At 69.2% G+C, this 112,800-nt stretch carries 104 protein-coding genes and 2 tRNA genes (1 of these 106 only partly in view); 74 read left to right on the top strand and 32 right to left on the bottom strand.

The window, feature by feature from the left end; genetic code table 11:
- Positions 1 to 149: 149 nt before the first annotated feature.
- Complete coding sequence (locus ABTX24_RS05025) at positions 150 to 326, bottom strand: DUF6104 family protein (RefSeq protein WP_008362094.1); 177 nt, start codon at positions 324 to 326, stop codon at positions 150 to 152.
- 27 nt (positions 327 to 353) lie between these two features.
- Entirely contained in the window at positions 354 to 1,040 is a 687-nt protein-coding gene (locus ABTX24_RS05030) for a TetR/AcrR family transcriptional regulator (RefSeq protein ID WP_201451246.1), read from the bottom strand.
- Positions 1,041 to 1,126: 86 nt separating this feature from the next.
- Here ABTX24_RS05030 and ABTX24_RS05035 point away from each other — a divergent pair, with 86 nt between their 5' ends.
- Complete coding sequence (locus ABTX24_RS05035; protein ID WP_350837860.1) at positions 1,127 to 3,298, top strand: MMPL family transporter; 2,172 nt, start codon at positions 1,127 to 1,129, stop codon at positions 3,296 to 3,298.
- Between the two features lie 64 nt (positions 3,299 to 3,362).
- Here the strand turns inward: ABTX24_RS05035 and ABTX24_RS05040 are convergent, their stop codons facing one another.
- Positions 3,363 to 7,109, bottom strand: a complete 3,747-nt coding sequence (locus tag ABTX24_RS05040; RefSeq protein ID WP_350837862.1) for a multifunctional oxoglutarate decarboxylase/oxoglutarate dehydrogenase thiamine pyrophosphate-binding subunit/dihydrolipoyllysine-residue succinyltransferase subunit — start codon at positions 7,107 to 7,109, stop codon at positions 3,363 to 3,365.
- 220 nt (positions 7,110 to 7,329) lie between these two features.
- Between ABTX24_RS05040 and ABTX24_RS05045 the strand changes: the two genes are divergently transcribed.
- Positions 7,330 to 7,983, top strand: a complete 654-nt coding sequence (locus ABTX24_RS05045) for a hypothetical protein (protein ID WP_350837864.1) — start codon at positions 7,330 to 7,332, stop codon at positions 7,981 to 7,983.
- On the top strand, positions 7,980 to 8,927 hold the full coding sequence (locus ABTX24_RS05050; protein WP_160027699.1) for an LCP family protein: 948 nt from the start codon (positions 7,980 to 7,982) through the stop codon (positions 8,925 to 8,927). The genes ABTX24_RS05045 and ABTX24_RS05050 overlap by 4 nt, the downstream gene beginning before the upstream one ends.
- A gap of 13 nt (positions 8,928 to 8,940) precedes the next feature.
- On the opposite strand, the gene ABTX24_RS05055 is transcribed toward ABTX24_RS05050, so the two are convergent.
- The gene (locus tag ABTX24_RS05055; RefSeq protein WP_350837866.1) at positions 8,941 to 9,789 is read right to left on the bottom strand and encodes an alpha/beta fold hydrolase; all 849 of its coding nucleotides are present in this window, start codon (positions 9,787 to 9,789) and stop codon (positions 8,941 to 8,943) included.
- A gap of 51 nt (positions 9,790 to 9,840) precedes the next feature.
- Between ABTX24_RS05055 and ABTX24_RS05060 the strand changes: the two genes are divergently transcribed.
- Positions 9,841 to 10,602 (top strand): lysophospholipid acyltransferase family protein, encoded by a 762-nt coding sequence (locus tag ABTX24_RS05060; RefSeq protein WP_160027703.1) that lies wholly within the window; start codon positions 9,841 to 9,843, stop codon positions 10,600 to 10,602.
- 2 nt (positions 10,603 to 10,604) lie between these two features.
- Here the strand turns inward: ABTX24_RS05060 and ABTX24_RS05065 are convergent, their stop codons facing one another.
- From ABTX24_RS05065 to ABTX24_RS05075, 3 genes are read right to left on the bottom strand one after another with little or no spacing between them, the layout of a single operon-like run.
- Entirely contained in the window at positions 10,605 to 10,949 is a 345-nt protein-coding gene (locus tag ABTX24_RS05065; RefSeq protein ID WP_350837868.1) for a MazG-like family protein, read from the bottom strand.
- Positions 10,950 to 11,003: 54 nt separating this feature from the next.
- On the bottom strand, positions 11,004 to 11,351 hold the full coding sequence (locus ABTX24_RS05070) for a VOC family protein (RefSeq protein ID WP_160027707.1): 348 nt from the start codon (positions 11,349 to 11,351) through the stop codon (positions 11,004 to 11,006).
- Between the two features lie 49 nt (positions 11,352 to 11,400).
- The gene (locus ABTX24_RS05075; RefSeq protein ID WP_350837870.1) at positions 11,401 to 11,976 is read right to left on the bottom strand and encodes an acetoacetate decarboxylase family protein; all 576 of its coding nucleotides are present in this window, start codon (positions 11,974 to 11,976) and stop codon (positions 11,401 to 11,403) included.
- A gap of 136 nt (positions 11,977 to 12,112) precedes the next feature.
- Here ABTX24_RS05075 and ABTX24_RS05080 point away from each other — a divergent pair, with 136 nt between their 5' ends.
- From ABTX24_RS05080 to ABTX24_RS05090, 3 genes are read left to right on the top strand one after another with little or no spacing between them, the layout of a single operon-like run.
- Positions 12,113 to 12,319 carry a DUF4287 domain-containing protein gene (locus tag ABTX24_RS05080; protein WP_350837872.1) on the top strand — a complete coding sequence of 69 codons (207 nt, stop codon included), beginning with the start codon at positions 12,113 to 12,115 and terminating at the stop codon, positions 12,317 to 12,319.
- Positions 12,320 to 12,355: 36 nt separating this feature from the next.
- Positions 12,356 to 13,198: a class I SAM-dependent methyltransferase gene (locus ABTX24_RS05085; protein ID WP_350837874.1), complete on the top strand. Its 843-nt coding sequence runs from the start codon at positions 12,356 to 12,358 to the stop codon at positions 13,196 to 13,198.
- Complete coding sequence (locus ABTX24_RS05090) at positions 13,195 to 13,707, top strand: hypothetical protein (RefSeq protein ID WP_350837876.1); 513 nt, start codon at positions 13,195 to 13,197, stop codon at positions 13,705 to 13,707. The genes ABTX24_RS05085 and ABTX24_RS05090 overlap by 4 nt, the downstream gene beginning before the upstream one ends.
- Before the next feature lie 11 nt (positions 13,708 to 13,718).
- On the opposite strand, the gene ABTX24_RS05095 is transcribed toward ABTX24_RS05090, so the two are convergent.
- The 3 genes from ABTX24_RS05095 to ABTX24_RS05105 form a co-directional block, all read right to left on the bottom strand.
- Positions 13,719 to 14,387: an HAD family hydrolase gene (locus ABTX24_RS05095; protein ID WP_350837878.1), complete on the bottom strand. Its 669-nt coding sequence runs from the start codon at positions 14,385 to 14,387 to the stop codon at positions 13,719 to 13,721.
- A gap of 183 nt (positions 14,388 to 14,570) precedes the next feature.
- The gene (locus ABTX24_RS05100) at positions 14,571 to 15,467 is read right to left on the bottom strand and encodes a DUF1963 domain-containing protein (protein ID WP_350837880.1); all 897 of its coding nucleotides are present in this window, start codon (positions 15,465 to 15,467) and stop codon (positions 14,571 to 14,573) included.
- 108 nt (positions 15,468 to 15,575) lie between these two features.
- Positions 15,576 to 15,648: transfer RNA gene (locus ABTX24_RS05105), tRNA-Arg, on the bottom strand.
- Positions 15,649 to 15,734: 86 nt separating this feature from the next.
- Between ABTX24_RS05105 and argS the strand changes: the two genes are divergently transcribed.
- Together argS and lysA are read left to right on the top strand one after the other, a co-directional pair.
- Positions 15,735 to 17,399 (top strand): arginine--tRNA ligase, encoded by a 1,665-nt coding sequence (gene argS, locus ABTX24_RS05110; protein WP_350837882.1) that lies wholly within the window; start codon positions 15,735 to 15,737, stop codon positions 17,397 to 17,399.
- A complete protein-coding gene (lysA, locus tag ABTX24_RS05115) occupies positions 17,399 to 18,784 on the top strand; it encodes a diaminopimelate decarboxylase (RefSeq protein WP_350837884.1) in 1,386 nt (461 codons plus the stop codon). Before argS ends, lysA begins: the two co-directional genes overlap by 1 nt.
- An 88-nt stretch (positions 18,785 to 18,872) precedes the next feature.
- Here the strand turns inward: lysA and ABTX24_RS05120 are convergent, their stop codons facing one another.
- Positions 18,873 to 19,448, bottom strand: coding sequence for an ASCH domain-containing protein (locus tag ABTX24_RS05120; RefSeq protein WP_160027719.1), 576 nt, complete (start codon positions 19,446 to 19,448; stop codon positions 18,873 to 18,875).
- 81 nt (positions 19,449 to 19,529) lie between these two features.
- On the opposite strand from ABTX24_RS05120, the gene ABTX24_RS05125 reads away from it, so the two are divergent.
- The 8 genes from ABTX24_RS05125 (at position 19,530) to prfA (ending at position 28,071) form a co-directional block, all read left to right on the top strand.
- On the top strand, positions 19,530 to 20,192 hold the full coding sequence (locus tag ABTX24_RS05125) for a hypothetical protein (RefSeq protein WP_160027721.1): 663 nt from the start codon (positions 19,530 to 19,532) through the stop codon (positions 20,190 to 20,192).
- Positions 20,193 to 20,261: 69 nt separating this feature from the next.
- Positions 20,262 to 21,206, top strand: a complete 945-nt coding sequence (locus ABTX24_RS05130) for an alcohol dehydrogenase catalytic domain-containing protein (RefSeq protein ID WP_350837886.1) — start codon at positions 20,262 to 20,264, stop codon at positions 21,204 to 21,206.
- 62 nt (positions 21,207 to 21,268) lie between these two features.
- Positions 21,269 to 22,582: a homoserine dehydrogenase gene (locus tag ABTX24_RS05135; RefSeq protein WP_350837888.1), complete on the top strand. Its 1,314-nt coding sequence runs from the start codon at positions 21,269 to 21,271 to the stop codon at positions 22,580 to 22,582.
- A complete protein-coding gene (gene thrC / locus ABTX24_RS05140; protein WP_350837890.1) occupies positions 22,582 to 23,649 on the top strand; it encodes a threonine synthase in 1,068 nt (355 codons plus the stop codon). Before ABTX24_RS05135 ends, thrC begins: the two co-directional genes overlap by 1 nt.
- A 5-nt stretch (positions 23,650 to 23,654) precedes the next feature.
- A complete protein-coding gene (thrB, locus tag ABTX24_RS05145; protein ID WP_350837892.1) occupies positions 23,655 to 24,560 on the top strand; it encodes a homoserine kinase in 906 nt (301 codons plus the stop codon).
- Positions 24,561 to 24,773: 213 nt separating this feature from the next.
- Positions 24,774 to 26,558: a transcription termination factor Rho gene (rho, locus tag ABTX24_RS05150; RefSeq protein WP_350837894.1), complete on the top strand. Its 1,785-nt coding sequence runs from the start codon at positions 24,774 to 24,776 to the stop codon at positions 26,556 to 26,558.
- A gap of 133 nt (positions 26,559 to 26,691) precedes the next feature.
- Complete coding sequence (gene rpmE, locus ABTX24_RS05155; protein WP_160027733.1) at positions 26,692 to 26,904, top strand: 50S ribosomal protein L31; 213 nt, start codon at positions 26,692 to 26,694, stop codon at positions 26,902 to 26,904.
- Between the two features lie 87 nt (positions 26,905 to 26,991).
- A complete protein-coding gene (gene prfA, locus ABTX24_RS05160; RefSeq protein WP_160027735.1) occupies positions 26,992 to 28,071 on the top strand; it encodes a peptide chain release factor 1 in 1,080 nt (359 codons plus the stop codon).
- A gap of 67 nt (positions 28,072 to 28,138) precedes the next feature.
- Here the strand turns inward: prfA and ABTX24_RS05165 are convergent, their stop codons facing one another.
- Positions 28,139 to 28,792, bottom strand: coding sequence for a sunset domain-containing protein (locus ABTX24_RS05165; protein WP_160027737.1), 654 nt, complete (start codon positions 28,790 to 28,792; stop codon positions 28,139 to 28,141).
- A 176-nt stretch (positions 28,793 to 28,968) separates the two neighbouring features.
- Between ABTX24_RS05165 and prmC the strand changes: the two genes are divergently transcribed.
- The 15 genes from prmC (at position 28,969) to ABTX24_RS05240 (ending at position 41,734) form a co-directional block, all read left to right on the top strand.
- Positions 28,969 to 29,826, top strand: coding sequence for a peptide chain release factor N(5)-glutamine methyltransferase (gene prmC, locus ABTX24_RS05170; protein WP_160027738.1), 858 nt, complete (start codon positions 28,969 to 28,971; stop codon positions 29,824 to 29,826).
- Complete coding sequence (locus tag ABTX24_RS05175; protein ID WP_350837897.1) at positions 29,823 to 30,551, top strand: L-threonylcarbamoyladenylate synthase; 729 nt, start codon at positions 29,823 to 29,825, stop codon at positions 30,549 to 30,551. The genes prmC and ABTX24_RS05175 overlap by 4 nt, the downstream gene beginning before the upstream one ends.
- Positions 30,551 to 31,726 (top strand): glycosyltransferase family 4 protein, encoded by a 1,176-nt coding sequence (locus ABTX24_RS05180; RefSeq protein WP_160027740.1) that lies wholly within the window; start codon positions 30,551 to 30,553, stop codon positions 31,724 to 31,726. Before ABTX24_RS05175 ends, ABTX24_RS05180 begins: the two co-directional genes overlap by 1 nt.
- Before the next feature lie 162 nt (positions 31,727 to 31,888).
- Positions 31,889 to 32,257 carry a hypothetical protein gene (locus ABTX24_RS05185; RefSeq protein ID WP_160027742.1) on the top strand — a complete coding sequence of 123 codons (369 nt, stop codon included), beginning with the start codon at positions 31,889 to 31,891 and terminating at the stop codon, positions 32,255 to 32,257.
- Between the two features lie 113 nt (positions 32,258 to 32,370).
- Positions 32,371 to 33,177 carry a F0F1 ATP synthase subunit A gene (gene atpB / locus ABTX24_RS05190; RefSeq protein ID WP_201451248.1) on the top strand — a complete coding sequence of 269 codons (807 nt, stop codon included), beginning with the start codon at positions 32,371 to 32,373 and terminating at the stop codon, positions 33,175 to 33,177.
- A gap of 85 nt (positions 33,178 to 33,262) precedes the next feature.
- Complete coding sequence (locus tag ABTX24_RS05195) at positions 33,263 to 33,469, top strand: ATP synthase F0 subunit C (protein ID WP_091047785.1); 207 nt, start codon at positions 33,263 to 33,265, stop codon at positions 33,467 to 33,469.
- Positions 33,470 to 33,495: 26 nt separating this feature from the next.
- Positions 33,496 to 34,032: a F0F1 ATP synthase subunit B gene (locus ABTX24_RS05200; RefSeq protein ID WP_160027744.1), complete on the top strand. Its 537-nt coding sequence runs from the start codon at positions 33,496 to 33,498 to the stop codon at positions 34,030 to 34,032.
- Positions 34,032 to 34,844 carry a F0F1 ATP synthase subunit delta gene (locus tag ABTX24_RS05205; protein WP_350837900.1) on the top strand — a complete coding sequence of 271 codons (813 nt, stop codon included), beginning with the start codon at positions 34,032 to 34,034 and terminating at the stop codon, positions 34,842 to 34,844. The genes ABTX24_RS05200 and ABTX24_RS05205 overlap by 1 nt, the downstream gene beginning before the upstream one ends.
- A gap of 81 nt (positions 34,845 to 34,925) precedes the next feature.
- The gene (atpA, locus tag ABTX24_RS05210) at positions 34,926 to 36,566 is read left to right on the top strand and encodes a F0F1 ATP synthase subunit alpha (RefSeq protein WP_160027748.1); all 1,641 of its coding nucleotides are present in this window, start codon (positions 34,926 to 34,928) and stop codon (positions 36,564 to 36,566) included.
- A 3-nt stretch (positions 36,567 to 36,569) separates the two neighbouring features.
- On the top strand, positions 36,570 to 37,496 hold the full coding sequence (locus ABTX24_RS05215; protein WP_160027750.1) for a F0F1 ATP synthase subunit gamma: 927 nt from the start codon (positions 36,570 to 36,572) through the stop codon (positions 37,494 to 37,496).
- Positions 37,497 to 37,522: 26 nt separating this feature from the next.
- Entirely contained in the window at positions 37,523 to 38,959 is a 1,437-nt protein-coding gene (gene atpD, locus ABTX24_RS05220; RefSeq protein ID WP_160027752.1) for a F0F1 ATP synthase subunit beta, read from the top strand.
- Positions 38,959 to 39,351 (top strand): F0F1 ATP synthase subunit epsilon, encoded by a 393-nt coding sequence (locus ABTX24_RS05225; RefSeq protein WP_160027754.1) that lies wholly within the window; start codon positions 38,959 to 38,961, stop codon positions 39,349 to 39,351. Before atpD ends, ABTX24_RS05225 begins: the two co-directional genes overlap by 1 nt.
- A 51-nt stretch (positions 39,352 to 39,402) precedes the next feature.
- The gene (locus tag ABTX24_RS05230) at positions 39,403 to 39,819 is read left to right on the top strand and encodes a DUF2550 domain-containing protein (RefSeq protein ID WP_350713203.1); all 417 of its coding nucleotides are present in this window, start codon (positions 39,403 to 39,405) and stop codon (positions 39,817 to 39,819) included.
- Positions 39,820 to 39,921: 102 nt separating this feature from the next.
- Positions 39,922 to 40,533 carry a DUF1707 domain-containing protein gene (locus tag ABTX24_RS05235; RefSeq protein ID WP_160027758.1) on the top strand — a complete coding sequence of 204 codons (612 nt, stop codon included), beginning with the start codon at positions 39,922 to 39,924 and terminating at the stop codon, positions 40,531 to 40,533.
- Positions 40,534 to 40,576: 43 nt separating this feature from the next.
- Positions 40,577 to 41,734, top strand: coding sequence for an MFS transporter (locus ABTX24_RS05240; protein WP_350837903.1), 1,158 nt, complete (start codon positions 40,577 to 40,579; stop codon positions 41,732 to 41,734).
- 165 nt (positions 41,735 to 41,899) lie between these two features.
- Here the strand turns inward: ABTX24_RS05240 and ABTX24_RS05245 are convergent, their stop codons facing one another.
- Together ABTX24_RS05245 and ABTX24_RS05250 are read right to left on the bottom strand one after the other, a co-directional pair.
- Entirely contained in the window at positions 41,900 to 45,070 is a 3,171-nt protein-coding gene (locus tag ABTX24_RS05245) for a DEAD/DEAH box helicase (protein ID WP_350837905.1), read from the bottom strand.
- Between the two features lie 88 nt (positions 45,071 to 45,158).
- The gene (locus tag ABTX24_RS05250; RefSeq protein WP_160027762.1) at positions 45,159 to 45,374 is read right to left on the bottom strand and encodes a hypothetical protein; all 216 of its coding nucleotides are present in this window, start codon (positions 45,372 to 45,374) and stop codon (positions 45,159 to 45,161) included.
- A gap of 74 nt (positions 45,375 to 45,448) precedes the next feature.
- Between ABTX24_RS05250 and ABTX24_RS05255 the strand changes: the two genes are divergently transcribed.
- Positions 45,449 to 46,429 carry a helix-turn-helix domain-containing protein gene (locus ABTX24_RS05255; RefSeq protein ID WP_160027763.1) on the top strand — a complete coding sequence of 327 codons (981 nt, stop codon included), beginning with the start codon at positions 45,449 to 45,451 and terminating at the stop codon, positions 46,427 to 46,429.
- Here ABTX24_RS05255 and ABTX24_RS05260 read toward each other — a convergent pair.
- Positions 46,426 to 46,998 (bottom strand): cob(I)yrinic acid a,c-diamide adenosyltransferase, encoded by a 573-nt coding sequence (locus tag ABTX24_RS05260; RefSeq protein ID WP_350837908.1) that lies wholly within the window; start codon positions 46,996 to 46,998, stop codon positions 46,426 to 46,428. The genes ABTX24_RS05255 and ABTX24_RS05260 overlap by 4 nt on opposite strands.
- 197 nt (positions 46,999 to 47,195) lie before the next feature.
- Here ABTX24_RS05260 and ABTX24_RS05265 point away from each other — a divergent pair, with 197 nt between their 5' ends.
- The 6 genes from ABTX24_RS05265 to ABTX24_RS05290 all read left to right on the top strand — a co-directional run bounded on the left by ABTX24_RS05265 (position 47,196) and on the right by ABTX24_RS05290 (position 53,189).
- Complete coding sequence (locus ABTX24_RS05265; RefSeq protein WP_160027767.1) at positions 47,196 to 47,504, top strand: STAS domain-containing protein; 309 nt, start codon at positions 47,196 to 47,198, stop codon at positions 47,502 to 47,504.
- A gap of 92 nt (positions 47,505 to 47,596) precedes the next feature.
- The gene (locus ABTX24_RS05270) at positions 47,597 to 49,624 is read left to right on the top strand and encodes an ethylmalonyl-CoA mutase (protein WP_160027769.1); all 2,028 of its coding nucleotides are present in this window, start codon (positions 47,597 to 47,599) and stop codon (positions 49,622 to 49,624) included.
- Between the two features lie 123 nt (positions 49,625 to 49,747).
- The gene (locus ABTX24_RS05275; RefSeq protein WP_350837910.1) at positions 49,748 to 50,170 is read left to right on the top strand and encodes a DUF6069 family protein; all 423 of its coding nucleotides are present in this window, start codon (positions 49,748 to 49,750) and stop codon (positions 50,168 to 50,170) included.
- Between the two features lie 23 nt (positions 50,171 to 50,193).
- Positions 50,194 to 51,087, top strand: coding sequence for an NAD(P)/FAD-dependent oxidoreductase (locus ABTX24_RS05280; protein WP_350837912.1), 894 nt, complete (start codon positions 50,194 to 50,196; stop codon positions 51,085 to 51,087).
- Between the two features lie 21 nt (positions 51,088 to 51,108).
- Positions 51,109 to 51,285, top strand: a complete 177-nt coding sequence (locus ABTX24_RS05285) for a hypothetical protein (protein WP_008362162.1) — start codon at positions 51,109 to 51,111, stop codon at positions 51,283 to 51,285.
- Between the two features lie 80 nt (positions 51,286 to 51,365).
- Entirely contained in the window at positions 51,366 to 53,189 is a 1,824-nt protein-coding gene (locus ABTX24_RS05290; RefSeq protein WP_350837914.1) for a bifunctional metallophosphatase/5'-nucleotidase, read from the top strand.
- A gap of 135 nt (positions 53,190 to 53,324) precedes the next feature.
- Here the strand turns inward: ABTX24_RS05290 and ABTX24_RS05295 are convergent, their stop codons facing one another.
- A complete protein-coding gene (locus ABTX24_RS05295; RefSeq protein ID WP_141795502.1) occupies positions 53,325 to 53,573 on the bottom strand; it encodes a hypothetical protein in 249 nt (82 codons plus the stop codon).
- Between the two features lie 89 nt (positions 53,574 to 53,662).
- Positions 53,663 to 54,337, bottom strand: a complete 675-nt coding sequence (gene nucS / locus ABTX24_RS05300; protein ID WP_201451249.1) for an endonuclease NucS — start codon at positions 54,335 to 54,337, stop codon at positions 53,663 to 53,665.
- Between the two features lie 88 nt (positions 54,338 to 54,425).
- Between nucS and ABTX24_RS05305 the strand changes: the two genes are divergently transcribed.
- A complete protein-coding gene (locus ABTX24_RS05305; RefSeq protein WP_350837916.1) occupies positions 54,426 to 55,592 on the top strand; it encodes a 3-hydroxyacyl-CoA dehydrogenase family protein in 1,167 nt (388 codons plus the stop codon).
- Positions 55,593 to 55,731: 139 nt separating this feature from the next.
- On the opposite strand, the gene ABTX24_RS05310 is transcribed toward ABTX24_RS05305, so the two are convergent.
- Complete coding sequence (locus tag ABTX24_RS05310) at positions 55,732 to 56,238, bottom strand: SRPBCC family protein (RefSeq protein WP_350837918.1); 507 nt, start codon at positions 56,236 to 56,238, stop codon at positions 55,732 to 55,734.
- Between the two features lie 61 nt (positions 56,239 to 56,299).
- Here ABTX24_RS05310 and ABTX24_RS05315 point away from each other — a divergent pair, with 61 nt between their 5' ends.
- The 4 genes from ABTX24_RS05315 to ABTX24_RS05330 are packed head-to-tail and all read left to right on the top strand — an operon-like array spanning position 56,300 to position 61,430.
- Complete coding sequence (locus tag ABTX24_RS05315; protein ID WP_350713151.1) at positions 56,300 to 58,078, top strand: 3-hydroxyacyl-CoA dehydrogenase family protein; 1,779 nt, start codon at positions 56,300 to 56,302, stop codon at positions 58,076 to 58,078.
- Between the two features lie 47 nt (positions 58,079 to 58,125).
- Positions 58,126 to 58,914 (top strand): hypothetical protein, encoded by a 789-nt coding sequence (locus tag ABTX24_RS05320; protein ID WP_201451250.1) that lies wholly within the window; start codon positions 58,126 to 58,128, stop codon positions 58,912 to 58,914.
- A 17-nt stretch (positions 58,915 to 58,931) separates the two neighbouring features.
- Positions 58,932 to 59,711 carry an alpha/beta fold hydrolase gene (locus ABTX24_RS05325; RefSeq protein ID WP_350837920.1) on the top strand — a complete coding sequence of 260 codons (780 nt, stop codon included), beginning with the start codon at positions 58,932 to 58,934 and terminating at the stop codon, positions 59,709 to 59,711.
- 27 nt (positions 59,712 to 59,738) lie between these two features.
- A complete protein-coding gene (locus ABTX24_RS05330; RefSeq protein WP_350837922.1) occupies positions 59,739 to 61,430 on the top strand; it encodes an NAD(P)/FAD-dependent oxidoreductase in 1,692 nt (563 codons plus the stop codon).
- A 52-nt stretch (positions 61,431 to 61,482) separates the two neighbouring features.
- On the opposite strand, the gene ABTX24_RS05335 is transcribed toward ABTX24_RS05330, so the two are convergent.
- The 3 genes from ABTX24_RS05335 to ABTX24_RS05345 are packed head-to-tail and all read right to left on the bottom strand — an operon-like array spanning position 61,483 to position 64,485.
- The gene (locus ABTX24_RS05335) at positions 61,483 to 62,859 is read right to left on the bottom strand and encodes a pyridoxal phosphate-dependent decarboxylase family protein (RefSeq protein ID WP_350837924.1); all 1,377 of its coding nucleotides are present in this window, start codon (positions 62,857 to 62,859) and stop codon (positions 61,483 to 61,485) included.
- A gap of 19 nt (positions 62,860 to 62,878) precedes the next feature.
- Positions 62,879 to 63,541: a response regulator gene (locus ABTX24_RS05340; protein WP_350713146.1), complete on the bottom strand. Its 663-nt coding sequence runs from the start codon at positions 63,539 to 63,541 to the stop codon at positions 62,879 to 62,881.
- Entirely contained in the window at positions 63,538 to 64,485 is a 948-nt protein-coding gene (locus tag ABTX24_RS05345; protein WP_350837926.1) for a HAMP domain-containing sensor histidine kinase, read from the bottom strand. The genes ABTX24_RS05340 and ABTX24_RS05345 overlap by 4 nt, the downstream gene beginning before the upstream one ends.
- A 101-nt stretch (positions 64,486 to 64,586) precedes the next feature.
- Here ABTX24_RS05345 and ABTX24_RS05350 point away from each other — a divergent pair, with 101 nt between their 5' ends.
- On the top strand, positions 64,587 to 65,873 hold the full coding sequence (locus tag ABTX24_RS05350; RefSeq protein ID WP_350837928.1) for an ArsB/NhaD family transporter: 1,287 nt from the start codon (positions 64,587 to 64,589) through the stop codon (positions 65,871 to 65,873).
- Here the strand turns inward: ABTX24_RS05350 and ABTX24_RS05355 are convergent.
- Complete coding sequence (locus ABTX24_RS05355; protein ID WP_160027794.1) at positions 65,855 to 66,406, bottom strand: CGNR zinc finger domain-containing protein; 552 nt, start codon at positions 66,404 to 66,406, stop codon at positions 65,855 to 65,857. The two genes, ABTX24_RS05350 and ABTX24_RS05355, sit on opposite strands and share 19 nt — an antisense overlap.
- A 38-nt stretch (positions 66,407 to 66,444) precedes the next feature.
- On the opposite strand from ABTX24_RS05355, the gene ABTX24_RS05360 reads away from it, so the two are divergent.
- Positions 66,445 to 67,407: an EamA family transporter gene (locus ABTX24_RS05360; RefSeq protein ID WP_350837930.1), complete on the top strand. Its 963-nt coding sequence runs from the start codon at positions 66,445 to 66,447 to the stop codon at positions 67,405 to 67,407.
- A gap of 55 nt (positions 67,408 to 67,462) precedes the next feature.
- Here the strand turns inward: ABTX24_RS05360 and ABTX24_RS05365 are convergent, their stop codons facing one another.
- From ABTX24_RS05365 to mce, 4 genes are all read right to left on the bottom strand, one after another.
- The gene (locus ABTX24_RS05365; RefSeq protein WP_160027798.1) at positions 67,463 to 68,659 is read right to left on the bottom strand and encodes an AI-2E family transporter; all 1,197 of its coding nucleotides are present in this window, start codon (positions 68,657 to 68,659) and stop codon (positions 67,463 to 67,465) included.
- On the bottom strand, positions 68,656 to 69,819 hold the full coding sequence (locus ABTX24_RS05370) for a coiled-coil domain-containing protein (RefSeq protein ID WP_160027800.1): 1,164 nt from the start codon (positions 69,817 to 69,819) through the stop codon (positions 68,656 to 68,658). Before ABTX24_RS05370 ends, ABTX24_RS05365 begins: the two co-directional genes overlap by 4 nt.
- Positions 69,820 to 70,138: 319 nt before the next feature.
- On the bottom strand, positions 70,139 to 71,479 hold the full coding sequence (gene ccrA, locus ABTX24_RS05375) for a crotonyl-CoA carboxylase/reductase (RefSeq protein ID WP_350837932.1): 1,341 nt from the start codon (positions 71,477 to 71,479) through the stop codon (positions 70,139 to 70,141).
- Between the two features lie 133 nt (positions 71,480 to 71,612).
- Positions 71,613 to 72,062, bottom strand: coding sequence for a methylmalonyl-CoA epimerase (gene mce, locus ABTX24_RS05380; RefSeq protein WP_350837934.1), 450 nt, complete (start codon positions 72,060 to 72,062; stop codon positions 71,613 to 71,615).
- A 141-nt stretch (positions 72,063 to 72,203) separates the two neighbouring features.
- Between mce and ABTX24_RS05385 the strand changes: the two genes are divergently transcribed.
- From ABTX24_RS05385 to ABTX24_RS05400, 4 genes are all read left to right on the top strand, one after another.
- Complete coding sequence (locus tag ABTX24_RS05385; RefSeq protein WP_160027806.1) at positions 72,204 to 73,391, top strand: acetyl-CoA C-acetyltransferase; 1,188 nt, start codon at positions 72,204 to 72,206, stop codon at positions 73,389 to 73,391.
- 12 nt (positions 73,392 to 73,403) lie between these two features.
- Positions 73,404 to 74,348, top strand: coding sequence for a methylmalonyl Co-A mutase-associated GTPase MeaB (meaB, locus tag ABTX24_RS05390; protein ID WP_350837937.1), 945 nt, complete (start codon positions 73,404 to 73,406; stop codon positions 74,346 to 74,348).
- Between the two features lie 64 nt (positions 74,349 to 74,412).
- Complete coding sequence (locus tag ABTX24_RS05395) at positions 74,413 to 74,919, top strand: PH domain-containing protein (protein ID WP_160027818.1); 507 nt, start codon at positions 74,413 to 74,415, stop codon at positions 74,917 to 74,919.
- A 22-nt stretch (positions 74,920 to 74,941) separates the two neighbouring features.
- Positions 74,942 to 75,901, top strand: a complete 960-nt coding sequence (locus tag ABTX24_RS05400; RefSeq protein ID WP_350713136.1) for a co-chaperone YbbN — start codon at positions 74,942 to 74,944, stop codon at positions 75,899 to 75,901.
- On the opposite strand, the gene ABTX24_RS05405 is transcribed toward ABTX24_RS05400, so the two are convergent.
- A complete protein-coding gene (locus tag ABTX24_RS05405; RefSeq protein ID WP_350837939.1) occupies positions 75,874 to 76,800 on the bottom strand; it encodes a LysR family transcriptional regulator in 927 nt (308 codons plus the stop codon). The genes ABTX24_RS05400 and ABTX24_RS05405 overlap by 28 nt on opposite strands.
- Before the next feature lie 73 nt (positions 76,801 to 76,873).
- Here ABTX24_RS05405 and ABTX24_RS05410 point away from each other — a divergent pair, with 73 nt between their 5' ends.
- The 3 genes from ABTX24_RS05410 (at position 76,874) to ABTX24_RS05420 (ending at position 84,560) form a co-directional block, all read left to right on the top strand.
- Entirely contained in the window at positions 76,874 to 77,806 is a 933-nt protein-coding gene (locus ABTX24_RS05410) for an EamA family transporter (protein ID WP_350837940.1), read from the top strand.
- Between the two features lie 124 nt (positions 77,807 to 77,930).
- Positions 77,931 to 81,125 (top strand): family 78 glycoside hydrolase catalytic domain, encoded by a 3,195-nt coding sequence (locus tag ABTX24_RS05415; protein ID WP_350837942.1) that lies wholly within the window; start codon positions 77,931 to 77,933, stop codon positions 81,123 to 81,125.
- Between the two features lie 9 nt (positions 81,126 to 81,134).
- On the top strand, positions 81,135 to 84,560 hold the full coding sequence (locus ABTX24_RS05420) for a glycosyl hydrolase (RefSeq protein WP_350837944.1): 3,426 nt from the start codon (positions 81,135 to 81,137) through the stop codon (positions 84,558 to 84,560).
- Between the two features lie 7 nt (positions 84,561 to 84,567).
- Here ABTX24_RS05420 and ABTX24_RS05425 read toward each other — a convergent pair whose 3' ends face one another.
- The gene (locus ABTX24_RS05425) at positions 84,568 to 85,311 is read right to left on the bottom strand and encodes an NUDIX domain-containing protein (protein WP_350837946.1); all 744 of its coding nucleotides are present in this window, start codon (positions 85,309 to 85,311) and stop codon (positions 84,568 to 84,570) included.
- Positions 85,312 to 85,472: 161 nt separating this feature from the next.
- Between ABTX24_RS05425 and ABTX24_RS05430 the strand changes: the two genes are divergently transcribed.
- From ABTX24_RS05430 to ABTX24_RS05440, 3 genes are all read left to right on the top strand, one after another.
- The gene (locus tag ABTX24_RS05430; protein ID WP_350837948.1) at positions 85,473 to 86,372 is read left to right on the top strand and encodes an RNA polymerase sigma-70 factor; all 900 of its coding nucleotides are present in this window, start codon (positions 85,473 to 85,475) and stop codon (positions 86,370 to 86,372) included.
- Between the two features lie 69 nt (positions 86,373 to 86,441).
- Positions 86,442 to 87,635 (top strand): MFS transporter, encoded by a 1,194-nt coding sequence (locus tag ABTX24_RS05435; RefSeq protein WP_350837950.1) that lies wholly within the window; start codon positions 86,442 to 86,444, stop codon positions 87,633 to 87,635.
- A gap of 71 nt (positions 87,636 to 87,706) precedes the next feature.
- Positions 87,707 to 88,114 (top strand): RidA family protein, encoded by a 408-nt coding sequence (locus ABTX24_RS05440; protein WP_350837952.1) that lies wholly within the window; start codon positions 87,707 to 87,709, stop codon positions 88,112 to 88,114.
- Between the two features lie 14 nt (positions 88,115 to 88,128).
- Here ABTX24_RS05440 and ABTX24_RS05445 read toward each other — a convergent pair whose 3' ends face one another.
- Both ABTX24_RS05445 and ABTX24_RS05450 read right to left on the bottom strand, forming a co-directional pair.
- Positions 88,129 to 89,172: an NAD(P)-dependent alcohol dehydrogenase gene (locus ABTX24_RS05445; protein WP_350837954.1), complete on the bottom strand. Its 1,044-nt coding sequence runs from the start codon at positions 89,170 to 89,172 to the stop codon at positions 88,129 to 88,131.
- A 92-nt stretch (positions 89,173 to 89,264) separates the two neighbouring features.
- A complete protein-coding gene (locus ABTX24_RS05450; RefSeq protein ID WP_350837956.1) occupies positions 89,265 to 92,681 on the bottom strand; it encodes a M36 family metallopeptidase in 3,417 nt (1,138 codons plus the stop codon).
- Positions 92,682 to 92,821: 140 nt separating this feature from the next.
- On the opposite strand from ABTX24_RS05450, the gene ABTX24_RS05455 reads away from it, so the two are divergent.
- The 18 genes from ABTX24_RS05455 (at position 92,822) to ABTX24_RS05540 (ending at position 110,966) form a co-directional block, all read left to right on the top strand.
- The gene (locus tag ABTX24_RS05455; protein ID WP_350837958.1) at positions 92,822 to 93,601 is read left to right on the top strand and encodes an enoyl-CoA hydratase/isomerase family protein; all 780 of its coding nucleotides are present in this window, start codon (positions 92,822 to 92,824) and stop codon (positions 93,599 to 93,601) included.
- Between the two features lie 5 nt (positions 93,602 to 93,606).
- Positions 93,607 to 93,942: a hypothetical protein gene (locus ABTX24_RS05460; protein ID WP_160027842.1), complete on the top strand. Its 336-nt coding sequence runs from the start codon at positions 93,607 to 93,609 to the stop codon at positions 93,940 to 93,942.
- A gap of 111 nt (positions 93,943 to 94,053) precedes the next feature.
- Complete coding sequence (locus tag ABTX24_RS05465; protein WP_350713123.1) at positions 94,054 to 94,845, top strand: electron transfer flavoprotein subunit beta/FixA family protein; 792 nt, start codon at positions 94,054 to 94,056, stop codon at positions 94,843 to 94,845.
- 21 nt (positions 94,846 to 94,866) lie between these two features.
- On the top strand, positions 94,867 to 95,820 hold the full coding sequence (locus ABTX24_RS05470) for an electron transfer flavoprotein subunit alpha/FixB family protein (protein ID WP_160027846.1): 954 nt from the start codon (positions 94,867 to 94,869) through the stop codon (positions 95,818 to 95,820).
- A gap of 206 nt (positions 95,821 to 96,026) precedes the next feature.
- A complete protein-coding gene (locus tag ABTX24_RS05475) occupies positions 96,027 to 97,235 on the top strand; it encodes a phospholipase D-like domain-containing protein (RefSeq protein WP_350838108.1) in 1,209 nt (402 codons plus the stop codon).
- A gap of 24 nt (positions 97,236 to 97,259) precedes the next feature.
- Entirely contained in the window at positions 97,260 to 98,165 is a 906-nt protein-coding gene (locus ABTX24_RS05480; protein ID WP_350837960.1) for a phosphotransferase family protein, read from the top strand.
- 51 nt (positions 98,166 to 98,216) lie between these two features.
- Positions 98,217 to 98,624, top strand: coding sequence for a hypothetical protein (locus ABTX24_RS05485; RefSeq protein WP_350837962.1), 408 nt, complete (start codon positions 98,217 to 98,219; stop codon positions 98,622 to 98,624).
- A 69-nt stretch (positions 98,625 to 98,693) separates the two neighbouring features.
- Positions 98,694 to 99,944: a glutamate-5-semialdehyde dehydrogenase gene (locus ABTX24_RS05490; RefSeq protein WP_350837964.1), complete on the top strand. Its 1,251-nt coding sequence runs from the start codon at positions 98,694 to 98,696 to the stop codon at positions 99,942 to 99,944.
- Positions 99,945 to 99,974: 30 nt separating this feature from the next.
- Positions 99,975 to 100,136, top strand: a complete 162-nt coding sequence (locus ABTX24_RS05495) for a hypothetical protein (protein WP_160027856.1) — start codon at positions 99,975 to 99,977, stop codon at positions 100,134 to 100,136.
- Between the two features lie 11 nt (positions 100,137 to 100,147).
- Entirely contained in the window at positions 100,148 to 100,837 is a 690-nt protein-coding gene (gene nadD / locus ABTX24_RS05500; RefSeq protein ID WP_350837966.1) for a nicotinate-nucleotide adenylyltransferase, read from the top strand.
- Positions 100,834 to 101,208 carry a ribosome silencing factor gene (rsfS, locus tag ABTX24_RS05505; RefSeq protein ID WP_091047921.1) on the top strand — a complete coding sequence of 125 codons (375 nt, stop codon included), beginning with the start codon at positions 100,834 to 100,836 and terminating at the stop codon, positions 101,206 to 101,208. Before nadD ends, rsfS begins: the two co-directional genes overlap by 4 nt.
- A 6-nt stretch (positions 101,209 to 101,214) precedes the next feature.
- Positions 101,215 to 101,850, top strand: a complete 636-nt coding sequence (locus ABTX24_RS05510; RefSeq protein ID WP_350837968.1) for a histidine phosphatase family protein — start codon at positions 101,215 to 101,217, stop codon at positions 101,848 to 101,850.
- Positions 101,851 to 101,913: 63 nt separating this feature from the next.
- Positions 101,914 to 101,986 (top strand) — tRNA-Ala (locus ABTX24_RS05515).
- Between the two features lie 1,531 nt (positions 101,987 to 103,517).
- A complete protein-coding gene (locus ABTX24_RS05520; protein ID WP_350837970.1) occupies positions 103,518 to 103,856 on the top strand; it encodes a hypothetical protein in 339 nt (112 codons plus the stop codon).
- Positions 103,857 to 104,605: 749 nt separating this feature from the next.
- Positions 104,606 to 105,070 carry a hypothetical protein gene (locus ABTX24_RS05525; protein ID WP_350837972.1) on the top strand — a complete coding sequence of 155 codons (465 nt, stop codon included), beginning with the start codon at positions 104,606 to 104,608 and terminating at the stop codon, positions 105,068 to 105,070.
- A 273-nt stretch (positions 105,071 to 105,343) separates the two neighbouring features.
- A complete protein-coding gene (locus tag ABTX24_RS05530; protein WP_350837974.1) occupies positions 105,344 to 106,135 on the top strand; it encodes a mycofactocin-coupled SDR family oxidoreductase in 792 nt (263 codons plus the stop codon).
- 214 nt (positions 106,136 to 106,349) lie between these two features.
- A complete protein-coding gene (locus tag ABTX24_RS05535; protein ID WP_350837976.1) occupies positions 106,350 to 107,474 on the top strand; it encodes a sugar phosphate isomerase/epimerase family protein in 1,125 nt (374 codons plus the stop codon).
- A 123-nt stretch (positions 107,475 to 107,597) separates the two neighbouring features.
- Positions 107,598 to 110,966 carry a PQQ-dependent sugar dehydrogenase gene (locus ABTX24_RS05540; RefSeq protein WP_350837978.1) on the top strand — a complete coding sequence of 1,123 codons (3,369 nt, stop codon included), beginning with the start codon at positions 107,598 to 107,600 and terminating at the stop codon, positions 110,964 to 110,966.
- Between the two features lie 58 nt (positions 110,967 to 111,024).
- Here the strand turns inward: ABTX24_RS05540 and ABTX24_RS05545 are convergent, their stop codons facing one another.
- Together ABTX24_RS05545 and ABTX24_RS05550 are read right to left on the bottom strand one after the other, a co-directional pair.
- On the bottom strand, positions 111,025 to 111,885 hold the full coding sequence (locus ABTX24_RS05545; protein WP_350837980.1) for an alpha/beta fold hydrolase: 861 nt from the start codon (positions 111,883 to 111,885) through the stop codon (positions 111,025 to 111,027).
- Positions 111,882 to 112,800, bottom strand: the 3' portion of a protein-coding gene (locus ABTX24_RS05550) for an NADP-dependent oxidoreductase (RefSeq protein WP_350837982.1). The gene runs 74 nt beyond the window's last position; the window shows 919 of its 993 coding nt (coding positions 75-993); the start codon falls outside the window, past its right edge; it ends in the stop codon at positions 111,882 to 111,884. Before ABTX24_RS05550 ends, ABTX24_RS05545 begins: the two co-directional genes overlap by 4 nt.

Below are 112,800 nucleotides of genomic sequence, written 5' to 3' on the forward strand. Positions count from 1 at the left end.
CACTTGGAGTTGCGGCGCACGTCACCGATGAGCACCGTCGCCACGACCCAGGCGAGGTAGCCGGTGGCTAGATACGCAGGTCCGATGAACCATGGTTTCGTCGCCCACAACTGATTTCTCGGCTCGCCAGACCTGAGGATTCGGCAGGGTCAGTCCTCGGGGTCGTCGAGACGAGCCAGCCAGGTGGCGAGGCGCTCGATGGCCGTCTCGTGCTCGGGGTGTACGTCGACGAATGCCTGGAGCTGCTCGGCCAGCCAGGCGAGGGTGACCTCCTCGTCGCCCCGACGGGTGACGAGCTCCTCGATGCCGCGGTCGGTGAAGTACATGGCGTCAGTCTTTCATTCTCCGGTTGATCAGTTGCCAGTCAGTGGTGCGTCGGAGGCCGGGCCTCCGGAGAGGCCGCGTACGACCATGCCGAGGGTGGCGTTGATGAGCCGATCACGCTCTGAGTCGGGGCAGGTGCGGTAGGGACCGTCGACGAGCAGGACCGCGAGGCCGTGGACGGTGGACCAGGCCGCCGTCTCGGCGTCGGGGCGAAGCTCTGGGGCCAGCCAGCCGGCCGCGACGAGGTCGTCGAGGGCTGTGGTGAGGAAGGCGTATGGCGGGGCCTCGGCGAGGATCGCGGACATCTCCCCGGGCGGGTGTGGGTCTCCGTCGTGCGGGCGGAGGAAGGCGGTGCGGAACAGGCCGGGCTGAGCGAGCGCGAAGCGGATGTAGCCGCGCCCGGCCGCCGCGAGGCGCTGTACGGCGGCCTCGGCCGGATGCGGTGCCGGTTTCTCGGCGGCCAGGAGGTCGAGGATCGTCGCGGCCAGCCGGTCCATGGCCTCGTGCTTGGCGGCGACGAGCAGGTCGGCCTGGTTGGCGAAGTGGCGGTAGGTCGCGGTCGGGGTCACGCCGACGGCACGGGCTGCGGCTCGGATGGTCACCGCGTCCGGGCCGCCCTCCTCGGCAAGCGTCGCGGCCGCATCGACCAGTGCGTTCCGGAGGTCGCCGTGGTGGTAGGGCCGGGCGCCCTCGTCCGAGCTCTCTGAGGGTTTCACGGAATTCATGTTGACACCTGCCCACATCAAAGGGAAAGTTAACACCTGCAAAGTTTACGCCTGCCCACATTCATTCTGGAGGAATCGTGTTCCACCGACTCGGCACCCTCGTGGTGCGAAATCCGCGCCGGGTCCTGGTGATCGGCCTGATCGCCCTCCTCGGCGCGATCTATCTGGCCACCTCGGCCTTCGGCAAGCTCGACGACGCCGGCTTCGACGACCCCGCCTCGGAGAGCAGCCGTGCTGCCACCGCACTGGAGGAGGGCTTCGGGAACGGGGCCGGCTTCCTCCTGACCGTCAGCGCCGCCGACGGCGCGGTGACCGACGGCGCGGCGGCGAAGGACGCTCAGGCGCTCGTCGACCGTCTTCGAGCAGATGACGACCTGACCGACGTCGTCTCCTACCTCGATGCCCCCGGTCCCGGCATGATCTCGGACGACGGCACCCACGGCCTGATCTCCGTCGGCGCGAAGAACCCGGAAACAGTCGACGCCGCCGCGGTGATCGACCGCTACACCGACGAGACCGCGGCCGACGGCGCCACGACGGTCCACGTCGGCGGCCAGCTCGCGACCTTCGAGGAGGTCGGCAGCCAGATCGGCGCCGACCTCGCCCTTGCCGAGGCGATCGCGATCCCGCTGATGATCGCGCTGCTGGTCCTGGCCTTCGGCAACGTCGTCGCCGCCGCCGTCACGATCGGAGTCGGAGGGTTCGCCATCGCCGGCACCTTCGCCGAGCTCTCGATCCTCGGCAACTTCACCGACGTCTCCATCTACGCCCTCAACCTGACGACCGGCCTCGGGCTCGGCCTCGCCGTGGACTACGGCCTGCTGATGGTGGCGAGAGTCCGTGAGGAGCGAGCCGCTGGAGCCGAGCACGCCGACGCCGTCGTACGCGCCGTGGAGACCGCCGGCCGGACGATCGTCTTCAGCGCCACCACGGTCGCGGTCTCACTGGCCTCGCTACTAGTCTTCCCGCTCTACTTCCTGCGCTCCTCGGCGTACGCCGGCATCGGGGTCATGGTGATCACCGCGGTGGTCGCGGTGGTGCTGCTCCCCGCCACGATCACCCTCCTGGGCGACCGGATCGACGCTCTCCGCGTCCCCGGCGTCCGCGGCCTCCGCGGTGGCGCCGCTCCGTTCTGGACCCGGCTGGCCGGCTTCGTCACCAAGCGGCCGTGGGTCGCGCTCCCCGTGGTGGCCGTCCTGCTCGCGATGGCCGCGCCGCTGGCCGGCATCGAGTTCGGCACTCCCGACGACCGGGTCCTCCCGGCATCGGCCGGGAGCCGCCAGGCCGGCGACCTGCTGCGAGAGGAGTTCGACGGCGACGGCACCAGCCCCATCCGCGTCGTGACCACCTCGACCATCGACGACGAGAGCCTGGCGACGTACGCCGCCGACCTCTCCCGGGTCGACGACGTCGATCGTGTCGACACCCGCGTCGGGACGTACGTCGACGGCACCCTCGCCTCGAAGACACCGGCCCTCCCGCCCGGGGACGGCGCGGACGAGCTCGCCGTCGTCAACCAGCTCGACCGTCAGTCCGAGGAGGCGCGTGACCTGGTCCGTGACGTACGCGCCGTCCCGTCTCCGGCGGGGACCGAGGCGCTCGTCGGCGGCGGCGCCGCGGAGCTGCTGGACTCTCTCGACGCCATCGGCGCCAAGCTCCCGTTCGCCGTCGGCGGGCTTGCGATCGCGATGGTGGTGATCCTGTTCCTGTTCACCGGCAGCCTGGTCCAGCCGCTTCGGGCGCTGGTGCTCAACGTCATCGGTCTCGGCGCGACGGTCGGGACGACCGTGCTGATCTTCCAGGAGGGATTCGGTGCCGATCTGCTCGGCTTCACCGCGATGCCGCTGAACGTCTCGATGGTGGTCCTGCTGCTGGTGATCGCGTTCGGGCTGTCGATGGACTACGAGGTCTTCGTGCTCGGCCGGATCACCGAGATGCGCCGGCGCGGTCTCGGCAACGTCGAGGCGGTCGTCCAGGGGCTGGCTCACACCGGCCGGATCGTCACCACGGCCGCTGCTCTGATCGCGACCAGCTTCTTCGCGTTCATGGTCAGCGACATCAGCTTCATGAAGTTCTTCGGCCTCGGGGTCGGCCTGGCGATCCTCATCGACGCGGTCCTGATCCGCGGCATCCTCCTCCCGGCAGCCATGCGGATGCTCGGGGAGGCGGCCTGGTGGGCACCCCGCCCGCTGCGACGTCTTCACAAGAAGGTGGGCCTGAGCGAGGAGCCGGTCCCGGTACCGGTCTGACGGCAAAACCACGCCGAGTCGGCGCGTTAGAACGCGCCGACTCGGCGTTTGGTGTGGTGCGGGATCAGGCGAAGGCGCGCTCGATGAGCTCCTTCTGCTCGACCGTGTGCCGCTTGATGGTGCCGACGGCGGTGGTGGAGGAGGCCGGGCGGGTGATCGGCTCGACCTCGCGGCCCAGCTCGGGAACCACGTTGAGGTAGTAGCTCGGCCACGGGCCCTGGTTGAAGGGCTCGTCCTGGACCCACTTGACCTTGGCGTTGGGGTATTTCGCGAGCTCGGTGGCGAGCTCCGCGGTCGGCCACGGGTAGAGCTGCTCGACGCGGACGATCGCGACGTCGTCGCGGCCCCGCTTCTTACGCTCGACCGTGAGGTCCCAGGTGAGGCGGCCGGAGACCAGCAGGACGGTGCTGACCTTCGCGGCGTCCGCCTCGGTGTCGGCGATGACCGGCTGGAACGAACCCGAGGTGAAGTCGGCCGGCTGGGAGGCGGCCTCCTTGCGGCGCAGCATCGACTTCGGTGTGAAGACGATCAGCGGCCGGTGCTCGGCGCCGAGGGTGTGCGTACGCAGCAGGTGGAAGTACGACGCCGGCGAGGACGGCTGAGCCACGACCATGGCGTCGTCGGCACACAGCGTGAGGAACCGCTCGATGCGCGCCGAGGAGTGGTCGGCACCCTGGCCCTCGTAGCCGTGCGGCAGCAGCAGCACGACACCGGAGTCCTGGCCCCACTTGGTCTTGCCTGCGGAGATGTACTCGTCGATCACCGACTGGGCGCCGTTGACGAAGTCACCGAACTGCGCCTCCCACAGGACCAGCGCGTCCGGCCGTGCGACCGAGTAGCCGTACTCGAAGCCGAGTGCTGCGTACTCGGAGAGCAGGGAGTCGTAGACGTAGAACTTCGCCTGGTCCTCGGTGAGGTTGTTGAGCGGCGTCCACTCGTCGGCGTTCTTGCGGTCGATCATGGTCGCGAAGCGCTGCACGAAGGTGCCGCGACGCGAGTCCTGACCGGCCAGACGCACCGGGCGCCCGTCCATCAGGAGCGACCCGAACGCCAGCGTCTCGCCGGTGCCCCAGTCGATGCCGCCGTCGGTGATCTGGGTCGCGCGACGCTGCAGCTGCGGCATCACCTTCGGGTGGACCGTGAAGCCCTCCGGCGGGGTGACGTACGCATCCGCGATCCGCTTCAGCACATCGTTGGTGATCGCGGTGACGGTCTCGCCGGCAGGCTTCTCGGGGTAGTCCGGGACGGTCTCCCAGGCCTGCGGCATCTTGTCGGCCTCGCGCACCTCGGTGAAGACCTGCTCCAGGCGAGCCTGGTAGGCGGCCAGCACCTGCTCCGCCTCCTCGATCGTGATGTCACCACGACCGATCAGCGACTCGGTGTAGAGCTTGCGGACCGAACGCTTCTGCTCGATCAGGTCGTACATCATCGGCTGGGTGAACGACGGGTCGTCGCCCTCGTTGTGACCGCGGCGGCGGTAGCAGATGAGGTCGATGACGACGTCCTTGTTGAACGCCTGGCGGTACTCGAAGGCGAGCCGCGCGACGCGCACGCAGGCCTCCGGGTCGTCGCCGTTCACGTGGAAGATCGGCGCCTGGACCATCCGAGCGACGTCGGTGGCGTAGAGCGAGGAGCGCGAGGAGCCCGGCGAGGTGGTGAACCCGACCTGGTTGTTGATGACCAGGTGGACGGTGCCACCGGTGCGGTAGCCACGCAGCTGGGACAGGTTGAGCGTCTCCGCGACCACACCCTGGCCGGCGAAGGCGGCGTCACCGTGGACCAGGAGCGGCAGGACCGGGAAGACCGCGCCCTGGTCGAGCACGTCCTGCTTGGCGCGGGCGATGCCCTCCAGGACCGGGTCGACGGTCTCGAGGTGGGACGGGTTGGCGGCGACGGAGACCTTGATCGTGTCGCCCAGGTCGGAGAGGAACTCGCCCTCGGCACCGAGGTGGTACTTCACGTCGCCGGAGCCCTGGACCGTGCGCGGGTCGATGTTGCCCTCGAACTCGCGGAAGATCTGGTTGTAGGACTTGCCGACGATGTTGGCGAGCACGTTGAGGCGGCCGCGGTGGGCCATACCGATCGTGACCTCGTCCAGACCGGCCTCGGCGGCGGCCTCGCAGACCTCGTCGATGACCGGGATCGCGGTCTCGCCACCCTCGAGGGAGAAGCGCTTCTGGCCGACGAACTTGGTCTGCAGGAAGGTCTCGAAGGCCTCGGCCTCGTTGAGCTTCGACAGGATCCGGAGCTGCTCCTGGCGCGGGGTCTTGTCGTAGGGCCGCTCGACGCGGTCCTGGATCCACCGGCGCTGCTCGGGGTCCTGGATGTGCATGTACTCGATGCCGGTGGTGCGGACGTAGGAGTCACGCAGGACACCGAGGATCTCGCGCAGCTTCATGAACGGCTTGCGGCCGCCGGCGAAGGAGCCGACCGGGAACTCGCGGTCGAGGTCCCACAGGGTCAGCCCGTGCGACTCGATCTGCAGGTCGGGGTGCGAACGCTGCTTGTACTCCAGCGGGTCGGTGTCGGCCATCATGTGACCACGCACGCGGTGGGCGTGGATGATCTCGCCGACCTTGACCTGCTTGGAGATCTGGTCGTCGTGGGTGGTGTCGATGTCCTGGTTCCAGCGGATCGGCTCGTAGGGGATCCGCAGCGACGCGAAGATCTCGTCGTAGAAGTCGTTCTCACCGAGCAGGAGCCGGTGGACGGTGGCCAGGAACTCGCCGGACTGGGCGCCCTGGATGACCCGGTGGTCGTACGTCGAGGTCATCGTCATGATCCGCGAGACCGCGTTCTGGGCGAGCTTCGAGGGGGAGGCGCCCTGGAACTCAGGCGGGTAGTCCATCGAGCCGACGCCGATGATCGCGGCCTGGCCCTGCATCAGCCGCGGCACCGAGTTGTTGGTGCCGATGCCACCGACGTTGGTCAGGCTGACCGTGGTGCCGGAGTAGTCGGCCATGGACAGCTTGTTGTCCTTGGCCTTGCGGACGATGTCCTCGTACGCGGTCCAGAAGCCGGCGAAGTCCATCAGCTCGCAGCCCTTGATGGAGGGCGCGACGAGCTGGCGGGTGCCGTCCTTCTTCTGCTGGTCGATGGCCAGACCGAGGTTGATGTGCGGCGGGGTCACCTGGGTCGGCTTGCCGTCGATCTCGGCGTAGGTGTTGTTCATCGCCGGCATCGCCTTGATCGCCTTGATGATGGCGTAGCCGATGAGGTGGGTGAAGGAGACCTTGCCACCGCGAGCGCGCTTGAGGTGGTTGTTGATGACCGTGCGGTTGTCCCACAGCAGCTTGACCGGCATGTTGCGCACGGAGGTCGCGGTCGGCACCGAGAGCGACACGTCCATGTTCTTGGCCGTGGCGGCGGGGATGCCGCGCAGCGTGGTGTAGGTCGGCTCGTCGGTGACGGCGACGGCGGTCGGCTTCGGGGCGTCCTTGGGGGTGGGCGTCGCGGTGCCCGTGGCCGGCTCGGCGGCCTGCGCGGCCGGACGCGGCTTCGCCTTGGGGGCCGGAGCCGCCTTGGCGGCCGGCGCCTCGGCGGAGGCGGGGGTGGTCGGCGCGGGCGCGTTCGCCGGCGCGCCGGCCGGTGCGGTGGGGACCGGAGACTTGGCAGCGGGCTTCGCCGGGGCCGCCGCGCCGTTCGGCGACGCGCCAGGCTGTCCGTTGGTCTCGAAGAACTTCACCCACACGGGGTCAACACTGCTGGGATCCTTCGTGTACTGGTCGTACATCTCCTCGACCAGCCACTCGTTGGCGCCGAATTCCGCTGGGATGTCGGCAGTGTTGGGGGACGGGGTGCCTGAGGACACGGCTTGATTCGCCTCTTCCGAATTTTCGCACTGTAAGAAATGGGTTGCCCACGGGCAAGGCTATCCCCACGAACACGCAAATGCCCGATGCAGGTTCTCCCTGTGGACAGGATGTAATCCGTCCCACATCTTGCGTTACCGACCGGGTGTACGCGCAACCCGGGTCGGTGTGCGTACAGTGGCCCGGTCCCGGAGCAGGTCTATGAGGCGGATTCCCCACATGACGAGCAGCAGTACGAGGCGCCTTTCGCGCGTCGCAACGGCACTCACGGCGGCGGCCCTGAGCAGCACCTTGGCACTCACCGGATGCGGCGGTGAGCCCGACGAGCCGGCCGCTTCGCCATCCCCGTCGCCGGCCCCGGCGGCCACGGTCAAGTCGGCCGCGAAGCTCGTCCACGTGCAGGGCAAGTTCCCCAAGAGCCGGCACCAGGCGGTCTCCACCAACGTGGCCAAGGTCGTCGACCGGTGGCTGCAGGCGGCGTACGTCGGGGGTGACTACCCGCGCGAGACCTCGACCTTCACGGCGAAGTCCTTCCCGGGCTTCTCCAAGGGCGCGATCGCCCAGGCGGGCAAGCAGATGACGCAGATGAGCAACGCCACGATCGCTCCTCACATCGACGGGGTCGTGGTGGTCGCCAGCGACGTCCACGTCGATCTGCTGGCCAACAACAACTACCCGGTCGGCGCGGTCGCCCGGGTGCGGCTGGTCTACGACACCACGGGTGACCGGGCCTCACGCCAGACCGTCCGCGGCACCCTCGACATGGTGCCGACCAAGACCTCCTGGGCCGTCTTCGGCTTCAACATCACCCGCGAGGAGAAGCTGGCCACGGCGCCGTCCGCCTCGCCGAGCCCCTCGGGAGACAAGTCATGAACCGGATGACGACGCTCGTACGCCGCCGCCTCCTGACCACGCTCGCGCTGGGCGTGGTGCTCGCGCTGACCGCGGTCCTGGTGCCTGACGCCGAGGTCGCCGAGCCGCGCGCGGAGCTGATCGCGACCAAGTGGGCCAAGGGTCTCGACGTCGCCAAGTTCACCCGCAAGGGCGGCACGATCTGGGTCCTCGCCGTCGGTTCGGACGCCCGCCCGGGCCAGAAGGTCACCCGCAGCCGCGGCGACGCGCTGCACCTGATCGGCTTCAACCCGTCCTCGGGCTACGCGACCGACATCAGCATCCCGCGCGACTCCTACGTCAACATCCCCGGCCACGGGCGCGACAAGATCAACTCGGCGCTGCTCTACGGCGGCCCGAGGCTGATGGGCCGCGCTGTCGGCAACCTGGTCGGCGTGCAGCCGCAGTACGTCTTCGTCACCTCCTTCTCCGGCATGAGCGACATGGTGATCGGGATCGGCGGCGTCGACGTCGACAACCCGCGTGCCTTCAGCGATCCGTACGTCGCCCGCTACGGCTTCAAGAAGGGCCGGATCCACATCAGCGGCCCGCACTCGGTCGACTTCGCGCGGGCCCGCAAGACGCTGCCCGGCGGTGACTTCGACCGTTCGGCGAACCAGTCTCGGGTCATCCGCGGCATCCACCGCAAGATCGTCGCCCGGCAGTACGACATCGGCTTCAAGGCCAAGGGCGTCTCGCTGGTGATGAAGAAGATGCACACCACCGGCCTCTCCGGTCGCGACCTCTATCAGCTCGCCAACGCCGTCGCCGCGATCAACCCGGGCAAGATCCGCACCTGCGTCGTTCCCGGAGGGATCGGCAACGCCGGCGCCGCCAGCGTCGTCTTCCCGAACGTCGGGGCGGCCCGGGCGATGGGCAACGACGCGCGCAACGACGGCCGGCTCAACCGCGGCTGCCGCGGCTGAGCGACCGGCTGAGTCACTGGTGCGCGGCCACGAAGTCGCGCACCAGCGGAGCGATCCGCTCGGGATGATCGGCAACCACCCAGTGTGAGCCGGCGACCTCGCGGATCGTCAGGTCCGCGACGTACGGCTGCGGGGCCTCGGTCGCCAGCGCCCGGCTGACGTAGACGTCACCGGTCGGGGCGATGACCTGTACCGGGACGGTGACCGGCCGCGGCTGCGGGTGTCCCATCCGGGCGATCGCGTTGGCGCGGTAGAGCTCGAGGCCGTTGATCCGGTCGGCCTGGGTGCGGTCCACGGCCGAGCCGCCGACGATCCGGTCGAGGAACCCGGAGCGCCAGGCGAGCTCGGGGAGCAGCGGCGCCTGGAAGAACCCGATGTAGGTCGACTCGGCACCCTGCTTGAGGCGCTCGAGGACGCCGCGGGCGGTCCGTGCCGGCGTACGCAGCCAGGCCCCGGTCTGGTCGAGGCTCGGTCCCGAGATCGAGGTGAACGACGCGATCCGCTCGGACGGCACGTTGCCGGCGACCGCCTCCCAGGTCTGGGTCGAGCCCCAGTCGTGGGCGAGCAGATGCACCGGCGCCGACGGGCTTACCGCGTCGATGACGGACTGCAGATCTGCGTTGAGCTGCTCGATCAGATAGCCCTCGCGCGTGGCCGGTGCCTGCGAGCTGCCGTGGCCGCGTACGTCGTAGGTCACGATCCGCAGCTCGCTGCCGAGGATCCTCACCAACGGGAGCCAGACGCTGGCGTTGTCGGGGTAGCCGTGGACGCAGACCAGCGTCGGGCGGGTGTCGCCGGGAGACCCGAAGTCGGTGACGGCCAGCCGGAGCCCGTCGGTCGTCGTCACGTAAAGGCTGCTCACGTGGGCGAGGCTAGTCCGGCGGAGTTAAGACCGACGTGACACGATTCGCCCATGGACATCAGCTATCCGGTCACGATCGCCGCGGCTCGCACCTGGTTCAAGCTCGGCGACATCAAGATCAACATGACCGGCGTGGAGCACATCCCCGAGAAGGGCGGTGCCCTGCTGGCGGTCAACCACCTCTCCTTCGTCGACTACATCATGGCCGGTTTCCCCGGGGCGGAGCGCGGCCGGCTGACCCGCTTCATCGCCAAGAAGGAGGTCTTCGACCACCCCGTCGGCGGCCCGGTGATGCGCTCGTTCCACCACATCCCGATCGACCGCAGCTACGGCGCGGCCGGGATGAAGAAGGCCGTCGAGTACCTCCAGAACGGTGAGATCGTCGGGATCTTCCCCGAGGCCACGATCTCCCGCTCGTTCCTGATCAAGGACCTCAAGACCGGCACCGTACGCATCGCCGCCGACGCCGGAGTCCCGCTGATCCCCGTCGTGCTGTGGGGCACCCAGCGGATCATGACGAAGGGTCAGAAGGTCGACCTGTCGCGTCACAAGACCATCGGCATCGAGATCGGCCCGCCGCTGCCGGTGACCGGGGAGGACCCGGCCGCCGAGACCGCTGCGCTCAAGGCGCAGATGGAGGCCATGCTCGACCGGCTGATCAAGGCGCACCCCGCCGATGAGCAGCCCCCGGGCTCGTGGTGGCTGCCGAAGGCGTACGGCGGCTCCGCCCCCACGCTCGAGGAGGCCGAGGCGATGTACGCCGAGGAGCGCAGGCTGCGCGCTCAGCGGAAGGCTGCGAAGCGGAAGTCCTAGCCCTAGGTCGGGGCGCCGGCGCGCTCGGCGACGGCGCCGACCTTCTCGTGGAAGAGGCCGAGCGAACGTGCGTCGTTGCCGGTCATGTGCTCGACCGCGGTCATCGCGGTGATCGCAACATCGAGGAGCTCTTCGACGACGTCGTCGTAGCTGTGGGTGTTGCCCAAAAAAGGGTTCAGTCGGGGATTCTGCCCGGTGGCGCCGATGAGTGCTGCGATTGCCTCGCCTGCCTCTTCGCTCACCTTCGCGACTCTCCCCCAGAGAACGGCTTCCGCGTCGCGATCGCCCTGTGACTCATCGAGCCACCGGGACAGATACGCGAGCAGAGCCGGCGTAGCGTCGGTCATGCGGTCGGAGTCTAGGGTGGTCCCGGTAATTCGGTCGAGCCTTAGGTTTAGCGGCTACTCAGCAGGCTGATAGACCCCGAGCCGGTTTCCGGACGGGTCGGTGAAGATGAACCGACGCCCGCCGGGGTAGTCGTAGGGCGCCTCGGTGATCGTGCCGCCGGCCTTCTCGACGGCCGCGACCGCAGCCTCCAGATCGGCCGTGCGGATCAGCGGGAGCGGGGCGACGGGGGTCTCGGAGGCGTACATCCCGCCGTTCTCGTCCTTGCCGTCGGGCCCGACGATTCCGGCGTACATCCCGCCGTAGTCGTTGAAGGACCAGCCGAAGGCGGACTCGTAGAAGGTGCGGGAGCTCGGGAGGTCGGTGACCGCAAGCTCGAGGTAGTCGATGTGGAGTGCATTCATGCCCCTCGACGCTACCCGCGACCACCGACACTCTCGCGCGGTCGGAGGCTCAGCCGAAGTCGACCTCGAAGCCCTTGCCGCGGAAGGAGCCGAGCTTGGTGGCGTCGCGCAGGTAGGCGAGCGGGCCGTCGGGGTCGAAGTTCCAGCTGCCGCGCGCGGGCAGGAGCTTGGCGCGGCCCTTCATGGTGAGCCAGGCGGTATCGGGGTGCTCCTCGATGCCGGGCTGCTCCACATTGCCCTGCATCGGCACGCGCGGGGCGAGCTGGGTGACGTCGTTGAACTTCGCCGTCGCGATCGGACCGTCGTCGGAGCTCGCCTCCCAGGTGTGGGTGGCCAGCGGCCCCTTGGTGGACGAGCCTCCGCTGAACTTGGCCAGCCCCTTCGGGATCGCCCACAACGTACGCCCGCCGGCCACGGAGTCGGGGGAGTCCACCCAGATGTCGACGACGCTCACCGCCTTCTTTCCGTTGGAAGCGGTGATCACCCGGGCAGAGAGGAGCTCGTGGTAGGTCAGCGGGCTCGGGTCGGTGTAGTCGACCAGCGCGACGGCGTAGATGCCCTTCGGGTGCTGCTCGTCGACGTCGTGGGCGAGCCGGTAGACCGAGAGCCACATCGATCCGTGCATGTGCCAAGGGGCTGGGGGATAGCTGGTCACGTGGGTCTCCCGAATTTCTGTTGTGGTCCGTGTCGAAGCGGTCATGCTCGGTTCGACGCGTAGGCGCGTGGCGATCGTCGCCACGTTTTACTCAAGGAGACCAGAGATGACCGACCAGGTGAAGGGCCCCGCCGCCTACTTCCCGTCCATCGAGAAGAAGTACGGCCGCCCGGTCGCGGAGTGGCAGCAGATCATCCGCGACAGCGGGATCGCCAAGCACATGGAGCTCGTGAAGCATCTGAAGACCGAGTACGCCCTCGGGCACGGTCACGCCAACGCTCTCGTCGCCCACACCCTCGCCGAGGGCATCTGACCTGCGCCAGGGACCGGCATGGGGTTCACTTCTGCCATGCGCGAGGGACCGTTGGAGATCACCGACCTGCTGTGGTCGGATTCGGGTGAGCCGGTGGTTCGGGCGGAGGCGGTCGCGCTGCTGCGATCGCGCGGGCAGTCGCGGGCGGCGCGGACGGTTTCCATGCTGCCTGAGCGAGACGGTCTCCTCGATCGGGACGCCACCGACGCGCTTGGGCTTCGGATCCATCGTGAGCTGCAGCGGCTCGGGGAGGAGCTGCAGCTGGGGCGGCGGGTGGCGTCGGTGGTGCGTACGTTGCTGCCTGCGGGTGACGAACCGGTGCGGGTCGTCGACGTCGGCTGCGGGCTCGGGCACGTGCTGCGGTCGATCGCGGCTCGTGGGGAGCTCCCTGAGCATGTCGAGCTGGTCGGTGTCGACCTCAACGCCACGCTCGTCACCGAGGCCTCGCGACTCGCCACGATCGAAGGGCTGGACTGCCGGTTCGTCTCGGGCGACGCGTTCGAGCCGGGCGTCGTCGTCGAGGACGGAGCCCGGACCGTGATCGTGTCCAGCGGTCTCATGCATCACCTCGCGCCGGAGGACCTGGACGGGTTCTTCGCCGCCCAGGCGCGGCTGGGAGTCGCGGCGTTCGTGCACTGGGACATCGCGCCGTGCCTGTGGTCGACGGTGGGCGCCTGGATCTTCCACCAGGCGCGGATGCGCGAGGCCGTCTCACGCCACGACGGCGTGATGTCGGCACGCCGGGCCCATCCGGCCGAGACGCTGCTGGCGGCCGCGGGCCGTGGTGCGTCCGGCTACGCCATCGAGGTGCGCGAGGGTTCGCGCTGGCATCCGAGGGCGCTCGACGTACTCCGCCCGCTCGTCGGGGTGCACCGATGAGCCTGGTGGTCCTCGTGCTGCTCGGTCTCCTCGACGCCGCCTTCAGCGGGTTCCGCTCCGCACAGGGACGCAGCGGGCTGATCGACCACGCGGATGACGACCGCGCAGGCATGTTCCGCGGGGTCCGCCTGTTCTCGTGGCTGTCGGCGGCGGCGGTCGTCGCCTTCGTGGTCGACCTGGTCCTGGGGCGGGACCTCGAGGCGTACGTCGCGGCCGCCGACCTGTTCCTGCTGGTCATCGCGCCGTTCGCCACCGTCGTGCTGCTCGCGCTGGCGGCGTACGGGATGCTGCGCTGGGAGCTGAGATACCTCGCCTCCGCGATCATTCTCGGGCCGTGCACCTTTCTGCGCCCGTACGTCGTGGCGGCCGCCGCGGTCGTCGTGATCGTCCGCGCCGGGGACGTGAGCGTGGCCGTCGCCGCCACCCTCGCCGTCATCGCGGTGCTCGCCGTCGAGCCGATCCTCGACGGATTACGCTCGGTAGGTCGTAGAGCCGGCTCGTCCAGCTAAGCCCGAGCGGGTCACAGACGGATACCGCAAGCCGACAGTTGCTCGATGAGAGCTGAGTGGCTGGAGCTGCGGTCCGGCGTCGCGCCGACGGGGGAGGCGGCATCGGCGACGGGGCTGAAGGTCCAGTGCACGGTGGGCATGCCGATCGATCGGGCGGCTTCGACGTTGCTCGCCTTGTCGTCGATGAAGACGATCTCGTGCGGGGCGGCGCCGATCCGCGCGGCGGCGCGGTGGAAGAACTTCGGCTCGGGCTTGGCGATGCCGAGATCGAAGGAGTAGCAGCTCACGTCGAACAGATCGTCGTAGCCGAGCGCGGTGCGCATGAAGGTTGCACGGTGCTCGGCCTGGTTGGTGCCTAGGTGCACCCCGTAACCGGCTGCGCGCACTCGGTGCACGACCTCGGCCGACTCCGGATGGACCTCAACTCGGTTCCACACGGCGGCATAGACCTCCTCGGCTGGCGCCGTCGCGCCGTACCCCGACAGCAGGTCGGCGAGGATGGCGAGAAAGTCGCCGTCCGCGCCGGCTTGCATCGGAGCCTCCTTCGCCCATGCGGCGAGGAGGAACTCCTCGGCACTGTCGCCGACGAACTGCGCGACGGCTGCGTGCCAGCCCCCGGGGAGATGTTGGAGGACGCCGTCGGCGTCGAAGAGGACGTGGCGTACGGGTGAGGGGCTCATGCTGCGGACAGTTTGGCATGGCGGCCACCCGAGCGGGAGCAATCCGCGGGCGTCGGTTTCCCCGGATAGCCGTACGTCCAGTCGAGTTTTCACGAATGCTCTGCATCGTCGGTGCCCGGCCAGGAACCGAACCTGCGACCTACCGTCCGAGCGATGAGTCGCTCGGACGGTCGATACTGCTGGTCAGCCGCATTGCCAGGTGAACGAGATCTCGCCCAATGCCTCCGTGCTGGTCGTGTCCGTGCGAGTCATCCAGTAGAGGGCTCCGGCATCCCCCCACATCATCTCGCTGGTGTTGTCGGAGTCGAGTTGGAGAAGAAGTGACCAGCCCAAGGCCTCCGAGACCTCACGAGCCGGTTCTTGTCCGTCTGGGCCGGTCAGGACCTCGAGCTCGACGGGGCCTTGGATGGGGAATGCCCAGCCACCGATCTGGTGACCGACGTCCGACATGTCCCAGAGGGCATCCGTGAAGCCGTCGCCGTTCAGAGGATGTCTCCGCCACGTGTCATAGGGGAGGCCGATCGCATCGAACTCCTGCAGCACGGCCGGGTGGTCGGGTCCCGGACATGTGGTTGCCGCGGTCCCGGTGAGCGTCTGCTCGGGATACGAGTAGTGCCCCTGGGGCAGCGGTCTCTGCGCACAAGTCTCCGGCGCGGCATCCAGATGGATGAGTCGCATCCCCTCCAGCGTCCCCGCACTGGCCATGACGAGCTCGACGCCGCCGTCGAGGGACCCGTCGAAGTAGAAGACCAGGAGACGTCCGTACGTCGGCAGCTTGATGTCGAGCTCGAGGCCGCTGCGATGGAGCGCCGCCAGATCGATCTCTGCCAGATACGAGAGTGCGCCGTGATCGGGCCAATGTGGCCACTCGAAGTCTTCAGGGACGCGGGCGAGGCCGCCGAGTCGAGCGATGGCTGAGTCGTCGGGGCCGGCAGGGACGAGGCGTACCGCGGGACGGGCCAAGGCGAGCCAACGCCGAGAGACGTCGTCAGGAAGGTACGTCGCGGCGAGCCGCTCAAGGAGGCTGCGGTCGCTCTCTCCGGGCTCGCGGGCGAGGGGAGCGATAGGGGCGTCGTTCATTCGGCACAGACTGGCATGGGCTGCCGACACGTGCACGTCGATGCTTCGGACGCTGCCGATTATTGCCGGATATGAGAGAAACCGCTGGTCACCCAGCGGTTTCATCTGTGCCCCCGGCAGGAATCGAACCTGCGGCCTACGGTACCGGAAACCGGCGCTCTATCCCCTGAGCTACGGAGGCTATGCACTGCTCGAGCAGTGCAGATGGAACCCTACAGGCTGGGACGGATAACGGTGAAACCGACTGGCGCTTATACGCTGGACCCCGTGACTCCTGAGCAGCTTTCCACCGCGGTCGTCGATGTCCTCACCGCGCTCGTCGATGAGGGTGCGATCACCCTTCCCGACGGCGTTCCGAGCACTGTCACGGTGGAGCGACCCCGGCAGAAGGGCCACGGCGACTACGCCACCAACGTGGCGCTGCAGCTGGCGAAGAAGGCGGGGATGAACCCGCGCGCGCTGGGGGAGCAGGTCGCCGAGAAGCTGAAGGCGACCGACGGGATCGCGGACGTCGAGATCGCCGGTCCGGGCTTCCTGAACATCTCCGTCGAGGCCGGCGCCCAGGGCAAGCTGGCGGGCGAGATCGTCGCCGCCGGAAAGGCCTACGGCAACAACGACTCCTTCACGGGCCACAACATCAACCTGGAGTTCGTCTCCGCCAACCCGACCGGTCCGCTGCATCTCGGTGGTGTCCGCTGGGCCGCTGTCGGCGACGCACTCGGTCGTGTCCTGGAGGCGTCCGGCGCCGAGGTCACCCGGGAGTACTACTTCAACGACCACGGCGGCCAGATCGACCGCTTCGCGCGCTCGCTCCTGGCCTGGGCCCAGGGCCAGCCGGTCCCGGAGGACGGCTACGGCGGGGCGTACATCGAGGAGATCGCCAAACAGGTCCTCGCCAAGGAGCCGAACGCGCTCGAGAGCGAAGACCCGCAGGAGGTCTTCCGGTCGATCGGCGTGGAGCTGATGTTCGCCGAGATCAAGCAGAGCCTGCACGACTTCAACGTCGACTTCGACGTCTACTTCCACGAGGACAACCTCCACAAGTCCGGAGCCGTGGAGCGCGCCATCGAGAAGCTCCACGAGCTCGGCAACGTCTACGAGAAGGACGGCGCGATCTGGCTGGCGACCGAGAAGTTCGGTGACGACAAGGACCGCGTCGTCATCAAGGCCGACGGCAACGGGGCCTACTTCTCCGGCGACCTCGCCTACTACCTCGACAAGCGCGAGCGCGGCTTCGACCGGTGCTTCATCATGCTGGGCGCCGACCACCACGGCTACGTCGGCCGGATGATGGCGATGTGCGCCGCCTTCGGCGACACCCCCCACGAGAACCTCGAGATCCTGATCGGCCAGATGGTCAACCTCCTCAAGGACGGCCAGCCGATGCGGATGTCGAAGCGTGCCGGCACCGTGGTCACCATCGACGACATCGTCGAGGCGATCGGCGTGGACGCGGCCCGCTACGCGCTGGCGCGCTACTCCAGCGACTCCAACATCGACATCGACCTCGACCTGTGGGCCAAGGCCGACAGCGCCAACCCGGTCTACTACGTGCAGTACGTCCACGCGCGCACCTGCCGGATGATGGCCAACGCCGCCGACCTGGGCATGCAGATCGACCTCGACACCTTCGACCCGTCCCTGCTCACCCACGAGCGCGAGGGCGAGCTGCTCCGCGCGCTGGCCGAGCTGCCTCGCGTGGTCGCGACCGCCGCCGAGCTGCGCGAGCCGCACCGCGTCGCCCGCTACCTCGAGGACACCGCCGGGATCTTCCACCGCTGGTACGACGATGACGACTGCCGGATGCTGCCCAAGGGCGACGAGCCGGTCGCGCCCGTCAACCTGGCCCGGCTGGCGCTCGTCTCCGCCGCCCGCACCGTCTTCGCCAACGGCCTCGGGCTGCTCGGCGTCTCGGCCCCGGAGCGCATGTGATGGCCGGCCACACCTCTCCCGGCTCGTTCACCGGCACCTCCCCGGTCTGGCTGAAGACCCCCGAGGACGTCAATGCCCTCGTGCCCGCGCTGTGGTCGGCGACGGCCGAGAAGACCGACGGTGTCCTCACTGTCGGTGGCGTCGCGGTGCCCGACCTGGTCGCGAACGTCAACACCCCTGCGTACGTCCTGGACGAGGCCGACTTCCGCGAGCGCGCCCGCGCGTTCCGTGACGCGTTCACCGGCTACGACGTCTACTACGCCGGCAAGGCGTTCCTGTGCACCGAGGTGGCGCGCTGGGTGGCGCAGGAGGGGCTCTGCCTCGACGTCTGCTCCAACGGCGAGCTCTCGGTCGCGCTGCGCGCCGAGGTCGACCCGGCGAGGATCGGCTACCACGGCAACAACAAGACCCCGATGGAGCTACGCCGGGCGATCGTCGCGGGCGTCGGACGGATCATCGTCGACTCCTTCCACGAGGTCGAGCGGGTCGCCGCGATCGCCGCCGAGACCGGCATCACCGCCCGGGTGATGGTGCGGGTGACCGCCGGCGTCGAGGCCCACACCCACGAATACATCGCCACCGCCCACGAGGACCAGAAGTTCGGCTTCTCGATCTCCTCCGGCGACGCCTTCGAGGCTGTACGCCGGCTGCTGGAGGCCCCGAACGTCGAGATGCGCGGGCTCCACTCCCACATCGGGTCCCAGATCTTCGACTCCTCCGGCTTCGAGGTCGCCACCCGGCGGGTACTGGCGCTGCAGGCGCGGATCCGGGACGAGCTCGGCGCCGAGCTGCCCGAGATGGACCTCGGCGGCGGCTTCGGCATCGCCTACACCACCCAGGACGACCCCGCGACGCCCAAGGCCCTGGCCGAGGAGCTCACCGCGATCGTCGAGCACGAGTGCCGTGGCTTCGGTCTCGCGGTGCCGCACCTCTCGATCGAGCCGGGCCGGGCCATCGTTGGACCCTCGATGTGCACCGTCTACACGGTCGGCACGGTCAAGGAGGTCGCCCTCGACGGCGGCGTCACCCGCACCTATGTGAGCGTCGACGGCGGGATGAGCGACAACATCCGTACGGCCCTGTACGACGCCGACTACTCCGCCACCCTCGCCGGCCGGTCCTCGTCCGCCGGGCCCGTGCTCGGCCGCGTCGTCGGCAAGCACTGCGAGGCCGGCGACATCGTGGTCAAGCACGAGTTCCTGCCCGCCGACATCGCTCCCGGTGATCTGATCGCGGTCCCGGGCACCGGTGCCTACGGGCGCTCGATGGCCTCCAACTACAACCACGCCCTGCGGCCGCCGGTCGTCGCCGTCCGTGACGGTGAGTCCCGGGTGATCGTGCGCCGCGAGACCGAGGACGACCTCTTCGCCACCGATCTGGGCTAGGCCGAGGCGTCACTTACGTCGGTCGAGTGGGCACGTCGATGCCCACTCGACCAGCGGGCGTGACGTCTCGGCCGACGGGAGTGACGTCTCAGCTGGATCGGAGTGCGCGCAGGACCGCCCGCCCACGCGGTGACAGGCGGTAGCCGACAGGGAGGGACTCGGTGAGGCCGAGCTCCTTGAGCCGGCGGATGTCGGCCTTGAACGGCTTCTTCTCCCGCCCGATCGAGGCCGCGATGGTCTCGGCCAGCTCCCCGGGCCGAGCCTCGATGAGCTCCAGGTGCTCCCGGGTCCACGGGCCGCGGCGGCTGCGCCGGTCCATGTCGGCCAGCTTCGCGACCAGCGTGGCGGTCTCGGTCTTCCCCGGGCGCTTGGTACGCAGCGCGACCCGCTCGTCCTCGCCGGCGTAGCGCATCTCGATCCGGTAGATCTCGCCGTCCTTGCGGGACAGGAAGGCGAGCAGGTCTTCCAGGGTCGTGCCCGCCCGGCGGGCGTCCTCGTCGGTCAGCGTGTCGCACGACACCGGCGAGACGGAGACGAACTCGACCACGCCCATCCGGGTGCGCTGGCGGCCGCCGGCGACATGCATCGGACGTTTCCAGCGGCGGAAGGCGAGGTCGACCTCGCCGGTGCGGATGCGTTCGAGGTCGGCGTTGGGGAACAGCACGCACCCATCAAACCGCGTGGCACACGAAATTCGGTTTCGCCTTCCCGAAATCCTGGGGTCCGGGGTCCTACGATGGGGCGCATGCCGCGGGGGGTCTATTCAGAACGGACGCTCGCGGCGCCGTCCCAGGCGCCGCGAGCGTCCGTCGCCCGGCTGACGAAGGAGCGGCGGGACAGCGTGTCCTCGGCGGCGCACACGTTCGGCTGGACGGTGGTGACCGGCAAGGCCGCCGCGCAGCGGCCGGTGCGGTGGGAGGTGCTGGGGCCGGACGTACGCGCCGAACGTTGCGACCTCGTCGTCGACGGCACCTGCGACGGGATCCTCGTCGAGTACTGGCACGGCAAGGCGTCCCCCGGGAAGGGGCCCTGGCGCCCGGCGCGCTGGGTGGTGGTGCGGGTCCCCGCCCACCTGCCCAAGACGGCCGCGATGATCGGGCTCTCGCCCGGCTCGGGCAACACCGGCACCGGCCGGGTGCCGACGCCGATCTTCTTCCCTCCGGAGTTCCGCGCCAAGACCAACGTGACCACCCCCGACGGTGCCGTCATCGCCGCCGACGAGGAGCATGCGCGCTCGCTGTCCCGGTTCGCCAGCCATGTCGTCGACGAGCGGCTGTGGGTGGTGGCCCGCGACGACGCCATCACGGTCACCACCGACGTGGAGCCGGACGCGGAGGAGCTCCTCCGTCGCGTACGTCTGGCGCGTGACGTCGCCGCGGTGCTCCGGCCGATCCCGGAGCTCGCCTGAGGCTGAGTTCCTCCAAGGCTTGGGGAAAGCCCTTGACCTCAAGTCAACTTGAGCAGGTTGACTTGCCGCATGCGAGCGATCAGACAGTACGAGTTCGGCGGCCCGGAGGTCCTGCGACTCGAGGAGGTACCCGAACCGACACCAGGTCCTGGCCAGGTACGCATCAGGGTGGAGGCCGCGGGCATCCACCGTCTCGACACCTCGATCCGAGCGGGCGACCTGCCGCCGACGATGCCGCGACCGGAGCTCCCGATGACTCCCGGCCGCGAGGTCGCCGGTGTGGTCGACGAGCTCGGTGAGGGCGTCGACGAGGCCTGGCGGGGCGCGAAGGTCGTCGCGCATCTCGGCCCGGGCAGCAGCGGCGGGTACGCCGAGCTCGCGGTCGCCGACGAGACGCAGCTCTACCGGCGTCCCGACGGGCTGGAGTCGGCCGAGGCCGTGGCTGCGATCGGCACCGGACGCACCTCGGCCGCGGTGCTCGAGGCCGCCCAGATCGGTCCCGACGACGTCGTCGTGGTCACCTCGGCGGCCGGTGGCATGGGTGCGATCCTGCTCCAGGGCATCCGCAACGCGGGCGCCCGCGCGGTCGGGCTCGCGGGCTCCGACGCCAAGCTCGAGATCGCCCGTGGCTTCGGCGCGCAGACCGCGATCGACTACCGCACCGACGGCTGGCTGGAGCGGCTCCGCGCCGAGGAGCCCCGGATCACGGTCCTTCTCGACGGGCTCGGCGGTGACGTACCCAGGCAGGTCTACGCCCACCTCGCGCCGGAGGGGAGGATGGTCCGCTTCTCCGGGGACCAGGACGGCTACGAGGGCGCCGCGAAGATCATCGACATCCTCGGCCCCTGGGTCCAGGGCCGGATCAAGGAGTTCGAGCAGGCCTCGCTCGAGGCCGCCGCGGACGGCTCCCGCACGCCGTACGTCGGCTCCGCTTTTCCGCTCGCCGACGCCGCGGCCGCCCATCGTGCGCTCGAGGCCCGGGAGACGACCGGCAAGGTCGTGCTCCTGACGTAAGAGGTGTCCGCGCCTAGAGCGGAAGTCGGACCCTGGAGCCTGTCCCGGATACCCTTGGGCGCGTGAGCAGCAACAAGACGACCGCGCACGCCGTCGAGCCCCTGGGCGTCGCCGTCCTCGGCTGCGGTGTGGTGGGGTCCCAGGTGGTCCGACTCCTGCTCGAGGGCGACGGGCATCTCGCCGCCAGAGTGGGTGCGCCGCTGGAGATCAGGGGCGTGGCCGTACGCCGCCTCGACGCTCCGCGCGACGTCGAGGTTCCCGCAGAGCTGCTCACCACGGATGCCCAGGGCCTGGTCGCCCGCGACGACGTCGACCTCGTGGTCGAGGTGATCGGCGGCATCGAGCCGGCCCGCGGTCTCATCCTCAAGGCGCTGGAGAGCGGCGCCAGCGTCGTCACCGCCAACAAGGCGCTGCTCGCCGAGGACGGCCCGACGCTCTACGAGGCCGCCGAGAAGGCCGGCACCGACCTCTACTACGAGGCCGCGGTCGCGGGTGCGATCCCGATCCTGCGCCCCCTGCGCGACTCGCTCGTCGGCGACCACGTCACCAAGGTGATGGGCATCGTCAACGGCACCACCAACTACATTCTCGACAAGATGGACACCTACGGTGCCGGCTTCGAGGAGGCCCTCGCCGAGGCCCAGGAGCTGGGCTACGCGGAGGCCGACCCGACCGCCGACGTCGAGGGCTTCGACGCCGCCGCCAAGGCCGCCATCCTGGCGAGCCTCGCCTTCCACACCCGGGTGACCGCCAGCGACGTCTACCGCGAGGGCATCACCGAGGTGACCGCCGGTGACGTCGCCTCGGCCAAGGCCATGGGCAGTGTCGTCAAGCTGCTCGCGATCGCCGAGCTCGAGGACGACGACGTCTCGGTGCGGGTCCACCCGGTGATGATCCCGCGCACGCACGCGCTGGCGACCGTACGCGGCGCCTACAACGCCGTCTTCGTCGAGTCCGCCTCGGCCGGTGACCTGATGTTCTACGGCCAGGGCGCGGGCGGCGATCCCACCGCGAGCGCCGTCCTGGGCGACCTGGTCACGATCGCCCGCAACAAGGTCCTCGGCACCCGTGGCTTCGGCGAGTCCGCCTACGCCGACCGCGCCGTGCGCCCGATGGGCGAGACCGTCACCCGCTACCACGTCAGCCTCGACGTGGCCGACAAGGCCGGCGTGCTCGCCGCCGTCGCTACGGCCTTCTCCGAGCACGGCGTCTCGATCAAGGCCGTACGCCAAGAAGGCAGGGGAGAGGACGCCCAGCTCGTCGTCGTCTCCCACGAGGCCCCCGATGCCGCGCTCGCGGCGACCGTGCAGCACCTGCGCGAGATGGAGTTCGTCCGCGACGTCGCCTCGGTGATGCGCGTAGAAGGAGCAGTCTGATGACCAACGGCCAGTGGCGCGGTGTGATCGAGGAATATCGCACGCTCCTCGACATTCCCCAGGACACCAAGGCGGTCACGCTCGGCGAGGGCGGCACTCCGCTGGTCCACTCCGAGTGGCTCTCCGCCGCCGCCAAGGGTGAGGTGTGGCTGAAGGTCGAGGGCCAGAACCCGACCGGCTCGTTCAAGGACCGCGGCATGACCGCGGCCATCTCCGTCGCCGTCCACGAGGGCGCCAAGGCCGTGGTCTGCGCATCGACCGGCAATACCTCGGCCTCGATGGCCGCGTACGCCGCCAAGGCCGGGATCACCCCGGTCGTGCTCGTCCCCAACGGCAAGATCAGTGCCGCCAAGATGGCCCAGGCGCTGGTCCACGGCGCCGAGGTGGTCAAGGTACGCGGCAACTTCGACGACTGCCTCAAGCTCTCCCGCGCCCTCGCGGACAGCTACCCGGTCGCGCTGGTCAACTCGGTCAACCCGGTCCGCCTCGAGGGCCAGAAGACGGCGGCCTTCGAGGTCGTAGACCGCCTGGGCGACGCACCCGACTACCACCTCATGCCCATCGGCAACGCCGGCAACCTGTCGGCCTACTGGCTCGGCTACGAGCAGTACGCCGCGGCCGGCCACGCCACCAAGACCCCGGTCATGCGGGCCTTCCAGGCCGAGGGTGCGGCGCCGCTCGTGCTCGGCCACCCCGTCGAGCACCCCGAGACCAAGGCGACCGCGATCCGCATCGGCAACCCGGCCTCGTGGCAGCTCGCCGAGGCCGCGGCCGCCAAGTCCGGTGGCCGCTTCCGCGCGCTCTCCGACGAGCAGATCCTCACCGCCCAGTCGCTGCTCGCCCGCAATGACGGCGTCTTCGTCGAGCCCGCCTCGGCAGCCGGTGTCGCCGGGCTCCTCGCCGACCTCGAGGCGGGGGAGACCTACGCCGGAGCGACCACGGTCATCACCGTCACCGGCCACGGGCTCAAGGACACCGCGACCGCGCTGGAGTTCTTCGGTGAGCTGCCCGAGATCATCATCGACGCCGACCTCGAGGCCGCGGCGGCAGCAGCAGGACTCGCGTAACACCCATGACGTTCGTAGAAGGCCCGGTGACCGTCACCGTCCCGGCCACCTCCGCCAACCTGGGCCCCGGCTACGACTCGCTGGGGCTGGCGCTCGACCTGCGTGACGAGCTCACCGGCGAGGTCGTGCCCGGCGGGGACCTGGAGGTCACCGTCGAGGGCGCGGGCGAGGGCACGGTCCCGCTCGACGAGTCCCACCTCGTCGTACGCTCCATGCGGGCCGCCTTCGACATCATCGGCAAGCAGCCGGCCGGTCTGCGGCTGCACTGCCGCAACCGGATCCCGCACGCGCGTGGCCTGGGCTCGTCCTCGGCCGCGATCATCGGCGGCCTCGTGCTGGCTCGCGCGCTGGTCGCCGGGGGAGAGCTGATCCTCGACGACGACACGCTCTTCCAGAAGGCCGCCGAGATCGAGGGCCACCCCGACAACGTGGCCCCCGCCTTCCACGGCGGCTTCACGATCGCGGGTGACGACGACGGCTTCTTCGCCGTGCGCACCGCCGTCGACCCGAGGGTCAGCGTCGTGGTCTTCGTCCCCGCGACCGGCGTCGAGACCAAGGCCGCCCGCGGGCTGCTGCCCGACACCGTCCCGCACTCCGATGCGGCGGCCGATGCCGGACGTACGGCACTCCTGGTCGCGGCGCTGAGCGATGCGCCCGAGCACCTGCACCGCGCCACCCGCGACTTCCTGCACCAGGAGTACCGCCGGCCTGCCATGCCGGAGTCGCTCGCCCTGGTCGACGAGCTGCGCGCCGACGGCGTCGCGGCGATCGTCTCCGGCGCCGGGCCCACGGTCCTGGCGTTCAGCAGCGGGGTCGAGTCCGCCGAGACGAGCAAGCTCACCGCGCGCTGCCCCGAGGGCTGGACGTGCCATGCGCTGAGCGTCGACATGGACGGTGTCCGCATCCTCTGACCCGCGTTCCAGGCCCCTGCTGTGAGGGGTGCCATGCGTGTTAGCCTGGGCATACATCCGTTGGGCCGTTCAGGCCTGCGGATGTGCTATCCCCCTTTCGCGCCGTGCCACTTCGTTTGGCGCGCATCGGCGCGTCAGGGGTTCTGACAAACGAGCCGTCGGCGTCGTACGCCGATCGGCGATACGTGGGAAAGGACTCACGTGACTGAAACCATGGAATCCACTGCGCCGGAGCCGAACGCAGCCCCGAAGAAGCGCGGTGGCCTTGGCGGAATGCTCCTCGCCGACCTCAAGGCGATGGCGAACGGTATGGGTATCACCGGGGCGAACTCGATGAAGAAGGCCCAGCTGATCGACGCGATCAAGGCTGCGCAGAGCAGCCGGGCGCAGTCGGCGCCGGCGGAGAGGGCTGAGAAGCCTGCCGCCGCCGAGAAGCCTGCTGCCGAGAAGCCTGCCGCTGAGAAGCCTGCGGAGAAGACCGCAGAGAAGCCGGCCGAGAAGGCCGAGAAGCCCGCGGAGAAGTCCGCCGAGGCTGCTGACGCCGGCAACGAGGGCACCCAGCGCCCGCGTCGCCAGCGCAACCAGAACCAGAACAAGAGCGGCGGCCAGGGCGGTCAGGGCCAGGGCGGTCAGTCCGGTCAGTCCGGCCAGTCCGGTCAGCCCGCCGGTGGTGGCCAGAACAAGGGTCCGGCCAAGGCCGGCCAGCCTGCCGCCGAGAAGAAGAACGAGGACGCCCAGAAGGAGCGGCCGGCCGACTCGGCCGACGACGCGGGCGATGACGACGGCGAGGGTGGCAGCCGTCGCAACCGCCGCCGCCGTGGCCGCGACCGCGACCGCAACCGCCCGGGCCGCGGCGAGCCGGACACGACCGTCCTCGAGGACGACGTGCTCGTGCCCGCGGCGGGCATCCTGGACGTACTCGACAACTACGCCTTCGTCCGCACCTCGGGCTACCTGCCCGGGCCCGACGACGTCTACCTCTCCCTGTCGCTGGTCAAGCGCCTCGGCCTGCGCCGTGGCGACGCGATCGTCGGCCAGGTGCGCCAGCCCCGTGAGGGCGAGCGCAAGGAGAAGTACAACCCGATGGTGCGCATCGACTCGGTCAACGGTGCCGACCCCGAGGTCGCCAGGCACCGCGTCGAGTTCGACAAGCTCGCCCCGGTCCACCCCGACCAGCGGCTCCGCCTCGAGGGCGGCTCCGACCCGGTCACCGGTCGGGTCATCGACCTGATCTCGCCGATCGGCAAGGGCCAGCGCGGCCTGATCGCCTCGCCGTCGAAGGCGGGCAAGACGACCGTCCTGCAGGCGATCGCCGGAGCGATCACCGCCAACAACCCCGAGTGCCACCTGATGGTGGTGCTCGTCGACGAGCGCCCGGAGGAGGTCACCGACTTCGAGCGCAGCGTCAAGGGCGAGGTCATCGCCTCCACCTTCGACCGTCAGCCTGCCGACCACACCGTGGTCGCCGAGCTGGCGATCGAGCGGGCCAAGCGCCTGGTCGAGCTCGGCCACGACGTGGTCGTCCTGCTCGACGGGCTGACCCGCCTGGGCAAGGCGTACAACCTCTCCGTCCCGGCGTCGGGCCGGATCCTCGGTGGCGGCGTCGACTCCGCGGCGCTCTACCCGACCAAGCGGTTCTTCGGTGCGGCCCGCAACGTCGAGGACGGCGGCTCGCTGACCATCCTGGCCACGGCCGCGGTCGAGACCGGTTCCAAGACCGACGAGATCATCTTCGACGCGTTCAAGGACACCGCCAACTCCGAGCTGCGCCTGAGCGAGGAGTACGCCGAGGCCGGGATCTTCCCCGCCGTCGACGTCAACGCCTCCGGCACCCGCCGCGACGACCTGCTCTTCGCCGGTGGCGAGGGCGACGCGGTGCGCAAGCTGCGCGCCTCGCTGGCCACGCTCGACGGTGCCAAGGCCGCCTCGGTCCTGGTCGAGAAGGTCGCCGGCTCTGCCACCAACATGGTGCTGCTCAACGAGGTCGCCAAGAGCTGACTGCTGTGTGCGTCCGGGGCCGCCGGGAATTATTGGCGGCCCCAGGCGTTCACATACACTGAATCCTCGGTGCCGGTTCACGTCCCGCAACCTGCGGTGGCGACCCGGAACCCCATGTCTTGAGAGGAACCTCATGAAGCCCGATATCCACCCGACTTACGTCGAGACCCAGGTCACCTGCACCTGCGGCAACTCGTTCACCACCCGCAGCACGGTGGCCGAGGGCGCCATCCGCGCCGACGTGTGCTCCAACTGCCACCCGTTCTACACGGGCAAGCAGAAGATCCTCGACACCGGCGGCCGCGTGGCTCGCTTCGAGGCTCGCTTCGGCAAGCGCAACAAGTAGCTGCTTCCCAGCGCCGGCCCCCGCATCTGCGGGTGGCCGGCGCTGGCGTGTTTGGAGGGTTTCACAGGCGTACGAAGCGAGGCGGAGATGTCACAGTTTGAAGCAGTCGAAGGGCTGATCGAGGAGCACCAGGGGCTGGAGAAGCGGCTCGCCGAGCCCGAGACCCACGCCGACGCGCGCCTTGCGAAGAAGCTCAACCAGCGGTACGCCGAGCTGAGCTCGATCATCGACGCCTACCACTCCTGGCAGCAGCTCGGTGACGACATCGAGGCCGCCCGCGAGCTGGCGGGGGAGGACCCCGCGTTCGCCGAGGAGGCCGACGCGCTGGTGCCTCAGCGCGAGGAGGCCGAGGAGCGGCTGCGCCGCCTGCTCGTGCCTCGTGACCCGACCGACGACAAGGACGCCATCCTCGAGGTGAAGTCGGGGGAGGGCGGTGAGGAGTCGGCGCTGTTCGCCGGCGACCTGCTGCGGATGTACACCCGCTACGCCGAGCGCCAGGGCTGGAAGCTCGAGTTCCTCGACGCCAACGAGTCCGATCTCGGCGGCTACAAGTCGGTCACCGTCGCGGTGAAGGCGAAGGGGACCCCCGAGCCCGGCCGGGCGCCCTATGCGCTGCTCAAGTTCGAGGGCGGCGTACACCGCGTCCAGCGGGTGCCGGTCACCGAGTCGCAGGGCCGCGTGCACACCTCTGCCGCCGGTGTCCTGGTGGTTCCCGAGGCCGAGCCCATCGATGTCGAGATCAACGACAACGACCTCCGCATCGACGTCTACCGCTCCTCGGGTCCCGGCGGCCAGTCGGTCAACACCACCGACTCGGCGGTCCGGATCACCCACATCCCCACCGGCATCGTCGTCTCGATGCAGAACGAGAAGTCGCAGCTGCAGAACAAGGAGCAGGCCATGCGCGTGCTCCGCTCGCGCTTGCTCCAGGCGGCCCAGGACGCTGCCGACGCGGAAGCATCCGACGCCCGCCGCTCGCAGGTGCGCACCGTCGACCGCTCCGAGCGCATCCGCACCTACAACTTCCCGGAGAACCGCATCTCCGACCACCGCACCGGCTACAAGTCCTACAACCTCGACCAGGTCCTCGACGGCGACCTGGAGCCGGTGATCGGCAGCGCCGTGGACGCCGATCTGGCGGCCCGCCTGGCCTCGCTCGACTCCTGAGGACACCCACAACGTCGAAGGTCGCAGTCACCGAGTGACTGCGACCTTCGACGTCTGTCTGTGCAGGTCAGGCGTTGGCCTTCTTCTTGAAGCCCACGACGAAGCCGGCGGCCTTGGCCGACTCCTCGGAGTCGAAGTAGACGGCTGCCTTGGTGCGGCCGTAGTAGGGGCTCGCCGTCGTGTGGTACTTCTTCCCGCTGCTGCCCTTGATGTCGTACGCAGCATCCGAGCTGCTTCCGTCAGCGGCCGGCAGCACGGCGCCGGCGTAGGGAGCACCGTTGGTCGCGGCGGGCGCCTCGGCGGCCGGGGCCGCCTCCGGCTCGGCGGCCACGGCAGCCTCCGCGGCCGGAGCCTCGGCGGTGTCGGGCTCAGCGGCGGCAGCGGCGGTCACGCTCTCGGCCTCCGCGACGACGGCCGCGGTATCCGCCTCGGTCACGTCGTCCGTGATCGTCTCGGCGACCTCGGCCTCGACAGGAGCCTCGGTGGACTCTTCGGCCGCGGGCTCCTCAGCGGCGGGCTCCTCGGCTGCGGGAGCCTCAGCCACGGAGGCCTCGGCGGGGACGGTGGCAGCGGCGACGGGCGCAGCGGTGGCCTCGGCTGCCGGGGTCTCGTCGTCCGCTCGGTGTGCGGCCTTGGCGTCCTTGCGGACTGGCCGTCCGAAGAAGAACCAGATCAGGAGGGCGAGGACGAGGATGAGTGCAAGCAGCAAGAGCCACTTCATGGGGTGATGTTTCCTTCCGGGGGAGATCTCGGGTGTGATGGTGGGGCAGCACAGCGCCCGGCGAGGTGTGGCGGCCAGTCCCGCGTCCCCCGATATGACCGGAAGAACCGTTGAGGCGCCCGAACGTTACCCTCAGCCGGGTAAAGCATGACTAACACATTCAGGAGCAGTTGCCCATGACCGCCCCGCGCACACTTCTGGCAAGTGCCCGAAAGCAGCTCGCAGAGGCCGGAGTCGCGAGCCCGGACGCCGATGCGGCCATCTTGTTGGCCCATGTCCTCGACACCGACCGCAACCGCCTCTTCCTCGTCGACGACGTGGCAGAGCCCCACGAGAAGGCCTACGCGGACCTGCTCGCCCGCCGCGCGGAGCGCGAGCCGTTGCAGCACCTGACCGGGGTGGCGTACTTCCGGCACGTCGAGCTCGCCGTCGGTCCCGGCGTCTTCGTGCCCCGGCCCGAGACCGAGCTGCTCGCGGGCTGGGCGATCGACCGGGCGGCGACCCTCGACCAGCCCGTCGTCGTCGACCTCTGCACGGGATCGGGAGCGATCGCGAAGAGCATCGCCGACGAGGTCCCGGGCGCCGAGGTGCACGCGGTCGAGCTCTCCGAGGATGCCTACCCCTGGGCCGTACGCAACCTGACCGGCACCGGCGTGGACCTCCGGCAGGGCGACATGGCCGAGGCGTTCACCGACCTGGACGGCAGCGTCGACGTGCTCGTCTGCAACCCGCCGTACATCCCCCTCGAAGCCTGGGAGTCGGTCGCCGCCGAGGCGCGGGACCACGACCCGGACCTCGCGCTCTTCTCCGGGCAGGACGGGTTGGACGCGATCCGCGTCCTGGAACGGCGGGCCGCCGAGCTGCTCAAGCCCGGGGGAGTGGTCGGCTTCGAGCACGCCGACGAGCAGGGACCGGACGGTCAGAACGGTGGAGCCCCGGCGGTCTTCGCCGCCACCGGAAGATGGCAGGACGTACGCGATCACCTCGATCTGGCAGGCCGTCCGCGCTTCACGACCGCACAACTGGCAACATGAGCACTGTGACTGAGCGCTACCCGATCGCGACCGAGGACGAGCAGACCGAGGCGATCGATGCTGCTGTGGCTGCCCTTCAGGCCGGCGAGCTCGTGGTCGTACCGACCGACACGGTCTACGGCATCGCCGCCGACGCGTTCGACAAAGGCGCCGTGGCCGGTCTGCTCGCCGCCAAGGGCCGAGGCCGCTCGATGCCGCCGCCCGTGCTGATCTCCAACGTCGCCACCCTCGACGCCCTAGCGACACGGATCCCCGACTGGGCGCGCAGCCTCGTCGAGGAGCTGTGGCCCGGTGCGCTGACGGTCGTGTTCCACCAGCAGCCGTCGCTGCAGTGGGACCTGGGCGAGGCCCGCCAGACCGTGGCCGTACGCATCCCCGACTCCGACATCCTGCGCCGCATCATCGACCGGGTCGGTCCGCTAGCGACCAGCTCGGCCAACCGCACCACGAAGCCTGCGGCCACCAACGCGGACCAGGCCGACGAGATGCTCGGCAAGATGGTCAAGGCCATCATCGACGGGGGCGAGTCGCCGGTCGGCGAGGCGTCCACGATCATCTCCGCCACCGGTGACGAACCGAAGGTCCTCCGGGAGGGCGCGATCAGCATCGATCGGATCAACGAGATCCTCGCCCCGCACGATGTCGCCATCCGCCGACCGGGTGATCCGGACCCGTCCGTGACCGACACCGACTCGCCCGCCACGGACGCTGACACAGAAGCCTGATGCGCGCCTACGTCCTCCTCTTCCTGGTCGCCGCCGTGGTGACCTACCTGCTCACCGTCGTCGCCCGCGAGTTCGCGATGCGCACGGGGGCCGTCGCGAAGGTCCGTGACCGCGACGTGCACGCCGTTCCGATCCCCTACATGGGTGGCGTGGCGATGCTGGGTGGCCTCGTCGCCGCCTACCTGGTCGCCCGCGAGCTGCCGTTCCTGGCCGATGCGCCGGACTTCGTGCTCCAGGACACCGGCGTGGTGATCCTCGCCGGCGCGCTGATCTGCATCGTCGGCGTCGTCGACGACATCTTCGAGCTCGACGCCCTCACCAAGCTGGGCGGTCAGGTGCTGGCGACCGCGATCCTGGTGGGCTTCAACCTCCAGTACAGCCTGATCACCTTCCCCGACGGCACCCAGTTCTCGATCGACCCCGCTCAGGGCGCGCTGCTCACCGGGCTCGTCGTGATCACCGTGGTCAACGCCGTCAACTTCATCGACGGGCTCGACGGTCTGGCCGCGGGGGTCGTCGGTATCGGCGCGCTGGCGCTCTTCCTGTTCTGCTACCAGTTCACCCGGATCAACGACATCGGCCGCGCGTCGACCGCGGCTCTCCTGACCGTCGCCCTCGCCGGAGCCTGCGTCGGCTTCCTCATCCACAACTGGCATCCTGCTCGGCTGTTCATGGGGGACAGCGGCTCGATGCTGATCGGTCTGATCCTCGCCGCCAGCGCGGTCACCCTCTCGGGCTCCTACAACGCCGGCGGGCTGAACGTGAACGCCTTCGACGCCTCCACCGCGCTCCTGGTGACCTTCCTGCCGTTGCTGCTACCCCTGACGATCCTGGTGGTTCCTCTCGTCGACCTCGTGCTGGCCGTCGTACGCCGCACCCGCGCCGGCCGGTCACCCTTCGCCGCCGACAAGAAGCACCTCCACCACCGCCTTCTGGAGATCGGCCACTCCCAGCGCCGTGCCGTGCTGATCATGTGGCTCTGGGCCGGCCTGATGTCCTTCGGATCGGTCTTCGTGACCCTCTACCGCGGGCCCGTCGTCATCGTCGGCGTCGTCGTCGCCACCGCCCTCATCGTGCTCCTCACCTTCGTCCTCCCGAAGATCCGCGGCGAGCGCACCGACAAGCTCCTCGAGGTCCCCGAGGACCTCACCCCGCTGGAGAACCAGCCCCGGTAGCGGTGCCTTGATCGATCAATTAGGGCGCCCAAAGACGCTTGTGATAGTTTTCACGAGCGTTCGGGATACGCTCCTGAACACGTGAAATGCCCCCAGAGAGAACGGCCGCCGACGATGACGACCGCAACCAGCAAGTCCAAGGTGCTGCGAGGTTCTGCCGCAGTGTCCGCAGTTGCTGTGCTCGCGGCCCTCGCGGTGGCCTTTGTTCTATCCGGGACTGATGGTCTGACCGGTGCTGCGATCGGATCGATCGCCACCGTCGTCGTGCTGGCGGTCGGCTCCTGGGCGATGTTCTGGATCGCGGCGAAGTCGCCCGCGCTGTCGTTGCCCGCCGCCGTCGGTGTTTTCACGCTGTCAGGCATGGTTCTCTTCGTTGTCCTGCTGGTCGTCTCGCAGACCGGGGGAGACGCTGTCGTACGTCCGGCAGCCTTCTCGGTCATGGCGCTCACCATCGCTTGGACGACCACGTTCGCGTTCCTGGTGCGACGCGAGCGAATCCCGCTCTTCGACCTGCCCGGGGCAGACTCGTGACCCGTCAGTAGCGCCTGATATCGTCCGGGCCGTCGGGGGCGGCCGCCGGGATGATGCCCGAGCCTCAGAGGCTCGCCACCCAGAATCGTAAGTTCGAACAAACAGGAGACAGCGTGAAGTCGCTTGCCGCCACCGTTATGGCGTCGGAGTCGGGGCCTCATATCCCGGGGCCCGCGGACTTCTTCCTTCCGCCGATCGTCGGGTCCGGCGACTGGGCCCTGACCAAGGTGAGTCTCCTGGTCCTGCTGTCCGTCGTGATCGGCTTCGGCTTCTTCTACGCCGCCTCCCGCAAGGCCGCCGTGGTTCCGAGCCGTCTGCAGTTCGCCGGTGAGTACGTCTACGGGATGGTCCGCAACTCCATCGCCCGCGACATCATCGGGTCGAAGGACTACATGAGGTTCGTGCCGTACCTCTTCACGGTCTTCATCTTCATCATCATCAACAACTTCTACGGGATCATCCCGTTCGTCCAGTTCCCCACGATGTCGCACATCGGCTACACGGCGGCCCTGGCGGTCATCACCTGGCTGATCTACAACATCGTCGGCATCGCGAAGCACGGTTTCGTCGGCTACCTCAAGCTCCAGACCGTGCCCAGCGGCGTGAGCGGCCCGATCCTTCTCATGATGGTCCCGTTGGAGTTCCTCTCCAACATCGTGGTCCGCCCGTTCACGCTGGCGATCCGTCTCTTCGCGACCATGTTCGCCGGTCACCTGCTGGTGGCGCTCTTCTCCATCGGTGGCGCCTGGCTGATCCTGGACTACGCTCCCGCGTGGCAGGGCGTCGCCGCCGGCGTCTTCGCCTTCCTGCTCGGCATCTTCGTGTCCTTCCTGGACATGCTGATCATGTTCCTGCAGGCCTACGTCTTCACCCTGCTCTCGGCGATGTACATCGCCGGTGCAGTCGCGGACGAGCACTGATCCGTTCAGGCTCGGACCAACAGCTCAACCACTACGACGCACAACAACCGACGCATATCGCGTCGCAACCGAAAGGAATATCCCCATGGAGGGACAGCTCGGAATCATCGGCCTCGGCCTCTCCGCCATCGGCCCGGGTGTCGGTGTCGGTCTGATCTTCGCCGCGTACGTCGCCGGTGTTGCCCGTCAGCCGGAGGCCCAGAGCCGCCTGCAGGCGATCGCGATCCTCGGCTTCGCACTCTGTGAGCAGTTCTTCATCATCTCCCTGGCTCTCGCCTTCGTCCTTCGCTGACGTAGGGAACTACTGAAGGTTCCGACATGATCCTTACCCAGGTAACCGCTGCGGAGACCGAGATCAACCCGTTGGTCCCGCACGTCCCGGAGATCATCCTCGGTTTCATCGTCATCGCCCTCCTCTTCGTGGGAGTTGCGAAGTTCATCGTTCCGAACTTCGAGAAGGCGTACGCCGATCGAACCGCGGCGATCGAAGGTGGCATCGAGAACGCCAACGCCAAGCAGGCCGAGGCAGATGCCAAGCTCGCCCAGCTGGAGGCCCAGCTGGCCGACGCCCGCCACGAGGCTGCCCGCATCCGCGAGCAGGCTCGCGAGGAGGGCGCCGCGATCAAGGCCGAGATGCGCCTCGAGGCGCAGGCCGAGGCCGAGCGCATCATCACCGCCGGCAAGGCGCAGATCGAGGCCGAGCGCCAGGCGGCTGCTACGTCGCTCAAGACCGAGGTCGGCTCGCTGGCCACCGGTCTCGCCGGTCGTATCGTCGGCGAGTCGCTGGACGACGACGAGCGTTCCAGCCGTGTGGTCGAGCGGTTCCTCGCTGACCTCGAGGCAGGGGTTCACTGATGGACTTCCGTGGAGCGTCGGCCGACGCCGTTGCCGCCCTGACCGAGGAGCTGAAGACCGCCGTCTCCGCCTCTCCCGAGGCGGCGGCGAAGGCGGCCGACACCCTCTTCGAGGTCTCCCAGACCCTCCGTGCCGAGGCAGCTCTGCGCCGCTTCGTCACCGACGCCTCGGTGCCGCAGGAGGCCAAGACCGGCCTCGTCGCTGAGCTGTTCGGCGGGAAGGTCGACGCAACGGGACTCGGCGTGTTCGAGTCGGCGGTCAAGCACCGCTGGACGCACGCCGGTGACCTGAGCGATGCGGTCGAGCGACTGAGCGAGATCGCCGCGGTCCGCAGCGCCGGAGGCGAGGCCAAGCGCCTCGCCGACGAGCTGTTCGCGGTCCAGCAGGCCGTGCAGGAGACGCCGGAGCTGCGCGACGCGCTCTCCGACCCGGCCCGTACGACCGAGGACAAGGCCGCGCTGGTCGACACGCTGCTCGGGGGCAAGGCGCTTCCGGCGACCGTGACCCTGACGAAGCAGGCGCTGGCGGGCACCTACCGCACCGCATCGGCTGCTCTCGGTGAATACCAGAAGGTCGCGGCATCCGTCGCAGACGAGGGCACCGCGGTCATCCGCGTTGCGGCCCCGCTCTCGGAGGCCGAGACCACCCGTCTGGCGGCAGCACTGGCGAGGAAGTACGGCTGTGAGGTCCACCTCAACGTGGTCGTCGATCCGGCTGTCGTCGGTGGCATCAAGGTATCGATCGGTGACGACGTCATCGACGGCACCGTCTCGAGTCGCCTCGAAGGGGCGCAGCGAGCCCTGGCCGGCTGATCCGGCACCGCGGCCGTCAACTGGCCGTACGACCCCTGTGTGACACAGACTGACTTGTAAGAACTGAGAGAGAAGGCACAGATGACGGAGCTCTCCATCCGTCCCGACGAGATCCGGGACGCACTGGCAAAGTACGTCGCGGACTACAAGCCGGAGGCGGCGAAGACCGAGGAGGTCGGCACCGTCGCTTCGACCGCGGACGGCATCGCCCGCGTGTCGGGTCTGCCCTCGGCCATGACCAACGAGCTCCTCGAGTTCGAGGACGGCACCCTTGGTCTCGCCCTGAACCTGGACACCCGCGAGATCGGTGTCGTCGTCCTGGGTGACTTCGACAAGATCGAGGAGGGCCAGTCGGTCCGACGTACGGGCGAGGTTCTCTCGGTCCCCGTCGGTGACGGCTACCTCGGCCGCGTCGTGGACCCGCTCGGCAACGCGATCGACGGCCTCGGCGACATCGAGACGGTCGGCCGCCGCGCCCTGGAGCTCCAGGCTCCCGGCGTGATGGCCCGCAAGTCGGTGCACGAGCCGCTCGCCACCGGCATCAAGGCGATCGACGCGATGACCCCGATCGGCCGTGGCCAGCGTCAGCTGATCATCGGTGACCGCTCGACCGGTAAGACCACGGTCGCGATCGACACGATCATCAACCAGAAGCAGAACTGGGAGTCGGGCGACCCCGACAAGCAGGTCCGCTGCATCTACGTCGCCATCGGCCAGAAGGGCTCGACCATCGCCTCCGTGCGTGGCGCCCTCGAGGAGTCCGGCGCGCTGGAGTACACCACGATCGTCGCGGCTCCGGCCTCCGACTCCGCCGGCTTCAAGTACCTCGCCCCCTACACCGGCTCGGCCATCGGCCAGCACTGGATGTACGAGGGCAAGCACGTCCTGATCGTCTTCGACGACCTGACCAAGCAGGCCGAGGCCTACCGCGCCGTGTCGCTGCTGCTGCGCCGCCCGCCGGGCCGTGAGGCCTACCCGGGTGACGTCTTCTACCTGCACTCCCGGCTGCTGGAGCGCTGCGCGAAGCTCTCCGACGAGATGGGCAAGGGCTCGATGACCGGTCTGCCGATCATCGAGACCAAGGCCAACGACGTCTCGGCGTTCATCCCGACCAACGTCATCTCCATCACCGACGGTCAGATCTTCCTGCAGTCCGACCTGTTCGCCGCCAACCAGCGCCCGGCGATCGACGTCGGCGTCTCGGTCTCCCGCGTCGGTAGCGCCGCGATGACCAAGGCCCTCAAGGGCGTCACCGGCTCGCTCAAGGTCGAGCTCGCGCAGTACCGCGCGATGGAGGCCTTCGCGATGTTCGCCTCCGACCTGGACGCGGCCTCGAAGCAGCAGCTGGCCCGGGGTCAGCGGCTGATGGCGCTGCTCAAGCAGCCGGCCTACTCGCCCTACCCGATCGACGAGATGACCGTCTCGCTGTGGCTGGGCACCTCGGGCGGCCTGGACATCGTCCCGGTCGAGGACGTGCTCAAGTTCGAGCGGGAGTTCCTCGACTTCCTGCGTCGCTCCCACGACGGCATCCTCGCCGGCATCCGTGAGTCGCTGAAGTTCGAGGACTCCACCGAGTCCGAGCTGAAGAAGGCTTACGACTCCTTCCTCGACCAGTTCGAGACCTCGGAGGGCCACTCGATCAAGCCGGGTTCCGCCAAGGAGCAGGCCCTGGCTGACGAGGACGTCGAGCAGGAGCAGATCGTCAAGCAGAAGCGGGGCTGACCCATGGCCGTGTCAGTGCGTGAACTCCGCGCGCGGATCAAGTCGACGGAGTCGATGAAGAAGATCACGCGTGCCATGGAGCTCATCGCTGCGTCCCGGATCATCAAGGCGCAGCAGCGGGCCAATGCGGCCGCGCCGTACGCCCGTGAGCTCACCCGCGCCGTCTCGGCGGTGGCGACCTACTCCAACGTGGACCACCCGTTGACCACCGAGCCGGAGGCGCCCACCCGCGCCGCCGTCCTGGTGGTCACCAGCGACCGTGGTCTGGCCGGCTCCTACTCCTCGAGCGTGCTCAAGGAGGCCGAGGGCCTGGTCGAGAAGCTCAAGGCCGAGGGCAAGGAGGTTGACCTCTACGTCACCGGACGCAAGGCGGAGGCCTTCTACAAGTTCCGCGGTCGTTCCGTGGCGCAGGCCTGGACCGGCTTCTCCGACCGTCCGGAGTACGACGCGGCCAAGGAGATCGGCGAGAAGCTGATCGAGGTCTTCGTCGAGGGCACCGAGGCCGAGAAGGCCGCCGCTCCCGGCGTCGACGAGGTCCACGTGGTCTACACGCGGTTCATCACCATGATGACGCAGAAGCCCACCGCCGTACGTCTCCTGCCTCTGGAGGTCGTGGAGGGCACCGAGGCTCCGGCCGAGGGCGACGTCCTGCCGCTCTACGAGTTCGAGCCGTCGGCCGAGGCCGTGCTCGACTCGCTGCTCCCGCAGTACGTCGTGAGCCGGATCTGGTTCGCGCTGCTGCAGGCCGCCGCCTCCGAGCTGGCCCAGCGTCAGAAGGCGATGAAGTCGGCTACCGACAATGCCGATGAGCTCATCAAGAAGTTCACCCGGGTTGCCAACCAGGCTCGCCAGGCAGGCATCACCCAGGAGATCAGCGAGATCGTCGGCGGCGTGAACGCGCTCGCCGACGCCCAGGCTGCGAACGACTGAGAACCCACAGAAAGACTGACTAGAAAATGACCGCACAGGTTGACGAGAAGACCACGACGGGCCGCATCGCCCGCGTGATCGGCCCGGTCGTCGACGTGGAGTTCCCCGTCGACGCCATGCCGGACATCTACAACAAGCTCGAGGTCGAGGTCACCATCAGCGGTGAGACGACGACCCTGCCGCTCGAGGTTGCCCAGCACATCGGCGACGGCATGGTCCGCGCGATCTCGCTGAAGCCGACCGACGGCGTCGTACGCGGCTCCTCGGTGCGTGACACGGGTGGCCCGATCACGGTTCCCGTGGGTGACGTCACCCTCGGCCACGTGTTCAACGCGACCGGCGACATCCTCGACGTCGACCCGTCCACGGTCGAGGTCAACGAGCGCTGGGGCATCCACCGCAAGGCTCCGGCTTTCGACCAGCTCGAGTCCAAGACCCAGATGTTCGAGACGGGCATCAAGGTCATCGACCTCCTCACCCCCTACGTGACCGGTGGAAAGATCGGCCTCTTCGGTGGTGCGGGCGTCGGCAAGACCGTCCTCATCCAGGAGATGATCGCCCGAGTCGCCAAGAACCACGGTGGTGTCTCCGTGTTCGCCGGTGTCGGCGAGCGCACCCGTGAGGGCAACGACCTCATCCACGAGATGCAGGAGGCCGGCGTCTACGACAAGGTCGCCCTGACCTTCGGCCAGATGGACGAGCCGCCGGGCACCCGTCTTCGCGTGGCCCTCTCGGCGCTGACGATGGCGGAGTACTTCCGCGACGTCCAGGGCCAGGACGTGCTGCTGTTCATCGACAACATCTTCCGCTTCACCCAGGCGGGCTCCGAGGTCTCGACCCTGCTGGGTCGGATGCCTTCGGCCGTTGGCTACCAGCCCAACCTGGCTGACGAGATGGGTCAGCTCCAGGAGCGGATCACCTCGACGCGTGGTCACTCGATCACCTCGATGCAGGCGATCTACGTGCCGGCCGACGACTACACCGACCCGGCCCCGGCGACCACGTTCGCCCACCTCGACGCGACCACCGAGCTCTCCCGCGAGATCGCGTCGCTGGGTATCTACCCGGCCGTGGACCCGCTGACCTCGACGTCGCGAATCCTGGACCCGCAGTACATCGGTCAGGACCACTACGACTGCGCCGTCCGCGTCAAGCAGATCCTCCAGCGCAACAAGGAGCTGCAGGACATCATCGCGATCCTGGGTGTCGACGAGCTCTCCGAGGAAGACAAGATCATCGTCTCCCGCGCTCGCCGGATCCAGCGGTTCCTGTCGCAGAACACCTACGTCGCCAAGCAGTTCACCGGCATCGAGGGTTCGACGGTTCCGGTCAAGGACACCATCGAGGCGTTCAACAAGATCGCCGAGGGTGAGTACGACCACGTCGCCGAGCAGGCGTTCTTCATGTGCGGTGGCCTCGACGACGTCGAGGCGAAGTGGGCCGAGATCCAGAAGAGCCTCTGATGACGGACGCACTTCAGGTGGAGCTCGTCGCTGCAGACCGCGTGGTCTGGAGCGGCGGGGCCACCATGGTCATCGCCCGAACGGTCGACGGTGATGTCGGCGTCCTGCGCGGTCACGCGCCGGTGCTGTCGGCTCTCACCGAGGCGGTCGTGGAGATCACCCCGGAGGAGGGCACCGAGGTCATCGCGACCGTCGCCGGTGGCTTCCTCTCGGTGGCCAACGACCGCGTCTCGATCCTGTCCGAGCACATTCTGCTGGCCCACGAGATCGACCTCGGCGAGGCCGAGATCGAGCTCGAGGAGGCCCGTCGCCTGCTCGGCACCAACAACGACGCCGAGAAGCGCATCCGTCGTGCCGAGGCACGCATCCGCGCTGTCGAGAAGGCCTCCTAGGGAAAGAGGGGCGATACCCGGATGGCATGGTGGGAGCTGCTCTTGGCCGTTGTGGCCGCATTGCTTCTGCTTGTCCTCGCCTATGGCGTCGGGATCGCCGTTCGCCGCCGTCTGCTCGCTCGCAACGGCGGCGTCTTCGAACTGAGCCACCGCGTCCGGGACACCAGTCCCGGGCGCGGTTGGGTCATCGGCATCGGCCGCTACTCCGGCGATGCGCAGCTGGAGTGGTTCCGGATCTTCTCCCTCTCGCCCAAGCCCAAACGGGTCTGGCGCCGGGTCGAGATCGTCTATGTCTCCAGCCGCTCTCCTGAGGGGATCGAGGAGCTCGTCCTCTACCCCGAGAGCCTGATCGTGACCTGCGACGTCAAGGGCGAACACATCGATCTGGCCATGGACCAGCAGACCCTGATCGGCTTCCAGGCCTGGCTGGAGTCTCGCCCGATGCGGTCCACCTGGACCGTCTTCTGACGTCTTCCTCCGACCGTCTCCGGCACAACACCGGGGTCGGTCGGTTTGCTTTCGGGGGCTTCCCTGATTGTCCGGAAGGCGTCTGCGGCGGATCGTAGAGGTATGTCCTCAACTGCCCCGATCCCGACCCCGCCCATCCCACCCACCCCGGCGACTCAGCTCCCCGGCGACGAGCTGCGCTGCACCGACGCCGATCGCGACCGCGTGATCGACGTCCTCAAGTCCGCCTACGCCGACGGCCGCCTCGACCAGGCCGAGTTCGACCTCCGGTTCGACCTGACCATGAAGTCGAAGACGTACGCCGCCCTGGAGCCGATCACCCGCGACCTGGTCGCGCAGCCGGCCCCAGCTCCGGCTGCGGCGAAGCCCGCCCGCGACCTGCTGCCGCCGCCGACCACCGAGGAGCGGCTCCTGGGCGCCCTCGCCCAGGCCACGACCCTGGTGCCGATCGTCGTCGGCCCGGCGATCCTCTACTACACCGTCGGCAAGCGTTCCGAGTTCGTGAAGCACCACGCTGCCGGTGCCCTCAACCTGCAGCTCACCCTGCTCGCAGTCACGATCGTGACCTTCGGCCTCGGGGGCGCGCTCTACGGGATCGCCTGGGTGCTCGCGGCCGCCTTCGCGGTCGTCGCGCTCGCCGGCGCCCCGCTGCGCCAGCCGTGGGTGCTGCCGATCTTCGGCCGCGGCGGGCCGTACGAGAAGAAGCGGGACTGATCCCCGCACCTGGACGCGGCCCCGGGCGCACTAGCCTTTACCTGTGACGCCCCTCCGCCGTGCCCAGGCCGGATCGGTGGTGGCGTTCGCCACCAACGGTCTGCTGTCCGCGACCTTCATCTCCCGCATCCCCGCGCTCCGCGAGAGCCTCGGCCTGAACAACTCGGCCGTCGGCCTGATGCTGCTGGCGATGGGCATCGGCTCCGTCGCCGCGCTGCCGCTCGCCGGGGGACTGGTGATGCGTTGGGGCGCTGCCCGGGTCGTACGCCGCTGTGCGGTGCTCTGCGTCGCCTCCCTGACCCTGGTGGCGATCTCCGGCAGCTGGCTGGAACAGGCGTGGCTGGTGGCGCTGTTCCTGGTGACGTACGGGGTCGGCTACGGGGTCTGGGACGTCGCCATGAACGTCGAAGGGGCCGCGGTCGAGCGGCTCGGCGGCAAGACGCTGATGCCGCAGCTGCACGCCATGTGGAGCGTCGGGACCGTGCTCGGCGGACTGCTGGGCATCGCCCTGGTGGGCACGCTGCCGACGGTGTGGCACATCGCCGGGGTCGCGGCGATCGCGCTGGCGGTCTGCTGGTGGGGGACGCTGGGGTTCCTTCCGGCCGAGGCGCCCCCGGAGGGGCACTCGCCGCGGCGTGAGCTGATCGCCGCCTGGCGCTCACCCCAGACGCTGCTGCTGGGCCTCATGGTGCTCGCCTTCGCCGCCGCCGAGGGCAGCGCCAACGACTGGGTCTCGCTGGCGATGATCGACGGCTACGACGTGAGCCACCGGGTCGGGGTGGCGTGCTATGCGGCGTTCGTCTTCTGCATGAGCCTCGCCCGCTTCGCCGGCGCGAAGGTGATCGACAGAGTCGGCCGGCAGCCGGTCCTGATCACCTCGGCGGCGCTGGCGGGCATCGGGATCGTGCTGACGGTGTTCGCCGGCTCGTTCGGGCTCGCGCTGGCCGGGATCGTCCTGTGGGGCTTCGGCGCGGCCCTCGGCTTTCCGCTGGGGATCAGCATCGCCGCCGACGACGAGACCCGGGCCGCTGCTCGCGTCTCGGTCGTCTCCACGCTGGCCTACGGGGCCTTCCTCGGCTTCCCGCCCATCCTGGGCGCCGTGGGCGATCAGATCGGCACCCTGAGGGCGCTGCTGGTCGTTGCGGTCCTGATGGTTCCTGCGGCGGCGTTGGCGGCGACGGTCGCAAGGCGGCGTACTTAGTTGCAATGCCGAGTCGGCGCAAACTGACGTAAACACGAGCCGAGTCGGCGCATCCGCACGCCTCGCTCGCTTCGCTTCGCTCCAAGGCGTGCAGATGCGCCGACTCGGCTACACCAGACGGGCTGCGCCCGCTTCGCTCCAAGGCGTGCAGATGCGCCGACTCGGCTACTCGAAGAGTGCGCGGATGTCGTCGGCGCCGATGGTGGAGCCCATGGCGCCTTCGCCGTCGACGACCTTCGCGAAGAGCTCGGCCTTGCGCTCCTTGAGCTCCATGACCTTCTCCTCGATCGTATCGGTCGAGACCAGCCGGTAGACCATGACGTGCTGGGTCTGGCCGATGCGGTGGGCGCGGTCGACGGCCTGGGCCTCGGCGGCGGGGTTCCACCACGGGTCGAGCACGAAGACGTAGTCGGCCTCGGTCAGGGTCAGACCGACGCCACCGGCCTTCAGGGAGATCAGGAAGACCGGGGCGTCGCCGTCGCGGAAGCTCTCGATGACCGCGCCGCGGTCGCGGGTGGCGCCGTCGAGGTAGGCGGCGTCGATGCCCGCCTCCTTGAGGCGAGTGCGCGCCCGGCCGAGGAACGAGGTGAACTGGCTGAAGACCAGCGCCTTGTGGCCCTCGGCGGCGAGCTCCTCGATGTGGTCGACCAGCGTGTCGAGCTTGGCGGAGCCGACGTCGTCGTCATCGGGGTCCACCAGGCCGGGGTCGAGGGAGAGCTGTCGCAGCCTGGTCAGCGCACTGAGGATCGCGACCCGGTTGTCGTTGAAGTCGTCGAGCAGGTGCAAGATCCGCTGCCGTTCCTTGGCCAGGTGGGCGTCGTAGATCTTGCGGTGCGCCGGGTTGAGGTCCACGCCGAGGACCTGCTCCTGCTTGGGCGGCAGGTCGTCGGCGACGAGCTCTTTCGTACGCCGCAGCAGGAACGGACGCAGCCGGGTCCGGAACCGGCGCAGCGCCGCGTCGTCACCTGACTTCTCGACGGGAGAGACCACCGTGTCGCGGAACAGCCGCGGGCTGGGGTAGAGCCCCGGCGCCGTGATCGAGAGCAGCGCCCACAGCTCCATCAGCCGGTTCTCGAACGGCGTGCCCGTCACCGCGAGACGCCAGCGGGCATCGATGCGGCGGGCCGCTGCGTACGTCTTGGACTGGTGGTTCTTGACCTGCTGGGCCTCGTCGAGGACGAGACCGGCCCACGGGCGCCCGGCGAAGGCGTCCTGCTCGAGCCGGAGGATGGCGTACGTCGTGACGACGACGTCGGCGCCCTCGCGGGCCTCGGCGACTGAGTCGATGCGCTTGCTCACCGTGCTCACCCGGAGGCCGGGGGTGTGGCGGCGGGCCTCCTGCACCCAGGCAGGTACGACGCTGGTGGGAGCCACCACGAGATAGGGGACGCGTGTCTCCGGCTGGGTGTGCACCGCGTGGGAGATCGTGGCCAGCACCTGGAGCGTCTTGCCCAGACCCATGTCGTCGGCGAGGATCCCGCCGAGACCCTGCTCGTGCAGGAACGCCAGCCAGTGGAATCCGTCGAGCTGGTAGTGGCGAAGCTCGGTGGCCAGCCCGGTCGGCTCCGGCCGGGGGATCTCGCGCAGGTCGCGCAGCGCCTGGGCGCGCTGGACCCATTCGGCGGCCTGCTGGTCGACCACGCCGAGCTCGGCGAGCTCGGCCCAGACGCCGAGGTCGTGCTTGCCGACCGCGATCCCATCGCCGGTGCGCTCGTGGAGCTGGCCGGCGGCCTCGACGACGTTGCGCAGTCGGTCGAGCTCGGGGCGGTCGGTGGTGATGTAGGTGCCGCTGGGAAGGATCAGGTGGTCGTCGCCGCGGGTCAGCGCCCCGAGCACGTCGGGGAGCGGGACTGCCTCGGAGCCGATCCGGATCACGACCTGCAGGTCGAGCCAGTCCTGCCCGGCCACGGCGGCACCGTCGGGCGAGGTGATCTCGAAGGAGATCTCGGGGTCCTCGTCGGTCTCGCGGAAGTCGGGCCGCTCGACCTCGGTGACCTCGACGCCCTCGATTTCACGCAGCGCCGGCAAGTCGTGGATGGCGAGCGCGAGCGCGTCCCCGTCGCGTACCTCCTGCTTGCGGAGCAGCTCGGTGGAGACCTTCGCGCGCAGCGCGGCCTCCTCGGCCGGGTTGCGAACCAGGCCGAGGTCCTCGCGGGAGTCCACCGGGTAGTGACGTACGCCGTAGGCCCAGGTCCAGCCGAGCGTGGCATGCGTCGAGCTGCGCCAGGTGACCGTCAGGGTCAGGCGCGGCGCGGGAGGCTCCGGGATGTCGAGGGAGTCGTCGGCCGAGCGCAGCGGCACCAGCCGGGCCAGCGGGCCCAGCAGGGCGCTCAGTGTGCCGATCTCGGCCTCGGGGACGGTCAGCGGGTCCCGGGCGGTGACCAGGCGCTGAGCGTGGGTCGAGAGCGGTCCGGACAGGTCGGCGAGATGGAGCACCCCGGCATCGAGCACGCCCACCGAGCGGGTCGGGCGACCGATCGGGAGCACCGTCGGGCCGGCGTAGACCCGGTCACCGTGGGCCAGTCCGAAGCGGAGGACGGCCTCGCCGTCCTCGTGGCGCAGCTCGCCGGCGAGCGAGAGCGGCTCCTCGAAGATCACCACGCCGCGTACGTTCTCGCCGGGCAGGACGGTCACACCGCCGCGGATCGCGTCGCGGAGCAGGCTGACCGCGTGCTCGCCGAAGTCGGCGAGGCTGAGCGAGGAGCCTCGAGCGTAGAGCAGCCGGTCGGACCGCAGCTGGCGGGCCAGCTCCTGCAGGGGGAGCAGCTGGCTGCGGGGGAAGTCCTTGCCGGGCACCGCGTTGGGGATGTTGGCCCAGTCGGCACCGGTCTTCGCCCAGCGCTCGCGGTTGCCCATGCGCATCGGGCGCAGCTCGACGGTGGGGGAGCCCGCCACGGCCGACCGTGGGCTGTGTACGTCGATCTCGAGCGCCAGCGCGGGCAGGTCGTCCTCGGGCTTGTTGTCCTCGGCGAGCTGGCCCAGGAGCGTACGCAGCTCCGTCTCCCACGACGGGCCCATCGGCGCCGCCGCGGCGCGCGAGCCGGCGAGGACCAGGCCGAGCGCGGCGCCGTGCTTGCAGTTGTTGTGCACGGGGCAGCTGCACGAGCTGGTCGCTCTGACGACACCGTTCCTGGAGTCCAGGTTGAGGGTCACGCGGTAGGGAGCCGGGCTGGTGCCTCTGACCTCGGCCGCCGCTCGCAGCGCACTGCTGCCGATCTCGGTGACCCGGGGCTCGCCGACCCGGCCCTGGGCTGCGTAGGCCTCGCCACGCTCGATGGTCTGGGGGTCGAAGGTCTCGCGGAGCAGGTCGTTCGTGAGAGCTTCGAGCAAGGGCACCCGATCTATTCTTCCAGCATGAGGCGGGTTCTGCGACTTCGTGGACGCTCGTGGTGAGCAGCGTCTCGTTCGATGCGGTCGCAGTGGTCTAGACCAGCAGCGCGTCACCACGGGGTTGCGGTGCATTCATCGGCATGCATAGACGCACGCCCGACATCGCGTCGCGGACAACCGGATCCGAACCGATCGCGACAACTTTGTCGCGCAAAAAGAAAGCCACCTCGATCCGAGCGGGGGGATCCGGACCGAGGTGGCGATGAATACTTTCGGCCAAGTTGCCGGTGAATGCAAGTCGAACCGCCATGGCGGGAATGTGACGTGTCGTATATCTGCCATGATGACCGTCGTTCGTTCCCCCGCCACGGAAAGGCATCTCGGATGCTCGATGCGCTCGGTCTCGACAATCTCGAGGAGACGGTCTACCGCCAGCTGGTCGCCGCGCCGTCGGCCAACCTTGAAGAGCTGGCCGAAGCGGCCGACCTGGACACCTACGCGGTCTCGGCGGTGCTGTCCGCGCTGGAGGGAAAGGGCCTGGTCGCTCGCGCCTCGGCCGGTCAGGATCGCTACGTCGCCTCCCCGCCGGCGGTGGCGCTCGGGGCGCTGCTCGTCCAGCGCCAGGACGAGCTGCGCCGCGCGCAGGTCGAGATGACCGAGCTCGCCGGGCTCTATCGGGGCTCGGTCGCGCGCCGGGACGTGGCCGACGTCGTCGACGTCGTCCACGGCACCGAGGCCATCGCCCAGCGGTTCGCCCAGCTGCAGTACTCGGCGAAGAAGTGCATCCAGGCGCTGCAGAAGCCGCAGGCCGCGGTCGTCACCCGGGAGGACGCCGACGAGGCCGAGCGGGCCGCGATCGAACGTGGCGTCCGGCACGACATCGTCCTGGAGCGCTCGGTCTTCGACACCCCCGGCATCTACGAGACCATCGACTCCGGCCTCGAGATCGGGATCGAGCTGCGGGTGGTGCCGACGGTGCCGCTGCGCGCCTTCATCGTCGACCGGGAGATCGCCCTGATCCCGCTGATGAACGGTGAGCACAACACGGTCCAAGACGCCCTGCTGCTCCACCCCAGCGGCCTTCTCGACGCGATCATCGCCCTCTTCGACCTGATCTGGACCTCGGCCCCCAAGCTCGTCGCGACGCCCGAGGGCACGGTCGAGACTGCCGCCGATCGCCTCGAGCCCCTGGACACCAAGGTGCTCTCGCTGCTGCTCGCCGGCCTGACCGACGCCTCCATCGGGGCGCAGCTCGGGCTGTCGCTGCGTACGGTCCAGCGGCGGGTACGCCAGATGATGGACCGCGCGCAGGTCGACACCCGCCTCCAGCTCGGCTACGAGGCGGGTCGTCGCGGCTGGCTCTAGCGTTCGCCGCCCGGCACCCACAGGACGTCGCCCTGCTCGCGGTTGGCGTGCCGGGCGAGGATGAAGAGCAGGTCGCTGAGGCGGTTGAGGTAGGTCAGGGCGAGCTTGTTCATGGTCTCGCCGTGGACCTCGTACGCAGCCCAGGCCGCCCGCTCCGCGCGGCGCACGACAGTGCGGGCCACGTGCAGGTGGGCCGCGGCCACGGTGCCGCCGGAGAGGATGAACGAGCGCAGCTTCTCCAGCGGCTCGTTGTAGTCGTCGCACCAGGCCTCGAGCCGGTCGATGTAGGCCTGCTCGACGCGGAGCGGCGGATACTCGGGGTCCTCGACGACCGGCGTCGAGAGGTCGGCGCCCACGTCGAACAGGTCGTTCTGGACGGTCGTCAGCACCTTCACGACGTCCTCGTCGATGCCGCCGTGAGCCAGTGCGACACCGATCGCCGCCCCGGCCTCGTCGGTCGTCGCGTACGCCTCCAGCCGCAGATCGGTCTTGGCGGTCAGGCTCATGTCGCCGAGCCGGGTCTCACCGGCGTCGCCGGTGCGGGTGTAGATGCGCGTCAGGTTGACCATGCGCTGAGCCTATGCGGAGGGCCTACTTTCGGCGAACGTGGTCAATTGACAGAAAATTGGGACAAGAGTGACGAATGAGGCTGGTGAGGTGCAACCAATCGGAGCGGCCGCGCGTCATAGTGGGCGAGAGGGAGCGTCATGTGATGCGTAGGGCTTCTGTGTAGGGCAATCCACTTCCTGGGGGATGGAGGCAGGGCATGGAGATCTTGATCGACGGGCCGACGCTGGTGCTGAGCGGAGATTTCGACGTACGCAGCACGTGGATGGCACGCAGCGTGATCTACGACCATCTCGACTCGGTGGAGGGCGACGTCGTGCTCGACGTCTCCGGCGTGAGCAGTGCCGATGTGACGGCGCTGAAGCTGCTCGCCGTCGCGACCCGGCAGGCCCATGCCGAGGGTCGCCGCCTCACGCTGCAGGGCTGCACCCCCGCGGTGCGCCGGATGCTCCACCTCTCCAGGCTCTATCGTGTTCTCGAGGTGGAGAACTCGCCGCTCATCGCCTAGCGGCGCGATGGGTAAAGGAGCGGCCCGGTGAGTGACATCTTCCACACCGGAGCCGGTTACTGAGCGGTAACCGAGGGGCTAGCATGCCTCTTATGACGGACACCACGCCTTCCGAGCAGAGCCGCCCGGCGAAGGATCGCTCCTGGCTGATGCGCACGTACGCCGGCCACTCGACCGCCGAGGCGTCCAACGAGCTCTACCGCACCAACCTCGCCAAGGGCCAGACCGGTCTCTCGGTCGCCTTCGACCTGCCCACGCAGACCGGCTACGACCCCGACAGCGTCCTCGCCCGCGGCGAGGTCGGCAAGGTGGGCGTGCCGATCATGCACATGGGGGAGATGCGCAAGCTCTTCGACCAGATCCCGCTCACCGAGATGAACACCTCGATGACGATCAACGCGACCGCCATGTGGCTGCTCGCGATGTATCAGGTCGCCGCCGAGGAGCAGAACCCCGGGATGGACCCTGCGGAGGTGGCCGCCAAGCTGGCCGGCACCACGCAGAACGACATCATCAAGGAGTACCTCTCCCGGGGGACGTACGTCTTCCCGCCGGAGCACTCCCTGCGGCTGATCAGCGACATGATCGCCTACACGGTCCACCAGATCCCCAAGTGGAACCCGATCAACATCTGCAGCTACCACCTGCAGGAGGCCGGGGCCACGCCGGTGCAGGAGATCGCGTACGCGATGTGCACCGCCATCGCGGTGCTCGACCAGGTCAAGGCCTCCGGTCAGGTGTCCGAGGAGGACTTCGGCAAGGTCGTCGGCCGGATCTCGTTCTTCGTCAACGCGGGCGTGCGGTTCGTCGAGGAGATGTGCAAGATGCGCGCCTTCGTCGAGCTCTGGGACGAGATCACCCGGGAGCGCTACGGCGTCGAGGACCCGAAGATGCGCCGGTTCCGCTACGGCGTGCAGGTCAACTCCCTCGGCCTGACCGAGGCGCAGCCGGAGAACAACGTCCAGCGCATCGTGCTGGAGATGCTCGCGGTGACGCTGTCCAAGAACGCGCGGGCGCGCGCGGTGCAGCTGCCCGCCTGGAACGAGGCGCTCGGCCTGCCGCGTCCGTGGGACCAGCAGTGGTCGCTTCGCCTGCAGCAGGTCCTCGCCTACGAGTCCGATCTGCTGGAGTACGGCGACCTCTTCGACGGCTCCCCGGTCGTCGAGGCCAAGGTGGCCGAGCTCGTCGCGGGCGCCAAGGAGGAGATCGACCGGGTCCAGGCCATGGGCGGGGCGATCGCCGCGGTCGACACCGGCTACATGAAGTCCGAGCTGGTCTCTTCGCACGCGCGCCGTCGCGCCGCCATCGAGTCCGGCGAGGAGATCATCGTCGGCGTCAACAAGTTCACCACCACCGAGCCGAGCCCGCTGACCGCGGACCTGGACGCCGCGATCATGGTCGCCGACCCCCGCGCCGAGGAGGCCGCCAAGGCCTCCCTCGAAGCCTGGAAGGCCGAGCGTGACGAGGCGGCCGTCTCCGAGGCGCTGGCCGCTCTGGCCGCCGCCGCGAAGACCGATGCCAACCTGATGTCGGCGACGTTGGAAGCCGCCCGTGCGGGCGCGACCACGGGGGAGTGGGCCGGCACCCTGCGCGAGGTCTTCGGCGAGTTCCGGGCGCCCACCGGCGTCTCCGGCGCCGTCGGTGCCGCGGAGGCCGGCGCCGAGCTGTCGGCCGTACGCGACCGGGTCAAGGCCACCGGCGAGGAGCTCGGCGTCAAGCTGCGCATGCTCGTCGGCAAGCCGGGCCTGGACGGTCACTCCAACGGCGCCGAGCAGGTCGCCGTCCGCGCCCGTGACGCCGGCTTCGAGGTCATCTACCAGGGCATCCGGCTCACCCCGGAGCAGATCGTCGCCGCTGCGGTCGCCGAGGACGTACACGTCGTCGGGCTCTCCATCCTCTCCGGCTCGCACATGTCGCTCGTGCCGTCGGTGGTCGAGGGGCTGCGCGCGGCTGGCCTGGGTGACGTACCCGTCATCGTGGGTGGCATCGTGCCCGAGTCCGACGCGAAGACGCTGATCGAGTCGGGGGTGGCGGCGGTCTACACGCCTAAGGACTTCAGCCTCACCGAGATCATGGCCGACATCGTCGAGGTCATCCGGAAGGCCAACGACCTCTCCTGAGCAGAGGTTCGACACGGCTCCCGGAAAAAACTTCGGGAGCCGTGTCGATCCGGTGTCGTGGCCATTCGTGAAAGGGGCAGAGGGAGGCGGACAGCGCCTCCCGCCACTTCACGGGAGTACGAGATGTCCACGATCACCACCGCCCAGCAGACCACCCGCTCGACCCGCGCCGCCAGCAAGCATGTCTGGCTCCATGGCCTCGGCGCCACGGTCGTCGCCAGCGCGGTCGTCACCGTCCTCGCCATGGCCGCCTCGGCGGCCGGGGTGAGCTTCGAGACCGCCAGCGGCACGATCCCGCTCGCCGGCTACGCCCAGCTGACCGCCCTCTTCTCGCTCATCGGGGTCGCGATGGCCGCGGTGATGGCCCGCGTGGCCCGCCGCCCGCGACGTACGTTCGTGGTCACCACCGTCGTGCTGACCGTCCTCTCGCTCGTCCCCGACGTCACCTTCGGCTTCGACGCCGCCAGCGCGATCGTCCTGATGCTGCTGCACGTCGTCGCCGCCGCCATCGTCATCCCGGTGCTGGCTCGTCGCCTCGCCCAGTGATCAGGCCTAGTAGCCTGCCGCGCATGCGAGTAACGGTGGTCGGAGCCGGAGTCATCGGGCTCTCGTGCGCGGTACGGCTGCTGGAGGCCGGTCACGAGGTCACCGTGATCGGCCGGGAGCGGACGAGCGGGACCACCTCGGCGGTGGCCGGCGGGTTCTGGTTCCCCTACCTCGCCGAGCCTCGCGACCGGGTGACGGCCTGGGCGGCCGAGACCTTCCGAGAGCTCGCCCGGCTGGCCGAGGAGGAGCCGGAGGCAGGCGTACGCATGGTGCACGGCGCCCAGCACAACCCCGAGGCCGACCTGTGGTGGGCCGAGCCGCTCACCGATCTGACCGTGACCGAGGGCCGTGCCGAGTTCACCGTCCCGATCGCCGAGATGCCGGTCTACCTGCCGTGGCTCGAGCGGCGGATCACCGAGGCGGGCGGAAGCATCACGACCGGGACCGTCGACGACCTGGCGAGTCTGGACGCCGACGTCGTGGTCAACGCGACCGGACTCGGCTCGCGCGAGCTGGTCGGCGATACCAGCCTCTACCCGGTCCAGGGCCAGATCGTCGTCCTCGGACCGGGCGCTACCGAGGAGTGGCTGGAGGCCGAGGGCGACGCCCCCTCCTACGTCTTCCCGCGCGGTGGCGACACCGTTGTGGGAGGTACGTCGGTGCCGCACGCCTGGGACCAGAGCCCGGATCCGCGTACGGCTGAGCGGATCCTGGCCGACGCCACGGCAGCCGTGCCGGAGATCGCGAACGCCGAGGTCAGGGCCCATCTGGTCGGCCTCCGGCCGGCCCGGCCATCGGTCCGGCTGGAGCGCGAGGGGCGGGTGGTGCACTGCTACGGCCACGGCGGCGCCGGGGTGACGCTGAGCTGGGGCTGCGCCTCCGAGGTGGCCGCGCTCGTAGAAGTAAGGCACGCCTAACCCTGCTGTTACCCTTCGAGCGTGGGCAAGAAGAGGAAGCCTCCCAAGACGGAGTGCTGCGTGTCGAAGTCGCGGTGCAAGCGGTGTCCGATCCGCATGCTCAAGGAGGGCACCCTGCCCGAGGGGATGACGGTCAAGAAGCGCCGTCTGGTCACCCTGGACGGCAAGCCCGTCAAGAAGAAGCATCTGGCTGCTTGACGGAAGGCGCCGCCAAGTTGCGTCCGAGGTGGTAGGAATTGCCTTGCATTCGATTACCTACTCGCGCAAGGACGTTACCGATGCCTCACGCCACCCGCCGCTCTGTCCTGTCCGGTGCTGCTGTCACGGGCGCCGCGGCGCTGAGTGCTGCCGGTTACACCGCCGCTCCGGCGCATGCGGGCAAACCGGACACGGTCCGACTGACCGTGCTCGGTACGACCGACCTGCACGGCAACGTCTTCAACTGGGACTACTACAAGAACGCCGAGTTCTCGAACAGCGCAGGCAACGAGATCGGCGTCGCCAAGGTCAAGACCTTGATCGACGCCGTCCGCGAGGATCGTCGCGGCGAGCCGATCCTCACCATCGACGCCGGTGACACGATCCAGGGCACCCCGCTGGCCTACTACTACGCCCGGATCGACCCGATCACCGACGGCGCCATCCACCCGATGGCGCGGGCGATGAACCTGGTCGGCTACGACGCCGCCGCGCTCGGCAACCACGAGTTCAACTACGGCATCGACACGATCCGGAAGTTCGAGGAGCAGGTGAACTTCCCGATGCTCGGCGCCAACGCGGTCGACCCGTCGACCAAGCTGCCGGTCTTCCCGCCCTACATCATCAAGGACTACGACCTGGGCCGCGGCCGCCGCCTCCGCGTCGGTGTGCTCGGGCTGACCAACCCCGGCATCGCGATCTGGGACAAGGCCAACGTCGAGGGGAAGATGGAGTTCCCGGGGCTGGTCGAGCAGGCCAAGATCTTCGTGCCCGAGCTCAAGAAGGCCGGCTGCGACCTGGTCATCATCAGCGCCCACTCCGGCGCCGACACCTCCAGCTCCTACGGCGACGAGCTGCCCCCGGAGAACGCCTCGACCCTCGTTGCCGAGCAGGTGGCGGACGTCGACGCGATCCTCGTCGGCCACGCCCACCGGGAGATCACCCAGCGCTACGTCACCAACACCGAGACCGGCAAGCAGGTGCTGCTGACCGAGCCGCTCTACTGGGGCATGCGCGTCTCCGTGATGGACCTGCTCGTACGCCGCGAGAAGCGTCACGGCCGGCCCCGGTGGGTCCTGCAGTCGGCGACCTCGCAGACGCTCAACTCCAACACCGTCGACCCCGACCCGGAGGTCTCGGCCGCCGTGCAGGAGCAGCACGACGTCGTGGTCTCCTACGTCAACTCCGTCGTCGGCACCTCGGCGGTGGAGATGCTGGCCGCGCGGGCGGTCGTCGAGGACGTACCCATCATCGACTTCGTCAACTACGTCCAGGCCGACGCGGTCAAGGCCGCGTTGACCGGCTCCGACGCCGACCTGCCGGTCATCTCGATCGCGGCGCCGTTCAGCCGCGCCGCGGCCTTCCCAGCGGGCGAGGTGACCGTACGCGACGTGGCCGGCCTCTACATCTACGACAACACCCTGATGGCGGTGCGCATCACCGGCGCCCAGCTCAAGGACTACCTCGAGTTCAGCGCCCGCTACTTCAAGCAGGTCAGCGGCACCGGCCCGTTCCCGATCGACGCCGTGACCAACGCGCCGACCGACACCGCGCCCAACGGCACGCCCGACTACAACTTCGACACCATCGCAGGCCTGGACGCGGCGCTGACCTACGACATCGACATCTCAGTCGCGGTGGGCTCGCGGATCACCAACCTCGCCTACGACGGCGTCGCGGTGACCGACGCGCAGGAGTTCGTGCTCGCGGTCAACAACTACCGCCAGTCCGGTGGCGGCGGCTTCCCGCACGTCACCGACGCCACCGTGGTCTACAACCAGCAGGTCGAGATCCGCCAGCTGCTCATCGACTGGGTCACCGCCCACCAGGTCATCGACCCGGCCGCGTTCGCCTCGGTCGACTGGCGCCTCGTCTCCGGCGGCGAGCCGATCACCGTGCAGTAACCGCTGGTCGAGCCGCCGGAGCCGCTAGGCGGAGGCGTGTCGAGGCCAACACGGTCTGCTGTCGCGGAAGACGGGTTGTGTTGGTCTCGACACGGACTCGCTGGCGCTCGCCCGGCTCGACCGACGGGGGTGGTCTCAGCGGGGGTTGGCCCAGTTGAGCAGCTGGCTCATCGAGATCAGCAGGTCGTCCAGCCGCCGCTCGACGCTGTCCAGGCGCGCGTTGACGCTGTCGATCGCGGCGTCGGTGCGCTCCATCCGGTTCTTGATCGCATGGAACTCCGCCGTGTGCATCTGCTGCATCGTGAGTAGATCGATCATGATCGCCTCGACGTCGCTCACGGACAGGCGGCCCCCAACGCCATGCCCCGAGTAGTTCATGGACATGGCGTGAATCTTGTCACGCAGTTCCTACTCAAAGGTAGGGAATGGGGTTTCCCCGACGTGAACTTGCCTGACCGTGCACCAACTGTTGGTCAGAAGAGTCTCTCGGTCGGATCATCGAGGCCGCGGAGCGCGTCGTAGTCGACGATTGCGCAGGTGATACCGCGATCTTCGGCCAGTACGCGGGCCTGGGGCTTGATCGCCTGAGCAGCGAAGATGCCGCGCACCGGGGCCAGCAGAGGGTCGCGGTTGAGCAGCTCGAGATAGCGGGTCAGCTGCTCGACGCCGTCGATCTCACCGCGCCGCTTGATCTCGACCGCGACCGACTTCCCGTCGGCGTCGCGGCACATCAGGTCGACCGGCCCGATCGCGGTTGGGTACTCGCGGCGTACGAGGGTCAGGCCCTCGCCCAGCGTCGCCGGGTGGTCGGCGAGGAGCTCCTGGAGATGCTTCTCGACGCCGTCCTTCTGCAGGCCGGGGTCGATGCCCAGGTCGTGGGACGTCTCGTGGTGGATCTCGTCGATCAGGATCCGCAGGGTGTCGTCGGTCTTGGAGGTGACGGTCCATTCGATGCGGCCGTCGTCGGACTTGCCCTCCGAGAGGGTGCAGGGCGGCGACATCCAGTTGAGGGGCTTGTAGGAGCCCCCGTCGGAGTGGACCAGCACCGATCCGTCGGCCTTGAGCATCAACACCCTGGTGGCCATCGGTAGGTGGGCGGTGAGCCGCCCCGCGTAGTCGACCTGGCAGGTGGCAACGACGAGTCTCACCGGGAGAACGTATCGCATGGCCCCATGTGAGCAGCGTCACGCCACCAGGGGTTACTCATGGGTAATAAATTTGGCAGTCTTCCGTCGCATGACGGTTTCGACCCAGGGTTCCATCCACGACGTGCTCGTGCTGCCCTACCTCAACCACGCCATTCGCATGCTCGAGTCGGGCTACGCCACCGCCACCGACATCGACAACGCCATGTGCTTCGGCTGCGGCTACCCCCAGGGGCCGCTGGCCACGGCCGACGAGATCGGCGCCGCCGCCGTACGCGACGCGCTGCTCGCCCGCTTCGAGGAGACCGGCGACAACCTGCACAAGCCCGCCGACCTGCTCACCAAGGTCGCCGGCGAGTCCGGGACATTCGCTGCGGTGGCCGGGGACCACGCCAAGGCTCCGGAGCTGCGCCACACGATCGAGAAGATCGGCGTGGTCGGCACCGGCACGATGGCCTCGGGCATCGTCCAGGTCTTCGCCCAGGCCGGGTACGACGTCGTCTTCGTCGGCCGCTCCCAGGAGAAGCTCGACGGGGTCGTCGCCGGCATCACCAAGTCGCTCGACAAGGCCATCGCGAAGGGCCGCTCGGACGAGGAGACCAAGGCCGCGGTGCTCGGACGCCTCACCGGCAGCACCTCGCGCGAGGATCTCGGCGAGTCCGACCTCATCGTCGAGGGCATCGCCGAGGACCTCGAGGTCAAGACCGCGCTCTTCAAGGATCTCGACCGGATCGCCAAGCCCGGCGCCATCCTGGCCACCACCACCAGCTCGATGCCGATCACCGAGCTGGCCAAGGTCACCGCACGCCCCGGCGACGTCATCGGCATGCACTTCTTCAACCCCGCGCCGGTGATGAAGCTGGTCGAGGTGGTCACCACCGACCTCACCTCGCCCGAGGTCGACGAGACCGTGCGCGCACTGTCCACCGCGGTCAAGAAGGTCCCGGTCTCCTGCGGCGACCGCTCCGGCTTCATCGTCAACGCGCTGCTGTTCCCCTACCTCAACGACGCGGTCAAGCTGCACGAGTCCGGCGTCGCCATCGCCGAGATCGACGCCGCGATCAAGGAGACCGCGGGCTTCCCGATGGGCCCCTTCGAGCTCCTCGACGTGGTCGGCAACGACGTCTCCCTGGCCATCCAGACCGAGCTCCGCAACGAGTTCGGCGAGCCCGGCTTCGATCCCGCTGCCCTCCTGGTCGAGAAGGTCCAGGAAGGCAAGCTCGGCCGCAAGACCGGCGAGGGCTTCCACACCTACTGATCCCAGCCTCGCCGATCCCGGCCCCCGCCGAGAAGTCACGTACGTCAGCCGAGGCGTCACCTACGCGAATCGAGTCGGCACTTCGGTGCCGGCTCGATTCGCGCGAGTGACGCCTCGGCCGGCGGGGGTGACGCTTCGCTCAGGGCTTGGGGTAGCCGCGGCGTACGGCTCGTTCCAGGATTCCGAGGGTGGCCCGGATCGACTTCTGGTCGATCACGGGGAAGATCGCCTTCCACTCGGGGAGGGCGGTGGACCAGTCGCAGTACGAGGTGACGCGGGTGTCGCCTGAGTCGAGCTGCTCCAGCTCGTAGCCGAAGCGGTGGCCGATCGGCGGCTTGATGGTGCCTTCGATGGTCCATTCGATCCACCTGTCGGGTTCGAACCCGGTGATGATCACGGTGACGTCGTACTTGCCGAGCGGGTAGTCGCCCAGGGCCTCGCGGTCCATGTGGACGACGAACCGGTCGCCGACCGCGCCCACCGGCGATCCCTCCGCGGACTGGAGCATGCCGGCGGCGTCGATGGCCACATGGCCGTCGGGGTCGATGAGAACGGCGAAGATGTCGGTGGGGGAGGCGGGGATGATCCGCTCGGCGTCGATGCGCTCGGCCTCGATGAGCTCGGTGGTCTGGGTCTGGTCGGTCACAGTGCCCGAATCTAGCGGCGTCCCGGCGTGCCGGGCATCACACCGTGGCAGGATGCGGGGCATGAGTGAGCGCACGATCGAGACAGTCGGAGTCGTCGGCCTGGGCACCATGGGTGCCGGGATCGCGGAGGTGTTCGCCCGCAACGGGTTCACCGTGGTCGGGGTGGAGCGTGACGAGGAGGGCCTCGAGCGTGGCAAGGCCCACCTGGCGCACTCGACGGGCCGCGCGGTCAAGCGCGGCAAGCTCAGCGAGGAGGAGCAGGAGGCGCTGCTCGGCCGGATCTCCTTCGCCACCGACCCGACGGCGCTCAAGGACGTCGACATGGTCGTCGAGGCGGTCGTGGAGTCGCTGGAACTGAAGAAGTCGATCCTCGCCACCCTCGACGAGATCGTGGCTCCCGAGACGATCCTGGCGACCAACACCTCGTCGCTGTCGGTGACCGAGATCTCGACCGCATCCAACCACCCGGGCCGGGTCGTCGGCGTGCACTTCTTCAACCCCGCTCCGGTGCAGAAGTTCGTCGAGATCGTACGCACCGTGGTGACCGAGCCGGACGTGCTCGAGGATGTGCGCGAGGTCGTCGGCAAGGTCGGCAAGTCGCCGGTGGTCTGCGGTGACCGGGCCGGGTTCATCGCCAACGCGCTGCTCTTCGGCTACCTGAACCACGCGGTCTCGATGTTCGAGGGCCACTACGCCACCCGCGAGGACATCGACACCGCGATGCGACTGGGCTGCGGCTACCCGATGGGCCCGCTGGCGCTGCTGGACCTGATCGGCCTGGACACCTCCTACGAGATCCTCGACACGATGTACCGCCAGGGTCGCGACCGGCTGCACGCCCCCGCGCCGATCCTCAAGCAGATGGTCACCGCCGGGATGCTCGGGCGGAAGTCGGGCCGCGGCTTCTACACCTACGAGGCGGCCGACTCGCCCGTCGTCGTCCCGGACGCGCTGACCCCGAGCGCCGACGCCACCCACGAGCTGCGCCGCACGATCGCGAAGATCGGCGTCGTCGGCACCGGCACGATGGCGTCGGGGATCGTCGAGGTCTTCGCCAAGGGCGGCTACGACGTGACGTACGTCGGGCGCAGCGCCGACAAGGTCGACGGTGTCGCCGCGCGGATCACCAAGAGCCTCGACAAGGCGATCGGACGAGGCAAGCTGGAGGAGTCGGCGAAGCCGGAGATCCTCGGCCGGCTCACCGGTACGACCTCGCTGGATGACCTGGCCGACGTCGACATCGTCGTGGAGGCGATCGCCGAGGACCTGGCCATCAAGACCACGCTCTTCGAGAACCTCGACGACATCTGCAAGCCGGGCGCGATCCTGGCGACCACGACCTCGAGCCTGCCGGTCATCGAGCTGGCGAAGGTGACCAAGCGGCCGTCCGACGTCGTCGGGATGCACTTCTTCAACCCGGCGCCGGTGATGAAGCTGGTCGAGGTCGTCTCCACCGTCACCACCGCCGAGGAGGTCGCCGAGACCGTGCGCGCGCTGTGCTCGAAGGTCGGCAAGTCGCCGGTCTCGTGCGGGGACCGGGCCGGCTTCATCGTCAACGCGCTGCTCTTCCCCTACCTCAACGACGCGGTCAAGATGCTCGAGGGTCACTACGCGACCGCCGACGACATCGACACCGCGATGAAGCTCGGCTGTGCGCTGCCGATGGGCCCGTTCGAGCTGCTCGACGTGGTCGGCAACGACGTCTCGCTGGCCATCGAGCGCGAGCTCTACCTGGAGTTCCGCGAGCCGGGCTTCGCGCCCGCACCGCTGCTGGAGCACCTGGTCACCGCCGGTTACCTCGGCCGCAAGACCGGCAAGGGCTTCCGCGACTACTCCTGAGAAGAGGTCCCTCCCGGCCCGACCACCGTGGCAGTACGCTGAAAGACGTGGGACTTCTGATCGCACTTCTCATCGTCGTCGCGGTGATCGGGACCGTGGTAGTGACCAGCAAGCGTTCGCAGGCGCGAGCGCTGGAAAAGCAGCGCGCTGACCTCGAGCCGGTCAAGCAGCTCGCCTTCGAGGACGTGACCGCGTTCGGTGAAGAGCTGCAGAAGCTCGACTTGGACATGGCCGGCAAGGAGCTCGACGAGGGCGCCAACGCCGACTACCAGCGCGCGCTGGACGAATACGAGACGGCCAAGCGCACCGTCGACAAGATGACCGAGCCCGACGACGTCAAGAAGATCACGACGATCGTCGAGGACGGCCGCTATGCGATCGCCTGCGTCGAGGCGCGGGTCGCCGGCGAGCCGTTGCCGAAGCGCCGCCCGCCGTGCTTCTTCGACCCCCGCCACGGGCTCTCGGTCGAGGACGTGGCCTGGGCGCCGCCGGGCGGGACCACCCGTGACGTACCCGCCTGCGCACTCGACGCCGAGCGCGTCAAGGTCGGCGCGGAGCCCGACACCCGCAAGGTGATGGTCGGCAACGAGCGCGTTCCCTACTGGCAGGGTGGCCCGGCCTACCGGCCCTACGCCGCCGGCTACTTCGGCGCGTTCTCGCCGATGGACTGGATGTTCGCCGGGCTGATGTTCAGCGCCTTCGGCGGCTTCGACGCCTTCGGTGAGATCGGCGAGGGCATGGGCGACGCGATCGGCGGCATCGGTGAGGGCATGGGCGACATGTTCGGCGGGATCGGCGACGGCATCGGCGACATGTTCGACGGCTTCGATTTCTGAGTTTGTACGCTTCCCCGGTGCCACCACTTCATACGCTCGAGCTCGGCGACGCCGGAAGTCGTGTCGTCTTCCTGCACGGACTCTTCGGCCAGGGACGCAACTGGAACACGCTCGGCAAGCAGCTGGCCGACAAGCATCGGGTCACGCTCGTCGACCTGCCGCACCACGGCCGTTCCCCGCAGCCTGAGACCTTCGACTACCTCGAGGTGACTGCGGCGGTCGCCGAGCTGCTCTCGGCCGACGACCCCGCGACCGTGGTCGGCCACTCGATGGGCGGCAAGGTGGCGATGCTGCTCGCGATCACCCGGCCCGAGCTGGTCGCGAAGCTCGTCGTGGCCGACATGTCGCCGGTCGTCTACGACCGCGTCGGCGGCTTCAAGACGTACGTCGACGCCATGCGGAGCCTCGACCTGGACCGCATCACCCGCCGCGAGGAGGCCGACGCCGGGATGCAGGAGGCGGTCCCCGACGCGACCGTCCGCGGCTTCCTGCTGCAGAACCTCCGCCGCGACGGCGACAGCTGGCGCTGGTCCATGAACCTCCCCGTCCTCGGCCGCGACCTGGACCGCATCGGCGACTGGCCGGCCGAGGAGCTGAAAGCCTATGAGCCGTACGACGGGCCGGTGATGTGGGTGGCCGGCGAGCTGTCCAACTACGTCACCGACGAGTACGCGCCGGCGATGAAGGAGTGGTTCCCGCGCTACCGCAAGGTGACCATCAAGGGGGCCGGTCACTGGGTGCACTCAGAGAAGCCGGAGACCTTCCTCGCGGCCCTGCGTCAGTTCTTGGGCGACTGAGCCACCGCGGCGTCTACGCTGTGCGGCATGGAGCGTGACAGACCCGTCATCGTGCTGGTCGGCGGCGAGCATGCCGACGTCATCGAGCGGGAGTTCCGGGCGCGGTACGACCGCGACTACCGGATCGAGACGGTGGTGGGCTTCGACGCAGGCCTCGACCGGACCCGCGGGCTCGTGGCCGAGGGCGCGCAGATCGCGATGGTCGCCGTCGAGCACGTGCTCGACGAAGGCACCTCGATCGACTTCCTGCGCCGCGTACCGGGCATCGTGGCCACGGCACGCCGGGTCGCGCTGGTCTCGTGGGAGGACTTCTCCGGCGCTCTGGACGACCTGCGCGCGGCGGCGCTCGAGCGAGAGATGGACACCTACGTCCTCATCCCGCGCGGCCCGAGGGACGAGGAGTTCCACACCGCGCTGATCGAGCTCCTCTCGGAGTGGGGATGGTCGGTGGGCAGACCCCTGGTGACCGTGACAGACGTCGTCGCCGAGCCGGGCGACCGTGACGCGGCGGCGATCCGGGACCTGCTCGAACGGATGGGGTTCCCGCATCGCGCGCTCGAGCCGAGCGACGACGAGGCGAAAGAGATCATCGAGGCCGCAGGTCCGGGGGCGCAGCTGCCCCTGGTCCATACCTTCACGGGCCGCGTGGTCTCCGGCGCGACAGCGGCGACGGCCGCCGAGGCCATCTACGGCGGGTTCGACGAGATCCCTGAGGGCGTGATCGCCGACGTCGCCATCGTGGGTGGCGGGCCAGCGGGTCTCGCGGCGGCGGTCTACGCCGCGTCGGAGGGCTTGGCGACGGTCGTCGTGGAGCGCGACGCGATCGGCGGCCAGGCAGGGTCGAGCTCGATGATCCGCAACTACCTCGGCTTCCCACGCGGCATCTCGGGCATGCGCCTCGCCCAGCGATCCCGGATCCAGGCCAGCCGGTTCGGCGCGCGATTCTTCACCGGGCGTCCGGTGACCGGGATCGAGCCCGGTCCGGTCGACGAGCCCGAGCACCAGCACGTGCACGTGCGCGGCGCGCAGTTCTGCGCTCGTACGGTCGTGCTCGCGATGGGCGTGACGTATCGCCGGCTCGGCGTGCCCGCGGTGGACGACCTGGTGGGCGCGGGCGTGTACTACGGCGCCGCGACGTCGATGGCGCGCGAGATGCAGGGCCGGGAGGTCTTCGTGGTCGGTGGGGGCAACTCGGCCGGACAGGCAGCCATCCACCTCGCCAAGTTCGCGAGCACGGTGACGATCCTGGTCCGGCGACACGACCTCGCGGAGACCATGTCGGCCTATCTCGTACGTGAGATCGACGCGACGTCGAACATCCAGGTCCGGCCGCGCACAATCGTCGGCGACGGCGGTGGCGACGGTCGGCTGGAGTGGCTGCGACTGGAGAACCTGGACACCGGCGAGGACACCAAGACGTCCGCCGACGGCCTCTTCTGCCTGCTCGGCGCGGAGCCTGACTGCCTGTGGCTGGCGGACGGGGTCGCGCTCGACGAGCACGGGTTCGTCCTGACCGGACGCGACGTACCCCGCGAGGCGTGGGTCGACGGGAGCCCGCCCGCGAGTCTGGAGACGACGGTGCCGGGTGTGTACGCCGTCGGCGACGTGCGTGCCGGGTCGATGAAGCGAGTCGCCTCCGCGAGCGGCGAGGGTGCGTCGGTGCTTCCGCTGGTGCATGCCCACCTGGCGAAGCTGCGCGCCCGGGAGTTCGGCGCCTGAGCCCCTGGGACGGTGGGCGGCGCGACGTTCCGGCTCGCGGCTGCCTCCTGGCCTAGCTGTCCGACAAGAGCCGCCGGAACACCTCGACGATCCGATCCGCATCCGCCTCGGACGTACGCCAGTTGCTGAACGCCAACCGCAGGGCTGGGATGCCGTGGTGGACCGTCGGGGTCACGAAGGTGACGCCGGTATCGGCGACACGGCGGGCGAGCTCGGCGGGATCGCCGGGGACCTTCAGGCACACGATGTTGAGCCGGACCGGGGCGAGCAGCTCGACGCCGTCGATCTCGGCGAGCAGCCGCCCGGTGCGGTGAGCCAGGGCGATGGTGCGCTCGACGATCTCGCGGTGGCCGTCGCGGCCGTAGGCGTACAGGGTGAACCAGGCGGGCAGGGCGCGCAGGCGCCGGGAGCTCTCCGGGGTCAGATGCACGAAGTCGGGGGAGGAGCCGGGGTGGCCGATGTAGGCCGAGGCGTTGCTGAAGACCCGGGCCTGGAGGTCCTGGTGGCGGCTGAGCTGGATCGCGGAGTCGTAGGGGACGTTGAGCCACTTGTGCAGGTCGACGCAGATCGAGTCGGCGCGGGAGAGGCCCGCGACGAGGTGGGCGTGGGCGGGGGAGAGGGCAGCGAAGGCCCCGAAGGCGCCGTCGACGTGCAGCCAGAACGGGAACTCGTCGCGCAGGTCGGCGATGGCGTCCAGGTCGTCGAAGTCGCCGGTGTTCACGGTGCCGGCGTTGGCGACGACGATCACGGGCCGGCCGTCCTGTTCGCGCAGCGCGGTCCGCAGCGCGTCGATGTCGACCGCGTCGCGGTCGGGGAGCAGAGCGACCGGCTGGAGGCTGTCGCGGCCCAGGCCGAGCACGGAGAGCGCCTTGGAGACGGTGGAGTGGGCGGCGCCCGACAGCACGACGACCGGACCGAGCGCCGCGGCGCCCTCGGTCGAGACCGACACTCCGAGCCGGTCGCCGAGCCACTCGCGCGCCAGTGCCAGCCCGGTGAGGTTGGACATGGTCGCGCCGGTGACGAACGCTCCGCTGAAGTCGCCAGGAAGGCCCAGCAGATCGAGGAGCCAGCGCACCGTCTCGCGCTCCAGGTCGCTGGCGGCGGAGTCCTGGACCGTGATGGTGTTCTGGTCGAAGACCGGGGTCAGCCAGTCGCCGGCGACCGCCGCCGGGGTCGCCCCGCCGGTGACGAAGCCCAGGTAGCGGGGGCCGGCGCTCGCCGAGAGACCCGGCGCCCAGCGGCTCTCGAAGTGACGCAGAGCGGCCTGGCCCCCGGCGCCCCGGGCCGGTAGCCGCTCGACGGAGGGTGGCCGGAACGGAGAGGTCACCGGTCTGCCGTCGAGTCCGGCGATGATCTCTTGTGCGTAGTCCTGGATCGCGCCGAGGAGATCGGTCATCCCGGCGAGGTCTGCGTCGAGCCGTGGGTCCATCCTTCGACGGTAGGCCTTCTCAGGGCTCGATGAGACCCGCTCTGATGGCATATCGCGTGACCTGGGTGCGATCACGGAGGCCCAGCTTGGCGAGGATGTTCTCCCGGTGCCGCTCGACGGTCTTGTAGGAGATCGTCAGCTCGCGGGCGATCTCCCGGGTCGAGTGGCCCTCGGCGATGAGCTTGAGCACCTCGTCCTCGCGCTCGGTCAGCACCGTGCGCGGCAGGCTCTCGCCACGGTTGAGCCGGTCCAGATAGTCGCGGACCAGGGCACTCATCGCGCCGGGGTAGACGAAGGCCTGTCCGCTCATGGCGGTGCGGCAGGCCTTGACCAGGTCCTCGTCGGCGACCGACTTGAGGACGTACCCGCTGGCGCCGACCTTGAGCGCCTCGAAGAAGTACTGCTCGTTGTCGTGCATCGAGAGCATCAGCATCTTCGGAGGCGTACGCATCCGGGCGATCGTGCGCGCGGCCTGCAGCCCGGTCATGCGGGGCATGGCGACGTCGAGGATCACCAGGTCGACCGCGACGTCGCGCAGCGCCGCGACGGCCTCGGCTCCGTCGGCGGCCTCGGCGACCACCTCGAGGTCCGGTTCGGCGTCGAGGATGAGGCGGACCCCGCGGCGTACGAGGGTGTGGTCGTCGGCCAGCAGGATCCGGATCTTCGCGGGCGTGGGAGTCACAGCGGCACCTCCAGGCGGACGGTGGTGCCACGGCCGGGGGTGCTGGTCACGCTCAGGTCGGCACCGACGAGCAGGGCCCGCTCCCGCATACCGCTGATCCCGGCGCCGGCCACGAGGGCGGCGCTGCCGCGGCCGTCGTCGGAGACGGTGAGGACGACCTTGTCGCCGACCTTGCACAGGGAGAGCTCGGCGGTGGCGGCGTGGGCGTGGCGTACGACGTTGGTGAGCGCCTCCTGGGCGACCCGGTAGATCACCAGCTCACGGTCCTGGGGCAGCTCGGGAAGACCGCGGCCGATGGTGCGGCGTACGGTCGTGCGACCCAGGGCGCCGACGTCGGTGGCCAGCGAGGCCAGGGCGGCGTGCAGGCCGAGGTCCTCGAGCACGCCCGGCCGCAGCTGGCGGGCCACACGGCGGACGTCGTCGATGCCGGTGCGCGCGGACTCGCGGACGGCGGCGAGCTCGGGGCGTACCTCCTCCGGCACCTGTCGCTCCAGCCCCTTCAGCCCCAGGAGTACGACGGTGAGCGACTGTCCCACCTCGTCGTGGAGCTCCTGGGCGATCCGGTGTCGTTCCGCCTCCTGCGCGGCGAGCGCCTTGGCGTTGCTGGTGCTCCGCTCGGTCTCCAGCCGCTCGAGCATCGCGTTGTAGCTGGCCACGAGACGGGCGCCGGCGCCCTTGCCCGGGGTCGGCAGGCGCTGGTCGGGGGAGAGGTGGTCGACCGAGTCCATGGTGCGGATCACCCGGTCGATCGGCGCCAGGCTGCGCAGCAGCAGGAGCGCGTTGAGGGTCGCCATCACCACCAGCCCGACCGCCAGCACCACCGCCTCCGAGGCCAGGACGCGCTCCGAGACCCGGGCCGGGGACAGCGCCAGGACCAGGGTGCCGACGCAGAACACGGCCCAGTTGGTCAGGCAGACCCGCCAGTAGAGGGGTAGATGACTCATGCCCCAACCCTGACATGTCCGCTGGCCTGGCCTTATGGGTGGCAGCACCCATTCGGATCGAGTCTCCGGTAACGGAGGGTCGATGGCATGGAGCTCAACGCATGATCGTGTACGCAGCGGTGGCCGTCTTCATCGTCACCTACGGCCTCATCGCCACCGAGCGTGTCCACCGCGTCGCCGCCGCCCTGGGTGGCGTCGCCGCGATGGTCGTGCTCGGGATCATCGACGCCGAGTCGGCCTTCTTCAGCCACGAGACGGGGGTCGACTGGGACGTCATCTTTCTGCTCTTCGGGATGATGGTGATCGTCGGCGTCCTCAAACAGACGGGCCTGTTCGAGTTCCTCGCGCTGTGGGCGGTCAAGCACTCCGGCGGTCGCCCGGCGCGCCTGGCGACGCTGCTGATCCTGGTCACCGCGGCGCTCTCGCCGATCCTCGACAACGTGACCACCGTGCTGCTCGTCACGCCGGTGACGCTGTCGGTCTGCGAGCGGCTGGGCCTGCGTCCGATGCCCTACCTGATCTCGCTCATCCTGGCCGCCAACGTCGGCGGCACCTCGACCCTGATCGCCGACCCGCCCAACATCATCGTGGCCAGCCGGGCCAACCTGACCTTCGACGACTTCCTGATCCACTCCCTGCCGCTGTGTCTGATCCTGCTGGTCGTGCTGATCGGCCTGGTCCGGGTGCTCTTCCGGCGTGACTTCCGTGGCCGCGTCGACCTGGACGGCCTGATCGAGCCGCCCGCCTCGGCGATCCCGGACCGCGGGCTGCTCTACCGCTGCCTGGCCGTCCTCGCCCTGGTGATGCTCGCCTTCGGCCTGCACACCGAGCTCCACCTGGACCCGTCGCTGGTCGCCATGCTCGGTGCCGGCGCGATGGTGGTCGTCTCCCAGACACAGACGGAGGCGTTCCTGGAGGAGGTCGAGTGGTCGACCCTGGCCTTCTTCATGGCGCTGTTCGTGCTGGTCGGCGGGCTGGTCGAGGTCGGTGTGATCGGGTCCCTCGGGACGTACGCCGCCGAGCTGATGGGCGACAACGAGCTCGCCGGGGTGACCGGGCTGATGATCGGATCGGCGATCGTGGGCGGGTTCGTCGACAACATCCCCTACACCGCGGCGATGGTGCCGATCGTGGAGGAGATGGTCGCCGCGACGCCGTCCTCGGGCGCCGACAGCCCGCTGTGGTGGGCCCTCGTCTTCGGCGCCGACCTCGGTGGCAACACGACCGCCGTCGCCGCCGGCGCCAACGTGGTGGTGCTCGGCCTCGCCGCCAAGGCCGGCCACCCCATCAGCTTCTGGAAGTTCACCAGGTACGGCATCGTGGTCACGATCGTGACCCTCGCCGTCGCCTGGGTCTACGTCGCCCTCCGCTACTTCGTGCTGGCCTGACGCTCCCGGTAGGCAGCCACGGCGTTGCGGTTGGTGCAGGTCGGTGAGCAGTAGCGCTTGGAGCGGTTGCGGGAGAGGTCGACGACCACGCCGGCACAGTTGTCGTCGGCGCAGATCGAGAGGCGGGACAGCTCGCCGGCGCGGATGACGTCGACCATGGCCATCGCCGTCTCGACGGCGATCCGCGTGGCCAGCGGCGCGTCGGGCTCGGTGGCGTGGATGTGCCAGTCGTAGTTCGTGTGGCGGACCAGCTGAGGAGTCGCGCGGTGCTCGGCGAGCATCTCGTTGGTCAGCCGCACGGCCTCGTCGCGCTCCGCTGTCAGCAGATCACGGAGCCGGACGCGGAGGGCCCGGACCTCGTCGAGCTCGGCGCGGTCGCCGTCGTGCCGCCCGGTGTAGTCGTACGTCACGAAGAACTCGTCGAGGGCCGCCACGGTCTCCAGCTCGTCGACCGAGCCGGGGGAGAGGGCGAGGGTGTTCGCCAGTGCCGCGGCTGCCTGGAGGCCTACGTCGGTGTCATGGGTGAAAACCATGTTGACACATTACCGCGTCGCTGGGATCGTCATGTGTCATGACGACTTTGACCAATGACGAGGCGGTGCCGCAGAGCACGCAGAAGACGCCGCTGGTGGCGGCCGGGCTGCTCCTGGCGGTCGTGTCTGCGGTCACGTTCAGCCTCTCGGGCCCGCTGGGGCGCGGCCTCTTCGACACCGGCTGGTCGACGGGTGGCGTGCTGATCTTCCGCGTCGGCATCGGCGCGGTGGTCCTGGCCCCCTTCGCGCTGCGCGCGCTCGCCGGCCGGTGGCGGGGTGCGGCCGCAAGCTGGCGGGTCGTGGTGGCGTACGCACTGCTGGCCATCGTGGTGCCCCAGTTCGCCTTCTTCTCGGCGGTGCAGTGGATGGCCGTCGGGCCGGCGCTGCTGCTGGAGTACATGGGGGTGGTGCTCGTCGTCGCCTGGATGTGGCTGCGGCACGGCGAGCGGCCCTCGCGGCTGACGATGGTCGGCGCGCTGGTCGCGATCGCCGGGCTCGTGCTCGTCCTCGACCTGGTCAGCGGCGCGAACGTGCACCCGTTCGGCATCCTGTGGGGCTCTGCGGCCGCCGTCGGCCTGGCCGGCTACTACGTGCTCAACGCCCACTCCAGCACCACGCTGCCGCCGCTCGCGCTGGCCTGGCTCGGTCTGACCGGCGCCACGGTCCTGCTCGCGCTGCTCTGCCTGGTCGGAGCCATCCCGTTCGCGATGGAGACCACGCCGGTGGTCCTGGCGGGCCTGGAAATGCCGTGGTGGGGCCCGCTGATCGGCCTTGGCGTGCTGACCTGCTCGGTCGCGTACGCCGCCGGCATCGCCGCCACCCGCACTCTCGGCTCGCGGCTCTCGTCCTTCGTGGGGCTTCTCGAGGTCGTCTCGGCCGTCGTCGTCGCCTGGTTGCTGCTCGGCGAGGCGCCCGGCCTCATTCAGCTCATCGGCGGGCTGGTCGTGCTGGTCGGCATCATCGCGGTCCAGCAGGGAGAGCAGTCGACGACCGCCTCCTGACAACGCGAAGCGCCGCACGCATCGGCTGCGTGCGGCGCTTCACAGGTGGGTGGAGCTAGCGCTCGTCCTGGGCCCTGACGTAGACCTCGCGGACCAGCATCAGGATGGCGGCCGCCGTCGGGATCGCCAGCAGGGCGCCGACGACACCGAGGAGCGATGCACCGATGAGGGCCGCGATCACGGTGATGACGCCGGGGATGTCGACCGAGCGGGACATGACCCGCGGATAGACGACGTAGTTCTCGAACTGCTGGTAGGCGATGTAGAAGATCACCGCGATGAGACCGGTCTTCAGGTCGGTCGTCGCGAAGGTGATCGCGCAGACGATGACCGCGCCGATGGTGGCCCCGATCATCGGGATCACGTCGGTGATCATGACGACGAAGGCCAGAGCGACGGCGTACTCGCCCATCCCGATGACGAAGAGCAGCACCAGGGTGGACAGACCGGCGCAGAGCGCGACGACGAACGCCCCGGAGACATAGCCCCCGATGCCTTCGAAGACCCGGTCACCGAGCTTGCTGACCCGCTCGCGGCGCGAGGCCGGGGCGAGACGGTAGATGGCGTTCTTCGTCTGGTCGTAGGCGGCGATGAAGTAGAGCGTCAGGACGATGACGATGAAGCCCGTGACGAGCACGTTGATCACCGCCAGGCCCACCCCGAGCGCTCCGCCGAAGGCGCTGCTGACGAAGTCGCCGCTGGCGACGTAGTCCTGCACCTTGTCGAGGATCTGGTATTCCTCGTTGAGCTGCTGGATGCGCTGGTTGCGCTGGAGCTCATCGACCCAGTCCGGGACGTTGGCCGAGATCTTGGCGACCTGGTCGCTGATCACCGGCACGAGCGCCACGAAGAAGAGCACGAGGGCGCCCAGCACGCCGAGGATGACGCTCAGCACCGCCCACGGCCGTGGGAAGCCGCGCCGCTGCAGGAACACCACCATCGGGTTGATCCCCGCAGCGATGAAGAGCGAGACCACCACCTGGAGGATCACGCTCCCCATCGTGGTGAGGAGGTTGCCCGCTGCGTAGGCGGTCAGCAGACCGAGGCCCAGGAGCAGCCCGAACAGGTAGGGCGACCTCCGGTCGAACGGCGGTCCGGGCTTACCGAACCGCTTGTCCCGTTCGCTCTCCTGCTCCGGCTCCTCGATGTCGATCGCGGCCTCGCTGTCGACCGTCGCGTCGTCGGTGGAGTCGGTCTGGGCAGACGTCGTCTCCGGACCGTCCGCAGGACGGTCGGCAGCGGCCCCGCTCACCGGCTCTCGGTCGCAGTCTCGGGCTCGCGGATGGCGGTCTTCTCGGAGGGCTCGTCGTAGTCGTCGTAGTCGTCGTCGAGGTCGTCGTCCGAGTCGACCAGGGTGACGCTCTCGTCGACCACCAGCTCACCGTCGACGATGTCCTCGTCCTCGGTGATCGGCTTCGGCGCCTCCAGCTCGGCCGGGTCCTCGGTCTTGCCGAACCCGGAGACCAGGTCGGTGAGCGAGGAGAGCTGAGCGGCGATCGCGTCGCGACGCTTGGTGAGGCGGTCGACCTCGGCCTTGATGATCGCGTGGCCCTTCTCGGCCTCGACGGTCGCGGTGGACGCGAGGTGGTCGGCCTCGGCGCGAGCCTTGGACAGGATCGCCTCGGCGTCGCGGCGAGCGCGAGCGATGATCCCCTCGGACTCCTTGGCCAGCTCGGCGCGCTGGTCGGCGACGTGCTGGGCTGCGATCCGGGCACGCTCCTCGGCGTCCGCGGCGCGGGTCTCGCCCTCGGTCACGATGCGAGCGGTCTCGGCCATCGCCTGGTCGTGGTGGTCGGCGGCCTCGCGGGCGAGACGCTCGCGCTCGACGGCGAGCATCCGCCGGGCCTCCTGGACCTCGCGGTCCGCGCCGGCACGTGCCTTCTCGACCTCACGCTGGGTCGACGTACGCAGCTGGGTGACCTCCTGCTGCACGGCGAGCCGGATCTGGTCGGCCTCGCGCTTGGCAGCGGCGAGCAGCTCGTCGCTCTCGGCCTGCACCATCTTGCGGGCCTGCTGGACCTCCGAGGTCACCTTCTCGCGGTGATCGTCGATCTCCTTGTAGTGCGTCGTACGCAGCGCCTCGATGTCGCGCTGGGCGGACGCCTTGGTCGCGGCGGCCTCACGCTGGGCGGCCTCGCGGATGACCGCGGCCTCCTTCTCAGCGGACTCCTTGACCGCGGCGGCCTCCTCCTCGGCCAGCCGGAGCATCGCGCTCGCGCGACCACCCAGGGAGGCGTAGGACGGGGCTTCGTTGCCCTGGGTGGCAGCGGCCTTGAGGTCGGTGACCTTGCGCTCGAGCTCAGCGATGCGGCGCTGGGCGTTGCGCAGCGCCGACTGACCCTGGCCGTTGGCCTGGAGCAGCTGCTGCACCCGCGCGTTCACCGTGCCGGGGTCGTATCCGCCACGCCGCACGACCGGGAAGGCTGGGAGTGAGCCAGGAGCCGGTGGAGCCGAGTTGTGGCCGGAGCTGGGCGATCCGGAAGCGCCAGGAACCCGTGGGAGAACCTGCGTCTCCGTCGAGTCCTGGTCAGGCTTCTTCCGAGGCTCTGAAGCCTCGTTGAAGATGGATAGTCCCTCATTCGTCATTTGTGGCGGATTCCTCACACTTTAGGGGGGTTTGTGTCTTGCCCTCTGCTCCCAAAGGGCAAGACTACGGCCGGTCACCCCTCGCGCAAGGGGAGACCGGCCGTGAATCCAGTCTCAAATGGGCTATTTACCCGGGCTGGCCGTCTCAGATTCCGCGGAACAGGTTGATCTTGTCGATGTGAGCCGCGCGCTTCTCCTCGTCGAGGACGCCGAGGCCCTCCTCGGGAGCGAGACAGAGCACGCCGACCTTGCCCTGGTGCTTGTTGTGGTGGACGTCGAGAGAGGCCTGGCCGACCTCTTCGAGGGTGTAGGTCCGCGACAGCGTCGGGTGGATCTTGCCCTGGGCGATGAGGCGGTTGGCCTCCCACGACTCGCGGTAGTTCGCGAAGTGGCTCGAGATGATCCTCTTGAGGTTCATCCACAGGTAGCGGTTGTCGTACTCGTGCATGTAGCCCGAGGTCGACGCGCACGTGGTGATGGTGCCGCCCTTGCGGGTCACGAACACCGAGGCGCCGAAGGTCTCGCGGCCCGGGTGCTCGAAGACGATGTCGATGTCCTCGCCGCCGGTGAGCTCGCGGATGGCCTTGCCCAGACGCAGCCACTCCTTGGGGTTCTGCTGGGTGCCGTCCTCGTTCCAGAACTTGAAGTCCATCTCGGAGCGGTTGATGACCATCTCGGCGCCCATGTTGCGCACGATCTTGGCCTTCTCCTCGTTGGAGACCACGCAGACCGGGTTGGCGCCGCCGTTGAGGGCGTACTGCGTCGCGAAGCCGCCGAGGCCGCCGGAGGCACCCCAGATCAGGACGTTGTCGCCCTGCTTCATGTTGCCGCCGTTGGCGGAGACGAGCTGGCGGTAGGCGGTGCAGTTGACCAGGCCGGGGGAGGCGGCCTCCTCCCAGGTCAGGTGCTCGGGCTTCGGCATCAGCTGGTTGGCCTTGACCATCGCCACGTCGGCGAGGCCGCCGAAGTTGGTCTCGAAGCCCCAGATGCGCTGGGAGGGGTCCATCATCGTGTCGTTGTGGCCGTCGGGGGCCTCGAGCTCGACCGAGAGGCAGTGGGCGACGACGCGGTCGCCGGGCTTCCACTTGGTCACACCGGCGCCCACGGCCAGCACGACGCCGGACAGGTCGGACCCGACGACGTGGTAGTCGAGGTTGTGGCGGGCGCCGAGCTCGGACTCCTTGCCGTAGCGCTCCAGGAACCCGAAGGTGGAGACCGGCTCGAAGATCGAGGTCCACACGGTGTTGTAGTTGATCGCCGAGGCCATCACGGCGACGAAGGCCTCGCCCGGACCGAGCTCGGGCAGGGCGACGTCCTCGACGTGGAGGGACTTGCGCGGGTCCTTCTCCTTGGTCGCGACGCCCTCGAACATGTCGACCTCGTCCTTGTGGACGGTGGCGGCACGGTAGTGGTCGGGGATCTCGAGGTTCGCAAACTCCTCGCCGGGCGTATCGCCGGCGAGGATCGCGTCGAGGATGTGTTGCATGGTCGGCTCCTGCGTCGTCGTAGGGGTCGCGGTTGACTCTAGTTCGGTGGACATTACTGGTGAGTAACCGCAATGACCAGCCTGATGTGACACATGACTCTTGGATCGTTCACGTGCCGTCGTGGGCTCTGGCTCAGTGGGCGGCGTCGGCGGCCGGCTCGACGAGCTCGACCAGGACGCCGCCGGCGTCCTTGGGGTGGATGAAGTTGATCCGGGAGTCGGCGGTGCCGCGGCGCGGTGCGTCGTACAGAAGACGTACGCCCCGCTCCTTGAGGATCGCCGAGACCTGCTCCACGTCGGTCACCCGGTAGGCGAGCTGCTGCATGCCGGGGCCGTTGCGGTCGAGGAACTTGGCGATGGTGCTGTTCTCGTTGAGCGGGGCGAGCAGCTGGAGCTTGTTGTCGGAGTCGCCGATCGCGATCATCGCCTCCTCGACACCCTGCTCCTCGTTGGTCTCGCGGTGGGCGAGCTTCATGCCGAAGGTCTTCTCGTAGAAGTCGATCGCCGCATCCAGGTCGGCGACGGCGAGACCGACGTGGTCGATCTGGGTGAACAGGTGCGGTGGGATCTCAACGGATGTCATGGGCCTACTCTCCTTGAGGTCGGGGGCAACGGGCACAATGTGTGATGACAGCCACACCGGGCTGCGCTCAACACTCTTCCAACTGAGGTTACTAATTAGTAACCTCGGAGCAGATCAGCACCACCAACATTTGGAGGACCCATGTCCAACGTCATCGTCGCCGGGGCGCGCACGCCGATCGGCCGCCTGCTCGGCGGGCTCAAGAGCCTGTCCGCGGCCGATCTGGGCGGCATCGCCATCAAGGGCGCCCTGGAGAAGGCGGGCGTCTCGCCGGATCAGGTCGACTACCTGATCATGGGCCAGGTCATCCAGGCCGGTGCCGGCCAGAACCCGGCGCGCGCCGCGGGCATCGCCGGCGGGCTGCCGATGAACGTGCCCTCGATCACGATCAACAAGGTCTGCCTCTCCGGCCTCAACACCATCGCCACGGCCGACCAGCTGATCCGCGCCGGTGAGGCGGAGATCATCGTCGCCGGCGGCATGGAGTCGATGACCAACGCGCCGCACCTGCTGCCGAAGTCCCGCGAGGGCTTCAAGTACGGCGACACCACGCTGGTCGACTCGATGGCGTACGACGCGCTCTACGACCAGGCCACCCAGCAGGCGATGGGCGGGCTGACCGAGCAGATCAACTCCGAGGGCGTGAAGCTCACCCGTGAGGAGCAGGACGCCTTCGCCGCCACCTCGCACCAGCGCGCCGCCGCGGCCCAGAAGAACGGCGTCTTCGACGACGAGATCGTCCCGGTCTCCATCCCGCAGCGCAAGGGCGACCCGATCGTGATCAGCGCCGATGAGGGTGTGCGCGGCGACACCACCGTCGAGTCGCTCGGCAAGCTCCGTCCGGCGTTCTCCAAGGACGGCACCATCACCGCCGGCTCCGCCTCGCAGATCTCCGACGGTGCTGCCGCCGTCGTGGTCATGTCGAAGGAGAAGGCCGAGTCGCTCGGTCTGGAGTGGCTGGCCGAGATCGGTGCCCACGGCATGGTCGCCGGCCCCGACTCCTCGCTGCAGCTGCAGCCGGCCAACGCGACCGCCAAGGCCCTCGAGAAGGAGGGCATCACCGCCGCCGACCTCGACCTCGTCGAGTTCAACGAGGCGTTCGCGGCCGTCGGCATCGAGTCCACCAAGAAGCTCGGCCTCGACCCCGAGATCGTCAACGTCAACGGCGGCGCGATCGCCCTCGGCCACCCCGTCGGCATGTCCGGTACGCGGGTCGTCCTCCACCTGGCCAACGAGCTCAAGCGCCGCGGCGGTGGCACCGGTGCCGCCGCGCTGTGTGGAGGTGGCGGTCAGGGCGACGCCCTGATCGTGCGTGTCCCCAAGGCCTGAGCCATCGCTGAGGTGAGCGACCTGGTCGCGCGCGCCCGGGGCGGTGAGCCCCGGGCGGTCGCGCGGCTGGTGTCGTACGTCGAGAACGCCCCGGTCGGTGGGGGAGAGCGGCTCCGCGAGGTGATGGCCGCGCTCGCGCCTCACGGCGGGAACGCCCACATCGTGGGGCTCACCGGCGCGCCCGGGGTCGGGAAGTCGACCACCACCTCCGCGCTGGTCCGCGAGCTGCGCTCGGAAGGGCGCACCGTGGCGGTGCTGGCGGTCGACCCGTCCTCGCCGTTCTCCGGCGGCGCGCTGCTGGGCGACCGGATCCGGATGACCGACCACGCCACCGACCCGGGTGTCTTCATCCGCTCGATGGCCTCCCGCGGCCACCTCGGCGGCCTGGCCTGGTCGGCGCCGCAGGCGATCCGGGTGCTGGACGCCGCCGGGTTCGACGTGGTGCTGGTCGAGACCGTCGGGGTCGGCCAGTCGGAGGTCGAGATCGCCGGGCTCGCCGACACCACCGTGGTGCTGCTCGCGCCCGGCATGGGTGACGGCATCCAGGCGGCGAAGGCTGGGATCTTGGAGATCGGCGACCTCTACGTCGTCAACAAGGCCGATCGCGACGGCGCGACCAAGGTCCAGCGCGACCTCCGCGGGATGCTGCGCCTCACCGACCGCACCGAGGGGGCCTGGACCCCGCCCGTGCTCACCGCCGTCGCCCAGTCCGGCAAGGGGCTGGCCGAGGTGGTCGGCGCGCTCGACGAGCACCGCGAGTGGCTGCGCTCCAGCGGGACGCTGGAGCTGCGGCGTACGCGTCGGGCCCGCGCCGAGGTCGAGGCCATCGCCGTCGAGACCCTGCGCGCGCGATGGTCGAGCGTCGGCTCGGACGGCGACCTCGACGCCCTGGCGGCAGAGGTGGTCAAGGGCGTACGGGACCCGTACGCCGCCGCCGACACCCTCCTCGACGACTAGAGTTGTCCCGGCGTACGGCCTGTTCTCTCGCCATGGGTTCGGCGGAGTCACTATCGTGGGCGGTGTGAACCTCTTCGGTGTCGACATCTCCAAGCACCTCCTTCGCGACGAAGGTGAGGTCGTCGTCGACGAGGTCACCCATCACTGGGTCTCCTACCTCCGTCCGGTGGGCGAGGCGATCCTCGGGCTGGCGCTGATGATCGTCGCGGCGACGATCGACATGAACGTCGCCTGGATCATCGTGCTGCTCGCCTTCGCGCTGGTCGGGCACGCGTTCTGGCGCGCGCTGGTGGTCAGCCGGGACCGGTTCGTGGTCACCAACATGCGGATCTTCCGCGTCCACGGCGTGCTCTCGAGCGAGCTGGCGACCATGCCGCTGGCCCGAGTCCTCGACATCACCGTGAAGCAGTCGTTCACCGGCCAGATCTTCAACTACGGCCACTTCGTCTTCGAGTCGGCCGCCCAGGAGCAGGGCCTCAACAACATCTACTTCGTCGGCCGGCCGAACGAGCGAGACCTGACCATCCAGCGCGTCGTCCAGCGCGCGGGTCTCCGCGGCAGCGTGGGTTAGGCCACCCCATAGGATTGACCGCATGACGCAGCAGCCGTTCTCCCGTCCCGGAGCCGTCGACCTCTCCGGGCTCGCCAGCACCACGCCCGCACAGGACGCCCCCTTCGGCGGTCCGGCCGATGCGGCTCCCGCCCAGGGGCGGAGCGCCGGCTCCTACACCGTCGAGGTCGACGAGCAGATCTTCCAGTCGGTGCTCGAGGCGTCGATGACCGCTCCGGTCGTCCTGGTCTTCTACTCGGCCTCCCGCGCTCCCGAGAGCGTCACCTACGCGCGCGACGTGTCGACGGTCGTGGAGGAGTACGACGGCCGCTTCCTGGTCGGCCTGGTCGACATCGACAAGAACCCGCAGATCGCGCAGGCGCTGCAGGTGCCCCAGGTGCCGCTCCTCTACATCCTGCTCGACGGCCGGCCGGTCACCCAGCCGATCCCGGGCGCGCTCAACCTCGAGGAGCTGCGTACGGTCTTCCAGCAGCTCGGCCAGCAGCTCACCACCCAGGGGATCGGCGGGCGGCACAAGCCCAACGCCCTCGGCGGTGCCGTGGCGTCCGAGGACGGGGACGAGCCGGCGATGGATCCGCGCTACGCCCCGGCCCAGGACGCCTTGGAGCGCGGCGACATCGACGCCGCCGTGGCCGAGTACGAGAAGCTGATCGCCTCCAACCCCGCCGACTCCGAGGCCGCCGCCGGGCTGGCGATGGCCAAGGTGCTGCAGCGTACGCAGGGGGTCGACCTCAACGCTGCCCGTGCCGCCGCCGCGGCCGCGCCCGACGACGTCGACGCGCAGACGCTCGTCGCCGACCTGGACCTGCTCGGCGGCCACGTGGAGGACTCCTTCCTCCGGCTGGTCGAGCTGGTGCGACGTACGTCGGGGGACGAGCGCAACAAGGCGCGCCAGCACCTGCTGGGGCTCTTCGCCGCGGTCGGCAACGACGACGAGCGGGTGCTCAAGGGCCGTCAGTCGCTGGCCTCTGCCCTGTTCTGATCTCGATCGTTCTCAGCCGCGAGGGCGGTCAGCACGGCGGTGACCGCCGGTGAGGCGGCCATCGTGCGCCGGTGCAGCGCAAGGATCTCGCGCGTGGGGACCGGGTCGACGACGCGTACGGCGACCAGGTCCTCACCCAGCGCCGCCCTGCCCATGCGTGGGATGAGCGCGATCCCGAGCCCGGCCAGCACCAGGGCGAGATGGCTGTCGAACTCCATCGACACGTGAGCGATCCGCGGCAGCTGGCCGGTGCCGGCGTACATCCGGTTCAGCCACTGCCGGCAGATCGTGCCCTCCGGCGTCGCGATCCAGTCCTCGGCGACGAGGTCGTGCGGGGTCACCTTGGCGAGCTGGGCCAGCCTATGGTCGCGATGGGCGATCACGTCGGCGATGTCCCGGTGGAGCTCGGTGGTGACGAGATGGTCGGGGATGGAGAGCGGCACGTCTCCCCAGGAGTGCACGACGCCGATCTCGCTGTGACCGGTGGCGACCAGGTCGACGGTGTCCCACGGCTCGCGCTCGGAGAGGGTGAGGGCGAGGTCGGGATGGTCGACGCGGAGGCGGCCCGCGACCGGCGCGACCAGTCCGCGCATCGCGGTCGAGAAGGCGGTCAGCCGCAGCCGACCGGCCACGGTGGTCGCCTGCTCGTGCAGCCCTGACTCCAGCGACTCCATGTCGGCGAGCAGGCGAGACCCCTCCTCGACCAGGTGCCGGCCGGCGTGGGTGAGCATGACGCCGCGCCCGATCCGCTCCAGAAGAGGTACGCCCACCTGCCGCTCGAGCCGCTTGACCTGCTGCGACACGGCGCTGGGCGTGAAGCCCAGGGCGTCGGCGGCCGCCACCACCGAGCCGTGGGTGTCGACAGTGCGGAGGGCGACGAGCGAGGCGAGGTCGATCATGAAGAAATGCTACGTCATCGGATGAAGAATCATTCGCTGGTGCTTCATGGTCATTGTTGTCATCGTTGACGGTGTGAACCGCCGTGACTCGCTGCTCGCCGTCCTCGTCGCCGTCCTGTGGGGCTTCAACTTCGTCGTCATCGACTGGGGCCTCGAGACGCGCGACGGGCATGCGGTGCCGCCGCTGCTCCTGCTCGCGGTGCGGTTCGTCCTGGTCGCCTTCCCGGCGGTGTTCCTGCTCCCGCGGCCGAAGGCCTCGTGGCGGGTGGTGGCGGCCGTCGGGATCTTCATGAGCCTGGGCCAGTTCGGGCTGCTCTACACGAGCATGGCGGCCGGGATGCCGCCTGGGCTCGCTGGGCTGGTGCTCCAGGCGCAGGTCGTGCTCACCATCGTCATCGCGGCCGGTGTTCTGCGCGAGCGGCCCACCCTCATGCAGGTGGTGGGCGTCGTCGCCGGCGCTCTGGGGCTGGTCGTGGTGGCGCTCGGACGGGGCGGTCACGTGCCCGTCGTCGCGCTGGTGCTCTGCCTGCTCGCCGCGCTGTCGTGGGCGATCGGCAACGTGATCTCGCGGGCGGCCAAGGTGCCTGGCGGCCTCTCGCTGACGGTGTGGTCGGCCCTGGTCGTCCCGCTCCCGCTGCTGGCGCTCTCGCTGGTTCTCGACGGACCCGAGGGGGTCCGCGAGGGAGTGGCCGCCTTCGGCTGGGAGGCACTCGTCTCCACGGCCTACACGGTGGTGCTGGCCTCGTTCGTCGGCTACGGGATCTTCAACTCGCTGCTCGCGCGGCACCCGGCGTCGTCGGTGGTGCCGTGGATCCTGCTGGTGCCCCCGGTCGCGATCGGCTCCGCCTGGCTGCTGCTCGGGGAGGTGCCGAGCCCGGGCGAGCTCGCCGGTGGCGCTCTCCTGGTGATCGGGGCGCTGGTCGCTCAGGGAGTGGTACGCCTGCCGCGGTCCGGTGGGGTCGCCGGGCCGCTCCCGGATCTCGTCGAGAGCGGGAAGCGCCGCTGAGCGCTCTCCTGACCTGAGTGCCGGACTGGCCGCATGCGGCCAGTCCGGCATTGGGCCTCCCGTCATACGTGTGACGTACGCCATACTGAACCTCCGTTGGAGTTGAATCGTTTCAGGAGGTGCGATGAGAGCCCTGGTCACCCTGGCCTTGGTGGCGTCAGCCGTCGGTCTGATGCCGTCCGCGGCGGTCGCGAGCTACCCGTCCGGCGGGGTCGCCGCCCCGGCCCGACTCAGCGTCGGAGGGGTGAGCGACCCGATCGGCATCGACGACCTCACCCCCGATCTGCAGTGGCGCAACGGCGCCGGCGTCGCCCGGCAGACGGCCTACCAGGTCCGGGTCGCATCCACCCGCAGCAGGTTGGGCGACCCTGACCTGTGGGACAGCGGCCGAGTCCGCTCGGCCGCGATGGCGACGTCCTACGCGGGCGACCGCCTCGGCTCCCGCGACAAGGCCACCTGGCAGGTCCGGGTGTGGGACGCCGCCGGCGAGGTGAGCGAATGGAGCCGGCCGGCCTCCTTCGAGATGGGTCTGCTCGACGAGTCCGACTGGCAGGGCCGGTGGATCACCGACGAGCGCTGGGCCGCTCCGCTTCACCAGGACGTCAGCATCGGCGCCCAGGAAACCCGCTACGTACGGCTGACCGTGATCGACCTCGGCCGACCCGGCGAGCCCCTGGACGACCCGAGCTGGAAGCCGCGCCTCGAGCTCGGCGAGATCGAGGTCACCCACGGCGCCGACGGGGCCAACCTGGCCGAGGGCGCCACCGTGACGGTCTCCGAGGAGAACTCCGAGCCGGGCGTGTGGGATCCCGCCTACCTGACCGACGGCAAGGTCACCACCGCGGACGACCCGCGCGGCTACCGCAGCGACTACCACCCCGAGACCGACGTCCAGGACCAGCCGATCGTGATCACGATCGACCTCGGCGAGCCGACGGCGATCGACACGGTCCGGCTCTACTCGCTGTGGGACGCGCCCAGCGACTACGGCACCACACCGAACTTCCCCCGCGACTTCCAGGTCTCGGTCTCCACCGACGACACGACCTTCACCAAGGTCGGGCCGCGGACCAAGGTGACCGCGGTCTCCAACCTGCACGCCTCTCCGGACGGACTGCCGGTGCTGGCCCGAGACTTCACCGCCGGTGACGACGTCGCCTCCGCGCGCCTCTACGTCACCGGCGAGGGCGTCTACGACGCCTCGCTCAACGGCGAGCCGGTCTCGCCCGATCTGCTGCAGCCCGGCAACACCGAGCACAGCGTCCGGGTCCCCTACGCGACGTACGACGTGACCCGGCTGCTCCGCAAGGGCGGCAACACCTGGGGGATCGAGCTCGGCAACGGGATCTACAACGTCTTCAACACCCCCGAGATCCCGAAGCGCTACATGAAGGCCGCCGCCGGGCACGGCGCCCCGCGGGCGATGGGACAGCTCGAGATCACCTACCGCGACGGCCGGTGCCAGACGGTCGCGACCGGCTCCTCGTTCAAGTCGACCCTCGGTGAGGTCACCTTCTCGAACTGGTACGGCGGCGAGGACCACGACGCCCGGCACGACCTGGGCGCCTGGAACGAGCCCGGCGCGGACCGTGACGGCTGGCGCGACGCGGTCGACATCGGCGCCCCGGCGGGCGACCCGGCGCTGGTGGCTCAGCAGAGCCCGCCGATCCGCCAGGTCGACACCCTGGAGACCGTTGCCCTCAAGGAGCCGAAGGCGGGGACGTACGTCTTCGACCTCGGCACCAACTTCGCCGGCTGGCAGCAGCTGACGACCAGCGGTCCGGCCGGGACCACGATCACGATGCGCCCGGCCGAGAAGCTCAAGGCCGACGGCACCGTGGACCAGGGCAGCGTCGGTGGCGACATCCGGGACCGGTTCACCCTGGCCGGCGCCGGCGAGGAGACGTTCACCCCGAGGTTCGTCTACCACGGCTTCCGCTACCTCCAGGTCGAGGGGCTGACCACCGCACCGACCGCCGAGACGGTCAAGGGGCTGGTGCTGCGCGCCACCGACCGGGCGGTCGGCTCGTTCACCACCTCCGACCCGCAGATGACCGGGATCCACCGGATCATCGACCGCTCGGTGCAGTCCAACATGTACTCCGTCTTCACCGACTGCCCGCACCGCGAGAAGCTCGGCTGGCTCGACCAGACCAACCTGGTCTTCGACACTTTGGCCTACGGCTACGACGTCCAGGCGCACTACCGCAAGATGCTGCAGGACGTAGTGGACGCCCAGCAGGACAACGGGCTGATCCCGACCACGGCGCCCGAGGACGCCCTCTTCGCGGGAGCCTTCCGGCACGACGCCAACTGGGGCGCGACCCTGGCGGTCTCGTCCTGGCAGATCTACCAGTGGTACGGCGACGACAGCGCCATGCGGGCCCATTGGCCGCAGATGGTGGAGTACGCCGACTACCTGGCCTCGACCTCGAAGGAAGGCATCGTCCCCGGCGGCCTCGGTGACTGGATCACCCCAGCCTCGCCCGCCACCCCGCCGGCGCTGACCCAGACCTGGGCCTACCACCGCATCCTCACCCACATGAGCCGGATCGCGGGCGCCCTCGGGCGCGACGCGGACGCCGCTGCGTACGAGCAGAAGGCGGCGGCGGTGGCCTCGGCCTTCCACGCGACCTTCTACCACCCGGAGACCGGCCTCTACGGCAACGGCGACCAGGCCAGCCAGGCCCTGGCGCTCCAGGAGGACCTCGTCCCGGCCGATCTGCGTGCCGGCGTCCTGGACAGGTTCGTCCGGCAGATCCGCGCGGCCGACGACCACATCGTCGTCGGCGAGGTGGGTCTGTACGCCGCCGTCGACCTGCTCTCCCGGGAGCGGCTCGACGACGTGCTCCACGACTGGGTGCAGCGCGACGACGGGGTCAGCTACGGCAAGTTCCTCGCCGCCGGCGCGACCTCGCTGCCGGAGAGCTGGACCAGCTCCGGCGCCTCGCAGAACCACTACATGCTCGGCGCGATCGACGCCTGGTTCACCGGTGGGGTCGCCGGCATCACCCAGGCCGACGACTCGGTCGCCTGGAAGAAGGTCGTGATCGAGCCCGCGCTCGTCGGCGACGTCGAGTCGGCAGCGTCCTCCTACGAGTCGGTCCGGGGCACGATCTCCAGCTCGTGGGTCCGGGCGGACGGACAGGTCCGGCTCACCGTCACGATCCCGCCGAACACCACCGCGACCGTCCGCGTCCCGGCAGCCGAGGGCGTCCGGGTCACCACCCCGACCGGCGCCCGCCGGGTGACCTCGACGGTCCCCGGGTTCGCCGAGTTCGAGGTCGGGTCCGGCACGTACACGTTCATCACCAGGTAGGAGCAGAAAATGATCCGACTCACCGGCGTTCTCGCCGGCACCGTGGCCCTGGCGACGTCGCTCGCGCTCGGCGCCGTACCCACCGATCCTGCGGTGGCGACCCAGGCGACGGTGGCGGCGACCGAGGCGCGCGGCTTCGATCCGGCGGCCTTCGCCGATCCGCCCAGCGACAGCCGCCCGGCGTTCTACTGGTACTGGACAGGCAACGTGACCCCGGACGTCGTCGACGCACAGATGGCGGAGATGCGTGACAAGGGCGTCTACGAGGCGGTCCTCTTCCCCTACGGCGGCGACAAGATGCAGCCGGCGTTCTTCACCGAGGCCTGGTTCGACATCGTCGAGCACGTCCTGCGGGAGGCGCAGCGCACCGGGATGAGGATCTGGCTGTTCAACGACAGCAACTTCCCCAGCGGCAAGGCCGGCGGCATCATCGCCAACGGCGGCACGGTGGGGGACAAGACGTACGAGCCGAGCCCAGAGCTGCGGCTGAAGGCTCTGCAGCGCTCGACGCGGGTCGTCGAGGGCCCGACGACGATCGACCCTGCCGAGTCCAGCGGTCTCAGCGTCGAAGGCGGACGGCTCGTCGTGGACGCGGCCATCCGCGAGGGCGCGCACCCGATCAGCTCCGGTGCGACCTGGGGCGACTACACCGCGACCGGGAAGGTCACCCTGACCGCCTCCGGCGCGCAGCTCGTCGTACGCGCCTCCGAGGACGGCAGCCGCGGCTATCTCGTCGACGTCGACGTGAAGGGCAAGGCCAGCGTCTGGCGTCTCGACGGCGGCTCGCGGACCCGGCTGACCACGGGTGTGAACACGCCCGGCTTCTCGCCACGTCGGGAGCAGACGATCAGCGTCACCGTCTCCGGCAACCGGATCCAGCCGGTGATCAACAAGACCGTCCAGCCCGAGGCGGTCGACGCGACGTACGCCACGGGTGCTCCGGCGGTCAGCGCGGAGTTCGGCGGTGTCGGGATCGAGGACGCGGTCGAGGGCCTTCAGCGCGTGCAGTGGAACGACCTCACCGTCACCGACCCGGCCGGGGCGGCCTTGTGGTCGCAGAGCTTCGACGGCAGCGAGGCGATCGGTGACTTCGGCGGCCCGCTGGTCAGGCTGAAGGACACGGTCGCGGCCGCGGCTCGCCCGACGGGATCTACCGACGGTGGCGACCTCGTCGAGCTCACCCCGAACCTCGAGGACGGCTCCTGGACGGTGCCGGCGGGGCGCTGGCAGGTGGACACCTTCGCCCACACGACCTTGGTCGACGACACCAGCGGCTACCACCGCGGCTACCTCAATCTGCTCGACCCCGACGCGACCGACCGGCTGCTCGAGGTGGTGCAGGGGGAGTACCTGCGCCGTTTCGGCTGGGCGATGGGCTCGGTCGTGCCCGGCTTCTGGGACGACGAGCCGTTCATATCCTCGGCCGAGCCGTGGCCGTTCAAGCGGCTCGCCTGGTCCGACGGTCTCGCGGACCTGATCGAGGACGCGGGTGGGTCCCCGGGCGTCGCGTTCACCGCCGCCTCCGACCAGCTCGGCCGCACCGGTGAGCAGTACGCCGGAACCTACTGGCGTGCGGTCAACGACGCGTTCGCGACCAACTACTACCAGCGCCAGGCCGCCTGGATGGGCGAGCACGGGCTGCAGCTGATCACCAATCCGCTCCTCGACGAGGAGGGCCCGCAACAGCGGATGCACAGCACCGGCGACCTGGCCAAGAACAACCAGTACGCCCAGGTCCCCGGCACCGACATGATCACCACCGACTACACGGCAGGCAGGCAGACCACCCTGATGCGCAACGCCGCCTCGGCGGCACACCAGAGCGGTGCCGAGCGTGCCCTGGTGGAGGTGTTCGGCAACTCCGGGTGGGGTGTCGCGCCGGAGTACATGCACGCCACGATCGGTGCCCTGGCCACCCGGGGAGCCAACTTCACCGCGCTGCACGCGATGTGGACCGACGAGAAGCAGGTCTACTTCGCGCCGCCGTTCGGGCCCGCCAGCACCTACTGGGACGCGATGGGCGACGTCGACGCCTGGATCGGCCGGGTCATGGAGCTCGGCCGGGGCGACTCGCTCGCCCGGACCGCCCTGGTCCAGCCGCAGCGGGCCGCGGAGCAGACCAGGTCGACGGACGCGGAGCACGAGCTCGACGACCACCTCAGTGGCGCCGCCTTCGCGCTCGAGCGCGGCCAGGTCGACTTCGACCTGGTCAGCGACGGTTCGCTGTCCGGTGATCCGGGCACTCGTTATCAGGCGCGCTCCGACGACGGCGTGCTGAAGGTCGGCGACGCGAGCTACCGGATGCTCGTGCTGCCGACGACACCGGTCCTGGACCTGGAGACCGCCCGAACCCTGAAGAAGTTCGTACGCGGCGGCGGCCGCGTGGCGGCCGTCGGGCCGTTGCCCGCGCTCGAGGCCGGCGGTCGGACCGCAGAGCTGGACCGGGAGCTGCGCTCGCTGTTCGGTGGCGCCTCGGCGGGGTGGACCCGTCACGGCGAGGGCCACGTCGCCGTCGTCGCGGACGCGGACGCGCTCGGTGGGCTCGCGGCCTCCGCCGGTGTCTCCGCCGCCGAGCTCAGCCCGGCCGCACCGGCGGTGCGGGTGCTGCGTACCAGCCGGGACGGGGACGTCGCGTTCCTGGTCAACAACGAGAGCGACCAGGCCGTCACCACCTCGGCCACCCTTCCGGTCGACGGCGTGCCGGAGGTCTGGGACCCGCGGGACGGCAGCACCGAGGTCGCCGCGACGTACGACGAGGGCGGGAGCAAGGAGACCACCGTGCCGCTGCGCCTCGACCCGTACGAGACGCTCGCGATCGTCTTCCAGAAGGGCACCACGGCAGGGGCGCACCTGGTCGGCGACCAGGTCGCCGAGTCGGTGACCCGGAGCGGGAAGGCGCTCGAGGCGACCGTCCTGGTCGACGAGCCCGGGACGACGGCTCTCACCGGCAAGGACGGGCAGCGGACCTACCGCGGCGAGGCCACGACGACCGACCCGCTGCAGCCGATCGCGCTGGACGGTCCGTGGACGGTGAAGCTCGAGCGGGAAGGCGAGACGGAGCAGACCCGGCCGCTGGGATCGTGGACGACCATCGACCCCCGGTTCTCCGGGAGTGCGACCTACCGCACCTCCGTCGACGTCACCGCCGCCGACCTGGCCGGACGGCGGATGCTGCTCGACCTCGGCGAGGTGCGCGACATCGCGCAGGTCACCATCAACGGGGTCGTGCTGCCGCGGGCGCTGTGGCGTCCGTACGTCATCGACGCCACCGAGGCGCTCCGTGCCGGTGCCAACACGATCGAGGTCCGGGTCACCAACACGCTGCTGAACCAGCGTGGCAAGGCCAACCAGGTCCCGCCGACCTCCGGTCTGCTCGGGCCGGTCAGCCTCCGTCCGAGGGCGGTGGTCGTCGCGGAGCTGACCGCGTCGAGGTGAGCCAGGGCTAGGGGCGGCCCGACTCGGTATAGGTCGGGCCGCCCTTCAGCGCCGCCAGAGCGGCCTCGACCCGACGCGCGGTGAAGTCGGCGGCCCGCTCGCGGACCTCGTCGAGGGTACAGAACGCCACGGAGCGGATCTCGCGAGGCTGGAGGGTGGTGCGCTCGACGATCGATGGCGGGTGGACGCCGCCGTCGAAGACCAGGCAGACGGCGTCGTCCCAGCCGCCCCACGGCGGCAGCCAGTCGGTCAGCAGCAGGTCGCCGGCGGGGAGGACGAGGGCGAGCTCCTCCTCGATCTCGCGGGTGGTGGCGAGCTTCGGCGACTCGCCGACCTCCACGATGCCGCCGGGCAGGTCCCAGTCCTTCTTGTAGGTCAGCTGGCACATCAGGACGCGCTCCTCGGCGTCGCGCACCAGCATCTGCCCGATCGCGCGCTTGCGCGGGAGGAACGAGTTGAGCAGCGCCCGGAAGCCCTCGGGCGCCTCCACCGGGGCATCGCTCGCGACCCGGGCGTAGATCATCCGGTCCTTGCCGCCCGCCACGCCGCGGAGCAGCCCCTCGCGGTGAAGTCCCGACCAGGTCGCGGTGCGCTGTTCGGACGGGTCCTCCGGGTCGACCAGCGCCTCCACCCGATGATGGGTGAGCAGCGCGGCGGCCACCTCGCGGCGTACGACATCGACGGCCTCGCCCGCGGCCCACTCGATCCGGGCAACGCCCTCCGCCACCGTTGTCGTCTCTGGCTCGCTCACGCGACCACCCTAGCGAGCCCGGACTGTCACAACCTGGGGGTTGCCGGTGTCTGGATGGGTGACGAGATGATCCCACGACACAGGAGGGCAACGATGCCCAGCACGTTCAGGATCCCGAAGGCAGCGAACCCGCTGACTCACGCGTCGGTAGGGTCGGGCGCATGAGTGAGTCCGAGGGGGCGAGCGCGGGCGCCGCGACCGAGGTCTTCGTCGCCCACCGCAACCTGCTCTTCACAGTGGCGTACGAGATGCTCGGCTCGGCCGCCGACGCCGAGGACGTGCTCCAGGAGACCTGGCTGCGCTGGGCCGAGGTGCCGCTGGAGGAGGTGCGCGACCACCGCGCCTATCTGGTGCGGATCACGACCAGGCTCGCGCTCAACCGCATCCGGACGCTCTCGCGCCGCAAGGAGACGTACGTCGGTCCGTGGTTGCCCGAGCCGCTGCTGACCGCGCCGGACGTCGCCGAGGACGCCGAGCTCGCCGACTCGCTCTCGACCGCGGTGCTGCTGGTGCTGGAGACGCTCTCGCCGACCGAGCGGGCGGTCTTCGTGCTGCGCGAGGTCTTCGCGCTGGGCTACGACGAGATCGCGGCTGCGGTGGACAAGTCGCCCGCTGCGGTGCGGCAGATCGCCCACCGGGCGCGGGACCACGTCGCCGAGCGGCGGCCGCGCGAGTCGGTCTCGGCGGCCGAGGCGCGGCGCGCGTTGGAGCGGTTCCGTGACGCCGCGACCGGCGGCGACCTGCAGTCGCTGCTGGACGTGCTCGCCCCCGACGTCGTGCTCTTCTCCGACGGCGGCGGTGTGGTGCAGGCGGCCCGCAGGCCGATCCACGGCGCCGAGAAGGTGCTCCGGTTCTTCGAGGGCCTGGCCACGAAGTTCGGCATCCCCAGGTTCGAGCTGACCAGCGTCAACCGTGCCCCCGGGATGCTGGTCTACTTCGGCGAGGAGGTCGACGGCGTCGTCACTCTGCACGTCGAGGACGGCAAGGTCACCGGCCTCTACTACGTACGCAACCCCTCCAAGCTCAGCGGCGTCGTCGAGCAGGTCCAGCTGGAACGCTGAGGCCGACGCCGGCCCCGAGGTGGCGCGTGCAAGGGTGACGACCTACGTGCTGCTGCTGGGAGGTCGGCGATGGAAGAGCGGGTCGAGGGTCGGCCACTGCTCGCGGTGCTGGTCACGCTCTGTGTGACCGTCACCGCGGCGTACGGCGTCCTCTACTACGCCTTCACCGTCCTGCAGCCGCGGATCGTCGACACCACCGGATGGTCGGCGGCCGCGATCACGACCGCCTTCTCCGCGGGGACGCTGGTGGGCGCCGTCGCGGGCATCCCCGTCGGGCGGGTCATCCAGCGCTTCGGGCCGCGGTGGGTGATGGCCGGGGCCAGTCTGCTGGGGGCGGTGTCGCTGCTCGTCGTCGCCGCCGCGCCCTCGTACTGGATCTTCGCCCTGGGCTGGCTGCTGGTGGGGCTCTCGACCGCCGGCACCTTCTACCCGCCGGCCTTCGCGGCGCTGACCCACTGGTTCGGTACGCGGCGAGTCGATGCGATCACGACCCTCACCCTCGCCGGCGGATTCGCCTCGACGATCTTCGCGCCGCTCACCGATGCGCTGGCGGGGTGGGTGGAGTGGCGATGGACGTACGTCATCCTGGCCGGCGCCTTCGTCGTGCTGACGTTCGTGCCGAGCGTCGTCGTGCTCGATCTCGCCTGGAAGCCTGCTGCGCCGGCCAAGGACGGCCGTCCTGTGCGGGACCGGGACGTGCTGCGGAGCAGCCGGTTCGTGCTCCTCACGCTCGCCGGGACGCTGGTCTCGTTGGCCGTGTTCGCCTCGATCGTCCACCTGGTTCCGTTCCTCGTCGAGCACGGGCTGAGCGCCACCACCGCCGCCTGGGCTCTCGGGCTCAGCGGCGCCGGTCAGGTCGCGGGGCGTGCGTTCTATCCGATGCTCGCGCGGCGTTTCGGTGTCCGCGCCCGGATGATCGGGGGAGTGCTCTGGTTCGCCGCCTCCGTCGCGCTGCTTCCGTTGTTGCCTGCCGTCGGCTGGGTGATGATCGTCGTCGCGGTGCTCACCGGGACCGCTCGCGGGCTCTACACGCTCATCGCTGCGACCGTCGTCAGTGACGTGTGGGGGCCGGAGAGGTACGCCGCGCTCAACGGTGTCTACTCGGCTCCTGCTGGGGTTGCTGGTGCGCTTGCTCCTGCTGTGGGGGCTGCGCTTGCGACGGTCTTGGGCGGGTATGACGCGCTCTACTGGGTTCTTGCTGGGACTGTGCTGGTCGCTGCCTTGCTTGCTGGGGTTGCCTTGGGGTCGTTCGACCGACGGTGACGTGGTCGTGCTGAGGCCGGTGCTCACGAAATCAGAACGCGATCGACGTGCGGCCGTGACAGGATCGCCCGGTGGCCAGTTCTGTCCGTCTCATCAGGTCTTCCGCGCTCAGCGATGTCGCTCAGTACGCCTACGCGTCGACCGTCGGGAGCGACGCGCGACTGATCTTCCTCGCGGGTGCGTGCCCGCTCGAGCAGGACGGGTCGACGGCCGCCGTCGGTGACTACGCAGGGCAGGCTGCCAAGTGCATCGAGACGCTGAGCGAGGCGCTCAGGGCGGCCGGCGCGGGGATCGGAGACGTGGTGAGCACTCGTGTGCTGGTTGCATCTTCGCAGCGATCGGATCTCGTCACGGCGTGGCAGGTGGTTCGCGACGCGTTCGGCGATCATGACGTGCCCAGCACCCTGATGGGGGTGACGGTCCTCGGCTATGCCGATCAGCTGGTCGAGATCGAGGCCGTAGCCGCGGTTGTCGACTGACTGCTCCCGCGCACCTACGGGACGACGACGGCGCGGCCGCGAAGCGTGCCCTCGTGAAGTCGCCGGTACGCCTCCGGTGCCTCGTCCAGGGAGAACCGCTCCGTCTCCACGTGCACGAGCCCGGCGCGGGCGAGGTCGAAGACCTCCATCAGCTCCGAGCGCGAGCCCCAGTACGGAGCCCGGATCACCGCGTCGTACGGCTTGGAGAGCGTGCCTACCTGGGCGCTGGCGGTGTTGACGCCGACGATGACCAGATCGCTCTCCACGCCGATCACGGACGAGGCCAGGTCGACGGTGGGCTGGGCGCCGACGAAGTCGAAGACGGCGGTGACGCCGCGGGCGCCGACTACCTTGCGGATGTTGTCGGCGGCTGTCTTGTCGGACAGGAAGGCGTGGTGGGCGCCTACGTCGGTGGCCAGGGCGAGCTTGTCCTCGTTGAGGTCGAGTGCGATCACGGTCGCGGGGGAGAGGGCCCGCAGCAGCTGGATCGCGACGTGGCCGAGGCCGCCTGCGCCGATCACGACGGCGGTCGAGCCGGCGACCAGCTTGGACAGGGAGCCCTTGATGGCGTGGTAGGGCGTCAGGCCGGCGTCGGTGAGCGCGACGTTGGCGACCGGGTCGAGGTCGCCGAGTGGCAGCAGGTGGCGGGCGTCCGGCACGAGCACGTACTCAGCCATGGTGCCGTCGGTGCCGAGCCCTGGCGGGCTGATGTGGAGCTCGGCGGCGCGCTCGCAGTAGTTCTCCTTGCCCTGCGCGCAGGGGTAGCAGCGGCCGCAGCCCTGCGGTCCGTAGATCGCCACCGGCTCACCGGGCTCGATCCCGTGCGCTCCGTCGCCGAGGGCGTCGACGACCCCGACACCCTCGTGCCCGAGCGTCATCGGCAGCGGGTAACCGAACGAATGCCAGGCATCCTCCGGCAGGCCCATCAGGAAGGAGTCGGAGTGGCAGGCGCCGGCGGCGGTGATCTTCACCCGCACCTGGCCCGGTGCCGGCTCCGGCACCGGAACCTCGCTGATCTCCGGCGCAGCGCCGATCTTGACGTACCTCAGAGCCTTCATCGTCGATCTCCAGACCGGCAGGACCCCCGCCCGCCGCTGCGTCCCGTTCTACCCTGGCGTCCGCGCGGATGCCAGGGTAGAACGGGGTCCGGCTACTGCCCGAAGACCTGCAGCTCGGCGGCGTGGACGATGGTGCCGCGGTCGGAGCCGGTCTTGCAGTCGGTCGTCGTGAGCGGGTCGGCGTCCTGCTCACCGGCGTAACCTGCGTAGCCCGTGCACTGGTTCTCCAACGCCACCAGACGGACCGCCGCGGCGGAGGTGTCGGGGACGTCGAAGGTACGCAGGTTGAGGTTGGGCGCGACCGGCCTCGGGCGCTTTCCGGGGAAGGCGTCGTCGGCCGAGGTGTAGAAGCGCTTCCAGGTCGCCCCGGCCGTGTCGCACGCGGAGACGCACGCCTCCAGGGCGAACTTCCGGAGCGCGGTGAAGCGCGACCCCGAGTCGGCGTCGGTGTCGGTGGCCGGCGACAGGTAGGCGCTGATGTTGACCGTCTTCACCGTGCGCGTCCCACCGGCGAGGTCCACGGCGATCGAGGGCGTGGTGGCGTCCACGTTGTCCGCGGTCACCCCGCCCCAGTTGGTGCCCTCGGTGCCGTCGATCAGGGCGGCCGGGTTGCGCGCGCCCTCGGTCGAGGTGAGCACCTTGGCCCCGTTGGCGGCCGCGGCCAGGTTGGTCCCGGTCGCGAACGAGACGGTCTTGGTGACCTCCGCGGGGGAGACCGTGACCGTCTTGCGCTGGGCGCCACCGGTGGCGGAGACGTAGAGGAGCTCGTACGTCCCCGGCACGAAGTGAGCCACCGACCCGAGTCCGGTGCCGGAGAGCGTGTCGGCGATCGGGGTCGCCCGCGCTTCGAAGCGGCCGACGTAGACCTTCCCGGCCGCCGGTGCGGTGAAGGTGACCTTGACGTTGCGCGAGGCCGGCGAGGCGAAGCTCGGGGTCGGCTCGTGGTCGTCGGCGGTCGTGGTGGCGTACTGGCCCATGCCGCGTCGGGCGAACGCGTCGGCGATCACCTGGCGGTTGGCGCCGCCGAAGCGCATCTGGTCGGCGGCGAGGAACGCGTCGCGGGCGTCCAGCATCGAGGTCGCACCCTGCTGGAGCAGGAACGAGTCGAAGACCAGCTGGATCCAGCGGCGGTTGCCGGGGCACTTGTCGGCTGCCAGCGGCGAGGCGGTGGTCGTCCCGACCGAGCAGCGCCGCTGCAGGGCCTTGTCGGCGTAGGGGTACGTCGCGTCGTACTTGTCGACCAGCGCCTGCCGCACCGACCACATCGTGCCGTTCCAGATCTCGCCGTCGGCGTGGACCTCGGGCCCGGTGCTGTCGAAGCCGTAGTCGGAGAAGTTGAGCGGGTTCTTGTCGATCGCGAAGTCACGGATCGCGACGTCGGTGTTGCCGGTGGCGTAGGAGCCGACGGCCCAGGGGCTGCCGCCGTTGTAGAGGTCGTGGGCGAACATGTGCTCGGCCGCGGCCAGGTCGCTCCAGGACTCACCCATCGCGCCGCCCTGCTCCGAGGTCAGGCCGTCGTCGGGGCCACCGACCATCCGGTTGGAGATGGCGTGGGTGTACTCGTGGCCGACGATCCCGAAGTCCAGCGAGCCGTCGGTGCAGGGCGCGTAGAAGGCGCCGGCGGCGGGCTGGAAGAGGTACTGGTTGGTGATGCCCGGGACGCCGTCCATCAGGGTGAGCTGGTTGGCGTTGTTGCGACCGGTCAGCAGCCCGGTCTGCTCCACGACCTGGGAGTCGAGCGCCGCGGCCTGCGCGTTGCCGACCTCGGCGTCGAGGCCGCGTCCACCGCGACCCAGGTTGTCGGTCTGCAGGTTGTAGTTCTCCTCGGTGAAGCCGAGGAAGTAGGACCAGTCGTGCATCCGGTTGTGGCTCGCGAACAGGTTGCCGACGACGTAGTTGACGTCGTTGCCGCCCGGCACCATGTTGGTGGGGGCGCACTTGGAGTTGTTCCAGGCGTCGGTGAACGTGCCGGTGTAGTCACGCACCGGCGAGATCGGCGCCTGCTCGAGGCCACCGGCGGCCAGCGGCGAGAGCCAGCCCTCGTGGGTGTTGGCGTTGTTGCCGATGGTCGTCAGCGAAGGCACGCCGACGGTCGTGTTGAGCAACGTGTCCCACGGACCGGCGTTGGCCAGGCTCTTCAGCTCCGGCCCGGTGCACTCGGCCACCTTGGTCCAGCACGCGATCACGTCGTTGGCCGGGACTGCGTCACCGCCGGTCGAGGCAGCGTCGGGGGTGCCGGGGAAGTAGGACCAGCGCGGGTTGCTGCCCGGCAGGTCACCGGTCTCCGCGCCGGCATCGGAGGACGCGACGGTCACCGTGTAGCTGCCGACGAGGAGCGAGTCGTCGAAGGGACAGACCTGGACCGCGTACGTCCCGGGGTCGATCTTCTCGGCGGTGTAGGTAGCGGTCTCGGGGCTGGTGAGCAGGTCACCCTCCACGAGCAGCTTCCCATCAGGAGCGAACAGCTTCACGGTGAAGTCGTCGGTCGGCAGCCCGATCGCGACCGCAGCCAGGGTGCGGGTCTTGTCGTCGGAGATCTCGAAGGTGTGCTTCGGGCCGCAGGCTCCGAGGGCGGTGCCGGTGAACGGGCCCTCGACGTCGTTCTCGTGATCGACGTTGTCGCGGCGCAGGAGCACGTCGCCGGTGACCGCGTCGACCAGCACCGTCTGCCCCAGGAGGGTGGCGGCGGCGGAGTCGACGACGGTGGCCTGGAAGACAGGGCGTACGCCCTCGCCGGGGACGGGGAGCGCCCGCAGCCGCACCAGCTGGTCGGTCGCCAGGCCGGGGACCGTCAGCTTGGTCCAGTCGGTCAGCTTCGCGGCGGCGTCGGTGACGATCTCGCCGACCTTCGACCCGGAGATGGGGCGTCCGGCCGAGGCCGCCGCCTTCAGCCACGCCTCGGTCGGGGTGAGCTCGGCCTTCGCCGGGGTGCCGGTCACCTTGGACAGCGAGGAGGAGACGTAGGTGATGGCGCCGTCGGCCACGCCCACGGTGACCATCCCCTCCGTGGCGGCGGACAGGCCGTCGTAGGTCTGCCGGAAGAGCACGGCATGACCGCCCCCGTCGGCCAGCTTCTGGTCGCTGACGAGCTCGAGGTCGAGGTCGCCCAGCTGAGCCGCGGTGAGCCCGAAGACCGCCGCGTTGTCGGCGAGGAAGCCCCGGGCGGCGGTGACCGGGTCCGAGGAGGCGGCCGTGGCCAGCACGCCGTCGGCGGTGATCAGCGAGGTCGGCGTCCCGTGGGCGTTCCAGCGGATGTCGACGGCGTCTAGGGCCTGGGCCGCGGACTCCTGGGCTGAGGTGGGCAGCACGCGGTCGCGTACGTCCAGGCCGGCATCGGCCTCGTGACCGAGCAGCCCGCCGGAGCGGGACACGTCGGCCGTGGTGGCAGTGTCATCAGTGGTGGAGAGCGCGGCACCCGAGACCGGCGTCACCAGCACGAAAGCGCCGAGGGCGATGCTCAGCGCGGCACCGAGGCTCACCCTGGCGCGACTGGAACGAATATCGGTCATGTTATTGAAACGTCCCTTTACCGGCGCGGGTTACGCGATACACGCAACGCCTGTACCGCGAACCGGCAGACAAGAGGCGGAAGGCACCCGATAGTGTTCCGGACACATGTAACCGCCTTCACAGACAGGGGAGCGCCACGATGGGTGACTTCGTCAACCTCGCCGTCGAGGACGGCGTCGGCACGATCCGCCTCGACCGGCCGAAGATGAACGCGATCAGCTTCCAGGTGCAGGCCGAGCTGCTCGAGGTCGCGACCGAGGCGGCAGCCGACGAAGACGTACGCGCGGTCGTGGTCTACGGCGGCGAGCGGCTCTTCGCCGCCGGCAACGACGTCAAGGAGATGGCCGGCCTCTCCTACTCCGAGATGGCCAAGCGGGTCGCCGGCGTGCAGGCCGCGGTGACGGCTGTCGCGGAGATCCCGAAGCCGGTGGTGGCCGCGGTGACCGGCTACGCGCTGGGTGGAGGCTGCGAGCTGGCGCTCGCGGCCGACTTCCGGATCGCCGCCGACGACGCGACCTTCGGTCAGCCGGAGGTGCTGCTCGGCATCATCCCCGGTGCCGGCGGCACTCAGCGGCTGGCACGGCTGATCGGGCCGTCCAAGGCCAAGGATCTGATCTTCTCGGGCCGCTTCGTCAAGGCAGACGAGGCGCTTGCAATCGGCTTGGCCGACCGGCTCGTACCGGCGGCCTCGGTCTATGAGGAGGCGCTCGCGTGGGCGAGCCAGTTCAAGAAGGCGGCACCGTACGCTCTGGCGGCGGCGAAGACGGCGATCGACAAGGGGCTCGGGGTGGACCTCGCCACCGGGCTGGCCCTCGAGCAGCAGCAGTTCGCCGGCGTGTTCGCGACGAAGGACTCCCAGACCGGAATGGCATCGTTCCTGGAGAACGGCCCCGGCAAAGCCAACTTCGAAGGGAAGTGAATCGCGTGTCCGACACCAAGACGTCCACCGGCCCGGGCATCGTCCACACCATCCGTTCCTACGCCTCCAGGATCGTCTGGGCGATCGCGCTGCTCGCCGCGCTGGCGCTGGCGATCGGAGCGCTGCTGATCGCGCTCAAGGCGAACCAGGACAACACCCTCGTGGCGTTCATCCTTGACCTCGCCGACCTCGCCGACCTCGGCCTGTTCTCACGGGAGAACGGCATCAAGCAGTTCAGCGGTGAGGACGCCGAGATCAAGAACGCGCTCTTCAACTGGGGCATCGGTGCGCTGGCGTGGCTGATCGTCGGCCGCATCGTGGCCGGTGTGATCCGGCCCTGAGCCCATGTGACATTCTCAACGCGTAGGCACCTGTCATCCGTATGTGACTGACGGGTAACATCGCTGGCGAACTACGACCATTCCAGGAGGGGCCGGCAAGGCCGCACCATCATGAACATTGTTGTGCTTGTGAAGTACGTGCCGGACGCGACCGCGGACCGGCAGTTCGAGGACGACTTCACCGTCGACCGCGTGAACGTCGACGGTCTGCTCTCCGAGCTCGATGAGTACGCCGTCGAGCAGTCGTTGCAGATCAAGGAGAAGCGCGAGGGTGAGGAGATCACCGTCACCGCGCTGACCGTTGGTCCGGAGGCCGCCGAGGCCGCTGTGCGCAAGGCGCTGCAGATGGGTGCCGACAAGGGCGTCCACGTCGTCGACGACGCGATCGCCGGCTCGGACTCCATCGCCACCTCGCTGGTGCTGGCCAAGGCGATCGAGAAGCTCGGTCCGGTCGACCTCGTGGTCGGCGGTCTGGCCTCGACCGACGCCGGCATGAGCGTCGTCCCGGCGATGCTGGCCGAGCGCCTCGGCTTGCCGCAGGTCACCCTGGCCTCGGTCGTGGAGACCCAGGGCGACCAGATCCGGATCAAGCGTGACGGTGACGTGGCCACCGAGGTCATCGGCGGCACGCTGCCGCTGGTCCTCTCGGTCACCGACCAGTCCGGTGAGGCGCGTTACCCGTCGTTCAAGGGCATCATGGCGGCCAAGAAGAAGCCGCTGGAGACGTGGTCGCTGGCCGACCTCGGTGTCGACGCCGCCCAGGTGGGTCTGGGTGCTGCCTACACCGCGGTCGAGGAGACGGCGGCCCGTCCGCCGCGCACCGCCGGCGAGATCGTCACCGACGAGGACGGCTCGGGCGCCAAGGCGCTGGCCGAGTTCCTCGCGTCCAAGAAGTTCATCTGAGGCCGGGAAGGATTCTGAATCATGGCTGAAGTTCTCGTTCTCATCGACCACGTGGGTGGTCAGGTCAAGAAGCCGACCTACGAGCTGCTCACCCTGGCCGCCAAGCTCGGCGAGCCGTCGGCTGTCTACATCGGTGGCGCCGACGGTGCCGCTGGTGCCGCGGAGGCCGTGAAGGGCTACGGCGCCGAGAAGGTGTACGTCATCGACGACGCCCAGATCAAGGGCTACCTGGTGGCCCCGAAGGCCGAGGCGCTCGCGCAGCTGGCCGGCACCGCCTCCCCGGCCGCGATCCTGCTGCCCTCCTCCGCGGAGAACAAGGAGGTCGCCGCTCGTCTGGCGATCAAGCTCGACTCCGGTCTGATCACCGACGCGGTCGACCTGGATGAGTCCGGTGTGGCGACCCAGTCGGTCTTCGCCGGCAACTTCACGGTCAAGGGCAAGGTCACCAAGGGCACCCCGATCATCACGGTCAAGCCCAACTCGGCCGCTCCGGTCGAGAAGGCCGGCGCCGCCGCAGTCACCCCGTTCGAGGTGACCATCTCCGACGCCGCCAAGACCGCCCAGATCGTGGCCTCCCAGCCGCGTAAGGCCTCCGGGCGTCCCGAGCTCACCGAGGCCGCGATCGTGGTCTCCGGTGGTCGTGGCACCGGCGGTGACTTCTCCGCCGTCGAGGGTCTCGCCGACGCGCTCGGTGCCGCTGTCGGTGCCTCGCGTGCCGCGGTCGACTCCGGCTGGATGCCGCACACCTTCCAGGTCGGCCAGACCGGTAAGACCGTCTCCCCGCAGCTCTACGTGGCCAACGGGATCTCCGGTGCGATCCAGCACCGTGCCGGTATGCAGACCTCGAAGACCATCGTCGCGGTCAACAAGGACGAGGAGGCACCGATCTTCGAGCTCGTCGACTTCGGTGTGGTGGGCGATCTGCACACCGTCCTCCCCGCCGTCACCGAGGCTGTGAAGGCGGCCAAGGGCTGATCACGGTGTGACGTACGTCCCGAAAACCCGCCTCCGAGCACGGCTCGGAGGCGGGTTTCTTTCGGTTTGGCATCTTGTTCTGGGAATTGTCGTTGCGGGCCATACGTCGCTGGGTATAGTCCGGCCGCATGTGGGTGAATGCGCTGAGGTCGAGGACGACCCGGAAGATCTCGATCGCTTCGGCTGTGGCTGGCTGCGTGGCGGCCATGGTCATCGCGACGATGTCCGTGGTCTCGACACCGGCGACCGCGGCGACCTGGACGCCGCCGGCGGGGCCGTTCTTCAACAACCCGACCGGCGACGCGACGCAGCGCAACTTCATCGTCCACCGGATCAACAACAGCATCCGCTACGCGGCCAAGGGCTCCTACATCCGGTTCGTCACCTACAACCTGGACCGCGCCGACACCGTCAAGCACCTCATCGCCGCGCACAAGCGTGGGGTGCACGTGCAGATCCTGGTCAACCGGAAGATGTGGAGCAGCGGGGAACGGAACCTGGCCGCCCAGCTCGGCACCAGGCGCTCCCGGCCGAGCTTCATCTACGGCTGCGCCGGCGCCTGCCGCGGCTATGACACCGGCAACCTGCACATCAAGATCCACTCGTTCACCCAGATCGGCGCCAAGCGCAACGTCATCATCAACAGCTCCGGCAACCTCGGTGGCGGCGCGGCCGGTTCGCAGTGGAACGACGCCCAGACGATCTACGCCAACGACAGCCTGTGGCAGACCTGGCTGCGGATGTTCAACGAGCTCAAGGCCGACAAGAAGGCCACGCCGCGCTACGTGTCGTGGTCCGGTGGCGGCACCTCCGTCGGCTTCCAGCGCACGCGTCCAGGCACGACCAGCGACGAGATCTACGCCCGCGGCACCGGCGACCGGGTCATCGACCGGCTGCGCCTGATCGGCTGCAGCGCGCCCAGCGGATACGGCACCAAGGGCAAGACGATCCTGCGGATCCACATGTACGCCTGGTACGGCCGCCGTGGCGAGCGCATTGCCGACGAGGTCGTCCGGCTGAAGAAGCGCGGCTGCGTGGTCCGGGTGATCGGCTCGGTCACCAGCAACGTGGTCTACCGCAAGCTGAGGGCGGTCGGCATCCCGGCGCGCGACGCCGCCTGGGACTGGGGCCAGAAGAAGTCGACCAGCGGCGACAACATCGTCTACGGCTCGCGCTGCTACTCCCACTACAAGTGGATGAGCGTCAACGGCCGCTACGCGGACCGGGGCACTTACAGCGTCTGGACCGGCTCGGAGAACTGGTCGCCGCCGTCGTTCAGCAACGACGAGGTCACCTTCCGGTTCACCTCGAAGAGCTACTACACCGCCTACACCGCCCGGTTCAACAAGATGTGGGACAGCCCGCGGGCCACGCACCGCATCTACCTGGAGCCGAAGACCCGCCCCTGCGCCTGACCGTCGGGCCGCTACCCTCGCCGGGTGAGCTTCGGTGAACTCGGTGGGGGCCTTCGGCCGCTCGACGGCGGCTGGTCGGGCGAGACGTTCCTGGCAGAGGCAGGCGGGGAGAGGTCGGTCGTGCGGGTCTTCGCCGACCCGCGCCACCACCCGCAGGCCGCGGAGGTCCACGAGGCCCTGCACCGTCTGGTGCGGGGCCTCGTCCCGGTCCCGGACGTCCTGGAGGTACGCCGCGCCGACCCGGCCACGGGCACGCCCGCGCTGCTGGTGACCGAGTTCGTCGAGGGCGTACGCGGCGACCTGCTGCTCCCCGACCTGGACGAGGCGCAGCAGGGCAGGCTCGGGCGTGGCTTCGGAGGGGTCGCGGGCACCCTGGCCGGGATGCCCTTCCTGACCGCCGGGACCTTCGCCGACAAGGACCTGCGGGTCGAGGCGTTCGCCCTGGACCTGACCGAGTGGGTCGAGTCGTACGCCGAGCGTCTCGACTGGTCAGCGGCCGACCTGGACGGTCTGCGGGACGTGGCCGCCGACGCCCAGGACCTGCTCGACACGGTCTCCCGGGCGAGCCTGGTGCACAGCGACCTCAACCCCAAGAACCTCATCGTGGACCCGGAGACGCTACGCGTCCGCGCGGTGCTGGACTGGGAGTTCGCCCACGCCGGTTCACCGTTCGCCGACCTCGGCAACCTGGTGCGCTTCGATCGCGGGGAGGCGTACGTCTCAGGGGTGCTGGAGGGTTACGTCGCGGTGCGTGGGGGCAGTGCCACGGATGCTCTCGAGCTGGCCCGCGCCGCGGACCTGGTCGCGCTGGTCGAGCTCGGGGCGCGGCGTACCGCCAATCCGGTGGCCGCCCGGGCACACGACCTCCTGCTCGAGATCGCCCGATCCGGGGATGTCCACACCGCCCCGGAGGGCGCCGATCGCGGCTAGGATCGGAGCGCGCCGGACGGTGCCGGCGCAACCTGGGGGATGGTTGTGGGAGTGAGTGAGTTCGACGGGGCTCGGGGCCCCGCCGGAAGTTGGTGGTGTGGCTGGACGCCCTGGATCTCGGCGCTCGTGCTGTCGGCGCTGTTCGCAGGTGCGACATCGGGGATCGCGTACGTCCGGAAGTCCTACCGGCCGCCGGTGGACTACCCGGCGATGACCGAGTCCGAGCCTGCGGCGAGCACCTCGCCGTCCGCTGCGGCGAAGCAGGACAGGCGAAGGTCGCCCTCGACGCGACCGACGGGCGCGCCCGAGCCGACGCCGGTGAAGGCGCCGCGCAAGGTCCGGCCCTCGGCCTCCGGATCGGGGAGCGGCGAGCCGATGGCGACGCCGGAGCCGTCCGAGAGCCCGTTCGACCCGCTCGGAGGTCTCGGCGTGCTGCTGGGCCTCGGTGACGAGGACTGACCCCGACCCTGCGGTCCGCACGGCGAAAGGGTGATGGCCGCGTGCCGCCGACGGCATAGGCTTTCTCGCATGAGTGCAGAGGCAGTGATCCGAGAGGTGGCGGCGAAGGCACGAGAGGCGAGCTACGAGCTCGCGGTCGCGCCGCGCAGCGTGAAGGACGCGGCGCTGCACGCGATGGCCGACGCCCTCCTGGCGCGGGCCGACGAGGTGCTGGAGGCCAACGCGGACGACGTCGCCCGTGCCGAGGGCTCGGGTAGCCCGGCCAACATCATCGACCGCCTCACCCTGACCCCGGAGCGTCTCGACGGCATCGCCGCCGCGCTCCGCGAGCTCGCCGCGCTCCCGGACCCCGTCGGAGACGTCGTACGCGGCAGCACCCTCGCCAACGGCCTCGAGCTGCGTCAGGTGCGGGTGCCCTTCGGTGTGGTCGGGATGATCTACGAGGCGCGACCCAACGTGACCGTGGACGCGGCCGGGATCTGCCTGAAGTCCGGCAACGCGGCGCTGCTGCGCGGCTCCTCCAACATCGCGTCCAGCAACGTGGCGATCGCCGCGGTGCTGCGCGACGCCGTCGTCTCCGTCGGTCTCCCGGCCGACGTGATCCAGGTCGTCCCCGGCGAGGGCCACGACTCGGTCAAGGCGCTGATGCGTGCCCGCGGTCTGGTCGACGTGCTCATCCCGCGTGGTGGCGCCGGGCTGATCCGCAGCGTCGTCGAGGAGTCGACGGTGCCGGTCATCGAGACCGGGGTGGGCAACGTACACGTCTATGTCGACAAGGCCGCCGATCTCGAGAAGGCGGTCTCGATCGTCATCAACTCCAAGACCCAGCGCACCAGCGTGTGCAACTCCGCCGAGTCGTTGCTCGTGCACGCCGACATCGCCAAGGAGTTCCTGCCCATGATCGTCCCTGCCCTGCAGGAGCGTGGGGTGCAGATCCACGGCGACGAGGCCTTCCAGGCGTACGACCTCGTCGAGCCCGCCACCGACGAGGACTACGCGGCCGAGTTCCTGGCGCTGAAGATCAGCGCCGCGGTCGTACCCGACCTCGACGCCGCCATCGCCCACATCCGGCGCTGGTCGAGCGGTCACACCGAGGCGATTCTGACCGAGGACCTGGGCGCCGCCCGGCGGTTCACCGCCGCCGTCGACTCCGCCGCGGTCATGGTCAACGCCTCGACGCGGTTCACCGACGGCGGCGAGTTCGGCTTCGGCGCGGAGATCGGGATCTCCACCCAGAAGCTGCACGCCCGGGGCCCGATGGGTCTGCCCGAGATGACCTCGACGAAGTATGTGGTCACCGGGGACGGGCACGTGCGCTAGCGGCAGCAGCCACAAGGTAATCTGTGCGCCATGTCGAACTCTGTTGTGTCGAGCATCATCACCTCCGCTGAGCACGGGGCCGAGCACGGCACCTCTGGCATCGAGTGGGTCATCGGTGGCGGCGCCCTGGCGATCCTGGTCTTCGCGCTCCTGGTCCTGGTCTGGTTCGCCGGTGGCCGTGAGCACTCCTGAGCGCTGATCCGATGGGCAGCGGGGGAGCGCCCGAGCCAGGTCTGGAGGGCCTGACCGGCAAGCGCCGCGTCGGGGTGATGGGTGGCACCTTCGATCCCATCCACCACGGCCACCTGGTGGCGGCCTCCGAGGTGCAGTCGTTCTTCGACCTCGACGAGGTCGTCTTCGTGCCGACGGGCGATCCGTGGCAGAAGGCCGACCGGGATGTCTCGCCGGCCGAGCACCGCTACCTGATGACGGTCATCGCGACCGCCGCCAACCCGCGCTTCACCGTGAGCCGGGTCGACATCGACCGAGCCGGCCGCACCTACACGCGCGACACGTTGCGCGACCTCGCCAAGGCGCTTCCTGACGCCGAGCTCTACTTCATCACCGGGGCCGACGCACTCGCCGACATCTTCACCTGGCGCGACACCGACGAGCTCTTCGAGCTCGCCCAGTTCGTGGGGTGCACGCGCCCGGGCTACGCCATGGATCCCGAGGTCATCGCGAAGATCCCCTCCGACCGCATCACCATGCTCGAGATCCCCGCTCTGGCGATCTCCTCCTCCGACTGCCGCGAGCGGCGTCGCCGTGGCGAGCCGGTCTGGTATCTCGTCCCCGACGGCGTGGTGCAGTACATCGGCAAGCACGACCTCTACCGGCCCAGGGAACCCAGGGCCCCTCAATCCACGTCTCTCCACAATAAGGACCGCGTATGACCGCGACCGAGCACGCCATCGAGCTCACCATCACCGCCGCCCGGGCGGCCTCGGACAAGAAGGCCGGGCACATCCTGGCCTTCGATGTCAGCGACCAGCTGGCCATCACCGACGCCTTCGTGCTGGCCTCCGCCCCCAACGAGCGGCAGGTGCAGTCGATCGTGGACGAGGTCGAGCTGAAGCTCCGCGACCTCGGCTCCAAGCCGCTGCGCCGCGAGGGGCACAAGGAGGGGCGCTGGGTGCTGCTCGACTACGGCGAGATCGTGGTCCACGTCCAGCACGAGGAGGAGCGCCAGTTCTACGCCCTCGAGCGGCTCTGGCGTGATTGCCCCTCGATCTCGCTGCCCGCCGACATCGTCTCCGAGGGCTGAGGTCCGGTGGTCGAGCCTGCGGAGATCCGTCGCCTCATCCTGCTCCGCCACGGAGTCACCGGCTGGAACGCCGACGGCCGCTACCAGGGCCAGACCGACATCGAGCTGGCCGAGACCGGCCACCAGCAGGCCAAGGCCGCAGCTCGCGCTCTCGGGACGACCTTCGCCGTCACCCGCCTCGTCTCCTCGGACCTGATGCGGGCCCGGCAGACCGCTGCGTACGTCGCCGAGGAGACCGGTCTCGAGGCCGCGTACGACCCGCGGCTGCGGGAGGTCTGCGCGGGGGAGGCCGAAGGGATGAACCGCGCCCAGATCCTCGAGCGCTTCGGTGAGATGCCGGCCAGCTGGGAGCCCTACGGCGGGGAGTCCTGGCCCACGGTCGCGGCACGTTTCAGCGGCGCGCTCCACGACGTCGCCGGGACCGTCGCGCCCGGCGAGACCGTCGTGGTCGTCGCTCACGGCGGTGCCATCCGGCAGGGCCTGGCCGCCTTCCTCGGCTGGGACCCGTCCGTCGTCACCACCCTCGCCCCGCTGACGAACTGCGCCTGGATCGAGCTCACCGCCCGGGAGTCCGCCCACGGACTCATCCCGTCGGCGCCCTGGCGACTCGCGACGTACGGAATGGGCACCCCGATTTCGTGATCGCGGGAGCATTCCGCTACTGTTCTTCTCGTTGCCCGGGGTGATCAACCGGGACAACGCCACGGGGGTGTGGCGCAGCTGGTAGCGCATCTGCATGGCATGCAGAGGGTCAGGGGTTCGAGTCCCCTCACCTCCACCGAAACACCTGGTCACAGGCCATGTTCGAGTCCTAGCAATAGGAGCCGAACATGGCCTGTAGCCATTTGGCGGTCATAAAGTCCGGAGCGTACGTTGCCCGCGGATCGAGTCTCAGCGGGTGCCTCGACACGTCTCGAATCGCCTGGTTGGACTGGCGCACCTGACTGGCATGAACACTCACGCCAACACCACCTCCATCGCTGCTACTGCCGGCCAATCGAGTCTGGTCGAGACGACCGCTCGATCGAGCCGGTCCTTATCTTGGCCCAGATCGCCGAGCACCTCGGCGTCTCGGTCCAGGCGCCCTACGACCTGCCCAACAAGGGCCGCGGCCCGCGCGGGTTCAAGGTCGGCCGATGCCTGCACTTCCGGGTCAGCGAGGTCGACGCCTGGCTGCGGCAGCTGGAGTCCGAGGACTCCAACCCGTGGGTCGTGTCCGTGGTGACCAAGGTCGCGACGATCGTGAAGACCTACGCCAGCGGTGGTGGCTCCTCGTACGGGTCGTCGTCCTCTCGTGCTCGGCAGGCGGCCGCGGCTCAGAGCAAACTCCGTGCCCAGGCACAAGCAAAAAGCGAGCAGCGGTCAGCTGCGGTCATGGCCGAGCTGTGGAAGCAGGTCAACCCCAGGACTGGGGTAGGGGCATGGATGACGACTCAGGAAAAGTGGGAAAAGTATCGTGCGACAGACCTTGATGACGCTCTCACTGACTACCCAGGTCGAAAGGGCCCCGCCCCCGCGGACGCGCTGAAAAGTTGGAAGACGCGGGCTACGGGAAGGGGACGAACCGCCTCAGCGCGGCTAAGACAGACACCGCACGTTCGCTTAAGATCGCCAAGTGGATGGCCAGAGGCGGGGGCGCTTTGAGTTTCGGATTGGGCATGTACGATCAATTCGGCGACAGTAAAAAGCCGGAGTCGAGTGGGGTAAAGATCGGGGTAGAAATGGCGATAACAGGCGGGTTGACTTTCGGTTTCGGGGCCACCGGTGCAGCACTAGGGCTGCTATGTGCACCGGGTGTGCCGGCCTGCTCAACTGGACTCGCTATCGCCGGCGGCACCGCCGGTGGCTATCTCGGCACGGAACTCGGTAAGTGGGGAGATCGGCAGTGGTGATGCTGCGAGAAGAGATTTTGTCGTGGAGTATCGAACGTGAACCATTCCCGACACTAGTTCTTGTAGGGTGTGCGTCGTTCAGTATTCTGCTGTTTATCGCACACCTGTCGTTCCGACTGGGGAAGCCGGAGGCGCGGTGGCATCATTCCGGACACATGCGCGGGGTGCACGTGCTATGGGGTTTCTCCGCGCTTCCGGGGGGGATGGCCTTTGGGGCGGGCTTTTCGTTAGGTCTTGTCGACTGGATATTTCGGCCGGAACCTCCGGTTATTCCTTGGCCGTACCTTCCCTTCATTGCGGTCGCAATTTCATGTGGTATTTGGGCATTCAAGGAGTTTCAGCGGCCAACCTTGTCCAGGACGCCGCGGTGGTTGCACGAGTTGATGAAGAGTGACCACGAGTTGCGTGCGGTTGTATATGGCAATCGGTCATACCGATGATCTCCTGTGGATCCCGGGTCCCCTCGCAGCCATCGAGGACGGTAAGACCTCCGAGTGCACCTACACCGCTGATGGCGACAGGTTGGCGCGGAAGCAGGATGGGAAGGCGACCCTGTACCTGCCGGGTGGTCAGGAGGTCACGGTGGATGGTGACGTGGTGATCGGGCAGCGGTACTACACCTTCAACGGTGAGGCCGTGGCGGCGAGGTTTCGAAACCACCTTTGCGGGCACCGGGAAGCAGCCGACATCGAAACGCTGGACGAAGGGTGGTACCAATGCTGTCTTGGGTGTGGCGGGATCGACTGCCGGCGCTAGTGCCGGGGCATCGCTCGGAGCATTGTGCGGACCCCTCGTCGAGGTATGTGCACCGGTCGGAGGTGTCCTTGGCGGTGGGGTTGGGGCGTGGGCTGGTGGTAAGGCCGCCGACGAGATTAACAGCTGGTACTAACGGAGGAGTCACATGATTGGCAATGGCGACCCTTTCGTAGACGGGTTATTCACTGCGGGTTCGACTGTACTTGCCTTGCTGACTTTCATTTGGCATTGGGCGTTCCGCAGAGGAAGTCCAGTGGTTCGCCAGGCCATCAACCGAGACTCCGGCCAGTTCGTCAAAGGGTGCTTCGCTGCCCTTCCGAGTGGCCTCATGTTCGTTGGCGGATCCCTCATGGGCGTTGCCGATCTGCTAACCGACGCGCCGGACACCGTTGCTGCTGCGGGCGCTGTGTTCTGGGTGTTGATGGTGGTGTGGGTCGTGAAGGAGTTGCGCTGGCCAACGTTGCGGAGGACGCCTGACTGGCTTCGAGTAGAACTTCGAAGGACAACCGTGCTGCGGGATCAGCTTGTCGGTAAACGGAGGCAATTTCGCTGACTACGGACGTCTCGAGTAGCAGTCGCATGGTTCAGGTGTTGCTGCGCTACAGTTTGCTTCCGGAGGGCATAGGTTGATCAGAATTGGCCTCCGTAAAGGGCTAAGAAATACCAGCGGCTGGGTCTCGGGGAAACCACTACTGAGGGCACGGTTGCGGCACAACTGTGCGCCTGTGTGGGGAACTAGCCGACTTGCCATGATCGGCGGAAACTTGTGGCTTTGCCTGATAATTTCATTCATGCTCGCTGTTACCCGTGATGCATGGACGATTGGTTGGTTCGCTGGATTCGTCGCCGTAGGTGGCGCGGGGTCGTGGGTGTTCATTCTTCGCCCCTGGGTCGGGATTGACGGCGACGATCTTGTTGTGATCAATCCCCTCGGAGGACGGCGAATCAGTTTGACCGATGTGGCTTGGGTTGAGCCGGGCTCCACGGGACTAGAAATCGTAATGATCGATGCGACGTCTGTAACGGCTTGGGCAATCCAACAGGGAAACCTGACGACTGCGTCGGGGCGCCCGTCGAGAAGCAAAGAGATTGCATCGGAGATCCAGCAGAAGGTGACGGAGGCCAAGGTTCGTTCGCAGACGTCGAGCGAACCGCCAGGAGACGTGAAAGTACGCGACGCCAACAGGCGGAGCGAACCAGGTTCGGATGGTTAGCGCGGTGAGGCTGGCGAGAGCCGCACGGGCTCGCCGTCCAAAGGTGGACTGCTGCAGTTCCCCCGGCGCTGTGTGTCATTAATGTGTTGTGCGTCGCTCGAGCCGCGGCGCTTGCCGCCGGAGATGAAGGAGAACCGTCATGAACCCCGGCCACCATCCGGGTGCTGCCCCTGATCGCCACCGCGGTGGGCGATCAGGTCGCCGTCCGCCGCAACGGACTCGACTCCGCGGTCCTCGTGCCGGTGGCAGGGTCCGGATGAGAGCCGCGGCACGATGACTGTCGAGACGACACGGGTCGCGCTGGTGACCGGCGCCGCGCGCGGGATCGGCGCGGCGACGGTGCGTGGGCTGGTGGCCGAGGGCGTACGCGTCGTCGCGCTCGACTGGTGCGCGGGGGAGGACTCTCCCGCCGCCTATCCCCAGGCCACGCAGGCCGACCTGGACACCCTGGTCGCCTCGCTCCCGGCCGGCCGGGTCGAGCCGGTCGTCGGTGACGTACGGGACCCGGCTGCGCTGACCGCCGCGGTCGATGCCGCGAAGGTGAGGTGGGGTCGGCTCGACGTCGCGGTCGCAGGTGCGGCGGTGATCGCCGGCGGGCGCCCGCTGTGGGAGGACACCTCGCTCGACCTGCAGTGGCAGATCGACGTCGCCGGGGTCTGGAACACCGCGACGGCGGCCGTCCCGGCGATGCTTGCCGGCCCCGAACCCAGCGGCTGCCGGTTCGTCGCGCTCGCCTCGGCGGCGGGCTCGCGCGGGCTGTTCCACCTCGCCGCCTACAACGCCGCGAAGCATGCCGTGATCGGTCTGGTGAGGGGCCTGGCCGCGGACCTGGCCGGCACGGGCGTGACCGCCTGCGCCGTCTCGCCGGGCTCCACCGACACCGCGATGCTCGCTGCGACCGCCGACCTCTACGCGGTCGGCCCGGACGACCTCGCCGCCCACCAGCTCCTACGCCGCCCGCTCACGCCCGACGAGGTCGCCGCCACCGTGGTGCATGCCTGCTCGCGTGCCGGGGCGGTGCTCAACGGCTCGGTCGTCGCCGCCGACGGCGGCTTCGGCGGATGACGCTTCAGGATGGGTTCACGGCGCGAGTGGGCGATGACGTATGGGGGAGTCCGCTAAGGGCCTCACCGGACTTTCGAAAGATACTTTCATACTTTTGCATGACCAGTTTGAACTATTGACGGGTGCTTCGTGGGAACCGTAAGTTGACGATCGCACAACGTGACACAGGTCACAGTTGCGGCTCACTTGGCTTCACCCTCCCGAAGGAGCACTGATGCGCAACCGTCCCACCCCTGCCGCGAACCACGAGGTTCCGGCTATCGCACGCAAGCTCGGGCTCAACCGTCGGCAGCTGCTGGCGGCGACAACAGGCATGGCCGCGGCGGGAATCGCCCTCGGCGGTGTCCCTCTCGCCGGATCCGCCGCAGCCGATGCGCTGCTGATCCCGCGGCCGCGGCGCGGAATCATCCTCTACACGGTGCGCGACGCGATCAGTCGCGACCCGGCGACCAGTCCGTACGCCTCGGGGTTCAAGGCGGTCTTCGAGGAGCTGTCGAAGATCGGCTACCGGCAGATCGAGTTCGCAGGCTACAACCAGAACGCCAACGCGCCCGGCGGCAACGTCAACAACGTCGAGGGCGCACACCTGCTGCGGACGTGGCTCGATGACAACGGTCTCGAGGCCGAGGGCAACCACGGGTCGGTTCCCTCCACGATCACCGATGCATCGCTGGCCGCGTTCGACGCGGCGTGCGAGGTCGCGAACATCTTGGGGATGAGGCACATCGGGACCGGAAGCGATCCCACCGGGTCGGCCTACCTCGCCGACTGGCAGGCCGCGGCCGATCGCTGGAACATCCTCGGTGAGCGCGCCGCCCGGCACGGGCTCAAGCTCTACACGCACAACCACGACGTGGCGTACAGCTTCCTCCTGGACAGTGGGCCGACCGACGCGCTGGGCCGCCCGACCCGGTCATCCGGCGTACGCCGGCTGGAGTGGTTCCTGGCGAACACGGACCCCGGCTACGTGTCGCTGGAGATGGACATCTACTGGGCGCACGTCGCGCAGCACAAGCACCACACCTACACCGCCCCGGACGGAAGTCTCGTCGAGGACCGCTTCGACCCGCTCGAGGTCGTCAAGTCCGCGCCGATGCGCTTCCCGCTGTTCCACGCCAAGGACGGCAAGAGGGACGAGACGCAGGCCAACGGCTACGTGATGGCGCCGTTCGGGGAGGGCGACATCGACTATCAGGCCTTCTTCGGTGACATGCCGGCGCGCGGCTACCACAACCCGATGTGGGAGCAGGACACCGCTCCCGGCGGGGCCCTGAACCCGGGCCAGTCCCTGGCCCTGGCCAAGCTGAGCTACCAGAACATGGACGAGCTCCGCGGCTGACCGGCCGCCGCCTCTCCCTTCGCTGACCGCCGGAGCGCGCCCTCACCGGGTCGCGCTCCGGCCACCGGCGTGCTCGCACGCCCTCCTCCGGCTTCTTTCGCCCTCGCTCTCCAAGGAATCGTCATGCCCACATACAGCTCAGGCGGTGGGGTACCCCGCCGTCGTGCCCGGCGATCACTCCTCGCGGTGACCTCCGGGCTCGCACTCGCTCTCACCTCCGGGCTCGCACTCGCGACGTCCGCTGCCGCCCACGACGGCGTCGACCACGGCACCGAGCCCGGGGCCGGCCTCGCCCTGGACTGGTCCAACTACGAGAAGGTCACTCTCACCAAGGACACCGGTGAGCCGATCGACATGGCCGTCCTGCCGGACCGGCGCGTGCTCACCACCGCGCGCAACGGCGACATCCGGCTCGTCGACCCCGACGCCGGTACGACTCGCGTGGTCAACACGATCGCGACGTACAACAACTCCGAGGACGGCCTGCAGACGGTCACCCTCGCGCCGGACTTCGAGGATTCGGGCTGGGTCTACCTCTACTACGCGCCGCGCACCATGACCGGCCCCTACCCGACGACCACGCCGTCCGGCTCGGCGCCCAACACGCTGCCCGCCGGTCAGACCGAGGCCTACTGGGACCAGTGGAAGGGCTACAACCAGCTCACCCGGGTGAAGTGGGACGAGGCCGCCGACAAGCTGGATCTCGCGACCGAGCAGGTGATCCTCAAGGTGGAGGTGCAGCGCGGCCAGTGCTGCCACGTCGCCGGCGACGTCGACTTCGACGACCAGGGCAACCTCTACCTGGCCACGGGTGACAACACCCCGGCCGGAACCCCGGGTGCGAACGGGTTCGCGCCCAACAACGACGCTCCCGGGTTCAACCCCGGCTTCGACTCCCGCCGCGGCGCGGGCAACACGAACGACCTGCGGGGCAAGATCCTTCGCGTCGCGGTCCAGGAGGACGGCTCGTACACCATTCCGGAGGGCAACCTCTTCGCCCCCGGGACGGAGGGCACGAGACCGGAGATCTTCGCGATGGGTCTGCGCAACCCGTTCCGGATCGATGTCGACCCCGCCACGGACTCGGTGAGCTGGGGCGACTACGGCCCGGACGCCGGGGCCCCGAACCCGGAGCGTGGCCCGATGGGGTACGTCGAGTGGCAGACGACCGCGATCGACGAGCCGGTCAACGGCGGTTGGCCGTACTGCACCGGCGACCAGTTCAACTACAACGAGTGGGACTTCGAGACGGCGACACCGGGGGACTTCTTCGACTGCGCCGCCGGCGCGGAGAACAACTCGCGGTGGAACACGGGGCTCTCGACCGTTCCGCCGGCCACGGCTGCGACCCTCTACTACGGCGACAACAACACCCACCAGCCGTGGCCGGAGCTGACCGACTTCGGTCCGGCGGGCGGCCAGGGGCCCATGGGTGGTCCGGTGTACCACTACGACGCGGACAACCCCTCGCCGACGAAGTTCCCCGAGTACTGGGACGGCAAGGCGTTCTTCGCCGAGTTCTCCCAGGACTACCTGGCGGCGTTCACCGTCGACTGGCCAAGCGGCCCGGTCTCGCACATCGAGCAGTTCCTGCCCAACACCGATCTCGAGACGAATCGGCAGCCGATCACCGACAGCCCGATCGACATCGAGTTCGGGCCGGACGGTTCGCTCTACGTACTCGACTACGGTGATGGCTTCTTCCGCGCCAACCCGGATGCCGGGCTCTATCGGATCGACTACAGCGTCGGCAACAAGGCGCCCCGCGCGGACATCGTCGCCGACCCCATCTCCAGCAGCTCGGCGCCGCTGACCGTCGACTTCGACGGTTCGGGTTCGGTCGACCCTGAAGGCGGTGCGCTCACCTACGAGTGGGACCTGGACGGCGACGGCACCTTCGACGCCACCGGGGCGACCACGTCGCACACCTACGACGAGCTCGGCCGCTACACCGCCCGGCTCCGGGTCACCGACGCCGAGGGTCGTCGCGGCATCACCTCGACCTCGATCAGCGTGGGCAACGTCGCGCCGACGATCGAGGTGGCCACACCGGCCGAGGGAGGCTTCTTCGACTGGGGTCAGGCGGTGCCGTTCGATGTGAAGACAGACGACGCCGAGGACGGGGACGCGACGGTGTGCTCACGGGTGACCTGGACGTTCGGCCTCGGGCACGACGTCCACGCCCACCCGCTCAGCCAGGGGACCGGGTGCCGATTCGCGATCCCGACGCCCGCCGACGCCACCGAGCACGGCGAGACGGAGAACATCTACGGAGTCGTCGTCATCGGCTACACCGACAATGGTGCCAACGGTGTGCCGGCGGCCCGGTCCGAGGTGTCGATGATCCTCAACCCGAAGTCGCAGGAGGCCGAGTGGGCCGACGCCTCCGAAGGCGTCGCCATCGCTCCGGACGACACCGCGAGCGGCCTGCGGAAGGTCACCTCGCTCGATGCGGGCGACTGGCTCTCCTGGAAGCCCGTCAACCTCGCCGGCATCACCTCGGCCAAGCTGCGCGCCAGCGGCACCGGCACCGTGGAGCTGCGATGGGGGTCGGCCGACGCGACGCCGTTCGCCTCGTTCGACGTCGCCAGCGAGGACTGGTCCGAGACGACGTCTGACCTGACCGGAGCGCCGTCGGGCAGCGGCGAGCTGTTCGTGACCTCCACCGGCGGCGTCACCCTGGATCGGATCAGGTTCGTCGGCGACGGCTTCGCCGACGTCACGCCTCCCACGGTCTCCGCGACGCTCAACCCGGCGCAGCCGACCGGGCAGAACGGCTGGTGGACGGGGAACGTGTCGGTGGCGGTAGCGGCGACCGACAACGGCACCGTCGCCTCACGGCAGCGCTCGACCAACGGCGGCCAGACCTGGGAGAACGCGAACAACCCGCTCACGGTGTCCGCGGAAGGCGTCACGACCGTGCACTACCGCGCGACCGACAACGGCGGCAACGTCTCCGAGGTTGGACAGGTCGTGGTGCGGATCGACAAGACCGCTCCGCAGGTCGCGGTCGACGGTGTCTCCGACGGTGCAACGGTCGGCAACTCCGGGGATGTCTCATGGTCGGCCACCGACGCCACCTCCGGTGTCGGGTCCGTGACCGCGACCCTGGACGGTGCCGCGGTCACCGGCGACGAGCTCGCCCTGTGGCGACTCTCGCTCGGGTCACACACTCTCGAGATCACCGCGACCGACAAGGCGGGACACGCGACGACGAGAACGGTGACGTTCACGACCACCACCTCGTTGGCCGAGCTCACCGCCCTGACCGAGCGGCTCGCCCGCTCCGGCGAGATCACGCCCGCCGGGGAGAGCCTCCTCGAGAAGCGGCTCAGGCAGGCTGCCAAGCATGTCGACGCCGGGCGCAACGCCTCCGCGCGGTCGCAGCTGCAGGAGTACGCCGACCTGGCGGCCAGCTCGCTCAACGTCGCCGATGGCGACGCTCGTGCCGCGCTGCAGCGGGACGCCCGGGCGGTGATCAGCCAACTCTGAGGTGACTCGTCCGTGCGGGCCCAAGGGCATGTCCCTTGGGCCCGCACCGGCGTCGAGGTCAGTCGGCGAGGAAGTCCGCAGCGACCGGGGCGAACTTCTCGTGGAACTGGAAGATCCCGCCGTGACCGGAGTTGGGGTAGATGATCAGCTGGCTGCCCTTGATGCGGCGATGGAGGTCTTCGGAAAGAGCCGTGGGCACCATCCGGTCGTGGTCGCCGTTGGCGATCAGCGTCGGCATGGTGAGCGCCGACAGGTCGGACGGGGCGGAGCGACCGTACTCCTGGATCGCCTTCAGCTGGGTCCGCAGCGCCTTGATGGTGGCCGGCCGGTCACGGTCGATGGTGCGTTCCTGGAGCCGCTTGACGAAGGCCTTCGCGGCCGACTTTCCAGCCGCGTCGCGGTTGAAGAAGAGGAACTCCTTGGGGTCCGACCTGGTCAGCGTCGCCCGCAGGATGTCCCAGTAGGTGACTCCGGCGACCTTCTCGATGTCCTTCCCGCCCCTGGGCCCGGTGCCGGTCAGCACGAGCCTGCGGACCAGGCCGGGGTGCTCGAGGATCAGGTCCTGGGCGATCATGCCGCCCATCGAGAAGGAGAAGATGTCGATCTCCTCGAACCCGAGCGCCGCGATGAACTCGTACGCGTGATCAGCGGCTTCCTCGATGGTGTCGGGCACCTCTCCGGTCGAGGCGCCGACGCCGCGCTGGTCGAAGGTGATGACATGTCGCTTCTCGGCGATGGGGTCGACGATGCGCGGGTCCCAGTTGTCCAGGGTCGCTGCGAGGTGCACGAAGAAGACGACTGGGATGCCGCCCTTCGGGCCGAGCTCGCGGTAGGCGTACGTCACGTCGCCGACGGTGACGGAACGGGTCGGGGCCTGCTCGTAGGAGGTGATCACGGGCTCGTTGCCGGGGATGCTCATCGGGTCACCACGATCTTGCCGTTGGCCTTGCCCTGCTCGACGTACGCCATCGCTTCGATCGTGTCGGCGAAGGGGAAGGTGCGGTCGAGGACCGGCCGGAGGATGCCGTCGTCGTAGAGCGCGGCGAGGGTCGTGAGCTGGGTGCCGTTCGCCTCCATGAAGAGGAACGAGTAGCGCACGCCGAGCTTCTTGGCGCGGGACCGGATCTTGCGGCTCAACAGGGCCACGACGGGCTTGAGGAGCGGCTGACCGATCTGGGTCGCGAAGTGTGGGTCGGGTGGGCCGACCACGCTGATGGCCAGACCGCCCGGCTTCAGGACGGTCAGCGACTTCTCGAGGCTGGCCGTGCCGAGGGAGTCGAGCACGACGTCGTAGCCGGAGAGGACCTCGGTGAAGTCGGTGCTGGTGTAGTCGACGACCTCGTCGGCGCCGAGCTCGCGGACCTTCTCGATGTCCTTGGTGGCGGCGGTGGTGGCGACATGGGCACCGAGGTGCTTGGCGACCTGGATGACGGTGGAGCCGAGTCCGCCCGCGCCGGCGTGGACCAGGACCCTCGCGCCGGGCTTGACGCTGGCCAGGCCGACCATTGCCTGCCATGCGGCGAGCGCGACCAGGGGTACGGCGGCGGCCTCCTCGAACGACAGGGACCTCGGCTTGAGGGAGATGTCGTCGGAGTCGATGGCGATCTGCTCGGCGAAGGTGCCGATGCGCAGGTCGCGCGGCCGGGCGTAGATCTCGTCGCCGACCTTGAAGTCACGGACCTCCGAACCGACCTCGGTGATCACGCCGGCGACGTCGTGACCGAGGGTGAAGGGCGGCTTGTACTTCAGGAGCTGCTTGAACTCTCCGTTACGGACCATCTTGTCGAGCGGGTTGATGCTCGCGGCGCGGACATCGACGAGGACGTCGCGAGGT

The sequence above is a fragment of the Nocardioides sp. NPDC127514 genome, assembly GCF_040302125.1.
Taxonomy (GTDB): Bacteria; Actinomycetota; Actinomycetes; order Propionibacteriales; family Nocardioidaceae; genus Nocardioides.

What these genes read in the sequence shown, in the direction of transcription:
- ABTX24_RS05025 (WP_008362094.1), bottom strand. Translation starts at nt 326, where the DNA reads ATGTACTTCACCGACCGCGGCATCGAGGAGCTCGTCACCCGTCGGGGC.
- ABTX24_RS05045 (WP_350837864.1), top strand. Translation starts at nt 7,330, where the DNA reads ATGACGAGCAGCAGTACGAGGCGCCTTTCGCGCGTCGCAACGGCACTC.
- ABTX24_RS05050 (WP_160027699.1), top strand. Translation starts at nt 7,980, where the DNA reads ATGAACCGGATGACGACGCTCGTACGCCGCCGCCTCCTGACCACGCTC.
- ABTX24_RS05060 (WP_160027703.1), top strand. Translation starts at nt 9,841, where the DNA reads ATGGACATCAGCTATCCGGTCACGATCGCCGCGGCTCGCACCTGGTTC.
- ABTX24_RS05065 (WP_350837868.1), bottom strand. Translation starts at nt 10,949, where the DNA reads ATGACCGACGCTACGCCGGCTCTGCTCGCGTATCTGTCCCGGTGGCTC.
- ABTX24_RS05070 (WP_160027707.1), bottom strand. Translation starts at nt 11,351, where the DNA reads ATGAATGCACTCCACATCGACTACCTCGAGCTTGCGGTCACCGACCTC.
- ABTX24_RS05075 (WP_350837870.1), bottom strand. Translation starts at nt 11,976, where the DNA reads ATGCACGGATCGATGTGGCTCTCGGTCTACCGGCTCGCCCACGACGTC.
- ABTX24_RS05080 (WP_350837872.1), top strand. Translation starts at nt 12,113, where the DNA reads ATGACCGACCAGGTGAAGGGCCCCGCCGCCTACTTCCCGTCCATCGAG.
- ABTX24_RS05085 (WP_350837874.1), top strand. Translation starts at nt 12,356, where the DNA reads ATGCGCGAGGGACCGTTGGAGATCACCGACCTGCTGTGGTCGGATTCG.
- ABTX24_RS05090 (WP_350837876.1), top strand. Translation starts at nt 13,195, where the DNA reads ATGAGCCTGGTGGTCCTCGTGCTGCTCGGTCTCCTCGACGCCGCCTTC.
- ABTX24_RS05095 (WP_350837878.1), bottom strand. Translation starts at nt 14,387, where the DNA reads ATGAGCCCCTCACCCGTACGCCACGTCCTCTTCGACGCCGACGGCGTC.
- ABTX24_RS05100 (WP_350837880.1), bottom strand. Translation starts at nt 15,467, where the DNA reads ATGAACGACGCCCCTATCGCTCCCCTCGCCCGCGAGCCCGGAGAGAGC.
- lysA (WP_350837884.1), top strand. Translation starts at nt 17,399, where the DNA reads ATGGCCGGCCACACCTCTCCCGGCTCGTTCACCGGCACCTCCCCGGTC.
- ABTX24_RS05125 (WP_160027721.1), top strand. Translation starts at nt 19,530, where the DNA reads ATGCCGCGGGGGGTCTATTCAGAACGGACGCTCGCGGCGCCGTCCCAG.
- ABTX24_RS05130 (WP_350837886.1), top strand. Translation starts at nt 20,262, where the DNA reads ATGCGAGCGATCAGACAGTACGAGTTCGGCGGCCCGGAGGTCCTGCGA.
- thrC (WP_350837890.1), top strand. Translation starts at nt 22,582, where the DNA reads ATGACCAACGGCCAGTGGCGCGGTGTGATCGAGGAATATCGCACGCTC.
- thrB (WP_350837892.1), top strand. Translation starts at nt 23,655, where the DNA reads ATGACGTTCGTAGAAGGCCCGGTGACCGTCACCGTCCCGGCCACCTCC.
- rho (WP_350837894.1), top strand. Translation starts at nt 24,774, where the DNA reads ATGGAATCCACTGCGCCGGAGCCGAACGCAGCCCCGAAGAAGCGCGGT.
- rpmE (WP_160027733.1), top strand. Translation starts at nt 26,692, where the DNA reads ATGAAGCCCGATATCCACCCGACTTACGTCGAGACCCAGGTCACCTGC.
- prfA (WP_160027735.1), top strand. Translation starts at nt 26,992, where the DNA reads ATGTCACAGTTTGAAGCAGTCGAAGGGCTGATCGAGGAGCACCAGGGG.
- ABTX24_RS05165 (WP_160027737.1), bottom strand. Translation starts at nt 28,792, where the DNA reads ATGAAGTGGCTCTTGCTGCTTGCACTCATCCTCGTCCTCGCCCTCCTG.
- prmC (WP_160027738.1), top strand. Translation starts at nt 28,969, where the DNA reads ATGACCGCCCCGCGCACACTTCTGGCAAGTGCCCGAAAGCAGCTCGCA.
- ABTX24_RS05175 (WP_350837897.1), top strand. Translation starts at nt 29,823, where the DNA reads ATGAGCACTGTGACTGAGCGCTACCCGATCGCGACCGAGGACGAGCAG.
- ABTX24_RS05180 (WP_160027740.1), top strand. Translation starts at nt 30,551, where the DNA reads ATGCGCGCCTACGTCCTCCTCTTCCTGGTCGCCGCCGTGGTGACCTAC.
- ABTX24_RS05195 (WP_091047785.1), top strand. Translation starts at nt 33,263, where the DNA reads ATGGAGGGACAGCTCGGAATCATCGGCCTCGGCCTCTCCGCCATCGGC.
- ABTX24_RS05200 (WP_160027744.1), top strand. Translation starts at nt 33,496, where the DNA reads ATGATCCTTACCCAGGTAACCGCTGCGGAGACCGAGATCAACCCGTTG.
- ABTX24_RS05205 (WP_350837900.1), top strand. Translation starts at nt 34,032, where the DNA reads ATGGACTTCCGTGGAGCGTCGGCCGACGCCGTTGCCGCCCTGACCGAG.
- atpA (WP_160027748.1), top strand. Translation starts at nt 34,926, where the DNA reads ATGACGGAGCTCTCCATCCGTCCCGACGAGATCCGGGACGCACTGGCA.
- ABTX24_RS05215 (WP_160027750.1), top strand. Translation starts at nt 36,570, where the DNA reads ATGGCCGTGTCAGTGCGTGAACTCCGCGCGCGGATCAAGTCGACGGAG.
- atpD (WP_160027752.1), top strand. Translation starts at nt 37,523, where the DNA reads ATGACCGCACAGGTTGACGAGAAGACCACGACGGGCCGCATCGCCCGC.
- ABTX24_RS05225 (WP_160027754.1), top strand. Translation starts at nt 38,959, where the DNA reads ATGACGGACGCACTTCAGGTGGAGCTCGTCGCTGCAGACCGCGTGGTC.
- ABTX24_RS05235 (WP_160027758.1), top strand. Translation starts at nt 39,922, where the DNA reads ATGTCCTCAACTGCCCCGATCCCGACCCCGCCCATCCCACCCACCCCG.
- ABTX24_RS05250 (WP_160027762.1), bottom strand. Translation starts at nt 45,374, where the DNA reads ATGGCGGTTCGACTTGCATTCACCGGCAACTTGGCCGAAAGTATTCAT.
- ABTX24_RS05255 (WP_160027763.1), top strand. Translation starts at nt 45,449, where the DNA reads ATGCTCGATGCGCTCGGTCTCGACAATCTCGAGGAGACGGTCTACCGC.
- ABTX24_RS05260 (WP_350837908.1), bottom strand. Translation starts at nt 46,998, where the DNA reads ATGGTCAACCTGACGCGCATCTACACCCGCACCGGCGACGCCGGTGAG.
- ABTX24_RS05265 (WP_160027767.1), top strand. Translation starts at nt 47,196, where the DNA reads ATGGAGATCTTGATCGACGGGCCGACGCTGGTGCTGAGCGGAGATTTC.
- ABTX24_RS05270 (WP_160027769.1), top strand. Translation starts at nt 47,597, where the DNA reads ATGACGGACACCACGCCTTCCGAGCAGAGCCGCCCGGCGAAGGATCGC.
- ABTX24_RS05275 (WP_350837910.1), top strand. Translation starts at nt 49,748, where the DNA reads ATGTCCACGATCACCACCGCCCAGCAGACCACCCGCTCGACCCGCGCC.
- ABTX24_RS05280 (WP_350837912.1), top strand. Translation starts at nt 50,194, where the DNA reads ATGCGAGTAACGGTGGTCGGAGCCGGAGTCATCGGGCTCTCGTGCGCG.
- ABTX24_RS05290 (WP_350837914.1), top strand. Translation starts at nt 51,366, where the DNA reads ATGCCTCACGCCACCCGCCGCTCTGTCCTGTCCGGTGCTGCTGTCACG.
- ABTX24_RS05295 (WP_141795502.1), bottom strand. Translation starts at nt 53,573, where the DNA reads ATGTCCATGAACTACTCGGGGCATGGCGTTGGGGGCCGCCTGTCCGTG.
- ABTX24_RS05305 (WP_350837916.1), top strand. Translation starts at nt 54,426, where the DNA reads ATGACGGTTTCGACCCAGGGTTCCATCCACGACGTGCTCGTGCTGCCC.
- ABTX24_RS05315 (WP_350713151.1), top strand. Translation starts at nt 56,300, where the DNA reads ATGAGTGAGCGCACGATCGAGACAGTCGGAGTCGTCGGCCTGGGCACC.
- ABTX24_RS05330 (WP_350837922.1), top strand. Translation starts at nt 59,739, where the DNA reads ATGGAGCGTGACAGACCCGTCATCGTGCTGGTCGGCGGCGAGCATGCC.
- ABTX24_RS05335 (WP_350837924.1), bottom strand. Translation starts at nt 62,859, where the DNA reads ATGGACCCACGGCTCGACGCAGACCTCGCCGGGATGACCGATCTCCTC.
- ABTX24_RS05345 (WP_350837926.1), bottom strand. Translation starts at nt 64,485, where the DNA reads ATGAGTCATCTACCCCTCTACTGGCGGGTCTGCCTGACCAACTGGGCC.
- ABTX24_RS05350 (WP_350837928.1), top strand. Translation starts at nt 64,587, where the DNA reads ATGATCGTGTACGCAGCGGTGGCCGTCTTCATCGTCACCTACGGCCTC.
- ABTX24_RS05355 (WP_160027794.1), bottom strand. Translation starts at nt 66,406, where the DNA reads ATGGTTTTCACCCATGACACCGACGTAGGCCTCCAGGCAGCCGCGGCA.
- ABTX24_RS05360 (WP_350837930.1), top strand. Translation starts at nt 66,445, where the DNA reads ATGACGACTTTGACCAATGACGAGGCGGTGCCGCAGAGCACGCAGAAG.
- ccrA (WP_350837932.1), bottom strand. Translation starts at nt 71,479, where the DNA reads ATGCAACACATCCTCGACGCGATCCTCGCCGGCGATACGCCCGGCGAG.
- mce (WP_350837934.1), bottom strand. Translation starts at nt 72,062, where the DNA reads ATGACATCCGTTGAGATCCCACCGCACCTGTTCACCCAGATCGACCAC.
- ABTX24_RS05385 (WP_160027806.1), top strand. Translation starts at nt 72,204, where the DNA reads ATGTCCAACGTCATCGTCGCCGGGGCGCGCACGCCGATCGGCCGCCTG.
- ABTX24_RS05400 (WP_350713136.1), top strand. Translation starts at nt 74,942, where the DNA reads ATGACGCAGCAGCCGTTCTCCCGTCCCGGAGCCGTCGACCTCTCCGGG.
- ABTX24_RS05405 (WP_350837939.1), bottom strand. Translation starts at nt 76,800, where the DNA reads ATGATCGACCTCGCCTCGCTCGTCGCCCTCCGCACTGTCGACACCCAC.
- ABTX24_RS05415 (WP_350837942.1), top strand. Translation starts at nt 77,931, where the DNA reads ATGAGAGCCCTGGTCACCCTGGCCTTGGTGGCGTCAGCCGTCGGTCTG.
- ABTX24_RS05420 (WP_350837944.1), top strand. Translation starts at nt 81,135, where the DNA reads ATGATCCGACTCACCGGCGTTCTCGCCGGCACCGTGGCCCTGGCGACG.
- ABTX24_RS05430 (WP_350837948.1), top strand. Translation starts at nt 85,473, where the DNA reads ATGAGTGAGTCCGAGGGGGCGAGCGCGGGCGCCGCGACCGAGGTCTTC.
- ABTX24_RS05435 (WP_350837950.1), top strand. Translation starts at nt 86,442, where the DNA reads ATGGAAGAGCGGGTCGAGGGTCGGCCACTGCTCGCGGTGCTGGTCACG.
- ABTX24_RS05445 (WP_350837954.1), bottom strand. Translation starts at nt 89,172, where the DNA reads ATGAAGGCTCTGAGGTACGTCAAGATCGGCGCTGCGCCGGAGATCAGC.
- ABTX24_RS05450 (WP_350837956.1), bottom strand. Translation starts at nt 92,681, where the DNA reads ATGACCGATATTCGTTCCAGTCGCGCCAGGGTGAGCCTCGGTGCCGCG.
- ABTX24_RS05455 (WP_350837958.1), top strand. Translation starts at nt 92,822, where the DNA reads ATGGGTGACTTCGTCAACCTCGCCGTCGAGGACGGCGTCGGCACGATC.
- ABTX24_RS05465 (WP_350713123.1), top strand. Translation starts at nt 94,054, where the DNA reads ATGAACATTGTTGTGCTTGTGAAGTACGTGCCGGACGCGACCGCGGAC.
- ABTX24_RS05470 (WP_160027846.1), top strand. Translation starts at nt 94,867, where the DNA reads ATGGCTGAAGTTCTCGTTCTCATCGACCACGTGGGTGGTCAGGTCAAG.
- ABTX24_RS05475 (WP_350838108.1), top strand. Translation starts at nt 96,027, where the DNA reads ATGGTCATCGCGACGATGTCCGTGGTCTCGACACCGGCGACCGCGGCG.
- ABTX24_RS05490 (WP_350837964.1), top strand. Translation starts at nt 98,694, where the DNA reads ATGAGTGCAGAGGCAGTGATCCGAGAGGTGGCGGCGAAGGCACGAGAG.
- ABTX24_RS05495 (WP_160027856.1), top strand. Translation starts at nt 99,975, where the DNA reads ATGTCGAACTCTGTTGTGTCGAGCATCATCACCTCCGCTGAGCACGGG.
- nadD (WP_350837966.1), top strand. Translation starts at nt 100,148, where the DNA reads ATGGGCAGCGGGGGAGCGCCCGAGCCAGGTCTGGAGGGCCTGACCGGC.
- rsfS (WP_091047921.1), top strand. Translation starts at nt 100,834, where the DNA reads ATGACCGCGACCGAGCACGCCATCGAGCTCACCATCACCGCCGCCCGG.
- ABTX24_RS05520 (WP_350837970.1), top strand. Translation starts at nt 103,518, where the DNA reads ATGGCAATCGGTCATACCGATGATCTCCTGTGGATCCCGGGTCCCCTC.
- ABTX24_RS05525 (WP_350837972.1), top strand. Translation starts at nt 104,606, where the DNA reads ATGATCGGCGGAAACTTGTGGCTTTGCCTGATAATTTCATTCATGCTC.
- ABTX24_RS05530 (WP_350837974.1), top strand. Translation starts at nt 105,344, where the DNA reads ATGACTGTCGAGACGACACGGGTCGCGCTGGTGACCGGCGCCGCGCGC.
- ABTX24_RS05535 (WP_350837976.1), top strand. Translation starts at nt 106,350, where the DNA reads ATGCGCAACCGTCCCACCCCTGCCGCGAACCACGAGGTTCCGGCTATC.
- ABTX24_RS05540 (WP_350837978.1), top strand. Translation starts at nt 107,598, where the DNA reads ATGCCCACATACAGCTCAGGCGGTGGGGTACCCCGCCGTCGTGCCCGG.
- ABTX24_RS05545 (WP_350837980.1), bottom strand. Translation starts at nt 111,885, where the DNA reads ATGAGCATCCCCGGCAACGAGCCCGTGATCACCTCCTACGAGCAGGCC.